The following is a 115,343-nucleotide window of genomic DNA, read 5'->3' as shown; positions in this document are numbered from 1 at the left end:
CGGAAGGCTGCGAGGCTTGGCTTGGCCAGATGCGATTTGGCTGGGGATGGCATGCGGCGCCGCGAATACACGGTCGTTAGGAGCGGGCATGATCGTGCCCGACGATGTGCAGAGGTTGAGGAGTCAACCGATGCATGTGGAGCGAGTCGAGTAGAATGACTGGTTCAGAAGGGAGGAGTAGCATGCGCCATGTAATTGGCCTCGATGTCGGCGGTACGACAATGAAAGGGGCGGTCATGGACGAGAATGGGCGAATTCTCCTCCGGGCTGCCAAGGAGACAAAAGTTCATAACAACTTGCCCATCTTGATCGAGCGAATGGCTGCCTTGATTAACGAACTGCGGGATCAATCACCCGTTCAAATAGAGGCAGTAGGGATCGGATTTCCTGGTCCTTTTGATGCGGAAAATGGGATATCGGTTCACTCGCCTAACTTTCAATTGCACCAGGCAGACTTGCGGACACCACTCGCGAAGTTGGTGAAACTGCCGCTTTTTTTTGAAAACGATTTACGGACAGCTGCACTCGGAGAAGCCATTTTCGGTGCGGGTCGTGAGGTAAGTCACCTCGTTTTCGTGCCGCTTGGTACAGGGGTGGGAGCAGGGATTGTAAACGAAGGAAAGCTCGTTCGGGGCAGTCACGGATTCGCGGGAGAGATTGGTCATGTGCGCTATCCAGGGCTTACTGCTCCATGCAATTGCGGCAAGCTCGGCTGTGTAGAGACGGTCGCATCTGCCACAGGTATTGCGAGACTGGCCCGTGAACGCTTAGAAAAGGAGCTCGATGCTAATCCGCGGCAAGCAAAAGCCTCTCCTCTGTTTACTCTGTGCGATGGACAGATTGAGCGGATTACGGCTGAGCAGGTGGCTACGGCAGTGGAACAAGGTGATGCGGTGGCGATCTGCGCATGGAACGAAGTGTGTGAAGTAACGGGCTGGGCTTTGTCTGTGTTGGTGAACGTATGCAACCCGCAGCTCGTAGTGATCGGCGGTGGGGTTTGTCGGGCTGGGGAGCTATTGCTGGCCCCGGTACAAGCGAGTGTACAACGGTACGCCATGGAAGTCGTTCATCAACAGACAAAGATCGTTTTGGCCGAGCTCGGTGCAGATGCAGGAATGCTCGGTGCTGGCGCCTTGGCCCTGCAAGCAATGAACAGGGAACAAGGAACCGTGAAATTGTAAAAAGAGGAGTGTACATCGATGAAACAACGGTATGACTGGGCAAATCATCAGCTGCTTGAGCGAAATCGCTTGGCGGCGCGGGCTTACTTTTTGTCTTACCCGGAAGAATCGGGAGCACTGACATATGAAAGAGGCGCGACACCGTGGTTTCAATTGTTGAATGGGCATTGGCAGTTTGCATACGCAGAATCACCGCTGCGTGTACCGGAAAACTTTTTTGCCGCCGATTATGACGCAACGGAGTGGGCCCGGATTCAGGTGCCGGGGCATTGGCAGCTGCAAGGGTACGGAAAACCACATTACACGGACTTGTATTATCCGTTTCCGGTCGATCCGCCGCATGTCCCGTCAGATAACCCGACAGGCTGCTATTTACGAGAGTTTACCGTAGCGTCTGCGTGGCAAAATCAGCAGGTGATCCTGCGGTTTGAAGGGGTCGACAGCGCTTTTCATGTGTGGCTGAACGGGAAGGAAGTCGGCTATAGCCAAGGAAGCCGCTTGCCATCTGAGTTTGATGTGACGGAGCTGTTGCAGGAAGGCAGTAATCGCTTGGCTGTTCAAGTGTACCAGTGGTCGGACGGTACGTATGTTGAGGATCAGGATATGTGGTACTTGAGCGGGATTTTCCGGGATGTTTCCCTGATTGGCAGACCGAAGCTGCATGTGAGAGATCTGGCAGTCGTGACTGATCTGGATGATGAATGCCGCCATGGTGTGCTGCGGGTACGTGTCCATGTAGAAAACAGTTCGGCAGCTTCCTATGATGGGGTGAACGTGACCGCAAAGCTGTTGGATTCATCCTACATGCCTATCGCTTCGCTGACGGACACTGGGGCAGGCGAGCTGGCAGCCGGCCAAGAAAAGGTCGTGACTTTGGAGCTTCCGGTGCAGGAGCCGAAAAAATGGTCGGCGGAGGAGCCAAACCTGTATCATCTGCTGCTTGCGATTGAGCAGGAGTCGGGCGAAAAGACAGAAGTCATCCCGATTCGCGTGGGCTTCCGACGGATCGAAGTAAAAGGAAACAACTTCTTCGTAAACGGTAAAGCGATTCGCCTCAACGGCGTGAACCGCCATGATCATCATCCCGATCTCGGGCGTGCAGTCCCGTATGAAACGATGCGTGAAGATGTGCTCATGATGAAGCGATACAACATCAACGCCGTTCGTACCGCGCATTACCCGAACGATCCGCGTTTTTACGATTTGTGCGACCAGTACGGATTGTATGTCATGGACGAAACCGATTTGGAGACGCATGGCTTTCAGTTAACGGGCAACATTAGTCAGCTGAGCGATGATCCAGAGTGGGAGCAGACATACGTGGAGCGCATGGAGCGCATGGTGGAGCGGGACAAAAACCATCCGTCGATCATCATGTGGTCGCTTGGTAACGAATCCGGCTTCGGCTGCAATTTCCGGGCAATGGCCGCTTGGTGCCGACAAGCGGACCCGACTCGCCTCATTCACTACGAGGAGGATCGCGAAGCAGAAGTGTGCGATGTATTTTCCACCATGTACTCCTCGGTAGAAAAAATGATCCAGCACGGTGAAAATGAACATTTGCAAAAGCCGCATATCATGTGCGAGTATGCTCATGCCATGGGAAATGGACCCGGTGGCTTGCGCGACTACGCCAATGTGTTTGACAAATATCAACGCTTGCAGGGCGGTTTTGTGTGGGAATGGATTGATCACGGCTTGCGTCAATATACGCCGGATGGGCGAGCGTATTATGCCTACGGAGGAGACTTCGGGGACTACCCGACGAATGGCAACTTCGTCATCGACGGACTGATTCGTCCGGATCGCACCCCATCCCCTGGATTACTCGAATACAAAAAAGTGATTGAGCCGATCGTCGTCGAAGCGAATGATTTGGAAAGCGGGCTCGTCACCATTACGAATCGCTATGATTTCCGCACGCTTGCGCACGTGAGAATGGTTTGGAGTGTGACAGCAGACGGACAAGTGGTGCAGAGCGGAACGCTGTCGCTGTCACATACAGAAGCAGGAACTCGCACCATTGTAGCTGTTCCCTATACCTTGCCCGCGCAGGTACAGGATCGGACCGACTACTGGCTGACTCTCTCCTTTGTGCTGGTCCAAGATGAGAGCTGGGTACAGGCAGGACATGAGCTGGCGTGGGCACAATTTGCCTTGCCAGTGACCGCTGCCCAACAGGTTACGGTCGCTCCCTATCAGGCTGTGTTAGGCAGAGTAGATACGAAAGAAACAAAAACGGACATCACCCTTACAGGAGCAGATTTTCAGTTCGTTTTTGACAAAGTGAGCGGTGTGCCGGCGAGCTGGGTGTTTGCAGGCAAGGAGCTGTTGGTGGCAGGACCTCGACTCACGTTTTGGCGTGCTCCGATTGACAATGACATGTACGTAGTGGAAGAGTGGCGCAAGGTGTACCTCGATCGTTTGCAAAATCGAGTGGAGGATGTAAGCATCCAGCAGGATCGAGCAGATCGTGTGGTCATTACCTGCGATGTACGGATTGCTCCGCCTGTATTCGACTGGGGATTTGCATGCCGCTATACGTATACCGTGTTCGGAAATGGCGAGGTGCAAGTAGATGTTCAAGGCACACCCAAAGGCACCCCGCCAGCAATGCTGCCACGAATCGGCTTGAAGCTATTGGTCGCCAAAGATATGGAGCGTGTTTCGTGGTATGGTCGTGGTCCGGGAGAGGCGTACATCGACAGCAAGGAAGCCAATCGCATCGGGGTGTATCACGCGAGCGTGGATGAGCTGTACACGCCGTACGTGTTCCCGCAGGAAAATGGCAATCGCACGGACGTCAAATGGATGTCGATCACGGATCAGCGAGGCATTGGGCTTTTCGCGATGGGTCAACCGACCTTGGAATTTAGCGCACTTCGCTATGATACGGACGATCTGGAGCAAGCGAAACACACGACAGATCTCGTAAAAAGAGAGTATGTCACACTGCATCTCGATTATCGACAAAACGGGCTGGGTAGCAATAGCTGCGGACCTAAGCAATCGGAGCAGCATGCCTTGCGTCCAGAGGAGTTTTTCTTCCAGATGAGGCTAACGCCTTTTTCGAAGGATACGATTTCTCCGGTTCAGTTGTCTAAGCGGAATTTGTGTGACTAACCGCTGATTGTTCTCGAAGGCATCGCCGAAACGTTGTACAATCTAATTAAAGATTGAATAGTGCAACTAATCAAAATCCGGTGGTGGTTCTGTCACATGAAGTCATGGTCGCTCTTTCCGCGCAGAAGCATTCATGCCAAGCTGCTCGCTTTTATGCTGATTGCAGCCATTATTCCGCTGATTACGCTAGGGAGTATGGCGTATTGGAAATCGTCGATGGTCGTTCGCGAGCAATTTAGCAAGTCAGGCGAGTATATCGCTACGCAGCTGCAAATCCAGATCGACAACTACCTGAGTCAAATGAGATACATGGCTTATGACATCAATACGTACGTGTCAGACCCGACGTTGGTCGTCATGCGGGAGGAACAGCCGAAGACGTACACAGGCTTCCTGGAACAAAAAAACTTCGAGCGATACCTGGGGGCGCACTGCAACCTTGATACAAAAGGCATTTTTATCGTGACGCCCTCCGGTTACTTTTTCGGGGAAAATGTGATCAATGGAAAGGATCTGATGCGGGAATGGTGGTGGAAGGGGCTGCCCGCCAAGCTGGATGAGGAGCGATGGATCGGTTTTTACACACCACGGCATTATGTCGGATTTCAGGATGAGGCGGAGCTGCGAAATCAGGAAAAGGTACTCGGTCTGGTCGTTCCCGTTCTCAGCGGTTATGGCGTATTGAAGGATAGCCGGATTTTGATCGAGATGAAAGCAGGCAAGCTGTTTCAGTTGTTTGAACAGCTGGAAGAGGACATGAGTGCGTATGTGACGATTACAGCCAACAATGGCGAGCTGATTTACCAGACTGCGGGTACGTTCGTCCAGCAAGAGAGCGATATCGTCTGGAACAAGCCACTGGAGTCCAACAACTGGATGATTCAGGTGCGCTTGCCTTACGAGCAAATGAACCGCTCTGCGGAAGTGATTCAATCCTTTTTTATCGCGGCGCTGATTCTTTCGGCCGTGCTGGCACTTCTTTTGGCGTATTTATTTTCCAAACGGATTACAGGCAAAATCAAACGACTTCAAGAAACGATGCGGCTGGTAGGAACAGGCGAGCTGCAAACACGAGCTGAGGTCGATACAGAAGACGAGCTGGGGCGGTTAGGGGTGAGCTTCAACCAGATGGTGAGGCGGATTCAGACGCTAATCGCCGAGGTGAGTCGCACCGAGCAGTTGAAAAAGGAAGCAGAGCTGCGAGCCGTTCACTACCAGATCAATCCGCATCTGTTGTTCAATACACTCAATTCCATCCAGTGGAAGGCAAGATTATCTGGCGCCAATGAAATCGGCAATATGCTTTATCATCTCATCAAAGTGCTAGAGGGCAACCTCGACATCACGCAGGAGCTCGTCCCGTTGGAAAAGGAACTGCAAACCGTCGAGCATTTTCTGCAAATCCAAGAGCTGCGGTATGGGCCCGTTTTTCAATTTGAACAGACGGGAGTAGAGGCTTGCCGTCGCTATTTGATCCCGCGAATGACTCTCCAGCCGCTTTTGGAAAATATCTTTTTCCACGCATTCGAAGACGGGCACGGAACGATCCGGATCCGTGTCAGTGAAAAAGAAGGGCTTGTGACGCTGCTGTTGCAAGATGACGGTGCAGGAATTGTGCCGGAGCGATTGGCCAAACTTCTCGATCCTGATCTAGAGCGTTCTAGCAAACGAGGGCTCGGTGTGTACAACGTCGATCAGAAGTTCAAGCTTCATTTCCGTATGGAGCACGGCATGAAAATTTCATCTGTCAGAGGAGAAGGAACCACAATTCAAATCACATGGCCGAAAAGGGAGGAAATTCCTGATGAACATCAAGGTAATGATTGTGGATGACGAAGTGCTGGTGCGAAGAGGACTGAAGGCAATGGTGCCGTGGAGTCGCTACGGGATGGAAGTGGTAGCGGATGCACCGAATGGTCGGAAAGGCTGGGAGGCTTTCCTGCAAATACAGCCCGAGTTGGTGATTACGGACATCGTCATGCCGGAAATGGATGGGTTGGAGCTGTGCAGGCGAGTGAAGGAGCACGCTCCCCAAACAAAGATGCTTTTGCTCAGCTGTCACCGCGATTTTGCTTTTGCCCAGCAAGGAATTTCTCTCGGGGTGTCCGGATATTTGTTGAAGACCGAGTTTCAGGATGAGGAATGGGGGACGTTGTTGGAAAAGCTGCGGTCTGAGCTGGCAGGCGAGAGCGCGCGACCCGAAAAAAGTAGGGAACGCCCTGATGAATGGAAGCGGGAATTCGGTGCGTGGTTGACTGGTTTGAGCCGGGATTTCGAGCAAAGCTTGTCCTCCCTCCTGCAATCACACTGGTCGTGGATGAACGATTCCGTGCGTGTATGGCTCTTGGAAGGGATGGGCAGCAGTGCAAATGGCGAGGAACAGGAGCGGGCATGGATTTCACGGGAGCTGGACAGCCAATGGGAGTGGATCGCATGTGGCGATATCCGTTTTTTACTGACTCCCGCAAGTATTAGCAGACAGGTAGAATCCTTGCTCGTGGAATGGAAGCTGGCTGGAAAGGTGACGAGCTGGGAGACAACCGGCCCGTTTGCTGGACTCGAACCGTGGATTCAGACGGTACGAATGCTCTATCAGCGCACGGAGCGGGCGCGCAAGTACGGCGTCATTCAAGACCCGTGGCAGGAGCCAATCAAGCAGGCTGTTTATTACGCGCTCGATCGTCTGGATACGCCATTGACGGTCAGTGAGGTAGCTTCACAGGTGGGACTGAGCCGTAGTCATTTTAGTGTGATGTTTAAAAAGGGAGTGGGCGAGAGCTTCAGCGAGTTTCTCGATAAGCGCAGGGTAAAAATGGCCCGAGCGATGCTGGATGAAACAGCTCTGTCCATTCAAGAGGTAGCGGAGCGAGTCGGTCTTCCTGACGCGAAATACTTCAGTAAATGGTTTAAAAAATGTACAGGGATGACCCCGAGCCACTACCGTTTCAAACAAAAGGAGGGTTCCAGTCGAACAATCGTCCACTCCACCGCGCAAACCTGAACAAAGCGAAAAAAAGGAAACAAATTGACGCACTATTGCGAACAGTTGGCGGTTTCACCGTTTTTTTCTCTTCATTAAAATAAAGAAAATGAGGGGTAAATCTAGGGGGGATCACAGATGAAAAAGGTTGCGTCAAAATGGATGGCAGCTGGTATGGCACTTCTTTTGGCCGTCGTAGCTGGTTGTTCACAAGCCCAGCCAACAGGAACAGACGGCACGTCTAGTAACACAGGTACGACAACGCCAGCATCGTCTGATAAAAAGGAAACGGTTACATTGCGTTTCGCGACTTGGGACACGGACCAAATGCTGAAGATCCAACAAGATATCGCGAAACAATTCGAACAGAAAAATCCGGGTGTGAAGGTACAAGTCGAGGCATATGCAGATGGTTTTGATCAGAAGCTGGTAGCGGCATTCGGAGCGAAAAACCCGCCGGATGTCATGTACATGTGGGATTTCCCAACGTACAACGCCTCACTCGAGCCATTGGATGAGTACGTAAAGAAGGACCCATCAGTGGCAATCGACGACTTTTACCAAGGCCTCTTAAACTATAATCGATTCGATGGAAAATTGTTCGGTCTCCCAGCGGGCTTCTCGACCCGGGTCGTATTCTACAACAAAAAGCTGTTTAACGAAGCAAATGTACCACTTCCGACAGACGACTGGACGTGGGATGATTTCAAATCGGCTGCCAAACAGCTGACCGTTCGCGACAAGAAGCAGTACGGCTTCGCTGTTCGTTCGGAGCCGGATACGTACGATTTGCAGCAGTTCGTGTGGAGCAACGGCAGCAGCTTTATTAGCCCTGATGGAAAAGCCATCGAAGGCTACATGAACAGCAAGGAAACGGCAGAAGCCCTGCAAATTTTCAGTGATTTGACGAAAGACAAGAGCGCTTTGCTTGTCGGTGGAAAAAACCAGCAGAGCGGGAACGACTTGTTCAAAGCGGGTAAGCTCGCGATGTATGACAACGGCGTATGGTCGCTCGAGTCGTACAAGAAGGCGAATGTCGATTTTGGTACGGTCGTGATGCCGCAATTCCCTGGCAAGCCTAGTAAGGGTGTCATTGGAACCTCCTCTGTATCGATCGCCAAGGATTCCAAAAACAAAGAACTGGCTTGGGAGTTTTTGAAGTTCTTCGTTTCCAGTGATGCGATCAAAATGCGTACATCTGACTTGCCTGTGCGTATTAGTGTCGTACAAGAAAAGAAGCTCGATCAGGACCCACTCTACGCGCCGTTCTATAAGACATTGGAACAATCGACTGACACGCCTGCCTTCCTGTTGAATCCGCACTGGAACGAAATCAACCGGAACCTTTCCGCAGCGGTCAATGCGATCATGATGGGACAAAATGCCGAGGAATTACTGAACAAGGCAGTCAAAGACTCCCAGAAGTTTTTAGAAAAATAACGGGAAGGGGTCAGGGAATTGAATACAGAGAGTGTTGTGACACATAAACAGCCTGCCATGACCGTTCAACCGAAAAAACTCAAGGGAAGGGCGTTTCTTACGCCCTATCTTTTTATCTTGCCTTGGATTCTCGGCTTTCTCGCTTTTACGCTGGGACCGATGCTGTTTTCGCTCGTCATGAGCTTTTTTGATTGGCCTGTCGTTGGTGAGGTTACGTTTGTCGGCTTGGACAACTACGTCAATATGTTTACGGACGATCCATTGTTTTGGCAATCGCTCTGGATCACGATTAAATTTGCGTTGTTGTTTGTACCGTTGAATTTGTTCATCGCGTTGTTTTTGGCCATGATGCTGAATCAGAAGGTAAAAGGCAGCGGCTTTTTCCGCACCGTATTTTACTTGCCGAGCGTGATTTCCGGTGTGGCGCTGGCGATGATTTGGGCGTGGGTGTACGACGGGGAATACGGTATTTTCAACTATTTGCTCAGTCTGGTTGGGATTACAGGTCCAGATTGGCTAAACGATACGACGTGGGCGCTCATTGCCATGGTAATCGCCAGTTTGTGGGGGCAAGGCTCCATGGTATTGATTTTCCTGGCGGGGCTCAAAAGCATTCCGGAGAGCTTGTATGAAGCGGCCTCGATTGATGGGGCAGGGGCAGTGCAAAAGTTTTTCCGCATTACACTGCCGATGGTGAGCCCAACGATTTTGTTTAACCTGATTATGACGATCATTAGTGCGTTCCAGCAGTTGAGTCTAGCACTCCTGCTCACAGGAGGCGGACCGTTGCAGTCTACGTATTTCTATGCCATGTACGCGTACGACAACGCCTTCAAATACTTCAAGATGGGATATGCTTCGGCGAACTCCTGGTTTATGTTTGCGATCATACTGGTATTGACCTTCATCGTGTTTAAAACGTCCGGCAAATGGGTGTACTACGAGGGCGACAACCGCAGGGGAGGGGAAGAAGCGTGATACGCAAAACGATCGCTTATGCGAGCTTGATCTTTTTCTCTTTCCTGTTTCTCGCACCGTTTTACTGGATGATCTCTACTGCGCTCAAGTCGGACGATGAGATTTTGCAGTATCCACCAAAATGGATTCCGGATGTGCTGCATTGGGAGAACTTCGGGAATGCGTGGATGTCGCAGCCGTTTAACCTCTATTTGGAAAACTCGTTGACGGTGACGATCCTGACCACGATTGGTCAGTTGATTTCGTCTTCGCTGGTCGCATACGGCTTTGCTCGGTTTACGTTTAAAGGGAGAGACTTTCTGTTCATGGTCGTTCTGGCCACGATGATGATTCCGTGGGAAGTAACGATGATCCCGCTGTACATGGAATTCAATTACCTTGGCTGGATCAATACGCTCAAGCCGTTGATTGTTCCTTCGTTTTTTGGGTCAGCGTTTTATATTTTCCTCATGCGACAGTTTATTTTGACCATTCCTCGTGAGCTGGATGAGGCAGCGCGTATTGATGGTGCGGGTTCGTTTCAGATTTACGCACGGATTATTATGCCGTTGATGATGCCTGCTCTGATTTTGGTGAGTGTATTCAACATCTTGGGCACATGGAACGATTATTTGGGTCCACTCATTTTCTTGAATGACCAAAGTCAGTACACGCTGACGCTGGGACTGGCGCAATTTAAAGGGATGTATGAAGTAGAGGCTACCGGGCTGATGGCGGTAACGTTCCTGATTTCGCTTCCGCCGTTACTCCTCTTTTTCCTCGCACAACGATATATCGTAGACAATTCAGCTGGCGTTGCTATTAAGTAAGAGGCTATCAAGTAAGGAGGGAGCAGAAGTGGGGAATCGGGCGAAGTGGGAAGGCTGGGCATGGTCATTTCATCAATTTGGTGAGCGACTGTTGCGGATGGCGGCAGCGCATCTCATGTGGGTGGTGTGCACGCTCATGGGAGGCATCGTCTTTGGAATCTATCCAGCGACAGCTGCTCTGCACGACGTACTTAGCGGCAAGTGGAGTGACCGTGGGCTTCCGTCCGCCTTCTGGCATGCTTTTCGCCACTACTTCTGGAGGAGCCAATGGCTTGGCGCAGGGACGGTGCTAACAGGGGCAATTCTGTGGGTCGATGTGGTGTTCTTCCTGCGCTTGGGCTCCCTGTGGGGGCTCTCGATTGCGGCCGTTTTTGCGGGGATCGGATTCTTGCATGCGGCTACCTCTTGCCACGCCTTTTCCCTGCTTGTTCGGGAGGATGCAGACGTAAAGAGGACGCTCAAGCAATCGTTTTGGCTGGTCGCGGCCTTTCCGTTGCATTCGCTCGTCACGATGGGAGGCTTGCTCCTTCTCATGATTCTCTTGCTGGCGATTCCTGTTTTGCCGATCTTGTTGGGAGCGAGTCTGCCCGTCTGGTGGATGAACGCCAGAATCAGTCGTCTGATGGAAAAGCGTGATCGTAAACGATCGACTAAGCAACCTCGAGGTGAGACATATGCAGTTTGATTTAGGAATCGTTCCTTTTAGCCGATACGGGTCGTATCTCGTACTCTCGCGACTGGGTAACGCCAAGCGAGCAGAAGGGCTGTATTTACGCAATATTCGTGGAGGTGACAACCACGATGGCGCGATTTTTCGAATCGAAATGGTAGCGGATGGTGTGGCGATTCCATTTGAGATGGAGGCTACGCCAACCTTGCTGCGTCTTTACGGAGATAAAGGCGAAGTGAAGCTATGCATGAGCGAGCCGCAGCTGGTGCAGGTACGTGGTCAAGGTGTTGGATTGCGACTGGTGCTGGAATCGACGGCAGCTGATTATGCGATTCAAGCAGGAGCCGGATGCTGGGAAATCAATCACTTTTCCACGGAAATTCGCTTGCGAGTGACTCCGCTTGCTGGAGCGCTGGTGGTCAACCCTACGAAGGCATCGCGTGAACAGCAAGTAAGCGTAACCTTTCATCCCGATGAGGAAACAGGTGTGCTGGAAGGCGTACTGGAAGAGTTCCACACCGTCTGGAAGGAGCGCAGCTACCCTGCCTTTGCCGATGGTTGGGAGCAGGTGAAAAAAGAGTACGACGATTGGCTGGAAAAGACACTCTCCGTGTCTGAGGAGCATCGCGAAAACTTGAACGAAGCACGAGAACTCGCGGCGTACATCACCTGGTCTTGTGTGGTGAGACCAGAAGGCTATCTGCCACGGTCTGCGATGTACATGTCCAAAAATTGGATGACGAATATCTGGAGCTGGGATCATTGCTTCAATGCGATGGCACTGACGCGAGCAAACCTGCCGCTGGCGTGGGATCAGCTCATGATCTTTATCGACAGGCAGGACGAAAGTGGTGTCTTCCCCGATTTTATCAATGATCGGTATGCGTTGTGGAATTGCTGCAAGCCTCCGATTCACGGCTGGACGCTGCGCTGGATGCTGGATCGGAACGACGCGATTACAAACGAGATGCTAGAAGAGGTGTACGAGCCGCTTTGTCGCTGGACCAATTGGTGGTTCCGTTACCGCGATGATGATCAAGACGGGATTCCGCAGTATAATCACGGCTATGACTGCGGCTGGGACAACAGCACAATTTTCCTCGATGGGGCGCCAATCGAAAGCCCGGACCTGCCTGCGTATTTGATTCTGCAAATGGATGTGCTGGCGGATTTGGCGAAGAGACTGGGACGTCATGAAGAGGCAGCGAGGTGGCTGGAAAAGGCCGAAATGACGCTGCAACGGCTCATGGAGAAGCATTGGAACGGAGAAAACTTTTTCGCGACCCACTCTGGAAGCGATCAGCCTACCCAAGGAGACAGCTTGATTCGCTATATGCCTCTGGTGCTTGGCGAAAAGCTGCCGCAGGACATCCGGGCCAAGCTGATTGCGGGCTTGCAGGAGCGGTTTTTGACCGAGAATGGACTGGCTACAGAGAGTCCAACCAGCTCGTTCTACCGCGCCGATGGCTATTGGCTAGGCCCGATCTGGGCACCGGTGACGATGTTGTTGGTAGATGGATTACGGAGAGCAGGCGAAGTTGCATTTTCTCAGGAGATTGCCAGACGTTTTTGCCGAATGGCAGCCCGCAGTGGCATGGCGGAAAATTTCGATGCACTGACAGGTGATGGACTGAGGGACCGGGCCTTTACGTGGACGTCCAGCGTGTTTTTGATGCTGGGGCATGAGTATGTGTAAGGTAGTTTCATAGAAAAAACAAGCGGGCATGATGGATGAAAAATCGCATCATGCCCGTTACTTGTCTACAGCACTTTACTGAGAAACGCCTTGGTTCTCTCATGCTGAGGATTGTCAAAAATCTCGGCAGGCTTGCCTTCCTCTACAATATATCCGCCATCCATGAAAATCACGCGATCGGCTACTTCACGAGCAAATCCCATCTCATGCGTGACCACGACCATCGTCATTCCTTCTTTGGCCAAATCTTTCATCACCTGAAGAACTTCCCCTACCATTTCCGGGTCGAGTGCAGAGGTAGGCTCGTCAAACAGCATGATATGAGGGTCCATGGCGAGCGCACGGGTAATGGCTACGCGCTGTTGCTGACCGCCTGACAGCCGATCTGGATACACGTCTCGCTTGTCCGCCAAATCTACTTTTTTCAGCAATTCCAGCGCCTTTTGTTCATTTTGCTGACGCTCTGAATTTTTGATGTGCTTGGGTGCGAGCATAATGTTTTCCAATACAGTGAGATGCGGGAATAGATTGAACCGTTGAAACACCATGCCGACACGCTCTCGCAGCTTGTTAATGTCCACTTTGGGGGAAGTAACCTCCACACCCTCAATGGTGATTTTGCCCGATGTCACCTCTTCCAACTGGTTCAGGCAACGCAGAAACGTACTTTTTCCCGAGCCGGAGGGACCGATGACACAGACAACTTCGCGCTCTTCAATGGTAGTCGAGATGTCTTTTAAGACTTCCAACGAGCCAAAGCTCTTTTTCAAATTCTCTACATGAATCATTTCGCGAACCTCCTCTCAAGGGAACGAGATAGCAGACTGAGGATGTAAATCATCAGGAAATAGAAGACCGCTACTACTGCCCAAATTTCAAACGAGCGGAAGTTGCCAGAGATGATAATTTCACCACTGTTCATCAGTTCACGGATACCAATGACCGTTAAGAGCGAGGTGTCTTTTAACGTCACGATAAATTGGTTGACGAAAGCAGGAATCATGCGGCGAACAGCCTGGGGCAAGATAACTAGGCGCATAGCTTTTCCGTGCGTGAGTCCCAGGGAACGGGCTGCTTCCATCTGTCCTTTATCGATCGAGAGTATTCCACCACGAAAAATTTCCGCCAAGTAGGCTCCGGCATTGAGGCTGAGCGCAAGAATACCCGCAGTTGTCTCTGGAATTTTGATATCAAGGACAGGCGGCAATCCAAAATAAATAAAGAAGATTTGAACCAACAGCGGTGTGCCGCGGAGAAAGTCAACGTAAGCGGTTGCAATGCCGCGAAGCACTTTGGACCGGCTTGTACTCATCAAGCCAAAAAGCAATCCGATTAAGAGAGCAAAAAACAGGGAAATGACCGTTATTTTTAGCGTGACTACAGAGCCTTGGGCCAAGACAGGAAGCGCATCGACAATGACATCCCAACTACTGCTCATTTGGACAACTCCATTCTTTCTAAGGTGAAAAAAAGGCGCGTCTCGCGCCTTTATTTTTTGGTGCTCAAGTAGGTGTTGATGATTTCATCGTATTTCCCGTTCTCTTTCAGCTTCTTCAGACCGGAGTTGAGTTTGTCTTGCAGCTCTTTGTTGCCTTTTAATACCGCGATGCCGTAGTGGTCACCATTGAGACGGTCGCCTACAATTTTTAGCTTGGAAGCAGGGTCTACCGTAATTTTATACGAGATAACCGGATAGTCTTCGATGGTCACATCAGCGTTGCCGTTCTGAACTTCTTGGAACATGGAAGGGCTATCGTCGAAGTATTTGACAGTCGCTCCGTATTTTTTCCCGAGCTCATCAGCAAAGGTCGCACCAGTCGTGCCTTTTTTGATGGCGATTGTTTTGCCAGCCAAATCTGCCTCTCCATTGATCGTTGTGTTGTCCTCACGTACGACCAGAGAAAGACCTGCTTGATAGTAAGGTTCAGAGAAATCTAAAATTTCTTTGCGCTTATCTGTGATGCTGATTCCTGCAATGGCTCCGTCCAATTGCTTCGCTTGAACAGCCGGAATGATTCCTTTGAAGTCCATTGGCTTAATTTCTACCTCAAAGCCCTCTTCTTTGGCGATGGCATTGATCAGGTCGATGTCAATTCCCACGTATTTTCCGTCTTTTACAAACTCAAAGGGTGGGTATGTTGCATCTGTACCAATAACGTACTTCTTGGCACCCGACTGCCCAGATGTTGTGGCAGCCTGATCAGTCCCACTGCCACATGCACTTACCGTGAGTGCCAACAAACCAGAAACAACAGCAAACATTAGTTTTTTCATAAATTACCCCCAAGTATATTTATGACAGATATGATATGGACATGAATATAGTAATATAGAAAAGTCGGTAAAGTCAAAACAAACTGAAAGTAATTATTATCCATAATTGTATGAACGATATCATGGTGAGATAACAGAAATGTTTTTTCATACCTGCTATAATGGTAGCAAATGTATAAAAGGGATGGGAAAAACGATGAAGCAGGTCACCATATTGATCGCCGACGATGAAGCGGAGATTGCTGAGCTCGTTGCCTTGCATGTGAAAAAAGAAGGTTACCACACAATTATCGCAGCGGATGGAAGGGAAGCACTCCAAGCTGTGCAGACGCATTCGATTGATTTGGCGATCCTCGATATTATGATGCCTGGGCTGGACGGCTATGAGGTAACCCGTCTCATACGTGAACAGCACAATATGCCGATTATCTTTTTGAGTGCCAAGACGTCCGATCTGGATAAAATTTCAGGATTGGTGATGGGCGCAGATGATTATATGACCAAGCCATTCAATCCAATGGAATTGGTCGCCCGTGTGAATGCCCAGCTGCGACGCTTTAAGCAGCTGAATCAACCAACAGTAGCAGTAGCGAGTAACAAGGTCTTAGAGGCAGGTGGACTTGTCATTTACCCTGAGCAGCGAACCGTGAACCTGTACGGAGAAACGATTGAGTTAACGCCGAAAGAGTTTGATATTCTCTACCTGCTGGCCAGCTATCCAAAGAAGGTGTTTAGTGCGGATAATATTTTCCAGCAGGTGTGGGGCGAGGCGTACTATGAAGGCTGCAATACAGTCATGGTGCACATTCGCACCTTGCGAAAGAAACTGGGAGAAGAAAAAACCAAGAACAAGTGGATCAAGACAGTCTGGGGAGTAGGGTATTCCTTTAATGGCTAAGATGATACGGAGCTTTCGGTTTCAAATAGTCAAGCTTCTGGGCCTAAGTCTGCTTCTAGCCGGTGCGGTTACCTATGTGATCTTTAAAACGCTACAGCTTTACTATCGAACACAGGTAAGGTTTGAAAGCTTGTTAACGCCGATTCGCTATTTTATGCGAGAAATAGGGGACATTTACTTCTTTCTGATTATTTTTGTTCCACTAGCCATACTGTTTTTCTTCTTGCTAACTAAACGGTATGCCACCTATTTTCAAGAGATTTCTAGAGGGATTCATCATCTTGCGAATGGTGACTTTACCAATCATGTTCAAATACCGTCGAACGATGAGTTTGGAGATATTGCCAAGGACATCAATCTGGCGGGTGAAAAATTGCAGGAAGCTGTACAAAGAGGAGACTTTGCCGAAAGCAGCAAGGATCAGTTGGTTTTGAACCTGGCGCATGACCTGCGGACGCCGCTGACTTCTGTTTTAGGGTATTTGGACATCATTTTGCGGGACGAGCAGTTGACGGTGGAACAGGCCCGACATTACACGAATATTGCTTTTACCAAATCGCAGCGTTTGGAAAAGCTGATCGATGAGCTCTTCGAAATTACGAGGATGAACTATGGCATGCTCACCATCCAACAGAATCTGATTGACCTGAGTGAATTACTCATGCAGTTAAACGAGGAGCTATATCCTTCCTTGGAGAAAAATCAGTTGGAAACCAGAATGAATGTGGCCTCACGTTTGACGATTCTCGGAGACGGAGAACTTCTGGCACGCGTTTTCGAGAATATCATGACCAATGCCATCCGGTATGGACAAGATGGCCAGTTTGTTGATATCAACGGTTTTTTGGATCGCGACGAGGTCGTTGTGCAGGTGATTAATTATGGCAACGAGATTCCCCCGGAAGATCTGCCGCATCTTTTTGAGATGTTTTACACGGGTGACAAGGCACGCACTCATCAAAACGGAGGCACAGGTCTTGGGTTATTTATCGCCAAAAATATTGTCGAGCGCCATGAAGGGACGATTTCTGCTCAGAGCAATTTGATCCGCACCGTTTTTGAAATACGCTTACCTCACGAATAAACGACCTCACTTTAAAAAAATTTAAGTTTTACCCCACTTTTTCTTTTAACAGTTTTCCTTATCCTGATCGGGTGACGAGCCAGGGTGGAACCTGCAACGGAGAAAGTGGGTTTTTTTTATTGGCCAAGGGTGATCGGAGCGTAAAAGTATTGGGGGAGGTAAGGGAATGAAAAAGCGTTTGTGGATCTGGCTGGGGGTAGGCGTGCTTGTGGCTGGGTTCGGCGGCTATGCGGCTTCTTCGGGAGAGAAGAAGAATGGCGTTCCTGTCACGTTATCAACGGTGATAACAGCCGATTTGGAAAGCACCATTTTGACGTCGGGCATGGTCATGGTACGAAATGAACATACCTTGTTCGCCAACTATGCAGGCGATCTGCGGAATTTCTCGATCAAAGAGGGAGACAAAGTGACGAAAGGGCAGGTGATCGGCAATATCGACATGTCCGATGTCAGCAATGAAATCATGGATATCGAGGCGCAAATCACCATTCAGGAAGCGAATATCGCAAGGCTCTCCAAAGGTGTGGAGCCTGAGGAAGTCACGAAAATGCAGGAGCAGCTTGCCCAGAATGAACGCGAGTACCAAACGGCATTAAAAGATTACCAACGAACACAATCGCTGTTCACTGCTGGCGTGTCTACTCAACAGGCTGTAGAGCAGGCGAAGCAAAAGCTGCAAACAGCGGAATCAAGCGTAAAGGTCGCAAAGCAAGATTTACTCTTGAAGCAAAAAGGGCCAGACAAGTCAGAGATTCGCTCCTACGAGGCGCAAATTCAAAAGCTGAATCTGGAAAAAGCGAAATATGAAAAGCAACGTGTGCAAAGCAGCATTGTTTCACCGATTGACGGGACGGTGCTCTCGATGAAGGTGAAAAAAGGGAAGTACCTGAGTAAGGGCGAGGAAATTCTCACGGTTGGAGATACCAATGATGTTATGGTCGAAGCAGGAGTCGGAGAATCTGATTTGCGTAAAATTAAAATCGGACAGGATGCGGTGGTCTCAGGCATTTCCTTAGGCGGAGAACAGTTGCAAGGTAAGGTGTCGCGCATATCTCCTATGGCTGTAACCAGCAAAGAGCGGGATGGAGAGAGTACGAGAGTGCCAGTCGCTGTCAATCTGAATGAGACGAGGGAGTATTTGAAGCCAGGTTTTCACGTGGATGTGAACATCGTCCTGCAAAAAGCAGCAAACGCCATGCAAGTCCCCGTTGAGGCAGTCGTGACGGACCAAGATGGATCTTCCTTTGTCTGGGTAGCGGAAAATGGCAAGGCCAGGAAGAAAAAAGTGACGACTGGGATTGAAAGTGAATTGTTTATCCAAATTGAAAGCGGATTGGATGGCAGTGAAGAATTGATAGCGAATCCGCCGGAAACCTTGCGAGAAAATGAAGTGGTCTTCCAAGCATCTCCCGAAGAGTTTGCGGGGTAAAGGAGGATACATATGCTGACCATTGAGGGGTTAACCAAACAGTACAAGACGGATGAGCTGGAATTGTTCGCTTTGCAAAATGTCAATATCCACGTAGCTCAAGGTGAATTCGTGGCGATCGTGGGACCTTCTGGTTCTGGAAAATCGACGTTTATGAACATGCTGGGTTGTCTGGATCGGCCAACCTCCGGCTCTTATGTCTTGGATGGAATTGATGTTACGCAGTTGAAGGATAGTGGGCTGGCGCAGGTACGCAATCAAAAAATCGGCTTTGTCTTTCAATCGTTTCATCTGTTGCCACGTGCTACTTCGCTGCGAAATGTAGAGCTGCCGATGATGTATGCGGGCGTCGGCATGACAGAACGCAAAAAAAGAGCGAAAGCGGCGTTGCAGCGTGTCGGACTCGGCCAGCGGATGGAACATAAACCGACGCAGCTGTCCGGCGGTCAAAGACAGCGTGTCGCCATTGCCAGAGCGCTGGTCAACCAGCCTGCGATTTTACTTGCTGACGAGCCGACGGGGAATCTGGACAGTCGTTCCAGCATCGAGATCATGGCAATTTTTCAGGAGCTGCATGCGCAAGGGGTAACGATTCTACTCGTCACGCACGAGGCTGATATCGCCCAGCATGCCGAACGCGTCATTACGTTTCGAGATGGTCATATCATCCGAGATGAGCGAGTGGAGAAGCGCTTGTTTGCTACTTCGTCCGAGGAGGTGATCCTCACGTGAATTTACTCGAAAGCTTTCGTACGGCTCTGGAAGGGATTGGGACAAATAAGCTACGTGCTACCTTGACGATGTCTGGGATCATCATCGGAATCATGTCTGTTATTGCTGTAATTACACTAGGAAACGGCAGTCAACAGGCCTATACCGATCAGTTGGAGAAGCTGGGTGCTACTAATTTCAGCGTTTATTTTGGGTGGGACCCTGGGCAAGGAAGCAAGCTTACTGATTTGACAGTGGAGGATGCTTATGCACTTCCCCAACAATCGCCCTACATTGAAGAGGCTGTGCCATTCGCCTCTTATTTTGGAACGATTCGTGGCCCGAAAAAGGGGAAGGACGTAAGTATACAAGGAACAAATGAGGATTTGTTAAAGGTTCAACCAAACTTGAAAATAGTTGCAGGCCGATATTTTACGACGAAGGAAGTAAGAGAGGGGAAGCCCGTTATCGTTTTGACCGAAAAGTTAGCGGCAGGGCTTTTCGGAGGTGAAGACCCGATTGGCAAGCGTTTGACTTACAATACAGCATCGGCCGTCGTTATTGGCGTGGTAAGGGAAGCCAAGCTGATGATTGACAATGGTCGATCCGAGGGTGCCTATTTGCCGATTACCTATCTACACAATTTGGACGGCTTGAAGATGGTTCATACGATAACCGTAAAAGCCAAGTCGAAGGAAACGCTGGAAGCAGCCAAGAGGCATACAGAGAAGTACTTAAACCGCAGGCACGATCGCGAAAACTACTACCAAATCGATAGTATCGAGAACGCACTAGGTGAGATGGATTCCTTTTCCGGCACGCTCACCACGATTTTTGGTGTCGCAGCTGGGATTGCGCTGTTTGTCGGTGGGATTGGCGTCATGAACATCATGCTCGTATCTGTCACGGAGCGGACGCGGGAAATTGGCATTCGCAAAGCGTTAGGGGCGCGTTACGGAGATATTATGCTGCAGTTTTTGATCGAATCGATGATCGTCTGCTTGATTGGTGGAACGATTGGTGTTCTGCTCGGCATCGGGACAGCCATGTTTGCCTCGCAATATGTCGATGTGCCGCCGCTATTATCGTGGGAAAGTATCGTAATCGCCTTCGGGTTTTCCAGTGCCATCGGTATTTTCTTTGGGCTCTACCCGGCTCACAAGGCAGCCAGACTCAATCCGATTGATGCGTTGCGATATGAGTGAGGAATGAAAAAGAAATGACTAGCAGATATCGCTGCTAGTCATTTTTCTAACGTATAGGAATTTATAAAATAAATTCCGGAGCGCATGGAAACTTTCCGCTAAAACGCGGTCGCTCCTCCTTGAAAAGGCCTCGATAGAGGTTTTCTTATTAGTCTCGAACCGATTGTAATGCCGTTGACCAACTAATCACTTGATTTAACATGTCGTTTACATGTGGGATATGCAATTCGGATGGTGTAAAGACTGTGTAATTTTCAAAATCAGTAAATAGATTGAAGGCAGGTTGTGTACGAACGTCGGCCACCTGCAATTCCCCCAGGATTCCACGTAAGTGCTCTGCTGCACGAGTTCCGCCTGACGAACCATAGCTGACGATACCAGCCGCTTTGTTGTACCATTCCTTGCGGGCGAGGTCGAGTGCGTTTTTTAATACCCCTGTGATGCTGTGGTTGTATTCGGCGGTAACGAATACGAATCCATCCAGGCTGGATAGCTTTGCCGCCCATGCGGCTACTTGTTGCTCACCACTCGGATCGCCAAAGAACGGTAAGTGAAAGTCCGCAATATCAACGATTTCATAGGCTGCATCTCCTCGTTGATCGGCAACTCCTTTGAGCCACGCACCTACTTGGGGACTGACTCGACCTGGGCGAGAGCTGCCCAGAATAATCCCGATTTTTAAGCTTGAAGTACTCATGGTTCGTTCCTCCTTATGCGGCTTAGTTTAATGGTAGTTCCTTGGATCAAACATTATGCTTAAAAAAATGCCGTAACTGTAAAGCTCAGTTGCGGCATCGGAGTCTTAGGAGTAATGAATCGAAAGAAAGTTCCAGTAAAATAAATAGCCAGTATACAGGATGGAGAGTACCGCTGCTGCGCCATTCGCTACCTTCCAGTGATCGTGCTCCTTGGCTGTTCCGATTCGCAGGAGCAAATAAGCGGCAATGGCCAACGAAACAATCGGCAGGGATGCGACAACCACTTGGTAGAAGGCCGGGTAGCCATAGACAAGCTCTGCGTTTGCATAAGTGAATTGAATGATAAAAAATAAGCTATGAAGCAGAGCCATAATCGGAACGATCTTCGAAATAGCGTGCGATTGATTGCGCCATTTGCGTAGCCCGAAACGAGCGATCCAGATGAGCGAAAGAAGGATGAACACGATTCCGGGAATCACATACAGAGCCAGTAGAACAGAGGGACTTTCGATGAAGGAGATACGAGGGAGCGAAAAGTTCATCGGTCCTGTCATATAAAATTTTCCTTGTTCCTCGTGAAAATATAGCTGTTCCTCACCGCCGATCTCTTGAAAGAAATAATCGTCTACCTGCACAAACTTTTTCTCAAGGGATTGCTGTCCTTCATTTTGGAACAAACCAGTCACGGATATCGTCTGCGCGTCCAATGCCTTCACTGTGTAGGTGTAGCTACTGAGTAGCCGAAGCCCTTTGCCCCAGCCATTCTCGGGCGTCAGGGTAAGCAGATATTGACCTTCCAGCTTTTTTAATTCGTCTATGGTTCCATCAACAGGAGTTAGGGTCTTGCGGACTTGCTCTGTCAGTAGCTTGTCGGTAAACGCATTCACGACCTTGCCGTGCAGCTCCAAGCCAGCATGCGTGGCGTTCACCGTAACAAAGATGCCGAGTGATTCTGAGGGAATCAGCACCATTTTCGAGGTAAAGCCATCAATCCCACCGTTTGCCCATAGGGTAGGAATGCCGTTTTTCGTCTCTCCTTTAAAAAAGCCGTAGCCGATCCCGTACATGCGTTTATGGGCCGCGAATTGTTGGGCATGCATAAGCTGGGCAGTTTCTGGTTTGAGCAGAGATGTGCCGTTATAGCTGCCGCCAGAAAGATGGGCGATCATATAGGGGGCGAAGTCGACGGGTGTCATATTAGCAGCACCACTCCCTGGGAAAATAATCCCCGAGTAAGGAATCGTTTGATAGCCGTTTCCGTCGTAATAATAGCTTTTAGCTAGATTGCTCCTGTCCTGCGGGAGATACAATTCGGCGGAATCCATACCTAGCGGGCGGAAGATATTCTCCCGCATATAGTCATGCAAAGATTGACCGGAAGCTTGTTCGATTACACTTCCTAACAATCCGGTGCCCGCATTACTGTATTGAAATTTGCTGCCTGGCGTGAAAATCGTCTCCTGCATCTGAAGTGTTTCATTTACGGTCTCGGTCGAGAATTCCGGTATCACACTCTGACGGTTGTCTCTTTTATAAATTTTTTCATCTATACCGGCTGTATGTGTGAGCAGGTGGTGGAGTGTGATTGGGCCGTAACGATTATTGGTAATTTTGTAGTCTTTTAGGACGGTATTCAAATCTTCGCGTAAGGAAAGTTTGCCTTTTTCCACGAGCTGCATCGCTGCAGTAGCGGTAAACGACTTGGTCACGGAACCGATTCGAAACACCGTACGCTCAGGATCAACGGGGATTTGCTGTTCGACGTCGGCAAAACCATAGCCCTTTCTATAAATGATGCGATCTCCCTGGGTAATGACAATGGCTGCGCCTGGGATATGCAAGTTGTTCATTTCATTTTTCATGAGGGGATCAACTACTTGTTCGATGGAAGGAGTAGTAAGCGGCGAGCGAGCATTGGCCACCGATAGAGGCTGTATCAGCATGAGGCAGGATACGAGCAGAACGGCAAACCATTTTCGTAGAGCAAATAATGTCATGTTCATCACCTTTCGCGTTTAGCGTCAGTCAATTGTTGTAAGGCCAGCGACAGGGATGAGTATAGGACGATGAATGTCACGGTGAGAAGTAACAGAATGTCATTGTTTATCGTGATAGTAGCTGGGCGTCATCTGATAATATAATGGGGGGAAAGTTTGGGTGTAGATGAGGTGTGCCAATTGCTTGCATTTGTTAAACGATGGTTATGGGTTGACTGGATGATCTTCACCATCCACTTTATGTGGGGGCTGACGATTTTTCTCGGCCTTGTCCGCAATCAAGATCAATTGCCTTATCCGCTAGTGATTACATTGATTGTTTCGCTCTTGGTGCTTTTCGTCCCCAGTTGTTTGCGTCGATACTCTCGTAACCTATATTTGCTCGCTGAGATTATTTTGAGTGGAGGCTTGTGCATTGCCTTGAATTTCTTTTTTGAAGGAGTAAGGTGGCAGTTTATCCCTATCGCTTTTCTCATCGGATATCACAGTGTGGATCGATCTTATCGCTGGACGGGACCATTGGCGATTTTGGCGATCCCGTTTCTTGTGAGGGAAGCAATTGGGTTTGATTTCGAGCCTATAGTCGTAAGCGATCTAATTGTGTATCATTTTGCGGCATATGCGCTTGGTTTTGCCTTTCAATTGCTTAGTCGTATGCACAAACAGAGCCTAGTTATTCAACACCAGAACCAGATATTGGAGCAATACACTTCCCGGGTGGAGGAAATCACGCTGCTGGAAGAACGAAACAAAATGTCCAAAGAGTTGCATGACACGATCGGACATACGATGACATCGCTCATTATGGGGATGGAGATGCTTCGGTCTAAAATACCAGATGCGGAGGCTAGTCGGCTGGACATGCTTTTGCAAATGGCTCGACAAGGTTTGGATGAGTCCAGAGGGATTTTCCACAAATGGGCTCATAATGGCTATGAATCTGCTACGACGATGGAGTCCGCCTTCGTTGAATTGATCGGGCAATTTCAGGTGGCTACAGGGGTGTCCGTCAAGCTACGTATGTACGGCGATGAGTATGCGTTGAGCCGTTCCTTGAAGCTGACTTTGTACCGCTGCTTGCAAGAAACACTGACCAATGCTGTGCGCCACGGAAAAGCAACACAAATTCAAGTGGGACTTTACTTTGAAGAAGTTCAGATTCGGTTGCAGGTCGAAGATAATGGGGAAGGAAATGGGACGATCGAATTCGGATTTGGTTTGCAATCGATGAAGGAAAGGCTGGAAGCACTTCAGGGACGATTATCGATCCATTGTATGGACGAAGGAGGTGTGACGGTCATTTGTAGTCTGCCAGCTATGCAGGCTGTACCAAGTGCAGGCATACGTATCCTAATCGTCGATGATCAGCCCATTGTGAGGGAAAGCTTGCAACTCGTTTTACAGAATCAGCAAGATTTGCAGGTGGTCGGGGTCGCAGAGAACGGCTTGATAGCACTGGACATGATTCCAAAAGAAATGCCCGACGTCGTTCTTTTGGACGTTCAAATGCCTGTCATGGACGGGGCGAAGACACTACAAGCGATACGTGAGCGGTGGCCGGATATGCGTGTCATTATGTTGACGACCTTCGAAGAAACAGCCCTTGCGACAGAAACGCTAGGGAGAGGCGCGAATGGCTACTTGTTAAAATCGGTTAGTCCGGTTGAGCTCGTAGAGGCGATACGAGTTGTTCATCAGGGTGAAGCGTTGATTAACCATAAGATTGCGGATGTCCTCTTTAAAGAAATGCGCTTGCAGCAAGAAGAGCTGAATGGACTTCGCCAAAAGCAAGGACGCGAGTGTCCCTATGGGTTGACGGAACGAGAAAGAGGCATATTGGCCTCGTTGGTAGAGGGACTTCGCATGAAAACAATCGCGGAGAAAATCTTTCTTTCTGAAGGAACGGTACGCAATTGCACCACAGTGATTTATGCAAAACTGGGTGTAAAGAATCGCGAAGAGGCCGTTAAAAAAGCACGGGACGAAGGTCTTGCTGGTTAGGTGGCCAGGTTTTCAGGTTAGATATGGTAGAATGGACAGTATCGAATGGAGGTTATATCAAAGATGAGTCAATTGCCAAATTGCCCAAAATGTCATTCAGAATACACGTACGAAGATGGAAGCTCCCTGGTATGCCCGGAATGCAGCCATGAGTGGACGTTGCAAGCAGACAGCGACAACGGTGAAGATAACAAGGTCATCAAGGATGCAAATGGAAACGTCTTGAATGATGGCGACACCGTAACCGTCATTAAAGACCTCAAAGTAAAAGGTACTTCATTGGTTGTGAAAATCGGGACAAAAGTAAAAAATATCCGTTTGATTGACGGAGACCATGATATCGACTGCAAAATCGATGGTTTTGGTCCAATGAAATTGAAATCAGAATTTGTGAAAAAGGTGTAAGCTGGGAATGTAACGGACAAGAAACAGCTGACTGCATGTTAGATGCAGTCAGCTGTTTTCGTAAAGGCAAAGTCTTGTTAGGTGAGACGGTGAATGGACCAGACGATGCCCTCGCCTCCTCCACCTAAGTTGAGGTTGATGGTCAATCCATTGGCAACATAGAACAAACCGAGTGTATCACCTGCATTGAGTTGAACGTCACCCGCGAGTGTGACGGTTCCTGCCCCCAGAATGGCTCTTAATGTGAGTACGAGCGCAACGTTTACGTTGAGAACAGGGAAATCGGCAATAATCAAATCCGTTGCGGTCGGAGTTATTCTTTGCACGACAAATGCGGGAGTAATTCCAGCGTCTAAGTTAACGGTAATGGCTGCGGTCGTTTCATAGTTAATGGTTGCCTTTATGGAGTAAGTTCCATTCGCTGGTACTGTGTAAGTGCCAGTTAGAGGGTTGAAACTTGGGCTGCCATAGTAGGGGCTGGCCGTTGACCAGTTAATTAATTGGGAAGATGCGCAAAGGGTCACAGTTGATAAGAAGCCAGAGAAGTTTTCAGCGGTGAAAGCAGGTCCAGTCGCGCCTGTTGCCCCGGTAGTCCCGGTGGCCCCAGTAGGTCCGGTAGCGCCAGTGTCTCCGGTAGGTCCGGTAGCACCAACGCCCGTCGCCCCCGTTATACCACCTGTGCTGTAGGATGGAACAGACAGGATGTTGTCCAGTTTCGATTGCAATAGCATTTCTTTTTTCGCAACGTCTTGCAAGGTTTGGCGTACGCTTGCATTCACCAAAAGGAGATCGCTTAACGAAGCAGGAACAGTCAGACCTGGTAATGTACCAATGGCATATTGCAATTTTTCTGCTTCTGCATTAATAATATGCCCGAGGCTGAGCTCTTCGATGGCGATGGAAGTAAGGAGAAGATTGATAGCATCGTCTCTCGTTATAGTAATGGTGGGAGTAATATTGGGAATATTGGCTTGCGACATGGCATTCATCCTTCCTGTTACATTCAAAAACTTCTCACTATGCTATGAGGCGTTATCTGTGCAGGTGCCTGACTGTATAGAAACAGAAAAAAGCCAATCTGATTTCCAGATTGGCTTTTGTGTTAACCGGTAAGCGCCGTGCTCATCAAAAAATAGACCACCATTGCTTATGGCATTTATACATTCACCCACAGGGTGGGTAACTTTTTCATGATCACGAGGGGAGTCAGGTCAGAGACTCAAAATACCTTTTGTTGTAGAGAATGCTAGGGTGGGTCGGGTTGTATAAGTAGGCAATATCATTGTGGTGGCGTGATTTCTCGTTATCCCCCATTTGAGAATAGCATAAGCAAAGTTGAAGATGAGGTAGCCACGTCCAGGATACGTGGTCGATGTGTGCGAGCTTTTCAGCAGGTCGCTCCACTTGTGTTGCGAGATCATACCAAAAAATGGCGAGCAGCCAATTTTTATCTTCGACATGAAAGGCTCCAATCTGGCAGCACGCTTCCGCCCGTGGGCGATCGTAGTTGAACGTACGATATAGCGACGATAGGACATTTTGTCTCTCGTATAGATGGGAATAGCAATTCGCCAGCTTCAAGCAAGCGTTAATGTTGTCTTCTACCCAGCCTTGCTGGGTGTTCAAGAACTTCGTGTAAAAAATAATGGCCTCTTCATGATACTGATTGTCACGCAATTCATTCGCATAATAGTACAAGTCCCGTGGAGAGAATTCTTCCCCGTTAGCATCCCTGCGTCGGTAGATTTGCAGATTGCGGTCCGTGTATTCCTTCTGCTTGTTATGCGTGATGGATATGTCACTGTTGATGACGTTTCCGCTGACTTCCAAATATTCATGGACGGGTCCGATCCAGCGAAAACCACGGTCGCGTTTTACCAGGCGATTGCGGCGAATGCTGTATGCCACATTCCCATTGCTGTCCACTGAAAGGTTGTAGTTCATCGTGACACTGTCGATGCTGTAATTTAACGTAAGCTTTAACTCGCGGAAGAGCTGACGGTCTTTCTCCAGAAGGATATCGTCTGCATCCAGCCACAAAATATAGGGGCATGTTGCCTTGCTGAACGCATAGTTTCGTGCAGCTGAAAAATCATCAATCCACTCAAAATCATAAATGGTGCAGCCATAGTTGGACGCAAGTTCTTTTGTGCGGTCTGTTGAACCCGTGTCGACGATAATGATTTCATCGACGAGGTCCGCAACGGTGGAGAGGCATCGCTCCAGAGCGTCTTCTTCATTTTTGACGATCATGCATAAACTGATTGAAATCTGATTCGCTTTCCCTGCTGTCATGCCATTTTTTTTGCGATACTCGCTCACTCCAGCCAGATCCGACTGACGGTAGATGTGGTACCCAGGAAGGTGCGTATCCACATGCAAAGAAAATCCCATAGCTACAGCCCGAACGCAAAAATGCCGATCTTCTCCCCAGAACGACAAGTTAGCTATTCGTTTAAAGCTGACGCCTGCCTCCAATACCTTTCGATGGATGAACGTGCATGCACCGAGGCCGCCTACCTCATACACACCCGGTTTACGCAGCATCTCTAAAAAGTTTTGGTTCTCCGCAGATTCGGACGCGCCTTCGCGTGTCAATGTGTATTGATCCATCAGCCAAACTTGAGGAAGCTCAATCGAATCAGGCTGCCAACGTGTCCAGTAAATGTTGGAAATAATATCTTTATTGGCTCGAAGCAATTGTTGCAGGGTGTGAGGGTGTAAAACGAGATCGGAATCGATCAAAAACAAGTAATCGAAACCTTCTTTAAGCGCATAGGAGATAATCGTATCTTTCATTTGCGCTACTTTCCAAATATTTCGTTCCGTCCAATAATGAGTCATTTCATTTCGGACATACGTGTCATCGTCTGTGTTTTTGAGGATGACGGTTCGTTTGTTCTCCTGCTCGAAATCAGCCAAGAGTGTACTGGATAGTGGGTCTTTGTTATCGTCAATGAACATGTAATGAATCAGTTCGTTTTTGGTAGTCAGCTCCGTGAGGGATTGAAGGAATTCCTCCAAAATAATCGGGAATTGTTGAACGGGACTACCGATTAAAATACGTTTTTTCCCCATGGTACACCCCCATATATAGCCTTTGTTCAAGTAGTTGCCGCAGGTTTACTGAATATCAGTAAACCATTGTCCACTTTTGCGACAATTCGGTTTTCTTGCTGTAGCTCTTTTACATAAGAGCGGATAATCGAAGTAGTCAAACCGTAGCGGTGCAAGTCATCTTCAAACTCATATTTTTTCATGACTTTTTGGACTACTTGTTCGAGAGTGCTTGGCTGCTCATGAATCCATGCTTCAAGAAAAGCAGAGGTGTCTTTCATAAGGCTGAGATGCTTGTTAATTAAACCCGTTACTGTTTTAAAGGGTCCACCATGGTACAGCACATAAGCGTTCAATTTCATCATCGAGAGCTTCTTGAAGCTTCTTTTGGCAGCCTTCAGATCGTTAAAAAAAAGGAGATCCTGCTTGTTCAACGTTTTGGGGCCAAACAAGGCATCGCCGCAGTAAAGAACATGATCAGGGGTAATAATGCCGACCATTCCCGGCGAATGTCCAGGTAAGGAGACGATTTTGAATGGAATGGTATCGACGTGAAAGATACCATCGGTGGATGGAAGATAATCCGTTACGAGCGCACGTGCATTCTCTTTGTTTTGATCAGGCTTCGCATCAGACCCTCCACCTGCGTCGAAAACCAAAGGCTCGAGATGTGGATTTTCGATGATATAGGATGCCAAATGTGTCGCATAGATGCGAAGGTTGGGGAACCTCTTTTTCAAATAAAGATTGCCACCGTGGTTAACAGCGTGACCATGTGTATGAACAACGGCAAGGATTTGATACCCTCGATCGCTGATTCTACTGCATACTTTCTCGATGACAGCGGCATTTGGGCCGCTATCAATGCAAACAGCGGTTTTGCTGGACCTATCCAAATAGACCCCGATCCCGTATTTACCGGAGACCACATAACTGTTGCCGGCCACTTCGATCAATTCCAAACGATCCATATACCTTACTCCTTCATTAGATTCAGGTTCATATGTGGATGATCTTGGTGACATTGCCGATACGTACCTTTACGGAGTTCGGTACATAGGGAGGCCGTGCAGGTGCAGACACTCGCTTCGCGAGCATTTTTTTCTTGCCACGCACTTTTTCCACGTTCGCTACAGGCTTGGAACGCACGGATTTGTTTCTGTTTTTATCGGGAGTAGGGATGGACGCAGTTTGTGCTAATAATGGGGGTTTTGGACGTAGTGATTTCCGGTTGTTGGCTGTATCGATGCGTGCGTCATTTGCGAGCAATGGAGGGGTTGGGGGAGGCATAGGTGGAACGTCAGTGGCTTTCGTTTGCTCACCCAGATCCAACTGTATCGGTTCGTCATCTGGAAAAACTCCTTCCAGCTCTAATTGCATCGGTTCGTCATCTGGAAAAACTCCTTCCAGCTCTAATTGCATCGGCTCTTCGTAGGGGGAATCCTCTTCCGGTTCCATAGACTTTGCTTGATGATGGGGATGGTCTTCTATCAAGTAAAAAGCTTGTAATTGCCGCAAATGATCTTCAATGAATGTCGCGATTTGTTTATGTGGAAAGCTCCACGACTTTACCAACTCCGATAACTGGGCAATTGAAGCAAGGACATGTGTGTATGTTTCGCTTGTGGGATGGAGAGGGATACGCGATTCAAAAAGGAAGCTGTGAGTAATCTGCTTATTATGTGTGTGGGTATGCAGTCTGACGAGCAGATTGATCATCGTTGATAGTTGGTAGCCAAGCAGCATAAGCTCGTAATCTTTGGCATGATGAAAGCGTGATTCCAATCCTTTGACCAACTGGACGATGGAATAGGTCAGTTTTAGAACGGTGTCATCGATACCTCTGTTCTTCATGGCAATTGACCTCGAATTCCTGAAATGAACAATCCTTAATAGTCGATGGTGATGTCATCCAATTCATCCCCGAAATCGGATTCTTCCATCTCAAAATTTGATTTATGCGCCACAGGGTACATGTGAATGGCTGCATCCAGCTTTTTTAACAAAAGCCACTCAGCCATCAGCACCGAATCCAGAATCGAAATGACTGTACGATTAAAGGTGATGATCTCATCATTGGACGGGTTGTTGGGGAAGTCCAGATTTTTGCCAACGAAAGCAAGGGCTTTGTCAGCTTCAGCAGTTAGCAATCTAGACAAGGCTTCTTCCTCTAGGGCAATCGATTGCAGCAAATGACTCAAAGCTTCTTCGCGCGTCGGCAAATCATTTGATTGAACTTTATCTTGTAAGGTCATCATCATCCCTCTTCAATAAAATTATGATCCCATGAGAAGCAGTGTGAGTAGTGAGGGTTATTCTTTGAAGCAAGTCAGGTCGGGCAAGTCAGGTAAGTCATCGTGGTTATGATGATCATGCATCTGCTCCAGCTTAATAATGTCCTCCAGCTTGAATTGCAAGAGCATCTCTGTCTTGATGACATTGCGCAGCATTCGTTCCACGCTATTGTTTAGGGCAAGTGCATCATTGAGCGAGAGGGATTGCTCCTTCACGATTTTTTGGATCTTTTGCCCCTCTGCATTAATAATGTGAGAAAGTCCGATTTCCTCCAGCGCAATGGAGGTGAGAAGCAGATTTAATACTTCGTTGCGTTTCAATATGATTTCCGGTGTTATATTGGGGACCGTGGGCATTGACATCGTTATCTACATCCTTTGTTTGTATGATTTTGTATACAAAATAAGACTTGCCCGAAATAGAAGGAGATCTGCTTCCCTTTATTTGCACAGAACTCCTTCGGGCAAGTTTCTTACAACGTACTTAAAAACGATAGGATCGTCATAGGATCGCGTAATTGATAGTGAATAAATGGAAACTTCCTCGCAGTACATGTTATGTAACCGCGATCTTAATATGACAACTTAATCGTATTCATTCGATAAGGAAGTAGAGGCGCCCGGGATAATGCTAACCACATTTTCCAGCTTGAATTGCAAGAGCATTTCTTTTTTGATGACATCTTGTAGCGTTTTGCGAACACTGTTGTTAACGGCGAGAATGTCAGAGATGGTGGGGACGACCTCAGGCGTAACCCCCAATGTACCTACCACAAACTGGAGTTTTTCTGCCTCTGCATTCATAATATGCACCAAAGACAATTCTTCCAGAGCAATGGATGCCAGCAGTAAAGATACGGATTGCTCAATCGTAACGGAAATCGTTGGGGTAATGTTAGGGATGGTAGATTGAGACATGAGATCACCTCTTTGAAGTAATGGGTAACTATTTTACTCATGTAAGCCTATCGCTTACTTCTAAACGCGTGATCGATAGCAAACTCCCCCTTCGTTTTAACTACGGTAAGTGTATGCATAGGTGTGTGTCCCACTGAACTGTTAATTTGTACACCATGCGCAAGGAAGCAAGGAAAAGGAAAAGCCCGGATCGATTGACCCGGACCAGTGGTATTGTGGTAGTTTCCATACGAATGAGGCCTATTAACTCGAAGGAATCTGTGGAAGAAGATTATCCACGATATTTTCCAATTTGAATTGGAGAAGTATTTCTTTTTTGATGACATCTTGTATCGTTTGACGAACGCTTGAATGGACGAGCAGGATGTCGGAGAGTGTAGCGGGTGGTTCAAGCCCTGGAACAAGGGTGCCTAAAATAAATTGGAGCTTTTCAGCCTCTGCGTTCAGAATGTGAGCCAAAGCCAGTTCTTCTAACGCGATGGATGCAAGCAAGAGCGAAGTGGTTTGGCCAAGAGTAATCGAGATAACAGGCGTAATAGTAGGGATCGATGCTTGGGACATGATCATCACCTCATAGATTTATGCGTATGTAAGCCCCGGAGCCTTACCAATACCCAGCGACGATTTCCGGCTATCTCTCGAAAAAGTTCTTCGTAGTGATAGATTTTTCCGAGATGAGCCAGAAAGGGATAGTGATCAAAATCATCTACGAGAATAAGTGCATCTGGTTTGAGTGTGTCAATAAATAGTGGATAGGCAAGAGAGCGGCCGTTACCATGCGGACCGTCCACAACCATGACATCTACTGAATGACGGGAAAGCGAAAGTTGGCCCAAATCCGCGTAAAAGGCATTTTGAATGCAATAATGATCAAATTGATTCTCGGGAACATGCTGTCCGATGGCAGACCACAAGCTCCTGCTCTCTGCTGGATTGTCGAAGACCTTGTTCCATTCCTCTTCGGATAGTTGCTTCAAAGAACTGGTCACGAAAGCGACATGTGGTACATCCCCTAGGCTCTCCTTGATTTCCTTTGCACGAATCGGATGATGCTCCACAATAGTTGCTTGAACCGGGAGCAGCTCAAGATCGCCCAGTGATTTCCAAAACAGAGCGGAGTCACCTCCACCCAACTGAAGCACCTGGCACGTCTCCTTTTCTGTGTTGATATGACGACATGCATGTACAAGGGCCTGTTTGCTCAACGAGAGTGAGTTGTATCGCCAGTGATTACAATTGGACTGCTGCAAAGCCTTTTCGATATCGCGAATGATCATCTTCATTCCACCCATTCCAACAGATTGGGATGTTGATCCAAGATGGATTCATACTGTTCCTTCCAGCCATATCTGGCTTCGGGGTCGAGGAGCTGATAGCGGTTGTATTTGCTTTGTCTATCTTCGAGTCGTGCCCAGCCAAAATGTTTCACGCGTGATGGATGGCACAGGTAAGGGAACTGGTTGATCGAGAGAGGGAATCTGCCGCAATGCTGAGGGGTTTCTCTCCATATATATGGGAAGTCAGGGCGATATTTGATCATAAAAGGACGGTAGTAATGATGGGCTTTCCAATACACATCTTCGCGATAATGCGTCTCGCTCCACATATCGTACAAACGAAAGTAGATCGCCTCGTATGTCTGCTGTTCCAAAATATCGGAAACGTTTGAGGGGAAGGTGCTATCCATGATTTCATCGGCGTCCAGATTCAAAATCCATCCCGGCTCAGTCTGGATTGTTTCTTGCCATTGTTGTTTGCGCAAGGCGACCTCGTTGGAAAACTGAGAGGTAGCGTTTTGGACCAGATGAAGAGGAATGCCCTTGAGAACCTCTCTACAGAGATCCACGGTATGATCGATACTGCCATCGTCGATGATGACGGCTGCGTCAATAAAGTCTTTATGTGCTTCCAACGCTTGTCTCAAATACCGATTGCCTTCATTTTTTACAATCATGGAAAGAGTCAGCTTGGCTCTGGTCATCTATGTGCTGCACCTCCTGCGCTTGTCGTGTTGCAATGCAGAAGATTTCATGGCCTTGGAAGGTCGACTGGAGGTTCACGGCTAGCTTCATGATGTCTTGGATCGGGAAAGGTGTTTGCGTGGTCTTGCGCAGATGGTTTTCCAAGCGGTTCGTTTCTTCTCGAGAAAAGATAGAGAGGACCTCCCAGCCACCTTGATGAAGCAGTGAGATCAGATTGTCACGGGAGTAATGAAAGAGGTGGTCATTCTCGGTATACAACGGGGAATACACCCCAAACAGTGTATTGGTGAACGAGTTTTTGTTCGGCACGCTAAAAATGACTTTTCCTCCTGGTTTAAGAAACCCCTTCAATTCTTCAAGGTATTGCTTCGGATGCGAAATATGCTCAAAGACGTGACAAAAAACGATGGCATCAAAAGTACCAATGTGTTCGGGGGCGAGAACGGAGGAGTTCCATAACGAATGAACCAGTTGTAGCCCATACCGGTCTTGGGCGTATGCGCATGATTGATGCGACGGCTCTACCCCAACAACTTCCCACCCAGCCTCACGAGCAAGGAATAACAACTCTCCTGTTCCTGGACCAATTTCGAGCAGCTTTCCTTTTTCCGAAAACCACATATCGAGCAGCAATGTATGGAAGATCGCATGCTCCGTAAATGTATTTTTGGCATATTGATCCCGCATGGAAACCCAACTCGCATCATAAATGTCTGCAACCAGCTGTGGCACGTTGACTTGATCGAGGTGAGGTTGAAAAACGAGATCACAATCTTTGCACGTTAGGAGCGAAAAGGTAGCGTACTGGTGGAAAAGCGCAACCTGAGCGCTGTTGCACAAGGGACATGAGTCATGCATGGATACGATCCCTGCTTTCTTTGTGATATCTGCCTACCACTACCTATGCGCTGCTTCAGGAAAAGGTTCGAAAACCAAGGAAATGGCGCCGTTCTGAAAGGAGCAGTCCGTTCATAGAGTAAAGGGGGGATAGACTACGATCTCAGTGATGTGTGTAAAAGGAGAGGAGCAGCATGTCGGAGGCGCCCAAAATTTCCTTATGTATGATTGTAAAAAACGAAGAAGAGTGCCTTCACAAGTGCTTGGAAAGCGTGAAAGACCTTGTGGATGAAATGATTATCGTAGACACGGGGAGTACCGACAAAACGGTAGAGATAGGCAAGTCATTCGGAGCGGTCGTACACTCTTATGAGTGGCAGGATAACTTCGCAGAAGCGCGAAACTTTGGACTGGAAAAAGCAACGGGCGACTGGATTTTGTGGATGGATGCCGATGAGGAAATGAATCAGGAAGACAGCAAGAAATTGAAAGAGTTGCTTCGCGGTCAAGAGGATTCTCTTTTTTATATCCATCTAATAAATTACATTGGAGATGAAATAAATGAAGACGATGCTTTTCATATCGCTCACTCACGTTTGTTTCGCAATGGCATCGGTTTTCGCTTCCATTTTCCCATTCATGAAACGCTCAACGTAGAAGAGGTGCTTCCCAATCTGACCGAAGATCTCCATATTCAAATCTTGCCTGTACGGATATACCATTACGGCTACATGAATGAATTTACTGGCAGAAAGAACAAATTCGAGCGTAATATTGGGCTACTCATGAGGGAATTAGAAAAAGAGGACCACTCTCCGTGGATTGAGTATCATCTTGCCAGTGAATTCTCACGTATCCAGGAGCATGAGAAAACGTTCAAGTTCGTGAATCTGTCTATTATCGGGTTTCTCGAAAACCATATGATGCCTCCTTCGCTTCTTTATAAGCTCAAATACTCTACGTTGATCTCGATCGGCAGTGCTGAGGGAGCGTGGCCAGGAATTGAAAAGGCAATCGAGATGTATCCTGACTACGTTGATTTGCATTTGTACAAAGGGATCATTCAGTATTTGAAAAAGGACTATAAACGAGCCTTGATGACGTTCGATCACTGCTTGGAGCTAGGGGAGAGCAACATTCGTCATCTGACCTTGAAGGGATCGGGAAGTTTTCACGCCTGGTATTACAAAGGGCTATGCTACGAAGGATTGGGTCAAGTGGAGGAGGCTGTGGCAGCTTATCAGACGGCGTTGGCGATGGCGGAGAATCATGCGCCTGCCAAGGAAGCATTAGAGAAGCTGAGCTCGATGACTGGAGTAAGTCATTCGCCATACAACAAATAGCATCGTAGCGAAAAGCCGTTTACGTCGATGGTTCAGACGTAACGGCTTTTTTTCGTAATGGCAGAGCGTGAACAAAATGACGTTAATCACCTTTATTACGGTAAAAGGTTTAATAAACACAATGTTTCATTTGCGGCAGCAGATTGTTACAATAAAAAACGCATTTCAACGGTAATAATAATCATTATCAATTACATCAAGTGAGGGACAAAAGATGAGGCGAACAAACGGAATGAAACGTCTCGGTCATATGCTTTGGACGCTTGCACTGGCAGGTACGGTATTACTGACCGGGTGCGGCAGCGCAGAGCAAAAACAGCCAGCAGCAGGTACAGATAGTGCGCAAACCGCACAAAAGCGCATCGTGAAACATGAGTTGGGCGAAACGGAAATTACCGGAGACCCGAAAAGAGTCGTCGCGTTGGAGTACTCCTTTGTAGACGGACTATGGGAGCTGGGAGTGACGCCTGTAGGAATCGCGCAAGAGAAGGATAAGGACGTAGAAGGACTGATCGGCAAAAAAATCGAGTATACTCCTGTGGGGACTCGCCAGCAGCCGAGTCTGGAAGTCATTAGCTCGTTGCAGCCAGATCTGATTATCGGTGATTTGAATCGCCACAAGGACATTTACAAGGATTTGCAAAAAATCGCACCGACGATCATTTTGAAAAGCCGCAACTCGACGTATCAGGAAAACTTGAGCTCGTTTGCCACGATTGGGGAAGCGCTGAACAAGCAACAAGAAGCAGAACAACGCCTGATCAAGCACAAAGAGATCATCGCAGAGTTTAAGAAGAAGATACCGGCTGGGGATTCTCGCAATGTCATGCTGGGTGTATTCCGCGCAGATTCGCTGTCTGCACATGGTTCGAAATCGTTTGATGGTGAATTGCTCGAAATGATTGGAATCAAAAATGCGATTCAGGATGCGCCAGAACCAACGGTAAAAATCAGTTTGGAGCAAATGGTGCAGTGGGACCCAGATGTGATTTTCCTCGCGGAAGCAGACGACGCGTTGTTGAACGAGTGGAAGCAAAATCCGCTCTGGAACAATATCACCGCCGTCAAAAATCAGGAAGTACACAAAGTAAATCGTGACCTCTGGACGCGCTATCGCGGACTGAAATCTGCGGAACGCATTGTCGAAGAGGCAGTGAACCTTTTGTACAGTAAGGATAAATAAGAACACATACGATGCAAAATCTGGAAAGACCGATCGCTGATCTGGTCTTTTCGGTGTTCTTGCACGTGGTAATTGATCGAGGTGGCTTGTATTGCAGAAAACAACGACACGACAACGAAAAGGTACCTTTGTCCTCATTGCGATCGGCTTGGCAATCCTCTTGCTCATTGGTTTGTTGCTGAGCTTGTTTACCGGAGTAGCTTCGCTGCAAATTCGATCGTTAGTGACGCATTGGATATCGGGTGAATACTCCAAGGAGCTCTTGATTTTCCAAACCATCCGGGTTCCGAGAGCCATACTGGGAGCCATCATTGGGGCGAATTTGGCTGTGGCAGGAGCAGTGATGCAGGCCGTTACCCGCAATCCGCTCGCATCTCCGCAAGTATTTGGCGTGAATGCGGGGGCTTGTTTGGTGGTCGTACTCGCGATTGTGTTTTTACCGGATATCGGGAAAGCCAATCTCATCTATTTTGCATTTGCTGGAGCGATTGTCGGGGGACTTGTTGTCTTTGGATTCGCAGCTTCCCGTGGGATGACCAATCTCAAGATCGCTTTGGTAGGAATGGCCATCCACCTGCTGCTCACCTCCATTACGAAGGGAATCATCATCTTTAACGAACACATATCGAATGTATTGTACTGGTTGTCTGGCTCCATTAGCGGAGCGGCTTGGACGGATGTGCAATTGATTTTGCCGTGGTCGATGGCGGGACTCCTGCTGGCGATCTGGCTGTCCGGCTCTTTGTCTGTGTTTCGACTGGGGGAGGAAGTCGCGATGGGGTTGGGACAAAAAATCGCCCGCGTCCGACTGCTATCTTATGTTGTGGTCGTTATTTTGGCAGGCGCCTCTGTTGCTGTCGCCGGAGCTGTCGGATTCGTCGGACTGATGGTTCCGCATATCGCAAGGAGGCTCGTGGGTACTGACTATCGGGTCGTTATCCCTGTGTCTGCGCTTGGTGGTGCTGTCCTGGTGACAATCTCCGATGTACTGGCTCGCTTGATTTCCTATCCGTTTGAGTCTCCTGTAGGAATTGTAACGGCTCTCCTGGGAACCCCGTTCTTTCTTTACTTGGCGAGAAAAAAGGGGAGGGAAATGGTATGACGTCGCGGAAAAACACCCTGCTCCTGAGTGGCCTCGTTGTCTTAATCTTAGTGGCAGCATTGCTTAGCATGGGGATCGGTCCGATCTTTATCGGCCCTGATCAAATCATTCGGGTGATCATGGGCGAATCTTCGTCGCTTACGTTTATGATTGAAAACTATCGATTGCCACGGGCGTTGCTCGCGATTCTTGCTGGAGCGGGCTTCGCGATCTCTGGTGTGATTTTGCAAGGAATGATCCGTAACCCTCTGGCATCACCGGATGTCGTAGGTGTAACCAAAGGCGCGGGCTTGTTCGCGGTAGTTGTCATCATTCTGTTTCCGACCGCTTCACCACTTCTTCTCCCGATTGTCGCGTTTTTGGGAGCACTGGCGGTAGCGATTGCCCTCATTTATTTCACTCGGAAAAGCGGTGCACAGCCAACTACATTTGCCTTGGTCGGTATGGGAGTAGGGGCGAGCTGTCAAGCGTTGACGGAATTCATCATGGTGAAGTATCCGATGCAAGCCAATGATTCACTTGTCTGGCTGGCAGGGAGCTTGTGGGGGAAAGGCTGGGATGAAATTTACGCTTTGCTGCCGTGGTTGCTCGTATTCATTCCCATTAGCCTTGCCCTGCACCGAAAGCTGGACATTATCAGTCTAGATGAAGGTAGCTCTACCGGGCTCGGACTGAATGTCGTGCGAACGCGCTATATGCTTTTGCTGCTCGCGGTTGCATTGGCAGGCGCATGTGTAGCGGCGATTGGCTCGATCGGCTTTGTGGGATTGATTGCTCCACATATGGCGAGAAAGCTATTCGGTCATCAGCATCGTTATCTGTTGCCAGGTGCGGCGGTTTTGGGCGCGTTGATTCTCGTCATTGCAGATGCATTAGGGAGAGGACTGAATCCTCCGATCGAGATTCCCGCGGGTATTGTGACGGCGGTCATCGGTGTTCCGTACTTCTTGTATTTGGTGCGTCAAGAGAAGAAAAAGTAAAAAGTAAAAAGTAAAGCCATCTTTTCCTCTAGCTTTGGAGAGAAAGATGGCTTTTTTCTATTCGGGCTCTTCTTCGAAAAAATCACCTTGTTCCAAGGTATACACAAAATTTTGTAACCATTCGTAATACTTTTTTGCATGTCTGAGCTTGTGCAAATCTTGGAGGGCGAGCTTTCGTTCCTCATCAGAGGTACTTTCCTGAAGGATCAGCTCGGTTAATTCAGGCATTGCCTGGTCGATGGCACCGGTCATCACATCGATTTCACGCTGCAGCTTGTATGTGAAAAAGTTTTGGAACGCTGTGAAGAAGTTGGTCTCCGCCGCATACAGCTCTTTTCGTTCCTGCTTTTCCTCGAGTTTTTTGACCATGCGGGATTCCATTAAGGATCTCACTGCATAGCTCATGTTGCTTTTGCTCATGTTCATCTGTGTTTTCATCTCGTCGAGCGTCATCGGGCGATTCTCGAAGAACATGACACCGTAAAGCTGACCCGAGGAATGAGTAGCGCCATACAAGTCCATCGTTTCTGCTATGGCTTCGATCATTTGTTTACGAATATGGAGGCGTTTTTCTTCTGGTACATTTTCCTCGTTCAAAGACATACGAATATTCACTTCCCTCTCGTGCCACCGTCATCATTATTTCGTTCAATTCTTTTTGTATGATACTTCCATTATAGCAAAAAGTTTTTCTACACAGTGATAAAGCTATTGTTATGAGCATTTACGTAATCTTAATGCTCCATTAACAGTGGTTTCATGGGCGAAACACAAAGCGAATGTACAATAATTTTTGAACACAGATGGTTGTTATCCGATACTTTCTTTCAGAAAAGGAGAATCACAGTGAAAATCAAGTGGAATGTGATGGTAGCAACGTTGGTCGTTACGAGTTTGTTGGCAGGCTGCGGAGCACCGAAGACAGAGGGAACAGCATCGAGCAGTGGGCAAACCGGTTCGACGGCTGCTGTGTCTAACGCATCTGGAGAAATCAATGTGTACACGGCCATTGAAGATGAACAGATCAAGACGTATCTGACTTCTTTCAAAGAGCAGTATCCGGATATCAAAGTAAACATCGTTCGTGACTCCACTGGTATCATGACAGCCAAGCTGATTGCCGAGAAGGACAATCCGCAAGCCGACGTAATCTGGGGTCTGGCTGCCACCAGTCTTTTGGTGATGGACGATATGGAAATGTTGGAGTCATATGCTCCCAAGGGCGTAGATCGTGTACTGCCTGAATTCAAGGACAAGGCCAACCCGCCGAAATGGGTAGGCATGGATATTTGGGAGACAGCCATTATTGTTAACAAAGCAGAGATGGAAAAGCGCAATCTACCCATCCCACAGTCGTACGAAGATTTGGTCAAACCAGAATACAAAGGCTTAATCGCGATGCCTCACCCTGCTTCTTCTGGAACAGGCTACTTGACCGTCAACGCCCTGCATCAGTTGTACGGCAAAGACAAGGCTTGGGCATACATGGACAAGCTGCATGAAAACATGATGGTCTACACGCACTCTGGCTCCAAGCCGGCGAAGATGGCGTCCGCTGGTGAAGCGCCAATCGGTATCTCTTATGGATACAGCGGCATTCAGGAACAGAAAAAAGGAGCTCCAGTCGAAGTCGTGTTCCCGAAAGAAGGCTCGGGCTGGGATATGGAAGCGAGCGCGCTCGTAAAGAAAAAGGACATCAAGCCAGAAGCAAAATTGTTCCTCGACTGGGCGATCAGTGATGAGCCGATGAAGGAATACAACAAAAACTACGCGATTTTGAGCATCAAGCAAGAAGGAAGTCAAATTCCAAAAGGCTACAAACAAGATCCGGTATCGCAGCTGACCAAGCTGGACTTGTATCAAGCAGCAAGAGACCGCGAAGGCATTCTGAAAGAGTGGGAGCAGAAGTACGGCTCCAAGGCTGAACCGAAAAAGTAAAGAATAAAGGGGCATTTGTGATGGAGCAAGGCTATTTGTCATTATGCAATCTCGCCAAGCGATTTGGGAAGCACACAGCGCTTCAGGACATTCAACTGGACATTGCCAAGAATGAATTCATCTGTCTGCTCGGACCGAGCGGCTGCGGTAAAACAACGTTGTTGCGCATCCTCGCAGGACTGGAAAAAGCGGATCAAGGGAGCGTCGTCATTGCCGGGAAAGACATTACCTCGTTGCCAGCAGGGAAACGGAATTTTGGCATGATGTTTCAATCGTACGCTTTGTTTCCGAATTTGACGGTCAGTGAAAACATTGCTTACGGATTGCGTAATCGCTTCTCCAAGGCACAAATTGCTGATCGGGTAGAGGAAATGCTTCATCTGGTTGAGCTGGGAGAACACCGCAACAAAGTCCCGGCCCAATTATCAGGAGGGCAGCAGCAGCGGGTAGCACTGGCGAGGGCCTTGGCGTTTTCGCCGGACTGCTTGCTCTTGGACGAGCCATTATCTGCGCTGGACGCCAAGGTTCGTGCCAAACTCCGAAACGAAATTCGTCGGCTCCATCATCAATTCGGGATGACGACGATTATGGTAACGCACGATCAGGAGGAAGCGTTGACGATGGCGGACCGCATCGTGGTTATGAACCAGTCGCGCATCATTCAGGTCGGTACGCCAAAAGAAGTGTACGAGCGTCCTAAAACGCCATTTGTCGCTGATTTTATCGGAGCCATCAGCTTTATCCAGTCGGATAAGCACTCGGAACAGGCTATGCTCGCCATCCGTCCGGAGCATGTTCAGTTGCTGCGTGACGGGCATGAAAAAGGCAGACAAGGAATCGTGCGCGAGCTGGAATATCGCGGTACGCATTATCGGATTGTCGCAGAGTTAATCGGTCGACAAGGTACTTTGTTGCAACAGTTTGTCACGATTGATGTCCCGGCACATGCTATGGTGTCTCATCATGTTTGGCCGGATCAAAAAATTGCCTTCACTCTGCCGCCAGAGCATGTCATCCGTTTTGATGATACGGCAGACCTGGCTGTTGGCTAAGGAGCGCATACGATATGGACACCTGGTTAAAACGAATACGCCCAGATGCTAACCAATGGAGCCAAAACGCGATCATCGTCTGCATGACCATCGCGCTGTTGTTTGCCATCCTGCTGCCGCTTGGTGAGCTGGTGATCAAGGCCGTTACGGATCAGGACGGGAACTTTATTGGGCTTATGCACTTTGCCAATTACTTCTCGACGCCAGCTCTCGTGATGTCATTGTGGAACTCCATTAAGGTGTCGACGGTCACGACGATCATTGCCGTTACGCTGGGCTTCGGATTTGCTTACGCACTGGAGAGAAGCGCGATTCGTAGCAAATGGTTTTATCGGTCTGTTGCACTCTTGCCGCTATTCGCACCCTCTATGCTGCACGGCTTGGCGCTGACCTACCTGTTTGGCAATCAAGGGCTGATTTCTACCGGATTTTTTGGGCTGTTGCCGGAATTCCGTATGGAGCTCTACGGGCCTATCGGGATTGTGATGGCGGAGGTACTCTATACGTTTCCGCAGGCGTTTCTGATGCTGTCGGTGGCACTCGCAAGTGCAGATTACCGTATGTATGAAGCGGCAGAGACGCTCGGGGCGTCCAAGTGGCGCATATTTTGGACGGTCACGGTACCAGGTACGAGATTTGCGCTGATCAGTGCCATTTTTGTCTGCTTCGTTTTGACCTTTACCGACTTCGGGGCTCCCAAAGTGGTCGGCGGGCAGTACAACGTGCTGGCGACAGATTTGTACAAGCAGGTTATTGGGCAACAGAACATGCAAATGGGTGCGGCCGTTGGGGTGCTGCTGTTGATACCAGCCGTCATCTCATTTGTGATCGATCGCATCTCCCAGCGTAAACAGAGCGGTTGGTTGAGTGCGAAGTCCACCCCTTACCGAATTGAACGCAACAAACTGCGGGATGGGTTGTTCTACGTGCTTTGCTCCGCCGTGTCCGCTGTGATTATTAGCATCATCCTGGTTGCTATTTACGGCTCTCTTGTAAAAGTGTGGCCGTACAATCTGTCCATTTCCTTTACGCACTACGAAGACTTTTTGGATGAGGAAGGACCGTTTGTAACGAGCTTGCTTATCGCGTTTGCGACGGCATTGATTGGCACAGTCGCTACTTTTTTGTTCGCGTATCTCATCGAGAAGTCACGCGGGCATCGTCTGCTACGTCAGTCAGCGTATTTTCTGTCCATGCTGCCGCTTGCATTGCCAGGACTCGTGCTCGGTTTGATCTACGTATTCTTTTTCAACAATCCGAATCAACCGCTGCACGGCATTTACGGCACGATTTGGATCGTCATTTTGTGTAACATCGTTCACTTCTACTCGGTTTCTTTCCTGACGATGACGTCCGGTCTGAAGAAGCTGGATAGCGAGTTCGAGGCTGCATCGGAATCGATGAACGTGCCCTGGTATCGGACATTGCTGCGGGTGACAGTTCCGCTGTCATTGCCGACGATTCTGGAAGTGTTCCTCTACTATTTCATCAACAGCATGGTGACGGTCTCGGCCATTATTTTCTTGTATGCACCAGACCTGAAACCGGCTGCGGTTGCGATTGTGAATAAGGAGGACTCAGGTGATATCGCGCAAGCTGCTGCGATGTCTACGTTAATCATTGTAGCGAATCTGTTGGTACGTACCGCGATCATGTGGATGGCAGGCAAGATTCAGAAAAGAACGGATGCGCTTCTCGTCAGGACGAAAGAGTAAAGTCAAATCCGATTCAAAATGGAATGCAGGTGGGAAAAAGATGCCCGACTTACTTGTTAACAACAAGAGATATACGGTCAAAGCGATTTTGTTCGATAAGGATGGTACTTTGCTGGAGTTTGTGCGGCTCTGGGGGTACTGGAGCGAATCCGTACATCGTCATTTTGCCAAACAGCTTCCACAGCCGGCCCAGATCGCTCCTCTCGCAGAGCTGTGGGGGACTGTTCACGACGAAGACGGGCACGTATGCGACTACAGCATCAATGGTCCGTTAGCGATGGGCTCGACTGGTGATTTGCTTGCGATCCTGGCATGGCAAGGTTATCGTCAGGGACTATCGTGGGGAGAATCAATGCGACTCGCTAGAGAGTGCAAGGAGCGAGCTTATCAGGATATGGATCAGACTCGTCCTGCTTATCCCATCCCGGGGCTGATTCCGTTCCTCGAACAATGTCGCGACCACGGAATGTTTATGGGGATTGTAACCGCAGACGAAACAGAGGAAGCGATCAAGCACATGGAATGGATGGGCATTCGCTCTTATTTTCCAGTCATTATCGGGAATGATCAGGTAGAGCGTGGCAAGCCTTATCCCGACATGGTGGTAAAAGCTTGTACCCAATTGGGCTTGAAGCCGAGAGAAGTCGCTGTCATCGGCGATACGAGCGGCGACATACGCATGGGGAAAAGTGCAGGTGTCTCGGTGACCATTGGCATTGTGAGCAAGGAAGACTCTTCTGACCGGATTCAAATCCTGGAGGAAGCAGAAGCGGTGATTTCCTCCTATGCGCAGCTGAAGGTGGAGGCATCACGGCATGAATGAGGGGATCGGGTGGGGGTGGGTTCTCCTCGCATTCGCTATTCTGTTGGAGCTAGCAGGTACGACTTCGATGAAACTATCTGCGGGCTTTACCAAGCTGTGGCCATCCATTCTGATGTTTCTGTTGTACGGTGCCAGCTTTACTCTGCTTAATTTCGCACTCAGCTATATACAGGTTGGTGTCGCTTATGCGATCTGGTCTGGTGTCGGGATTGTTCTCATTACATTCGTCGGTATTTTCTTATTCAAAGAAATGATCAATCTACAGCAAATGCTCTGGATGTCACTCATTGTGATTGGTGTCATTGGTCTGAAAGTCAGCAGCAAGGTCGTGTAAAAATCATCAGTCGGACTCTATCAATCTGATCGAAATGAGGTGCGCGTTTATTATGAAAGTGATAAACAAAACGATGTCGATGGTACTGGGTGTTACGGTTGCCTTCATGGGAATGACTCAACCTTTTATGATCCAAGGCGTTCAGGCAGCAGGAGAGCAGACCGTCACGATGGACAAGCAAACCTATTTGTATGGTCAACCGATGTCCTTGTCGTATACAGGAGCTTCCCTGAAGGATTGGATCGGACTGTATAAAGCAGGTGCCATTCCACAGGGCAGCAATCCTTCTCTCGCTTGGCAATATACGAGTGCAAACGGTCAGCCGAATGGTGCGATGAGCTTTACGAAGTCATTGCCAGCAGGTGAGTACGAGGCACTGTACATGCAAAATGACGGCTACAACATTTTTCAGCGGGCTCCTTTTTCGATCATTACCTTGAATCCTCCTGCGGGTATTACTTTTGTCGATACGGATGACGATGCAGACCAGATCGCAGGCGATGTGAAAATCAAAATCCCTGCCGATACTGCGAATGTGGCTCATTACAATCTGTACTGGGGAAATGATGTCGGAAAACTGCCTGGAGAGCCGATCATCGCACAAGTGCAGCCTCCAACTACGCCAGGTGAAACGTATGCGACCTATACAATCCCAGCTAACACGGTCATTCCAAAAGGTGCGACGAAACTCCTCGCTTACTCGGATTCAGCTGCGGGTGAAACGATTGCGAGCGCAGAGTTTACGATCCCAGGAATGGTGAAAGAGAAGCCATTGGTCAGCTTTGAAGTCATCACCGACATGCATGTGCAAACCAGCAAGGATCACGTTCATAATAAAAACCTCGAAGATGCTTTCAAAGATATGGTTGCGCTGAATCCGGACAGTGACGGACTCATGACCATCGGGGACAATACCGAGAACGGAACCGAAGCGCAATACATGGAGCTGGCCCGGATTTTTAACATGTACAAGGACCAACTCCCGGAAACGTATTTTGTGCAAGGGAACCACGACGTTCGCTGGGGGGACTGGACGCAGTTTTCCGAGCTGTTCCACAAGTACACCAACATGAAGTCCAGCTACTACAATGAGTGGATCAACGGCTACCAGTTCATTTTCCTTGGCACGGAAAAAGGGCTGAAAGACTATTCCTACCTGTCTGAAACGCAGTTGAAATGGCTGGATGAGAAGCTGGCTGAGTCTGGGGGCAAGCCGACGTTCATTTTCCATCACCAACCGTTGAAGAACACGGTAGCCGGTGCCAATGATGGCTATCTCAAAAGCAATTACTGGTACGGTGTCAGACAAGATACAGAATTGAAAACGATCCTGGCGAAGCATCCTGGAGCTTTCCTGTTCAGTGGACATACACACTGGGAGTTGGGTGCGAAGGATACGATGTACAACGCCAAATACGCCACGATGTTTAATGCGGGTGCTACCTCTTATCTGTGGACAGACGCCAATACAGGCAAGGACGGAAGCCAAGGCTTTTTCGTGGAAGTTTACAAGGATAAAGTCCTGGTAAAAGGCAGAGATTTTAAAAACGACATGTGGATCGCCAATGCACAATATGAAATTGATCTATCCAAGAAAATTCCAGTGGTAGACCCTTCTACCGATCCAGATTTGACCTTGAGCAATCCTACGGTTCAGATGGTGAAGGAGAAGTACCTGTCGTCAGAAGCGATTGAAGTGGCCTACACGAGTTCGGTAAGAGAAGACTGGATCGGTATTTTCCCTACAGGCACGAAGTTGGGCAAAAATGTAAAAGCAATCGCTCAGCAAAAAACGAGCGGCGTGAAGCAACCAAATGGAACGGTCTCATTCAAGGATTTGAAGCTCGCTCCGGGCAAATACGATGCGATTTATGTCGGGGAAGCGGAGTATCGCACAGATAACGATAATTTGGAGCTTGGCCGCGTGACCTTTACGATTGTCGATGAAACGCAGGCACAGGCACCACAGGCAGTATCCTTTACCGATGCCGACACAAATAAGGGTGTGATTGGCGGGGACGTCACGATCACTCCTGCGGCAAATGAAGCGAACATTGACGAGTATGTACTCTACTGGGGGAACGGCGAGGGCAAGCTGTCCGATCAGTCAGCGATCGCATCTGTAGCCAAGACAGGCGATAAGGTCATCTACGTGATGCCGAATGGTACGGCGATCCCGAATGGCACGACGAAAATTCTCGCTTTCTCCAAGCAAGAGGACACAGAGTCAGTGGACTTTGCGCAAACAGCACTGAAGGACGCGTTTACCGAAGTACCGCCAGTCACACCACCGGTAGATCCACCTGTACTCACGCCAGATGAGCAGTTGCGCCAAGCCAATCGTGCTGCTGCTAATGCCATTAAGAACGCTACAGATGAGGATGTAGTAGAGAAGCAAGCCGAGAATGCGATCAAGCAATTGTCCAAGCTGATCAAGGACGACAAGCTCAGTGACTCTACGCATCTTGCTTTGGTCTCCGATGCAACGGATACCGTGTTGGCCGCGATGGTTTCCAAGTGGAAAGAGGATATCGTCGATGAGGATCAAGTGTTAGAACAGACCTATTCCCTGTTGAAGGATGCTTTCTTGCCTGTTGTAGGTGAGATCGAGAAAAACGATCAAGAACAATGGGAGCAAGCAGTAAAAGTCATGGCTCATGTAGCAGAGACGACGATTGCCAAGCTGGATAAAGACGATCTCTCTGAAAAATGGGTGAAAAAGCTGAAAGAACCAATCGCTGAACTTTTGACACAGGTCAGCACGATCGAAGCAGACGATAGCGAAAATACGGAGAAGGTAGTCGCTCAGATCGAACGTTTTGCCCAAGCAGTAGAGTCCATCGAGACAGCAATGGACAAGCAAGCATCGCTGTTTGGATTGGAGAAGACAATCGAGATTCGCATGGACGGCGCTCGTCATGAAGTGCGTGCAGCGAAAAAATCGAAGGAAGAAGAAAATTCTTCGATGACACTAAGTGGTGATATCGTCGATGCATTGGCACAAAAACAAATCAATGTAGCCCTGGTGAACAAGGAAGAAGCAGGTGTGTGGCTGTCCAGCGAGCTTCTCAAAGAGCATGACGGTGCGGATATCCACGTCGAGCTCTCGAAGCCGGACGATATCAAAAAGCCTTCGAAATCGGGCAATGCCAGCGATATGTACGAAGTTCGCCTAGAAGCAGATAACAAGGAAATGAAGCGCTTTGACAGCGAGACTGTCCGCATGATTCTGCCGTACGAGCAGAAGGAAAAATATTTAACGGCTCAGTACTATGATGAATCGAAGCGAGTATGGAACGTCCTCAAGACCTCCAAAGGCAAAACAGTAGATGTGATCAAAACAGGTGATCGCGCAAGCTTTGAAATCGAGAAGCTGGGAATCTACATGGTAGCAAATACAGGTCTGCAAAGAGTGGACGTGACACCAGGCCGGGCATCCTTGTTGCCGGGTGAGAGTCTCCAGCTCCAGGTAACCGGATGGTTCTCGAACCGTACCGAGCAGGATTTGACTGATGTAGAGAGCGGAACCGTCTATGAATCTGACAACAGCAGCGTCACCGTGGATGAAAACGGCTTGATCGTGATTTCCGAGGATGCGCGACCTGGCAAAAAAGTTACCATCAAGGTGAGCAACGGAGAAAAATCGACCAAAGTGACGTTCACGATTGCAGAGGTTAAGAGTATCAATCTGTCCGCCAAAAAGAGTACAGTAAAGCCTGGTAGTACGGTTCAAATGAGCGTATCGGCTATCATGACGGACCGCAGCCGACGCGATATGACCAAAGAAAGCACAGGAACCACTTACAGTGTCGTGGAAACGGAAGATGCCGAGGTTAGCGAGGATGGCCTGGTAACCATCCATGAGGATACACGGGACAAAACCACAGTGACGATTGTTGCCGAAAACGATGGTCATACAAGCGAGTACACGTTGAAAGTGAGAAAATAGAGTTACTGATTGACTAGGAAGAGCCTGACCAGTGATGGTTGGGCTTTTTTTCTGTCCTGAAAAATATTTATCCAGTCCTTGTAAGAAAAAAACCGATCTTTTCATAGTAAAGGTAGAATGATTGCTGGACAGTAGAAGTGAACGGAATGTCTGGTGATAGAAATAGAAGGGAGAGACAGTTTATGGAGGAGGATCAAGAGTGGGTGAAACAAGTCTTGGGAGGCGACCCGCATGCCTTTTCCCACCTTGTGAACAAGTACAAAAACAGGGTTTGCTCTTTACTCGTGCGGATGGGCAATTCCCCAGAGGATGCAGAAGATTTCGCACAGTCAGCTTTCGTCAATGCGTATAAAAGTTTGCAGCAATACGATGTTAGCCGTCCGTTTTCAGCTTGGTTAAACAAAATCGCAATCAATTGTTGTCTGCAAGCTTGGCGGAGGACCGAGAAGCATCCGAGCGTACCTTTACAAGAGTCCAAAATGGCACATACCTGCGAAGAAAATCCGGAGTCGTTTTACTTGGCGATTGAAAAACAAACCGAGCTATTCGCTGTCATGGAAGAGCTCGCTTCCCATTACCGGATTGTACTTACGCTGCGTTATTTTGAAGAGCTGAGTTATCAAGAAATTGCTGAGACGATGCAAGTACCGGTGACAACCGTGCAGGTTCACTTGTACCGTGCAAAGAAAAAGCTGCGTGAGCTCATGGGAAAAAGGGGGGAGCTTCATGAAATGTGCTGATTGTGTCAGGCTGATCAATCAGGTCGACCGAGAGCTTTCAGTTGTAGAGGGAAGACAGCTTCAGGACCATATCGCTGTTTGTGAGCATTGTCAGTCCATGCTGCTTCAGGAAGTCGACGAAGTAGATGCCGACTTGAGTAAACCTTGGCCGATCGTGTCCGCCTCTGATCAATTCACCGAAAAAGTCATGGCGGAAATTTTACAGGTAGAAGAGCAACAACAAGGACCGAAACGCCTAAAAAAATGGTCAAGTAGTCGTCTATGGCAAAAGGTAGGTCTCACTGCAGCCATACTGCTGCTTGCCCTGACAGTGGGTGTCGTCTCATCTCCGACGCTCGCTCACTATGTCCAGTCGATTTTTTCTGAGTCGTTTATCGTGGAAATGCAGCGTGGAGGCGATCTGGGCTTTTCCCAGAAAGTGAATCAAAAGGTAACCGATCAAGGCATTACTATGATGGTAGATGAGATTTTGGTCGATCCATTAAAAATGTACGTGTCGATTCGGTTTTTCACAGAGAAAAATCAAGAGCTAGAAGCTTCAATTGAATTTGAAAACAAGGATAACCGGATTTTCCTGTCAGACCAAAATGGGAAGTACATCGGAACCGAGGTACAGCATTCCTACGGCTTCGAGACCTTGTATCTCCCTGAAAATATACCGAACGATTTGATTCTCAATCTGAAAGTAAACAGAGTGGATCTGCACGATGAAGCCTCAAAAGAGAAAGAAGAGAAGGTTAATCGGACTTACGGAAGGTGGCACTTGAAGATTCCTGTCTCGCTGGAAAAAAGCAAGTCGGCAACCCAAACGATTCCGATCAAGAAAACGTATACCTCGCCGCAAGGATTTCTCCTAGAGGCTGACCGACTGATTCTGACGCCAATGGAATCGAAGTTGATTCTCTCCTCCAAAATGAATGAGCAAGAGCTTGCCCGTATGGAATCAAGAGTGCAAGCAGGAGTGAAGGTCTATAATTCGCTTTACCCGGACAAGGTCACAGCCAAGGAGATATGGGATTTCTTTGGGATGAATGCGGCAGTCATGTGGGAAATCGTCGATGAGAAAGGCAAGGTTGTGATGGATACGAACGGGGCAGATGGGGAGTTTTATGGACCGATTGGACCAAACAAAAAGCTGACGTATCGTACTGTCTACATCGAGAAGGCAGAACCATCCGATCTGCTACTGACATTTACGCCTGCTGAACTCAACAAACAACCTCTAACCTTTACCAACGAGGGGAATACGTTTGTCTTAAAGTCGTTTCACATTGCTCCCGAGATTAATCCAGCTCCCGGCACATCCGGATACGTCGGTATCGTAGAGGCAGAGTTCACCTACCACCAGGACACCTATGAATACCGTGGAATCGATGCGATTGGATTGGGCATCGTCAAAATGGAGATGGAAGATCCTTCTACGAAAAAAGATCGTCCCCAAGCAAGAACGATCACGATCCGCGATTTCCCGAAAGGAAGGGAAAATCAACCGGTAACGATCACGGCCAGTCAGCTAGTAAAAAGGTATGAAAATGTGAATTGGAGCTTTGACATGGTGAGTCCAGCGCGTTGAAGATTGTCCTTTATAAATTGACGTGCAGCAGCTCATGATACTACTGACAGCTCATTCCCGATCATTTCCTTCCATGGTAAACTGTCATGTGAGTGTAACGATTCATCCATTCTTTCTTACTAGGTGGTACATACATGCGGTCTATATGGAAGATTTACAAAACGGACTGGATTAACATTTTCAAGGTTCCGACTGGGATTTTTCTGATCATCGCCATCATTTTCCTTCCTTGTTTATACGATTGGATCAACATCAAATCGGTCTGGGACCCTTACGCCAATACGCAAGGTGTCAAGGTGGCGGTGACGAGCGAGGATCAGGGAGCCACGGTTGGTGACCAAAAGGTCAACATCGGAGACGAGCTCATAAAGAGCTTGCACAACAACCAGAAACTAGGGTGGACCTTTGTGGACAAAGAAGAGGCCAGGCGGGGCGTGGAGCGGGGCGATTACTATGCCAGCATTCTGATCCCAGCTGACTTTTCCACAAAAATTACGGGAATTGTCCATGGCAATCTGAACAAGCCTGAAGTGATCTATACGGTCAATGAAAAGGTGAACGCGGTCGCACCCAAAATCACCTCGTCAGGTGTTTCAGCGATTGCCAAGCAGATCAACGAGAGCTTTACGGAAAGCGTCAGTGAAGCCTTGCTGACGAAGCTTACAGAGATCGGCATTAAAATTGAAGAGCAATTGCCGACCATCCGCAAAATCGAGAGTGGCGTTTTCCAACTAGAAAAAAGCCTGCCCGAGATTCGTGCCGCTGGGCAAAAAGTGTTGGAGATTGAGAAGAAACTTCCCGAGATTCACGAGAAAGCGCAGATCATTTTGGAAGTGGAAAAAAGAATCCCCGAAATCAATCAAGCAGGGCAGGCCGTGCTCAAGATTCAGCAAAACTGGCCGAAAATCAATGAGGCGGCGTCTGTCATTATCGCGATGGAAGACAAGCTGCCGGTGATTGAGCAAGCCGTCGGACGAATTGAAGAGCTGGATCAAAATTTTGATAAAGTCGCAAACGCAGTGACTACGGCCACAGAAAAAGCGAGTCAGGCCATTGAGATCGTTTCGGCTGCTCAAGATGCGTTGCCGCGTATCGCTGATCTGACTGATAAGGGCGCGGCTGTTGCCGATCAGCTCAATGACTTTTTTGCGAGGCATGATGGTGCCTTCGAAACGATTGCACCGCTGATCAAGCAAAATCTCATCTTAGCCCAGCAAGCCTCGGATGCACTCACACAACTCACAGACAGACTGTTGCAAATCAATCCGGATCGCCTGCCTACTGCGAGTGAGGTAAATGCCGTGAAAGACAGATTAGCCAGAGCCGTGAATGTTTTGGGGCATACGGCATCGCTTGTAGAGAAAGTAAACAGTTATATTCCTGGACAGCCATTGAGTCATTTCGCAGAGAGGCTGCGCACGATTGAGAACAGAATGAACCGGCAAATCGAGATTCTCGGCATGATTGCAAGCGCGCTGGAAAGAGGCAAGCAGCCTGCGAAAGACTTAGTCGAAAGTCTGAATCAGCTTTCGAAAAACACCAGCGCGGAATTGGGAGACATCCTGTCCCGTTACGATAGCGAAATCGTCCCGAAAATATCCGAGGGTATTGAAAGGCTGAAGGTGATCACAGGAGAATCTGCCGATCTACTGCATAAGGCCCAAGAAAAACTTCCGGATATCGAAGCGATTCTCCAAGAGACAAAGACGGGCTTGGAGCTGGGATTGGCAGAACTGAAACGAATCCAGCAGGAGATGCCGCAAATACAGGCGCAGGTCCACGAGCTCGCACAAACGCTCAGAAGCAAGTCGGATGCTTTTGCAAATGCCATTCGCGTAGCAGCTCCATTCTTGAAGGGGAATCTTCCTACTATCGGGAAGAAGCTCGACGAGGCAGCGGCATTCGTCCAGAACGATCTGCCTAAAGCGGAGGCGAATTTGACCAAGCTGGCTGATTTTGTGCGCTACAAGCTCCCGGAGGTGGAGGCAGGAGTCCACAGAGTTGCCGCATTGGTTCGCGATGATCTGCCAAAGCTGGAGAGTGCCATTGGGCAGGCAGCTGACAAGCTGAGAGAAGTCGAGGCGAACAACAACTTCGCCGATCTTGCCAAGCTATTGCGCGGCGACATTAAAAAAGAGAGCGAATTCCTCGCAAGTCCCGTGCAGATCAAGGAAAACCGCCTATATCCGATTCCGAATTACGGTTCGGCCATGTCACCTTTTTACGGTGTGCTGTCTCTTTGGGTAGGTGCGACCTTGTTGATTTCTCTGCTGAAGCCGAATGCGGAAAATCCGGGAGGAGTGTACAAGCCGTATCAACTGTATCTGGGCCGCTTGGGAACGTTCGCGACCATCGGACTACTTCAGGCGTTGTTCGTCACGCTCGGTGATATTTACATCCTCGGGGCCTATGTGGCGGATAAAGCGCCGTTTGTGTTATTCGGTATGCTGATCAGCCTAGTGTTCGTTACGATTACGTACACGCTGGTGTCCGTTTTCGGCAACGTGGGCAAAGGCATAGCGATCATCTTCATGGTATTTCAATTTTCCAGCTCGGGCGGTACGTTCCCGATCAGCATGACTTCACCGTTTTTCCAAGCGCTGAACCCATACATGCCCTTCACGTATGCGATCAGCCTGTTGCGTGAAGGTGTGGGCGGCATCCTCTGGGAAACGGCGATTCGGGATATTCTCGTATTATTCGGCTTTATCGGGATCAGCCTGTTTGTGGCGCTCGCGCTGAAGCGTCCGTTGAGCGGACTTATTGAAAAGTCGATGGAGAATGCGAAAAAGACCAAGATTATTGGGTAAAGGACACCTTTCAAGGTGTCCTTTTTTCTTGAACAGATACGGAACTTGTCGCCAGTCGGGCAGCAGATGCCAGCCCCAGTAGGACGATGAACGTCTGAAGGAGCAGGGAAACGGTAATCCCAACAGAAAGTGAAAACTCAAAGGCAGTCATCACAGACACGATGGCACCCCCCATCCCAATGACAATCGCAGGTGTGAACGTATCCGCGATAGAAATTTCAGCAGATACTTTTCCTTCTTCACCAGGTTTTGCAAGAGAAAACGCAATCGCACCGCTTGTCGGGTGAGCCAAACCGATTCCGAATCCCATAATGATCTGGCTAAAAATTGCGACCACGATACCGAAAAGGTCTTGTTGAATCAACGTCAGCGGTACGGTGCAAGCGACCCCGATGAGCATAATGACGAGACCGATGATAATTCGTTTTTTTCGACCGGCCCCTTGGTCTTTCTTGTCCAGCTTTGCTTGTACATTGGCTGCCAGCGACCAACTGATTGCTGCGGAGGCAACAGCTAAACCAGCTTTGTCGGCGGTTAATCCTAAAATCGAGGTGAGTCCAAGGACAAGATACGTTTGTGTGCCGTAATAGGCAGCGACAAAAAGACCCCGAGACGCAATGACAGCAGGTAAGCCTGAGCGTGCGACGAGCGTTCCTTTCGGCATCAGCTTATATAATGGGACACTGAGGGTGAGCAAACCCGCGATGGATAGCAGGAAACCGTAGATGGAGGGAATTTTGCCGAGTCCAAAAAGCAAGGCACCAGTCCCTAGAGCCAAGAAAAAAGGCAGAAGAAGACTACGATTGTTTGCCGCACCTGCATTTGGCGGCTGTAAGCCTCGGAAAGAGGGAGTAGTTAAGAGTGCAGACAGAAAGATAAAGGGAAGGATCAACCAGAAGACATATCTCCACGACAACTGTTCAGCAATAATGCCGGCGACATAGGGTCCGAACAGGCCAGGAAGAATATAAGCGCTGGAGAAGACAGCGAGAATCTGAGGGCGAAGGGAATCAGGGTAACGCAAAGTAATCATGGTATACACGCAATTGACCAAGGCACCGGCTCCGAATCCTTGCATGACTCGCCCGAGCAGTAAAGTAAGCATATCTGGCGCAATTGCAGCAACTATAATTCCAACAGCAAAGAGCAAGATCGTGACAATAAAAGGCTGGGCAGGCCCTTTTCTATCGACGAATTGACCTGTGACTACGGTTCCAATCAGCTGAGCCAACAAATAAGCACTGAATACCCACCCATAAAGATCCTCTCCCTGCAGCTCTCGGGAAAGACCGGGGGCGATTGTCGTGACAGCCAAGCCTTCAAATGCTGTAGCAGTCACTACAAGAATAATACCAATCGTCAACGCTCGGTAATGTGTGCTCCAAATCCCTTCTGTGCTCATCATGTTCACTCCTTTTTTGTATATATTCCGTCCTTAAAGTTGTTATAAAAACTGTTGTTATAACAACTAATTATATACAAAAAATGGCATCCTGCAATATGTTTTGTTTTTACAAGTTTTTCACGTTCTCATAAATGATATTGAGTGTTCTTCGAAATTGGTTCACTTCTTCTTCGGTCAATCCTGCAATGGTTTTCTCGTACGCTTCAATGGAGGGAGGAAGGACCTCGTCTTTTAAAAGTCGCCCTTTTTCCGTCAGATAGACACGAAGGGAGCGGCGATCCTTCTTATCTGTTTCGCGATGAATGAACCCTCTTTCTTCCATGAGAAAGAGCATCCGCGCGATATTCGTTTTATCCTTGTAGGTGCGCTCTGCCAACTCGTTCTGGGTCAAACCTTCTTCTTCCCATAACACGACAAAAATCATCCACTGATCGATGGTGATGTTATACGGATTGCATACTTTTTGATAATAGTTGTTCAGTTTTAAATCCGTTCGTTTCACGATGACGCCGATATACTCATCTAATTTCATTGCGAAACCTCCTAGGTTAGGTAGTCCGTGCAATTGTTGCTAATGACAACTATAAGGATGCCTCGGACAAGTGTCAATTTGCAGGACTCATGTGTTAGACGCATGAAAAAGCCAATTTTGTTCAAAATAACAGCGGGCTTCACTACTTATCAAAAAAGGAGAAGGAATAAATGACTCCAGTGTTCAGGAAAGTAACATTGCTGATGATTTGCGTGGCATTACTTGGTGTGCCGAGTATGGCAGCAGCCAAGGAATCGAAAGGAAATGTACAGCAGGCAGAATGTATAAAGCCGAAAGAAGTAAAGCTGCAGGGCGATATGCGTAGGCTCTGGATTGACCATTTGCTGTGGGACCACACCTATATGGTAAGCGCCTTGGCAGGGCTGGAAGACAAAGACGCCGTACAGGCACGTCTCTTGAAAAACCAGGTCGATATCGGGAACGCAATGAAGCCGTATTACGGAGAGGAAGCAGGTAAAAAGCTTACCGAATTGCTGACCGAGCATATTACGATAGGCGGCAAAATCATTGACGCAGCCAAAAAAGGCGATCAGGCTACTGTAGCAAAGCTTGATAAGGAGTGGCACCGTAATGCGGATGAGATCGCCAAGTTCTTAAGCAGCGCCAACCCTAATTGGACTGAGAAGGAACTAAAAGAGATGATGTACGTGCATCTGAAGCTGCTCACGGATAATCTCCAGGCGAGATTGAAAAAAGACTGGGAAGCGGATATTGCTGCATTTGATCAAGGTGAGGATCACATCATCTCATTGGCGGATGTCCTGACAGCAGGCATCATTAAGCAGTTCCCGAATCAGTTCTAAAAGAAACCTCCCCAACGAAAAGAACGCCAGCACTTGTCGTATCTGTGCTGGCGTTTCTTTCTTTTTATCCTTGTGCCGTCTTTTTCAAATAAGCTCTCCATGTGATGCACCATTGATCAGGATCATCGAGTACGGACTCTAGGACACGGTGACCTGTACTATTGTGCGGCGCGGTTTTGACGATCTCCGGATTCTCATAGGCTTCCTGTGAAATATGGGTCAGTGCCGCGACGTATTCGTCGAGCTCTGCCATGGAATAGGACTCCGTCGGTTCCAGTGTAAACGGCTCTGGTACGACGTACGGGTGGTGACTGGTCCAGTAATGGTGGGCAAAGTCGATCATGCGGCGTTGAACATCATACGTCGTGACGCCCGTGTCTTCTTTTAGCTGCTGCCAGCTATAACGAACCTGCTCCAGGCGTCGACCTTGTATATAGGGCGCGCTTGCACCGCGGATTTGCAGGATTTTGTGATAGAGATAGTTGTTGTTAAGGCAAGCGATTTCGGCAACTTCCCTCAAGCCGTCAGCACCAAGTGCACGGACCCAAGCGTAGGAGCGCAGGACAGCAGGTGGTACACCGTAAAAGCTGCGGACTTTCCCGATGCTGTTTTTCAAATCACGCTTATAGAAGTAACGCTCTCCGTCGAAGTCTACGATCGGTCCTGGCAGGAATGGCGCAAGCTCGGCAGTGACCCCAATGGCACCTGTTGCAGGTCCGCCGCAAGCGTGAGGAACGGAGAAGGTTTTGTGCAGGTTGAAGAAGCACATGTCAAAGCCTGCTTCCAGCGCGCGGGTAATGCCGAGCAAACCGTTGGCGTTTGCTTGGTCGTAGCAGCACAGCCCCCCTGCGGCGTGAACGACATCTGTGAACTCCTTGATGCGGGAGTTGTAAATGCCTGTATCCTCTGGATTCGCTACGGCAAAGGCAGCGGTTCGCTCGGATACGAGACCTTTTAGCGCTTCCAGATCAGGGTAGCCGTTTTCGTCGGCTGGTACATATATGATTTTGAAGCCTTTGACTGCGGCCGTCGCTGCTTGGGATGGGTGGGAAAAATGGGTGGTAATAAACTCGTTGCGCTGTTCTCCTTCGCCGCGAGCTTCGTGGTATTTGCGCACGATAGAGGCTTGGGTAAACAACGCCTGTGTGCCGCTGCCCGGTTGGAACGAGAATTTGTCCATTCCTGAAATCTCGCGCAAGTATAGATCGAGCTGATACGTCATCTCCAGCATCCCCTGGACAGTGGACTCGTCTTGCAGCGGATGCAGCTCCGCCATTTTCGGCGAGCGTACGAAGCGTTCATTGATTTTCGGGGAGTATTTCATCGTGCAGGTGCCTTGCCCGATCTCTACGTTGAAATCTGACCCCAGAACCTCCTGCGAAATGCGGGAGTAATGACGGATCACGCGGTACTGACTAATCTCGGGAAGATTCGGCCGTTTTTTCCGGAGTAGGCTATCTGGCAGCGAAGAGATGCCATCGCCTACGGTCTCCACGATTTGTGGCTCGACGGGTGGTACTTCGACGCCACGCTCACCGGGCTGGCTCAGCTCGAAAATGACAGGCTCATCCCATTTTGCTTGGTGGAAGCGGCGTACCTTATGATCTCTCGGAATCGGTTTCATTTTGTCGATTGTTCCTTCGGATGTTTTCATGGTCGGTTTCCTCCTTTTTCGTTTTTACAAAATGCTTGTGATGGCAGCGACGAGTGTATCGATATCCTCCTGGGTATGAACCTCCGTGACGCAGTAGAGCGCACATTGACCCAATTCCGGGTAGTGTTCAGTCAAATCAACTCCGCCGAAAATTCCTTTGGCGAGAAGAGCAGCGTTGATGTCTTTGACGGTTTTGCCTGTTTGCGAAAAGTCGATCACGAACTCTTTGAAGAAGGGAGCGGCGAATTTGGCCTCGACTCCGGGAATGGAAGAGAGCTGTTTGGCGGCGTATTGGGAGCGCTGCATGATGCCTTGCCCGACTTCTTCCATGCCTACAGGTCCCATCGTCGCCAAGTACACGCCTGCGGTAATGCCCCATAGCGCGGTTTGTGTTCCAACGGACTCTTTGCCTTTTTCACGCTTGGCAAAAGAGGTGCGGTCGTACGCGACGTCCCCGAAGCCGTATTCGCCTTCGACCTCTGTCGGAGCGATTCCGAACAAGCGGGACGGATATTCCATGACGTAGGTCGGATCGTCATGCGTCGCGATAAAGCCGGATTGCCCACCGCCGTAATGCATGTGTACGCCAAGCGGCTGCAAATCTCCGCACACAATGTCCGCGCCGTAATTCGCCGGAGATTCCATCACGCCGAGAGAGATGGGATCGACACCGACTACGCAAATGGCACCAGCAGCATGAGCCAAGTCCGCAATCATCTGTCCGTTTACTTCCACGGAGCCGAGGAAGGTCGGGTTTTCGAAGTAAACCGCTGCTGTATCCACACTGAGCTTTGCTTTTAAATCATTTAGGTCAAGACTGCCTGTTTCGTTCTCAAAATCGATCGAGGTGACAGTAAGATCAGGAGACGTATAGTTTTTGATGATCAAGAGCTTGTCGGGATGGATATTTTTCGAGACCAGTAGCTCTGTGCGTTTGGTGATACGTGCTGCCATGCGCAGAGCAGTGGAAGCAGCCTGTGCCCAGTCAAAGGTCGGAACGTTTACGACATCCATATCGACCAGTTCAGCTACGAGGCTTTGGTATTCGAACAACGCCTGAAAGCGCCCCTTGTCTTCGTAAGGCTCTCCAGCATACGCCGTCAGAAACTCCGCGCGGGAGTTGATTTCATCACAGACAGCCGGAACAAAATGCGGCCAGCAGCCTGCGCCGAGGAAGCTGATATTTTCTTTTGTGGTTTGGTTTTTGTTCATCAGCTGGTTGACGTGGCGCTCCAGCTCGTACTCGGTCAAAGCTTTTGGGATGTTCATTTTTTCTTGTAGGCGCAGCTCCCCGGGAATGTCCGCATAGATATCTTCGATGCTGGAAAAGCCGATTTCGGTAAGCATTTTCTCTTTGACTTCAGGTGCAGAATTCGGAATATACGGGTGGGCATAACGCTGTACGCTCATCTCATGGTTCCTCCATCTCTTCGTTGGAATATTCAGTCGAAATAACGATCAATTAAGCCAAACCGCCGCCGTCGACGACCAGTACGGAACCCGTCACCCAGGATGACAGGTCGCTGGCAAAGAACAGGACAGCATTGGCAATATCTTGCGGAGAACCGAGACGCTCCAGCGGACGTCCTTGGGCGGAGGAGACGAGGAATGCTCCTTCTTCCTTTTCCAGCTGGCGCGCTTCTTCACGCAACAGAGGTGTGTCGGTATCGCCGGGTGACACGCAATTTACACGGATATTTTCCGGACCGTGGTCAATCGCCATTGCCCGCGTCAGGTTGACGACGCCTGCTTTTGCCGCGCAGTAGGCCGCAGCCTTGTCACCGCCCTTGATGCCCCAGCCAGAGCCAGTGTTAATGATGCTGCCTCCGCCTGTTTTTGCCATGACCGGTATGACGAATTTCGAGAGGTTGTAAGCCCCCTTCAAGGAGACATCGACGACCAGATCCCAATCATCTTCTTCCAGCTCGACGACCGTCTTTCTTCTAATCACGCCTGCGTTGTTGAACAAAATATCGATGCGACCGTACGCTTCCTCGATCGCTTGCGTTACTTCGCGACAATCCTGTTGGGAAACGACATTGCATGTAAAATAACGGGCTGACCCGCCCTCCGCTACGATTTCCTGTGCCGCCTTTTCCCCGAGCTCCTCGTTGATATCAAGCAGCATGACGTTTACTCCGAATTGAGCCAGTCGTTTCGCTGTTGCAAGTCCGATACCGGAAGCAGCGCCAGTTACCAAGGCCACCTTTCCATGCAAATGGAATACCTCGTTCGTGTTTACCATGGTTGATCACTCCCCTTAGATGAAAAGTTAATAATGCAATCACTGTGCCAAGTATGGAATGGACTCTGCCGAGTAACATGCTCCTTGCTTGATCGCCAAAACAGCTGATTTTACGAGGCTCCGACTGTGTTTCGTACCGTCCTGGCGGTGACAAAAGTGGCAATGAGTTGTCATTATTGGCAAACATCAGTGGTAAAATGTTTGTGAACTATCTAAATATTTCATAAAATAGAGAGCAAGGACAATCAACAGGGAGGATATCCATGGTTTCGTTGGATCTGTGCAAACCAGCCATCGAAAAGGTCATTACTAGTATTTCAGATATATTGAACGTGGATGCTGCGGTGATTAACGAGCGCGGCCTCTTGGTCGTGAGTACGGAGCGCTACTTGAAACAAAAAGGTGAAAATGTGCATGTGCCCTCGATTGAATTCGTGTTGGCAAAAGGTCAGTATGTGGTAGACAAACCCGGCTCTATGGAAATGTGCAAAGGATGCCGTTTTCTCGACAGCTGTCCCGCCAAAGTAGAGCTGCTCTCTTCTATTAAGGTAGCCAATCATGCAATCGGGGTCGTTTCCCTCACATCCTTTACGAAGGAAGGTCAAAATCGCCTATCCAAGCATACAGAGAGATACCAGCAAATCCTGACACAAGTCAGCGAGATGATTACGGCGATTGTACAGTCTCATGCGACGAGACAGATCGAATCGTCTGATGACTCCATGCGACTGTTGGAAGGAGCGCTGGATACCGTTGCCGATGCGTATTTCACCTTTGACCGAAGTGGCAATGTCATTCATACGAATGCCAGCGCGCGTAGACTGCTGTCTCAGCATGAACTGCTGCCAGCGGAGGTTTCACGGATGCTGCTGCCGTCATTATCCGGGATGGCCGCACATTCCTTGCCGATCGCCAATTGTCTCGTTGACAAGCTGGATGCTCCCACCGAGGCCACGCCGATCATCGTCAACAATCAGCTCATTGGCGGCGTGCTTCGCGTGCAGAGGGGACCGCTTACCGTTCCGCGTTTGCTGGATCATCAAGGGAGCCGATCGTCTGGCAAAGTGGATAGCTTGGCTCAAATCGTAGGAAACAGCGCAGCCATCAAACAGGTCAAAGAAATGGCGATGAAAATCGGTAACAGCAGCTCTACGGTACTAATTACCGGCGAAACAGGGACAGGCAAAGGACATCTGGCAAAAGCGATTCACGAGGCAAGCACACGCGCTTACTACCCGTTTGTCGCGATCAATTGTGCCAGCATTCCGGAAAATTTGTTCGAAAGCGAATTGTTTGGTTACGAGGATGGTGCTTTTACCGGAGCCAAAAAGGGAGGAAAGCCAGGGCGGTTCGAAATGGCAGAGGGAGGTACGCTTTTTCTGGATGAAATCGGCGATATGCCGCTCTCGTTGCAAGCAAAGCTGCTGCGCGTCTTGCAGGAAAAGGTCGTGGAACGCATCGGCAGCACGCGATCGTTTCCTATCAATGTACGAATCATCGCGGCAACGAACCAGAATCTGGAGGAGCTCGTGGAGAAAAAAGCGTTTCGTGCCGACTTGTACTATCGGTTGAACGTCATTCCCATTCACGTCCCGTCACTCGCAGAGCGTAAGGAAGACATCGAGCTCTTGGCCGTTTCATTTATGGAGAAGTACGGAGAGCAAGCAGGACGCACCTTCTTCGGAATAGCACGAGAGGCGATCAACCTGCTCACGCACTATCACTGGCCGGGCAATGTGCGGGAACTGGAAAACGCCATCGAGTACGCCATGAACATGGAGCAAGACACGGTACTGACTGTCGACAGCTTGCCTCCGCGCCTTCGTGCTCGTCCTCTAATGGCTCCTTCACCTTCAGGTCCAGCTATCAAAGCAAGAGTCGCCGATGCACAAGCGGAGGCAATTCGCGCTTCGTTGCAAAAGCACGGCAGTGATTTGAAAGGAAAGCAGCGGGTGGCTGAAGAACTCGGGATTGGGCTACGCACCTTGTATCGGAAGCTAAAGCTGCTCGGCATATAAGGAAATCGAGCTGGAACCTGGCGTATACTTGAGGGAGAGCCTATTTAGGGGGAAGAAGCATGAGTGAGCTAAATGCCTTATTTCGGAAAAGAATCGGCATGCCAGAAAATGAAACGATTACCTTCGATACATTGGATCGCCTCCTTGATCTGACAGCATTGGCGATTCCTTTTGAAAACCTGTGCATTGTGGATGAGCGAACAAGGGTAATCTCTAGACAGTCCATCATGGAGAAGATATTGGTCAGAAACGAAGGCGGTCTTTGCTACGAACTCAATCCGATGCTGTATTTCTTCTTGCTGGAAAATGGATTTGATGCCCATCTGATTCGTGGAGTTGTATACAGACAGAACGTTGGCGAGTATTACACGATTGGTCGGACGCATGCCACGATTTTGCTTACCTATGAGGGGCAAACGTATTTGCTCGACACGGGTTTTGGTTCGAACCTGCCGTTGAAGCCTGTTCCGTTTACCGGGGAGACCGTCTCTTCGCGCAATGGTGAGTTTCGGATCAAGAAAGAGCAGACGGAGTATGGCGATTATGTACTCGAAATGAAGCTGCGGCACAAGGATACGGACTGGAGGATCGGCTATACGTTTGATTCGCAGAAGCTGGTGGCGGATGAAACGGAATTAAACGAGATTCAGACGATTATCGCCGATCATGAACAGTCTCCCTTCAATAAAAGCCCTTTGCTTACGCAACTGACGGAGAGCGGCAATGTTACGTTGACGAACAGTTCTTTTACGCAATGGGTGGATGGCGTTATGACGAAAGAAGAGATTGACAGCGAGCGGTTCAAAGAGCTGGCGAAACAGCATTTTCGGTTATAAGAAGAAAGCGGAAACGATTGCGAGAAAGGCTATGAAAACAAGGATAAAGACCACTCTAGTAGAAACGTGAAAATATTCAACATGGTTTGAATTCGAATTCTATATTTCGTTGAAAACCCATCAGACGCTCTTGTCCTGATGGGTTTTTGCATGAGGTTACTCTTGTGTTTTCCCATTCTCCAACAGCTTCGTCGGATCAACGGGTGTACCATTTTCGAGAATCTGGAAAGCAAGATGCGGTCCCGTGCTACGTCCCGTACTTCCTAACAGACCAATGAGCTGGCCTTGGGTTACAGTAGCTCCAGCGGTGACCTCCAGCTTTTCCAAATGAGAGTAAACCGTTTGATACCCGTCTTCATGCTCCAGAATGACCTGGTTGCCTTTCCCTGTTTTTGTATCGTATTCAGCTTTGAGCACCTTACCTGCCGCGGCTGCTTTTACTGGAGTGTTCAGGTTGTTGATGATGGAGAGGCTGGTTTGATCGGGTGCGCTTCTCGTTTCCCCTTCTGCTGGTACAGAGAAGGGGACCTCGTTCCCGAGCACTTTTTTTGCATCGGTCAAAGTGAAGACGCCTAAAGCCAAGACGACCACGATACCAGATAGAGTCCACGTATACGCTCGTTTTTGAAAGTGACGAATCATTTCTATTCTCCTTTTCACCTGTTTTTTGGAGCTGGAGAACCCGGCTGTGAAGCGAATCTGTTTGGGACAGGCATACAGCTCGAGCATTTTGATCATGGTGTATCCGTAGCGAGGTACCTCTGTCTCCTGCAAATAAGTCAAAGCCAAGGCATCACAAGCCATTTCCTGATCCTGACGCATGCGGGAAGCAGCATACCATAACAGCGGGTTGAACCAGTTGAGGATCAGAAGCACGCTCATGATGCTGTTCACAGGAATATCTCGTCTTTTCCAATGCGCCAGCTCATGCAAAAAGATGTGGCGCAGCTCATGCTCGTTGAGCTTGTCCAAAAGATTTTCCGGCAGCCAGATTTGCGGTCGCCAGATTCCCATCAAGGCAGGGCTTGTCATCTGAGGACTCATGCGCAGGGGAATGGATTTGGTGATGCCCATCTGTTTTTGGCATTGGGAAAAGACGCGCAAAATAGCTTCATCCTGTACGAACACATCGTTTTTTAGCTGAGAGAGCAATCGGTATGCACTGCGAGTCATGGTGATAGCGAAAATGGCGACACCGCCGATCCAGATGAGGGAAAGCAGGCTGATCCAGGAAAAGCTCGCTTCGTTTGCTAGAGAGGCATCTGGCTGGAGGGCAAATTCATGCGGATGCAAAGCCTCTGTAGTGAGAACAATCGGTTCCGTAGGCGGGTGCGTTTCCTGTATGGATGTCCACGGGGAAGTAGGCAGCCAGTTATACAAACTGATCGTGCTGTCTATGGACCAAGGAATCGCGAGCTTCCAGAGAAGCAGGAACCATACGGCATGGTGCCAGCGGATGGGGAAATGCTTTTTGCCGAGCTGCTGGCAGAGCAAGATCAAGAGCACGAGTAGACTGGCTTCGATGGAGTTAGACAGTGTCCACGTAAATGCTTGATTGAGGGTGAGTGTGAGCCATTGCCAATCCACCAGCTTATTTCTCCTTTTCGGAAAGGATTTTTTTTAGCTCGTCGATCTCTTGGGAGGAGAGCTTTTCTTCTTTTAAAAAGTGAACCAGCATGGGCTTTAAGGCTCCGCCGTACACGCGCTGCAAAAAGGATTGGCGCTCTTGGCGCTTGCATTCTTCCTCAGTGAGCACAGGAGAGTAATAGTAGAGGCGATTGACCTGCTCATAGGTGAGAATACCCTTTTGCAACAAGCGGCTGAGCAAGGTTTTGATTGTGTTGTCTTTCCACGTCTTGTTGTCTCGCAGGGTGTGGATGACATCGGCTGCTGTAGCGGGGGACTTTGCCCAGATGACCTTCATAATCTCCCACTCGGCATCCGAGATTCGCGGTTGCTCGTCCAAGTAAGACACCTCCGTTGATTACATTTGTAGTCTATTGCTTTTTATAGATTACAATTGTAATCATTAATTGTCAACATATAGAAAAAAACCCCTCACCTTTACAAAGAAAGAAGAGAGGCGTGTCAGTTACTGGTTAGTAAATTGGTACGCTTTATATGGCTCAGAGCAAGGCTGACCAGCAGCCAATTCAAATGTTCCCTGCGACAGGTTCATGATGATAGAGAACACGGTGCTTGAGATCATCGGACGTCCCAGATCAGGTGGAAAGAGCTCGCCATGCCTGCAAATGCCATCTGGGCTGCCACAGTGATCCTGCATAATCTGCTTGAGGGCATCGACATCGATGTTTTTCCCATAGTGAGCTAGTTGTTTGCTGGCCCGTCCCAATCTGAGGTGTGTGTCAGGGGACATGATCCGTGCTGTATCCTCAATCATGAGCATTCGTGGACTGATGAAATGATTGGCATGAGCCATCCATCCAGCTGTCGGATAGAGAACATCGTAGTTGGTCGGGGTCGTCTCGACGTTGAGTGCTTCCCCTTCCTTATGGGCGATCAAGTAATTGGCAGAGGTGCCGCGTGGGAATCGAGCTACCTGACCTACTGCCTGTGGAAGTGTGCGGCTGTTGAGGATTCCGCGCAGGACGACATGAATAGGTACGCCCATACCGCGCTCCGATGTTCCGAGGAAGTTCAGGCAGACGCCTACCCCTGCGCTGTTCATACCGATTTTCCCCACTATTCCGGCCTCTGTCACCATCAGAATGGTTGGTCGGGGAGCTTGATTGATTTCCAGAATGATCAGTCCTGGCTTGACCTTATTGTTCCAGTCCCAGTTTTGACCGAGTAGCATCTCCTGATTTTTCGTGATCTCAGGGACAGCTGTCATCGTGGTGCAACCGTCTGAGGGTGCGTGGCTGCCTGCGAGATTGGTGATGATTTCACTGCGGGCATTCAGGACGATCAAGTCGAGCAGATCTTGTCCTGAGCCTTCACTCATGCCTTTGATTTCTTCTAAAATCTCGGCATCATAGCGCTCGATCCAGGAAATGTACTGGACAGCATGTGCCCGGGCCGATGCCCATTTCACTTGGGACATTTCCCAAAATAAGGATTTGTAAGTATCGATGTTGTGCATGATCTGCTGTTGAGCCAATTCGCCCAGTTGTTTACCGCGCTCAAATGCAGAACCACGTACATGAAAATATGGAAACGACATGATTACAACCTCCAAATTGCTCAAAATGGTTTAAGCCTGCTGACAAGGAAAGCGACCAACACATTTACGAAGAGGGCGATAAACCCGGGGTTAAAGTCCTTAATGACTTGCGGTAAATCGGGAAACAACGTACCTATTGTCGTCTTGGAGAGTGTCAAATAGGCAACAGTAATGACTCCGACGAGAATTCCCCAGAATGCTCCGTATTTGTTGATCTGGTTATTCGGTAGGAGGCTCAGCAAGAGTGACGGGAACAGTTGGGTAATCAGACTAAAGGACATCAATAATAAAGCGTACAGTGCATTTCCGCCGTTCATGACAAAGTAGAGTGAAATGAACGCGGTGACGGGAACAGTTACTTTGGCTACTTTCGCTATATGCCCTTCCTCTTTGGTTTTGGTCAAAGGCTTGTAGATGTTCGTCGCGAACAATGTCCCGATGGTAAGCAAAATGACGGAGGTCGGTACCAGGGCAGTCAATACCCCTACCCCGCCAATAATTCCAATGAACCAAGGGTCAAAGGTCTGGAGGGAAAGGCGCAACAGGGCCAAGTCTCCGTCGGCTCCCTTCAAGCCGGGAACCTGTAAAATAGCGGTATAGCCGACAAAGAAGACGAATAGCAGCAACAAGGTATAAAGCGGCATGATAATCGTATTGCGACGGAATACTTTCTCGCTTTTTGCTGACAAAGCCGCTGCAAACAAACCTGGTTGCATGTAAAAACCAAACGCTGTCAACAACACAGTAGAGATGACCCAGCTGACGCTTTGTCCCTGTTCAGGGAGAGTCAGATGATCCGGCTTGGCTGCTTGCACTGCCTCAAACATCGGCTGTAAGCCGCCTAAGTAATGATACGGCAAGTACAAGCCAAGGAACACCACGACCAGCACGATGGAAATATCCTTGATGGCCGCAGTCCACGCAGCTCCGTGAATCCCGGAAATCATGACATACACCGTCACGGCGATGGTCCCGATCCATACAGCGAGCGTGGGCGAAATCATCCCGTAGGAGGTTTCCGATACGATGATCCCAAGCCCTTTCAATTGCAGGACGACGACAGGCACAGAAGCAATAATCCCGACGATGGAAACCAGCACGCCTAGAAAAGGGCTCTGATATTTACTGCGAAAAAAATCAGAGATGGAGACGATCCCATGCTCTTTGGCATAACGCCATACAGGAGGTAAGAGATAATAAGAAAAAACATAGGCCAGTGTCATGTATGCCAGCACGTAGTAGGCTGGTGAACCGACCTGATAAATCATTCCGCTACCGCCTAAAAAGGTGAAGCTCGTAAAGAATTCACCCGCGAGCAACAGGAAAACGAAAACGGTTCCAAAACCGCGTCCGCCAACTGACCATTGCTCCAGACTCATCTTTTTCCCCCGACTGGAGCGAATGGCAAGCAGAATAGCTGCCAGTAAAAAGGCGAAGGTAATCAGTATGGAGATGTTCATGCATGATCCCCCTCTCGATTGGCAGGATCGATGCTATTAATAATTGCCATCACGACGGAAGTCAGAACGACCCACAGCACGATCCAAAAAAGTAGAAAAGGCATTCCCAGCACATAGGGAGTCGCCTTGTTCGCAAAAGGAAGCCCCCCCAACATCCCGATAAAGGGAATCAGCCCCCATACATGAATCCATTTCATGATCAGCACTCCTTTCTCTGTTATTTGGTTAAAAGCAAAAAGAATGCCAACGTCAAAAATGGCACTATACTGGCACCATCCACGTTGGCATCGATCGAAAACGATTCATTAATAAATCACTCTGGGTCATTGGTGATTCACTTTTGGATCGCACTTGTATTTTTCTTCATACTGTTTCATTTTTCGTACAAAAGTGGGCTGGCTCATTTGCAGGGCTTTGGCTGCTTTGCGTGTTGATTTGTGCAAGGTCAGCGCGCGTTTCATACCTTGAAATTCAAATAGCTCAACTTCTTCTTGAAAGGTCTTGGGAATGATTTTTCCCAGATTTCCAAACATCTCTCTTGGCAAATGTTCGGGCCGGATTTCACCGTTGGCACAGGAGATCGCCATGCGTTCCATTACGTTGATCAACTCTCTGATGTTGCCAGGCCAATCATATTGATACAGCAATTGGGTGGCTTCTCGGGTGAGTTGAATTTGGATCGCATTTTTTTCCTGGTACTGCTGCAAAAAGTGTTCGATAAAGAACGGAATCTCCTCTTTTCGCTCTCGCAGAGGAGGTATGTGGATGGGATATACTTGCAGGCGATAATACAAATCTTTGCGAAATTCTTTCTGCGCTACCATCTCTTCCAGATCTTGATTCGTAGCGGCGATAATCCGTACATCCGAACGAATGGTCTTGACTCCACCCACGCGACGGAATTCCTGTTCTTCGAGAGCCCGTAACAATTTTACCTGTAGATCAAGAGGCATGTCGCCGATCTCGTCCAAAAAGAGGGTTCCTTTGTCGGCCATTTCAAAATAGCCGGGCTTTCCTTCTTTGCTCGCTCCCGTGAAAGCACCTGATTCATATCCAAAGAACTCACTTTCCATCAAGGAAGCAGGGATGGCGCCACAATTTACTTTGATAAACGCCCCTTTTGACCGTTTGCTCTGGTGGTGGATGTATTTAGCGATCACTTCCTTGCCTACGCCGGATTCCCCGCGAAGCATGACCGGAGAATCAACAGAAGCTACTTTGTCGGCCGCATCCCTGACATCCAGCATTACTTTGCTATGTGCAACGAAATCGTACTTGTGAACCTGCTGTCTGAGAGTTTCAATCTCTTCCAGATAATTCTGATTCATTTGTCTGGCACGGCTCAAGTGCTGCTTTAGTTCATTCAACTCCGTCATATCACGCACACAGTTCACCACGTACTCGATCTCATTTTGATCGTTGAACATGGGCATTCCGGTTGTCATGTATTCCTTGTACCCATTGCCCATGGGTGCCCGCTGGATAATCGTCACTGGGCGTTTTTCCTCCAGTACCCGGATTGTACTGGATTCATTTGAATGGAGCTTGATTCCGACAGTCGTGCGTATGTCTTTTCCGACTAGCTCCTCGGCGGTTTTTCCGGTCATACGCTGATACGCAGAGTTTACTTTGATGATCAACCCGTCTCGATCCGTGATAATGACGCCATCGAAGAACAGGTCCAGGAAGCTGTCCAGGCTTTTTGGCGCAAACATGCGGATTTCCCTCCCCGTTGCAGCTTGGTGCCATTAGTATAGCACAGCTTTTTCATTGTGCAGGGGGAAAGAGGCAGCTCACTCACAGACGGCTGGACACGGGAATCTTCCCGATTGAGATGGTAGAATGAGCGTAAGAAAAAACGGTCATAACGGACGGAGGGCTGAGAAAAACGATGAATCTTTACGAGCAATTTGGCGATATCGATATCTACTTGTTTGACCAGCTGTTAAAGGGACGGGTTACGAAGGAAATGCAGATACTCGATGCTGGCTGCGGCTCGGGGCGGAATTTGGTCTACTTTTTGCAAAATGGCTATACGGTGTATGCGGTTGACCAATCGGCAAAAGCTATCGAGGCTGTACAGCAAATGGCATCGCAACTGGCGCCGAACTGGTCAGCGGAGCGTGCTCGTGTGGAACCGATTGAGAGCATGAGCTTTGAAAACGAAAGCTTCGATTTCATCATCAGTAATGCCGTTCTCCATTTTGCTGAAAACGAAGAGCATTTTCATCAGATGCTAGAGGAGCTGTGGCGGGTACTGAAGCCAGGAGGCATTCTATTTATGCGTCTTGCTTCCTCGATCGGGATTGAGGATGCGGTACAGCCACTAGGGAACGAGCGTTATTTGTTGCCGGACGGAAGCACCCGTTTTCTCGTAAATGAACGGACGATGGTGGGCATGACGGAAAAACGGCAAGGTGTGTTCCTGGAGCCAATCAAAACGGTGAACGTAGCTGGACAGCGTTGCATGAGTACGTGGGTCATCAAAAAGAATGCCTAAGCACGAAAAGCCGCCTTCCTATAGGAGAGGCGGCGTCTTTTTTCTCACTCAAAAATCACGTGTCTGATCAAAAATAGCAAAAAGCTCGTCCACATCTACTTCCACACCCGTAGTAGATAAATTCTGTTTTGCCGACTGAAGCAGCTCATCGAGCACAACGAAAATTTCTTCTCGCTCAACTGTTTCGATAAAGCCAGTCCGGCGATCCATTTTGTTGAAAGTCTCTGTGTACTCTTTGACCCATGCACGCAAAGCAGTTTGTATTTCTTCCGCAGTCGTCGCGTCTTCGTTGCTCTGTTTTTCAAGCGCACTGATCGCGGTGTTCATTTTTTTATAGAGACTGGCGGCCTTGTTGGCGTGGGTTGTTGAGATGTGCTCCCTGCCATCCCAATCGCGAAACGGATTGGTCAAATTATTGGCCAGCCATTCGGGCTTGCGCGGCTTGGTGATGGACAAATCCAGCCCATTTTTTACTTCTTTTTTGTAGGCGGCTTTAATGGTCTTGGCCGCTTCTGCTGGGAGGCTTGTCATCCAGAGACTGGAGAGCTTGGGACATTGATCTGGCGAAGGGAACTCGTCCCCTGTGAAGCCAAACAGATCGTAGGTCGTAAACGTCAGTAGCTCCTTCAAGTGCTTGATACTGCCCAGATTACTGAGGGTACCAGGCTTGCCCCACAGACGGAGGTTCTGAAGCGAGGGATAGCGTTGGACGAGTGGCTGTAAGTCCAGCTCCGTCACATCGCGCAGATTGAGTCCTCCTAGCTGGTCGAGTCCGCGGTGAAGCGGTAGCGAATCTGAGAATGAGGCGGTCAGCCAATATCCATCTTGTTCGGCTTCTATGAACAGGTTTGATGAAATGGCCTTGTCCAGTATGAGCTCTCGTAGACAATCGTTCAGATGCAGTGACTCCAGCCCGTCCGCGTTTTGGAGAGAGAGTTTACTGAGATGGCTTCCTATCAGATCTAGAGAGGAGCCGTTGGCTTTTTCCAGGTGAAGCTCCAGAATAAACGGATTGCTTTTGACAAAGGCAAGCAAGGAATCGGTGGGCTCCTCTGCGTAGATTCTTGTCAGGCAAGGGAGCTTTTCCAATTCAGAGATGTCCGTCAGGCTTCGCAGGATGTCAGCATGAATGACGTTGTTAGATCTACGCAGGCTCTTCCCGCCCAGCCAAATCATTTTGTCATCATTTGCGGCCTGTTTAAACTGCTTGCGACGTTCCTCGGGAATTTGATTCCACTTGTGTTGACGGTACAGGCTCCCTCCGACATCCCAACTGCCGTAACTCCTTGTCTCTTCTGTCACGAGAGGTGGTACATTCCCTACTTTTATGTAGCCTTTGGGCACCGCTGGATCAACATAGATGTGATCGAGCTTGTTGTTCCAGAAGAAGTAGTCGCAATATAAGGGCTTCATCTGGTGCAGCTCTGATTCATCAGGCAGTGTATCGCTGCTCCAGTCCAGCTCGAGGATACTGATGAGGTTGGATTTACTCGTGTCAGGCTCTTTTATCGATGTGACCTGGCAAGCTGTGTACTTTTGCAGCTTCTCGACAAAAACACAGTAGATGTCTCCGACTGTGGGTGTCATTCCTACCATCCTTTCCATCTCGCAGGGCTTGTTATTATCGCTATTTTTACATATTTTTCATAGGTTGTCGTTGTTCTTGCTGTTTTCTATAATGAAAAAATAAACATAGATCGGACACAACGGCGTGTGAGAGGCGGCGAAGAGATGATGAGAGAAGAGAGCACACAGAAGTGGATGAGCCGTGTATTGGAGGCCATTGTTGAAACGTCTCGCGATCATTTGTTAATCACGGATCATGAGGGCTACATCCGGCTGGTTGGCGATTCGTCGTATGAAATATATGGCATCGGGAAAGAAGAGCTCTTGGGCAAAAACGTCATCGAGCTGGAAAAAAGGAAGGTTTTTTCTCCATCTGTCACGCGAAAAGTCATGGATGCCAAGACGCCGCAGACGATCATGCAGGAAATACCCGGGGGTCGAAAGCTGATGGTGACGGCGTTTCCCGTCTGGAACGAGGATGGCAGCATGCATTCGATCATCAGCTATTCCCATGACCTGACTGAAATTATGGAATTGAAACGGCGCTACGAGGGTCTGACAGAGCAGCTCAAGCAGTTTGAAACCGAGATTGAGGAGCTGCGCGAAAAGCACCAGGAGGGCTTCGTGGCAGTGAGTCAGCCGATGCAAGCCATTGAGCGTCTCATCAAGAAAGTCGCGGCTGTTGATTCAACTGTCCTGATACTCGGGGAATCGGGTGTTGGGAAAAACGTGATCGCGAAAGAAATTCATCGCAATAGTCGTCGTGCGGGTGGGCAGTTCGTGGAGATCAACTGTGGCTCGATCCCGGAGGGCTTGCTGGAATCGGAGCTGTTTGGTTATGAGGCTGGTTCGTTTACAGGGGCCGCCAAGCAGGGCAAGCAAGGGATTATCGAGATGGCGAATCAAGGGACCCTCCTCTTGGACGAGCTGGGGGAACTGCCGCTGACTTTGCAGGCCAAGCTGTTGAAGGTGATTCAGGAAAAACGGTTGCAACGCGTTGGGAGCACACAGTACCGCGACGTGGATTTTCGTTTGATTGCCGCTACCAATCGCGATTTAGAAAAGATGGTGAAGGAAGGGAAGTTCCGGCAAGACCTGTATTTTCGCCTGAATGTTGTCCCGATCCAAGTCCCGCCGTTACGAAATCGGCCAGAGGATATCGCGGCTCTCCTGAAGCGCGTCGTGCGCTCGCTCAATGAACGATACGGAATGGACAAGCGTCTGGAACCTGCGGTGACACATGCCTTGATGCAGTACGAGTGGCCGGGCAATGTGCGAGAGCTGGAGAACGTCTTGGAGAGAATGGTGGTCACTGCGGACGAAGATGTGATCACTTCCCAGCATCTGCCCGCGGAAATCAGGTTGGCAGGGGAAGAGCAGGCAGCCATGGAGCCGAGTCTGGCCACTTCCAAGATGTCGCTTCGGGAAGCACTAGAGCAGGTAGAGGAAAAATGGCTGCGCTATGCATCCGAGCACTGCCGGACCACGGGGGAAATCGCGGAGTTTCTCGGAATTAGCCAGCCCTCTGTCGTGCGGAAGCTGCAAAAATATCGGATTCGTTCCAGTTGATTCAAAAATGAATAGTTTATTCAAAAATGAATCGAACATTCTGGTGTTTTCGATTCATTTTTGAATAATTTGATGTGACCATAGTGCCGGAAACACGATTTCATCAAGCTCTGGCGTTTGGCATAGGTATTGCTACATATCGTGGTTGAGTTTACAAGCAAGCCATCCAACTAATACCATCTCGAACGAGGAGAGGAAACGATATGTCCAAACAACGTCAATTTGTAAACGTAGCTGCTGGTGTGCCAGGTCCAAAGGGAGCGGCCTTGATTGAAAAAAGAAAGCAGTTCGTTCCAAAAGGTGTCGGCAACAATACCCCTGTTTTTGTAGAGTCAGCTTCAGGTGCATTGGTTACGGATGTAGATGGCAATACGTACATCGATTTTGCCGGAGCGATCGGTACTTTGAATGCCGGACACTGCCCACCGGAAGTAGTTGAGGCACTAAAAGCGCAGCTGGACAAATACATTCATCCTTGCTTCCATGTAGGGATGTATGAGCCATATGTGGCCTTGGCTGAGAAGCTGACGGAAATCACGCCAGGCAGCTTTGAAAAGAAGACGATGCTCGCAAACAGCGGGGCAGAGGCAGTAGAGAACGCGGTGAAAATCGCCCGCAAATACACAGGACGCCCAGGCATCATTTCCTTTAGCCGCGGCTTCCATGGTCGTACGCTTCTGGGCATGTCACTGACATCCAAGGTGAAGCCGTACAAATTCCAGATGGGTCCATTCGCTCCAGCTACGTATAAAGCGCAATTCCCGTATCCATTGAACAAGCCGGAATCCATGACAGATGATGAATACGCGCAATTCTGCGTGCGTCAGTTCGAGGACTTCCTCTTGACTGAGGTTGCACCGGAAGAAGTAGCTGCCGTGATTATGGAACCGATTCAGGGAGAAGGCGGCTTTATCGTCCCGCCTGTGTCCTTCGTTCAAGGTGTCTATCACATTTGTAAAAAGCATCAAATCCTATTTATTTCTGATGAGATTCAAACAGGCTTCGGTCGCACTGGCGCCATGTTTGCCTCTACCCATTTCGGTATCGAGCCAGATATCATCACCATGTCCAAATCAATCGCGGCAGGCTTGCCTATTTCTGCGGTTACGGGACGCGCCGAAATCATGGACGCGCCAAACCCAGGTGAGATCGGCGGTACCTATGGGGGAAGTCCGCTTGGCTGCGTAGCGGCATTGGCAGTCATTGAGAAAATGGAGCGCGAAGACCTGTCTGGTCGTGCGCAGGTGATCGGGGACAAAATCAAGGCGCATTTCCACGCGTTGCAAAAAGAGTTCCCTGTGATCGCAGAGGTGCGCGGATTGGGTGCGATGTGCGCTGTAGAATTTATCGATCCAACAACCAAACAACCAGCGAAAGAGCTCGTTGCTGGCTTGACCAAAGGCTGCTACGAGTCTGGCGTCATCATGCTTTCTGCTGGCGTCCACAGCAACGTACTGCGCTTCCTGTCTCCACTGGTTATTACAGATGAGCAACTGGAAGAGGCACTGGACATTATGACGGATGTTCTGAAAAGCCAATACGTGACGAACTAAAACGCCCGAGGGGGTTCTCCATACTCATGAAAAAGCATCTCTACATCAACGGACAATGGAAAGAAGCAAAAGAATACGCACCACTCTACTCCCCGTATTCTGGGGAACTGGTGGCTGAAATCGCTCAGGCAGACGATCATGACGTCGACGAGGCAATTAAGGCGGCCAAAGCAACAACCAAAGTCATGGCAAAAATGCCAGCCAATCAGCGTGCTTTGATACTGGAGGGTGCCGCTGCGATTATGGAAGCACGCAAGGAGGAACTGGCGGTCATCCTCGCACAAGAAGCCGCCAAGCCACTTCGCACAGGTCGTGTAGAAATTGCTCGGACGATTCAGACCTACAAGTTCGCAGCAGAAGAAGCGAAGCGTATCCACGGAGAGACGGTGCCGCTCGATGCAGCACCGGGTGGTGAAGGACGTCTTGCTTTTACGGTACGCAAGCCGATCGGCGTAGTCGGCGCGATCACGCCTTTTAACTTTCCATTCAATCTCGTAGCACACAAGGTCGGGCCTGCCATTGCCGCAGGAAATACCGTCGTACTGAAGCCAGCAAGTCAGACGCCGCTTAGCTCGCTGATCCTGGCCGATATTTTCGCGGAGGCGGGCTTGCCTGCAGGAGCGCTCAATATTTTGCCTGGAAAAGGCGCGGTCGTAGGCGAAAAGCTGGTCAGTGACAGTCGAATTGCCGCGATTACATTTACCGGAAGTCCTGCGGTTGGAATCGCGATGAAAAACAAAGCGGGACTCAAGCGCGTAACCTTGGAGCTTGGCTCCAACTCCGCAGTAATCATCGACCACAACGTGGAAATCACGCAAGCGTTGATTGATCGTTGCGTGACGGGTGCCTTCTCCTTTAGTGGTCAAGTGTGTATCTCGCTGCAACGCGTTTATATTCACCAGAGCAAGTACGAAGAGTTCCTGGAGAAGTTTAAGGCTGGCACAGAAAAGCTCGTGCTGGGTGATCCGCTGAACGAAGAGACAGACATGTCCTCTGTGATCTCCACCAAGGATCATGAACGCATGGGAGCATGGGTAGAGGAAGCAGTAGAAGCAGGCGCACATGTAGTTACTGGTGGAAAGCCTGTCAGTGACAACCTCTTTGCCCCTACGATTCTGACCAATGTAGGCGCACATGTTGCCGTCTCCTGCCAAGAGGTATTCGGTCCAATCGTAGTCGTTACACCGTTTGAGACGATGGACGAAGCGATTGAGGCGGTAAATGACTCCCGATTCGGCTTGCAGGCAGGCATCTATACGAGTGACATTCACGCGGCTATGCGCGCAGCGGAAGAGCTGGAGGTCGGGGGCGTGATGATCAACGACATTCCGACGTTCCGCGTGGACAACATGCCGTATGGCGGGGTAAAAGACAGTGGCTTTGGCCGCGAGGGGATCAAGTATGCGGTCGAGGAATTAACGGAACTAAAATTAATCGCGATCAAACTGTAACAGCGAATGGCGGGCCTGATGAGGCTCGTCTTTTTTCGTTAATGGCGTCCTGTAGGAAATTCAAAATATTTCCATAAACTGTCATAATTGAAACCGTTTCATATAGTTGTTTGGCATAAGTAGTTATGTTAGTCTAGCGTATAGAGGCAGACTATGTTCATTTCTGTGCAAAAAGTGTTTGATTACACTTACTTGTTACGCAGATGAAATAGTCGTTTTTTTATGCGTAAAGGGCATTTCTTACACGAAAAGGGGACAATCATGATTAGTTATAAGAAAGGGGTCAGTGAGTTCCGATTCTTTCACTGGATCTCCCTTGTCGCGATATTGGCATTGTTGGCAGGCTGTTCACCGTTTCAGGGGAGTGACAGCAGCACAGATAACAACTTACAGCCAGTCAAACCTGAAAAAATCGAGCGTTACCAAGGGGAGAAGAGCAAGGGCGTGTCCATGGTCTACACGACGCAAAGACAGCTTGCTCTTACTTTTAATGGGATGGCAGATAAAGACACGATGAAAAAACTGCTGGATGAACTGGACAAGTATCACATCAAAGCAGCTTTTTTCTTGCCAGGCATGAGGGTAGCGGAAGAGCCGGACATTGCGCGACAAATTGTCGCCAGAGGTCACGATATTGAAAACAACACGTTGAACCAGTCAGATTTGCAGGGTCAATCTTACGAGAAAATGTACGAAGATATCAAATTGGCTAATGAGGTCATCAAAAGAGAGACCGACAAGACACCGCGATATATCAGAACGAAGTCGGGCGATTACTCCGACGATCTTCGATTGGTAGCTGCTCACAATGGACAAGAAGCGGTCGTGTCCTCCAGTTTATTTCTGCACAATTGGCAAAAAGAGACGGAGGAGCAAAAAAATCATTACTTAAGAAAATACATGAATCGCGGCGGCATCATCGCGATGGACACGGAGGAGAACAAGTCTGTCGTAGAAAACATCCGGCTACTGGCAGAGGCTGCTACTGATGTCGGTTACAGATTCGTCCCATTGCACGAGTTGATTGCACAAGGCGGGGAGCGAAAGCCGCTGCAAGAAATACCGGGTTTTGATGCAGCAAAAATGAATGCGGCCTATCACGAGTCCAAGCCAAATCTCATCTATCGAAAAGAAACGGACAAGAAGATGGTCGCCCTGTCCTTCGATGATTGGGGTACGGATCAAACAGTTACGAAGATTCTCGATATCCTGGACAAAAAAGGAGTAAAGGCTTCATTTTTCCTTCGCGCAGATGGTGTAGAGCGAAATCCAAACTTGGCGAGAGCGATTGCGGAAGCGGGACATGATGTAGCCAACCACACCTATTCTCATCCGGTGAATACCAAAATTGCGCCGGAAGAATTGCAAAAAGAGATTGTCAAAGCCCATCAGATTATTACCGAAGCGATTCAGCAGAAGCCGACGATGTATTTCAGACCACCAACTGGGGCGTTTGACGAACAGACACTCAAGGCGATTGCAGCGACGGGCTACGAGGACATTACGATTTATGATGTGACGCCGTCCGATTACGACAAGAAACGGAGTGCGGACGATATCGTCAAAGCAATTATGGAGCAGACGCGGAGCGGAAGCGTGATTCTGCTGCACATGCTCGATGACATTCACACAATCGAGGCGCTACCAACCGTAATTGATCAGCTTAGAACCAAAGGATACACGCTTGTACCCATGACAGAGATGTTTGGCCAATAAAGCCAAAATAGAACAGGGAGAGGGAGCCGGCTTATGAATTTGTACGAAGGGATTGTGGAGAGGGAAGAAAAAATTGCTGTCGTCGGTCTTGGGTACGTAGGCTTGCCGATTGCGATGGCACTGTCCAAACGTACTTCTGTGATTGGATTCGATGTAAACCAAGAGAAAGTAGTAGCCTATCAAAAGGGAAACTTTCATGATGCTGACGTGGATCAGGAGCTGACGAGTGACGCTACTATTGAATTCACTTTAGATGAAAATAGATTGCAGGAAGCACGATTTTTTATCGTGGCAGTGCCTACCCCGGTCAAAAGTGGGAATGTCCCCGACCTGAAATATGTAGAAAGCGCATCCCGCATGGTGGGCAGACAGTTGCGAAAAGGGGCAATCGTCGTATTTGAATCGACTGTTTATCCTGGGGCAACCGAAGAGGTTTGCGTGCCAATCCTGGAGGCGGAATCCGGCTTGCTTTGTGGCATAGACTTCAAGATCGGCTATTCACCTGAACGCATCAACCCGGGAGACAAGGTAAATCGCTTGGAAAACATCGTCAAGATCGTATCGGGGATGGATGAAGAAACACTGGGAATCGTAGCAAGCGTCTACGAGCTCGTGATCAAGGCAGGCGTTTATCGAGCAGAAAGCATCAAGGTAGCGGAAGCGGCAAAAGTCATTGAAAATGCGCAGCGGGATGTCAATATTGCGTTTATGAATGAGCTGGCGATGCTGTTCAATCAGATGGATATTCCGACAAAAGCAGTATTGCAAGCGGCAGGAACCAAGTGGAACTTCCTCCCTTTTTCACCGGGCTTGGTCGGCGGGCATTGCATCGGTATCGATCCTTACTATTTAACGTACAAAGCAGAAGACAGCGGCTACCGCTCCCGCATTATTTTGGCGGCCAGACACATTAACGATGGCATGGGGAAATATGTCGCCCAACAAATCATTAAAATGGCTGTTCGCTCGAAGCTTGACCTCAAGGATGTACGGATTGGTATACTCGGACTGTCCTACAAAGAGGATTGTGCGGATATCAGAAATACCAAGGTGACGGATATCATTGAGGAACTGAGGGAGTACGGGATCAACCCACTGGTTGTAGACCCGATGGTGAATCCTCGGGAGGCATACGCGGAATACGGCATCGAGCTGTCAGAGATGAAGGCTCTCCACGACTTGGACATTGTGGTTGTAGCGGTACCGCATGCTCCCTTTGCCCAGATGGAAGTCGCTGATTATGCCGCGATGTACGGCAAGAATGAAGCAAAAATCATGATTGATATAAAAGAGACTTATTCCAAAGCTGACTTTGAAAACAGTGGATTTCATTACTGGAGCTTGTAGGCAGTGGAGGGGAGAGAGCGACAGTGATGAAACAGTTGATAGAGAAAGTAAAGCCTAAAAAGAAAGAGAAAATCGAAGAAGTACTGACGGTTTCCAAAACGGAGAGGCGCGTGCTATCGAATGTGCCAGACCCGGAGAAAATTCGTGTCCAAGTGGATCGCCGCGGTACGAAAGATACGAATGAGCCAGGAAAGCTGGAGGACCCGGAATACCTGAATCGAATTCGGATGCTGAGTCTGCGCTATATGGCAGATTTCCCGGTGACGCTATTAACCAAGAAACAGCGGGTCAAGGATGGAATGAAGGCAAGAGCCGTCGACATTTCTTCGACTGGCCTATTAGTTGAACTAGATTCGGAGAGGGAAGACATCCAGGTGGGACAAGTGTTTATGATCCATTGCACAATCCCGCCAGGCACAATGCCAGAAGGCTATGAGTCAACGGTGAAGCTGGATGCAACTGTCGTTCGCCGGTTTACGGAGGAAGAGGACGGGTGTCAGAAGTTCATGCTCGCCTTCGAGTTTTCCAAACCGCTGACCGAGTATTTTCGCAAAAAGCGCTGGGGATACGCCATTTATATCGCAAGTGCTTCCCTGTTTTTCGCTGCGGCGTTTATCGTGCTCATGCGCGCGGAGAGCGTGATTTATTTCAAATACAACATTTACTTGTATTTGTACAGCTTGATTGCCGCTGCCTTTTTGCTGACACGGTATTTATTCGGTGCTCTTTATCGGGAGGTTCCCGTCAATCCGGACTATACACCGGGCGTGAGCATCATTATTCCGTGCTTCAACGAAGAGCAGTGGATACACCGAACGATTTTGAGTTGTGTGAATCAGAACTACCCGATTGATAAGCTGGAGGTCATCGTGGTAGACGACCGCTCGACGGACCGATCAGCAGAAGAGATTCAAAAGGTCATCGATATGATTCATAACGAGGCCGAGCGCTATATGACCCGCGAACGCGTGAAGATGTACATTCTTCCTGAAAACGGCGGGAAACGGGTCGCTTTGGTAAAAGGTGTGGAAATGGCCAAGCACGATTTGGTTGTCTTCGTTGATTCAGACAGCTTTTTGGAACCGACTGCGATTCGCAACCTCGTACAGCCCTTCCAAGATCCGAAAATGGGGGGTGTCGCAGGGCGTACGGATGTGGAAAACAAGTTCACCAACGCGATCACCAAGCTGCAAACGGTTCGTTACTACATTGCTTTTCGCATCATGAAGGCGGCTGAATCGTGGTTTGACAGTGTCACTTGCTTGTCTGGACCGTTGTCTTGCTATCGCAAGGAATTGATTTTGCAGCATTCGGAAGCATGGCTGAATCAGAAGTTTCTCGGGCAGCCCGCCACTTTTGGCGATGACCGAAGCATGACCAACTTTATTTTGCGAACACATCGGACTGGCTATCAGGATTCTGCGATTTGCTCGACGATTGTGCCGTCAGATATGAACATATTTTTGAAGCAGCAGATGCGCTGGAAGCGTTCGTGGTTGAGGGAATCTTTGCGTGCCAGCGGCTTTATTTGGCGCAAGGAGCCATTTATGGCGATCTTCTTTTACATTGGTCTGATTGTTCCTATTGCTGCTCCCGTCATTGTACTGTACAACCTCGTATACGTTCCGCTCGTTCATCATATTTTCCCAGGTACGTTTTTAATGGGCTTGCTGCTGATGGCGCTCTTAATGAGCTTGGCCCATCTGTTTTTCCGTAGAAGCAAGCTGTGGGTTTTCGGGATTGTCTTTTGTGTGTTTTATGAGCTGGTGCTATTATGGCAGATGCCTGTGGCATGGGTGACATTCTGGAAATCTACTTGGGGTACGCGAGAAACGCCGCAGGACGTCGAAGCGAGATTGAAAAAAGAAGCCCGAAAGAAGAACAAAAAAGGCTTTGGGCTGCCATTTTAAGTGGGAAAGACAAAGGGAGTGAGGGTGTCAGGAGTTATGGGGAAAACGATGAGCGATGTCTTGGACTATCGGAAAAAAGATCGCAATAAATTCATCAAGACGCTGATCCAGATCGCTATCTTAGTCGTCTTGGGCGTCATGTTATTCAATGCTGTATTTGATTGGAAGAAGTACGAGGAACCGAATAGAGCGAGCTGGACGAATGAAAAAGGCTTTATCGCCATCTCCTATTTTGGCGTGGGTCGTTCGGGTACACCGAAGCTGGTAGCCAAGAAGCAATTGGATGAACAGCTTCAAGCGTTGTATGACCAGGGCTATCAAACGATCTCGCAACAAGATATCTTGGACTTTTACAAGAAAAAGAAGCCACTTCCTGACAAGGCACTGTTTTTAGCCTTTGAAGATGGCCGCAACGATTCGAGCTTGTTTGCCCAGCCGCTTTTGGAGAAGTACAACTTCAAAGCAACAGCATTGTCATACGGCAACAAGATGGGGAACAGCGAGAATAAATTCCTGCAACCGGAAGACATGAAAAAAATGATGGAAACTGGCTTCTGGGAGCTTGGTTCCAACGGCTATCGGTTGACGTATATCAATGTGTTTGATGATCAGGGCAATTTCATCGGTGTGAAGGATGAGGGTGAATTAACGAATAAAACAAAGGTGGGTTACTATAACCACTACTTGATGGACTTTATCCGTGACAGCAATATGATCCCGATTGAAGACAGAAGCAAGATGGAAGCGAGAATAAACGAAGACTACAAGCTGATGAATGATACGTATATGGATCAATTGGGCTTTGTCCCAGGTGCCTATATGATCATGCATGCAAACACCCTGTATGGTGGCATGAATCGCTTGGTAGCGGATGCGAACGACGCGAATATCAAAAAGTATTTTACGATGCACGTTAACCGGGGAGGAACCGCCTACAACGACAGCGAGGGGGATCTGTACAACCTGACCCGTGTGCAGCCAGAGCCTTACTGGTACACGAATCATTTGTTGATGCGTATCCAAAAAGACACCGACGAGAAGATTCGCTTTGTTCGCGGCGATGAAGAGCAGGCCAAAGAGTGGGATCGTCTCGGTGGTGCCGCGCAATTTATGGAGGATCAGATCGTCCTGACCTCTCCAGCTGCTGGCTTTGGCATGTTATATTTAAAAAACAGCGACAGCCAGAAGGATATCAAGCTTTCTGCCAAGCTGGAAGGGAATGTAATCGGCAAGCAGTCCATTTATTTGCGTTATGATCGGGAAAAAGACAGCTTTGTACGGGTTGTCCTGCATGATAATGAGCTGCGCGTCGAGCAGAAGAAGGAAAAAGGCGAAGTTCAGGAGCTTTTCAAGACGGAATTGAGCCAAGTGATTTGGAATCCTGAGGATTTGACCTTCGACCGTGCTTCGGTCTATACGAGGGAGCAAGGCGAGTCTGGTGCTCCGGAGCTGGAGAAATACCCGATTAACATTAAAAATACGCGTCCACTCGAAGTCACTGTTCAAGGCGACCGTCTCAGTGTTTCCGTGGACAAGATACCGCTTTTGGATCAGCAACAGATCGACCCGAGTATGAGCAGCGGTGGCGTTGCATTGGAAGCGGCCTATAGTGAAGAGAACAAAAAGGACGACATTTATGACGGGGTGTTTGCGGACGTAAAAATAGAGTCCTTGGCGCAACCGAGTGGTGAGCAGCAGATGCTGTTCAGTAATGTGCAGACAGGGTTAGCAGGAGTCGTCAGCTCGATCAAGAAAGCTTTTTCTGCCACAATGGACTGGGTCATCGACACCTTTTAAATCCGAAACAAGGGGGATCAGTGTAAGGTGTCAAACATCAAGAAACGATCGATCATTTTGACTGTTCTTCTGATAGGAGTGTGTATCACCCTCGTGTGGTACATGACGAAATGGAATGATACGGAAAGCTTGGAGAGTGTAGATGCAGCCAACAACACGACGGAATTGTCTGCTTGGGTGGTAGACTGGCAGTGGGAATCCGGTTTGGAGGATTTCCGCAGGATGACGGATGGCCTGTCCAGTGTGCAAGTCTTCGCGGCGTATTTTGATGAAAACGACAAGCTGCACTTTACTGACCGAATGACCAAGGCGATGCCTGAGATCAAGGAAGCCTCGAAGCAGGGCAGCTATGTCGATCTCGATTTGACCATTGTGAATGATCGTCTTAACAGTGATGGTACGCAGGTTCAAAAGGACCCGTCGATTGTCAGCCGGCTCATGGCGACAGATGCAAGCCGTACCAAGCACATTATGGAGATCAAGAATGCTGTGATCCAGAATGGCTTTCATGGTTTAGAAATCGATTATGAGAGAATTGGCGAGAAAGACTGGGACAACTTCCTTACTTTTATCCATACCTTGTATCAGCATATGGAGCAGGAGGGGAAGTCACTTCGCATCGTATTGGAGCCGCGCGCGCCGATTGAAGACTTGGCATTACCAAAGGGTCCTACTTACGTCATGATGGCTTATAATTTGTACGGAACGAATACAGAGCCAGGTCCCAAAGCCGATCATGCATTTATTGAACAACTCGCCACTCGAATGAAAAAAGTACCGGGTGACAAAGTCATGGCCCTCTCTGTAGGCGGATTTGATTGGGCTTCTGATGGAAAAGTGACGGCTGTGACGGAAAAACAGGCAGCAGACCTTGCTATCTCCAGTATCGAGCCGCCAAAGCGGGATAAAGCGAGTGGCAGTTTGTACTTCGACTACATGGGTGAAGACGGACAAAAGCACACGGTTTGGTATGCGGATGAAGAGACACTGTCTCAATGGGTCGCAGTTGCGAAGAAAGCGGGCATCGAGAAAATGGCGCTCTGGCGACTAGGTGACATGGGGGAAGGGACATTGCAATATGTGAATCGGTAGGGGCTAGTGGTGGGGGAAGAAGCGAATTTCCAGTCTGCGCTTCGGCCTACGCGGCTTTTCGATTCACATCTTGCAGAGTAAAAATGAATCAAGAAAAACATGAGGGCTTTTACTATGGGAAACCATCAATAAATTGCTAGAATGTTTTTCTATCACAATGTAACTTTGTACCGGAGATGAACGTTATAATGCTAGAAGCGGTAGTCTGCTCTTTTACAGGGCGGCTACTACCTATTGATTTTGGACATCATTCATAGGAGCGTGGAATTTTTGGGTCTCTGGGAAGCTTTTGTCGCGATTGTGCTGGGGCTAGTAGAAGGGTTGACTGAGTTTGCCCCGGTTTCCTCTACGGGTCACATGATTATCGTGGATGACTTTTTGTTCCAAACGAAGGAGATGTTTTCACCAGAAGTGGCGAACACCTTCAAGATTGTCATTCAGCTCGGTTCGATTTTGGCTGTTGTCGTTTTGATGTGGGATCGGTTCATGAGCTTGCTCGGCTTGAAAAAGCTGGCGGGTAAGAGTGAGATTCCGGCAGGACCTCGACTGAATTTGGCAACGGTCATTGTCGGTTTGATTCCAGCGGGGATTCTGGGTGTTCTGTTTGACGACTACATCGATGAGTATTTGTTCTCGACAAAGACCGTTGTAATTGGTCTGGTGCTGGGCGCTTTGCTCATGCTGGCTGCGGATTGGCTCCGACCAAGACGTCCCAAGATCGAATCGGTTGACCAAATTACGTACAAGCAAGCGTTGCTGGTCGGACTCATTCAATGCTTCTCCCTGTGGCCTGGCTTTTCCCGTTCGGGTTCCACGATCTCGGGGGGCGTACTGTTGGGCATGAGCCATCGGGCGGCGGCAGACTTCACGTTTATTATGGCTGTGCCGATCATGGCGGGCGCAAGCTTTTTGTCGCTGTTGAAGCGCTGGGATGCGATTACGATGGACAGCATTCCATTTTTCGTCGTCGGTTTTATTAGCGCGTTTGTGTTTGCGCTTCTGTCGATCCGTTTCTTCTTGAAGCTGATCAATCGCATCAAGCTGACACCTTTTGCGATTTATCGTTTGGTGCTGGCAGCGGTCATTTACTTTGTGTTTATGTAAAACTCAAAAAGACGATAAGGCTCCCAGTTGCAGTTGGGAGCCTTATTTTAATCATTCGCCTTTATCTCGCCCGGTTTTTCAATAACAATCCCGTTTAATTTCAGCGTAACAGGATTGGCAATCGTATCTCCAACCGGGCATGTCTGTTCCAAAAATTCCACAAAAGACTCTACCTGCTCTCTAGGAGCATCGGTTTTGATATGAAAGGTGTATCGGATTTCAGAATACCCACGTCGAACATCAGATTTGTTCATGAAGCCATCCGTATCGAGATCGCCTTCGACTTCCACCCAAAAATCGTCGAGTTGAATATGAAACTTTCTGGCATATACTCTGGCAACGATAGATTGGCATGCGCCTAGTGCGGAGAGAACCAGTTCAACAGGGTTCATCCCAGTATCCGTTCCTCCCAGGCTTTTCGGTTCATCGATGGTTATCTCGAAATTTCTGGAACTGGCTTTCACAACCATTCCCTTCTGTAGATGTGCAGTTGCTTTGAATGTCTCAACAGGCATGATGCACACTCCCTTCTGGATAATCAATACAAGTAAACTTTACCATAGTTTTCCAATGATCATTATGAAAATTTTTACTTTTATATAAGCTGGCACCTTGTCCACTAAACACGCATCCCACGGCGAAATTATGGAAAATTCATACTTATATTCGTATCATATTGGAGATAAAATGGTACAGATACATTTTGCATCCGAAAGGTTGGAATAGTGTCGAGGACTAAATTTTGGTGACAGAAGTGGGGCTGTTTAAAAAGCACCAACAAGCTGGGGGAAACCGTTTCGTTTTCCTTTTTGTTCCTATTGATTTGAGAAAAGTGGCTAGGCGGATACACGCCACGTTCAACAACAAATTTGATTCCAAAAATCTTTTCAGAAGGGTGAGCAAACCCTTCTTTTTTTTACCTAGATAGTGAAGGCGAAATGATGACCGGTCAAAATTACGCCGAATCTAAAATAGGAGTGTTGTAAATATGTCTAAAGGAATGCGTGGGATTCATCTTTATACAGGCGAAGGTTATGGCACAGTAACAACTAAAATGTTAAATAAATTTGCCGGTACCAACATTCATGATTTCGTAGTCCACCTGGGAAACATGGATAGAGTGTTTTTTGACTATCGAAAGGGCAAGTCAGACCGTAATGCTGTAATTGATCAAATGATTGATGATCTTGCTAATTTTTTACCTGAATACAAAGCATCGGATGTAGACCATAAAGACTTGTATATTTCGTTGCCAGCACTTAGTAATGATATTACTACAATTAAAAATATCGATGATTTTTATTCCGACTATCGATCCTTTATGCGAAAAGTAGAAGACACATGTATCGAAATTTTAGGTGAAAAGGAATGGAAGCACCGTATCGAAGGATTTTACTTCCGAACAGAAACGATTTTCCCAATTGATCAGAAAATCAGCAGTTCAAATCCGACCTCGAACAAAATGGTTAAATTGTTGAATGATCTTGCTTACAGAGTACGTAATACACATAAAAAAGAGTTTATGTGGGCGCCATACTATGGCTTCGGAACGTACGCAGAGAATATCACTCATAATCTAGGGGTAATCGCAAACAGAACAGACATTTTTGATATCATTTGCATCCAACCACAATACTATTTTCAAGGCGATCCTTACCAAGATAACGTGGATAAAGTGTTTGATAGTGCCAATCGTCAAAAGGTCTATGATTTAGATGGAGACGTTGTTGGAGGTGGAAGAAAGACTTCGGCCACAGCATTAATTGGGGTAACCATGGAAGGTGATGATAATTATCGCAAGAGCCGATCTGACAGGTTCGATTACTATGTTGATACATTCTCTGGAATTGTCAAAGAAGCGCCAATGGTTTTCTACGCTGGATCGACGCATAACCTTCTAAATAATAACTCACTTTTTGATGCAATCAACAATTTCTACGAAGTGTAATCGCATAGTTGAAAATGCAAAAAACGAAGTGATAATCACTTCGTTTTTTGCAGATCGATCTCTAAATTTTTCTCCTTAACCTTAAAGATCTCACCATTCGGATCGGTTACTTGATCATAAAAGTAGACATAAGTAGCCAATAAATCGTTCTTGTTATCAAATTTATCCTCTTTTATGGGTAACCCCGTAGATGAACTCACATACACGATGTGATAAATACCACTTTTCGGCTCAATAATGGTTTTCATCTTTTTAACTTGCTGCCCATTTAAAGTCTCAACACCTAAATACGTCCAAATATCCTTGTCTTGATACCGGTCAATTGTTTCTTTAAACAGTGATTTTTGGTTAGGGTATTGATGTACTTTGGATTTTAAAGTGATTTTTTCTTGTTCTTTTACAAAATTGTCCTCTCGTAGAAAACCATTTTGTGGGTTAAACCATTCTTCAGTAATTGCAGTTGAGAAAATACCTTTATGTTCTGTTTTTATGGATTTTACATGTTCAATCAAAGGCTGGGACTGAACGTTTTGAATTGGTATAGGAGTATTCGCAGAAACTGACGGAGCAATAATTCCTGAAATTCCAATTGAAATGGCCAAGGCCAATGAAGTGAGAAGCGAAGTTTTTACCACGGCTAATACCTTCCCTAAGTTAATTTCCCGCTTTACTTGTTAGACGCCCCAACTGGGAAAAAGTTCCGTTTATCAAAGTGTTATAAAGAATTCTGCTTGAAAATGATCCTAAATACTCATGGAACTATGATGCAATAACGTATCAAAATATTGAAATTCATGGCGAAAATTGCCAGTTTTTGTGGTATAACAGAACGTATGATCTCCTTTTTTCTCAAAAATCTGTGAGCAAATACCCATTTATTTTACCTAGTAGGTAGGGGGGATTATATGACAGAACAATCACTTGAGGAGAAGATAAGGCAGCAGTTGAAACGATCAGCTTGGAAGTTGCAATACGAGGCAAAGAAAAAATATCGTATGGAAATTCAGTTTACCAACGAAAAGTGGGACATCGGTCATACGCAAGAAGTTGATTCCCAGATGTTTGTTGAGGAATTGCTTAACAGTCTACCTGAACGAGAACGTTTCATCATTCAACAGGTGGTCATTGAAGGTAGATCTGAAAGAGAAGTCGCAAAGAGGTTAGAACTTTCTCCCTCTCGACTACACGCATGTAAAGTACAGGCTCTACAACGGTTGCGAAATAAACTCGTATATGCTTAAAAGGGGGAGTAGTGTGGTAATAGCTGAGACATTATCCGAAATAGACTTTTATAAATTAGTTGATGATGCTCAAAAAGGAAATCCGCTTGCAATTGAGGCTTTAATCCAGCACTACGAACCCGATATGAAAAAAATGACTTGGTTTATTCGTATGCCACATGAGGATAGCATGCAATCTCTAAAGCTAATGTTGGTGGAGCTGATAAAATCAACGGCCACTCCTACATAAAAGGAGGCTATTGAATGAATGATACAGTAACAGTCAAAATTGCAATACTTATCGCAATTTTGACTTTGTCGGTGATCCATAAGCATGTTGAGTTGCAAGTACAAATTCGTGATTTGATTAATGTAACATTACGTGCCACTAAGAATGACGAAAAAGAAGAATCACCGTAAGGTGGTTATTCCTTCTCTCTATAAATTGTAGAAGTGAAAGGGGCTTTTCCCTCTACTTCTATCTTACTGTGAATAGGAGGATGCCTCTTGGCTACGATGTTATTACTTGTATCGAGTGCTGCTTTGGTCCAGGTATTCATAAGTCAACAAAAATTGTCTAATGAGCTAAAATCAATTAAGAAGTAGGTGGAGGAACTGAATTGGAGTCAATTCCGATTTACCTTCAGTCTGTCAGGTGGGTAACTTTTTGGTGAGCAAAGTGGTCAACATTTTGGCCAGCGATCATAGTAAAAACAAAAATCCCCTTCCATTTGGTTGTGAAGGGGATTACTCATTACTTTAAGAGATAAACTGCACGCGTAGTCATAAATCCTTTGACCTCTTCGCCTTTATCCAGCTTTTGCTCGACGAAAGGAATACCAGCTTCTTGCAAACGTACTTTCACCGCGTTGAAATGGTGGAAGTCTACGACCAGCGTTTTGTTGCTTGCCTTAATCTCTTCCAACTGCTTTTTCACTAATGCATTGGCACCAGACTGTCCAATGATATGAGAAGCATTTACCATCACCATGTTGGCGAGTAAAACGACAATCAGGACCTTGCCTGCATGGCGGATAAAGCCCTTCTGTACATCCCAGATGGCCAGAGCAATCAAGAGCGGAATCAGCCAAAGCTGCGGGACATAGCGCGCCCACCAGCTTTCTGGATTAATGAGCATCGTTACGAAGAGTGCGAAACTGATCCACAAGAAAGGGGCCACTTTTTTACGATTGGTCCCCAACAATAATGCGGCGAGAATCAGACATGTGACAATGACAGCCCCGCCGAAAAGCGGTCCGAATCCGGCTACCCGCACGTCAGGAGAGTAGAACACAGCGAGCTCCTTCAGGGTGACCGTAAACGGTACTTTCAGTGTAGGACTATTGGGTGTTGCAATATTCTCCGATTTGGAGAAAAGAGACAAGGCCAGGTTCTCAATGCTCGTATTCTCCTTGAAGCCATGCGGGCTGTTCGAGGTCATGATATCAACGGCACCTTTGCCCGCTAACGGATAAAACGGATGTCCCTTCGTTAGCGTGTTGGTGACATACGGATTGTACCCAACAACCCCTACAGTGATAACCAGACTGACCGAGAGCCACACGAGCATGCTCTTGATGTGCTGTCGGCGATCGTAGAAAAAGAAGAGCACGAGAATAGCCAAGCCGAGCAATCCGGCATACCCCAATGCCGTGAATTTGATCTGCGCCAGCAGCATGAGCGTTGCGCATAGCGCTAGTAGCGTCCAAACATGGTAGCGCTTATACAGCAGATAGCCGAGAGCGCAAATGATGAGCACGAGTGAGCCGAGCTGTCCGTCAATATAGAAGGAAGTCGATTGCGTAATCACCGCGGGATTGAACGCTGCGAGCAGCGCGAAGGCAATCGCCGCCCCTTTTTTCTCTGGAAAAGCGGTTCGGATCGCAGCGAGTGTCAGGAAAAAGGACGATGCAATCAACAACAGGTTAAATATTTTGCTAACCTCGATCTGACCAGTCAGTTTATACATGACTGCATCGAGCATCCAAGGCCCTTTGGCGTAATGATTGATCCACAGGTGAAAGGCCGAGAGAACCTCTCTATTATCCATCTCTCCCACTTCTTTTGAACCAGAAGGCTTGACGATGGGCTGGTCATGAACCGGGTTCCAGCCGTTGGTTAATTTCACGATTGCTTCTTGATGATACGTTTGCCCGTCAAAAGAAAGATCAAACGTATTGGCACTGATGGAGTAGCTGATGCCTGAAACAATCAGCAATCCAGCCAACAGGGAGAAAAACCAGGCCCGTCGACGTGAACTTACGAAGACCGACACCATCCCGCCCATCGCAGCCAAAGCCGCAACGAGGCCAATCCAAAAGCTGGCGGCCGTCACGGATACGCCGAACAAAAATAAAACGGATGTGCTAAGCATAATCGTAGCCATAAACAATAGCAAAGCCGTCCCAAGCAGGAACGAGTACGTAGCTGTACGGTTATTCATGAACATAATCTCCTGTCTACGAATCTACTAGCCAATGAGGGTAGGGAGGTTCGCTGCCAGCAGATGCAATACGGTCGCAAGCAGTACCCCGAGCACCAGACCCCCGGCAATTTCCCATCTGGTATGTCCCATGCTTTCGCGCAAAGGTTTGGCGGGAAACACGTCCGGATGTTCCTTTGCGAGCTTGTTGAGTGCCTCTGCATGTTTTCCTACCGCTCTGCGCAATCCAGTCGCATCGATGATCACAATAAACGTCACAGCCACACCCAGCCCGAATGCAGGATGAGTAAAGCCCTCCTGCAAGCCAATCAAAAACACAGTCGTGACCATAACGGTTGTGTGCGTGCTGGGAAACCCGCCGTTCCCGACCATTTCTTTGGCCCGGGACCCAAAACGGAGGTAATTAATCAAAAATTTGGTTATTCCGGACACAAGCCAGCCGATAAACGGCGCTACCGCATAAAACATGATAAAACTCCTCTACGTGAAGATTATGACTGAGAAATGACGACGACGCCCACGACGATAATCGCCAGACCGACAATACGTGTAAGGGACAACGGTTCGTTGAAGATCAAGAAGGACATTACAGCTACCAACACGTATCCGAGTGCTGCCATGGGATAAGCATAGGAGAGCTGCACCTTTTCCAGCGCAGCAATCCAGATAAACGCAGAAAGTCCGTAAAGCGTAAGTCCCACCATAATCGGCAGGTTCGTGAAATAGTGGAGGAACTTCAGTAGCAGCATGTCATTGTTGCTGGTGAGCGAGGATGCGCCCATCTTCATTGCAACTTGTCCACACGCACTGAGGACCACGGAAATGATGATTAGAACAATGGATGGCATAGCTTAATCCACAACCTATCTGAGCAAGTAACTTCCTATTAAAAACACGTTCAAAAAGTTGGCTTTTCAGCACCGAGAAGATGGCGAGAACCGAACGAAGGAGGAGCGCAGTGTAGGTAAACTACATGAGTACCGGACTTCGGAGGTGAACGCCATATTCGATGTCGAAATAGCTTTCTAGACTACTTCGTGATCAAAAGACAACTTTTTGAACTTCCTTATAACCTTATTTAAATTCAAATACGTAAATAATCCCGGCTACCATGACGACATACAGGAACACCGTAATGAGAATCGGCTTGTCCTGCAACAAAACTTTTTCCGGACTGCCGCCCTGGCCCGCGACGGTGATCAAATACAGGTAACGGAAAATACCAAAGATCACGAGTGGAATGGTCCACATCAAGTGAATCGTGCGTCCTGATGTAAAAGTGAACAAGGAATAGCTGATGATTGTCATGGTTGTAACAATCGTGTTCAACTGATTCAACAATTCGGAGGAATAACTGTCGAGCACTTTGCGATGCGTCCCTTTATCCTGCTGCAACAAAATCAACTCGTGGCGACGTTTGCTGATGGCCAAAAACAGAGCGAGCAGCATCGTACAGAGCAAAAACCACGGGGTGAAAGGAGTTTGGATCATGAGACTTCCACCGATGGCACGCAAAACAAAACCGGCTGAGATAATCATGACGTCCAGAATGACTACATGCTTCAGCTTCAGTGAGTAAGCGACGTTGAGCACAAAGTAAACAAACAGTACGAGCGCGAATAGTCGGTCAAAGTAATAAGCACTAAAAAGGGAACCCAGAAGCAAAAACGCACCGAATGCTAATGCGAGCGCTGGCGGCAATGCACCAGAAGCCATGGGCCGGAACTGTTTTTCCGGGTGATTTCGGTCATTTTTGATATCGACAAAATCATTGAGGATGTAGACACAGCCGGATACAAAACAAAACAGCAGGAAAGCCAGCACGGATTTTCCAATGACATCCGGACTTACTTTGTGCAAAGAAAATAGCAAGGCAGCAAAGACAAGCAGGTTTTTTGTCCATTGATGTGGACGAAGCTGCTTCACTAACAGGTAGACCATATTTTGTCGAACGCGTGGCGTTGTTTTGACGTCAACTTTAACAGAATTTGATGTTGCCCCCATATCTAACTCCTATCCTAATATCGAATCGTACCTTCTAATGACGAAAAATGTAAAAAGAAGGTTACACCTGTAATATGGTAACATAACTTGTCCCATAAAAATTTAACGATAACAGAAAAAGTGTGAACTTGCGATAAAAGAATGATTGCCAAAAATAATATCAGGGTTTACAAGAAAACGCAGCTCTCATGAAGGAGCTGCGTTTTTCAGGTTTTCTCTCTTTTAGTTCACCCGTGGAATAGGAGTGGCTGCTTTTTTCCGCGAATACAGGAATAAGTTGAAAAGGACGATCACGAGTATGATCAATTGCGGGATCGTCGTTTCCCAGCTCGCGTAAATGCCGAGAGTCGGCGCGTACAACAAGTAATCGCTGCTGTGTGCAGATAAGCTTCCCGTCACCTGCAAAGCGTGGATGCTGACGCCGACGAATTTAAACGCCATGTAGTAGAGTAATAGGCTGGCTACAAAAAAGAACGGACGAACCGGAATGCGTGCACTGAGCTTGATGATGGCAAAGCCAATCACGGCCAAGACGACAAGCGCGCTCAAAATACCGATCGCCAGGTCTGTCATGGAGATCGTAGCGGCCATCCCCATATAAAAGATAATCGTTTCAGCTCCTTCGCGGGCAACAGCGAGAAAGGCCGTGAATGAGAGTGACCACAGAGCTCCTTTTGCCAAAGAAGAGCCGATAGATTTCTCGACAAATTGATTCCATGCCTGCAAATTGGACTTCTTATGCAACCAGGCACCGATCGTCACCATAAAGAAGACGGCAATCAGTCCGGTTACTCCCTCAATCGTTTCTCGCGAGTTGCCTGTGGAGAGGGTGGAGAAAACGAAACTGAGGATGACGGCAAGAATGGCGGAAACTACGATCCCGGCAATGGACCCAGACCAGATCCATTTGTGCTTGTCAGCATTGCCTGACTTGTTCAGGACCGTAAGCAGAGAGACGATGATTAAGATAGCCTCCAGTCCTTCGCGGAACAAGATGAGTCCCGCATCCCAAGCCGTGTACGAGGATGCTGTCGCAAATGGCGCAAGCTCTGTCTTCATTTCTGCAAGATGAGCCGTCGCCTTTTCCCATTGCGGGGGATTGGACAGGATGAGTGTCGGGATGGCGACCATCTTGGCTTCGATGCTGCTGTAGGTAGCAGGCGATTTGGTCATGACTACGCCTTCAACAGAGGGCCAAGAGGTGATAAAGGTCTCCATTTTGTCCGAAGCAGCGGTTGCATCCTGATTGGCGATATCTGTTTCTACCGATGCAAGGAGTTCCAGTAGAGACGAGATGGACGGCTGCTCAGAAGAAGGATTCGCAGCCGCCTGTTGGACTGCCTTTCCTGACAAATAATTGTCCACCGTAGTAATGAGTGCCTGTACTTTCTCTGCGCTCTTTTTCGGATCGGGTGGTTCTGTGTTCAGGGCAATGCGCGCACCGCTGATTTTGATTTCCATATCCCCGTAGACTGCGGCATTTTCCGCTCGAACAAGACCCTCTGCCTTGTACCATCCGGTGACGAAGCTGTTGTACGATTGCTTGGCTTTCGTCAGATCGCCTTCCGTGATGGCTGTCATGCTGTTTTGCAAGAGCGGTAGCAATGCTGCAATTTGCTTATGTGCGCGTTCTTTTGGCTGACCGCCTTCTTCTCGGGACGAGACGTATCGATCTGTTGCTTTTGCCAGATTGGAGATGGCTGCTTTTGCAGTGTCAGGATTCGCCTTCGCTTGGGCAAGGGCTTGCTCTGCTTCCGCGATTGCTTGCGTCAATGCTTGTGCATCTGACGAGGTTTCTTCCGAATTGCCCTCCCAGATGCTCTTCATACTGCTGATCGCTTTGGTTACTTCTTCCCAATTATTATCGCCACTGCTAATCAAGGCATCGCTGGAAAGGGCGATCATTTGCTTGAGCTGCTCTGGCACCAGGGGCGCGGCTACAGCGGCTGACAGAGCAGATGTCCATAGCAGCATGCAGGTACAAATGATAAACAGATAGCGTTTCAAGGTGTTCACTCCATCCCAGATAGTTGGTTAAAAAAGCGTGTCCCCGATGTATCCGCCCTCACTTGCACCAGGTAGACAGGCGTACAAACCACTGCCGACATGGGTGATATATTCATTGAGCAGATCGACGGATGCGAGCTTTTTTTGCATCGGTATGAATTGCTTGCGCGGATCACGATTGAAGCAAATGAACAAAAGCCCAGCATCGAGCTGACCTGTCTTGAGATCCATTCCACTCGAATAAGAGTAACCGCGCCGGAGAATTTTCACCTTGCCCTCCATATGGGCCAACGCGACGTGGGAATCCACAGGAACAACGGGTTTGCCCTTGGCATCCTTGCGATCGAGATCCAGCTCGTCGAACTCATTTGCTTTGCCAAGAGGAGCTCCGGTTAAACGGTGGCGACCAAATGTATTCTCCTGATCGGTGAGGGAAGAGCGATCCCACACTTCGATCCGCATGCGGATTCGACGCATGACCATGTAGCTTCCGCCTGCCATCCACGCGGGACTTTCAGCAGTGTGAGCCCAGACGATTTCATTTGCGTTAGCGGGATCGTTCACCTGCGGATTGTTCGTGCCATCCCTGAAGCCCATCAGATTTCGTGGTGTAGAGCCAGTCGGGTCGGATGCGCTGGTACGCTGGAAGCCTTCTTGTAGCCAATGGAGGACAGCTTTGCCTCGAGCGATCCGGGCCAAGTTCCGCAGGGCATGGAAGGCGACCTGTGGATCGTTGGCACAGACCTGCACGACAATATCGCCACCCGACCATTCTTTTCGCATTTCATCGCTGTTGAAGCGAGGCAAATCGACCAAGGGAGCTGGGCGTTTGGCTGCAAGACCAAAGCGCTCGTCAAAGAAAGAAGCGCCAAGCCCAAATGTGATCGTCAATTTCATTGGGCGCAGGCCCATGGCTTCTCCCGTGTCGACAGGAGGAAGAAGGGCGTTATCGCTCTCCTCATCGACGTTTTTGCCGGCAGTCATGTGTGCTGCTGCCTGCGTCCAGCTTTGAAACAGCTTGCGGACATCCCCTAGCGAGGTCGTCGTCAAATCAAAAGCACCCATGCAGATAAAATCCTGCATAGGTGTAATGATCCCGGACTGATGCTTGCCATAAAAGGGAATGACCTCATCTGCACCGGTCGGAGTGGCACTTGTCTGCTCATTTTTAGGAGTAGAGGGCAAAAGGCTATTGACCCCAGTCGCCCCCAACAGCAGTCCAATCCCTCCGACACCAGCCAACTTCAAAGCTTCTCGACGTGTGAATTTGTTCGCTGTGGTGTTTGCGAGATGCTTGTCATTCATCTTGTTAGCCTCCTACGATCGTACCCATTTTGGACAATGGTTCAGCCAATGCATCGAGGGACTGACTCAGCTTTTTCACCTGGTCTGGCTTCAACTCGGTGTACAGCACATAGCCGTCGCCTTTGCGGTATGGTGCGAGTGCTTTATCCAAATCAGCGAAGCGGGCTTCAATTTCATTTGCAAGAGCAGAGTCTTTAGCCGTAACAGCAGGCTTCAATACTTTGTAAATTTCGTGAGCGCCTTCCACGTTCGCAGCGAAATCGTACAAGTCCGTATGGGAATAGCGTTCTTCCTCACCAGTCACCTTGCTCGTCGATACCTCGTTCAAGAGCTCAACCGCACCCGTTACCAGCATAGGCACATCGATTTCGACGCTCTCTACCTTCACGCGGAGCTGCTTCACATCTTGTAGCAGTTGATCCGCCACTTTTCCTTGGTCAGCGACCGATTTGGTTTCCCAGAGTGCTTTCTCCAATTTGTGATAGCCGCGCCATTCGTTATCAGGCACATCGCCTTCGCGGGCATCGATCCACGGGTCAAAATCGCCGAGAGATTCAGCAATCGGTTCGATTTTCTCAAAGTAAGCACGGGCTGGAGCGTATTCCTTTTTCGCTTTTTCCATATCGCCTGCTTTAACGGCGGTGGTGAAGCTCTCTGTTGCTTTTACGAATTGGTCGGTTTGGTCAACGACCCATTTACGGTATTGATCAATAGAGGCTTGCAGCTCAGGAGAAGGAGCAGAAGCAGTACTCGCTGTCGCGGACTGATCAGCAGCGGCAGGCTTATCAGGCTGAGTGGTTTCTGGTTTTTTCTCTTCGGTTTGTGTTTGTGCGTTTCCACAAGCAGCGAGCAAGGCGGAGCCGAGAACAACTGCAGCGAGTGGATAACTCCATTTTTGAATCATGAAAAGACATCCCTTCATCTAATATGAGTGCATAATTATATGATTATATGTCGATAATGAATATCATTATCATCCACAAAGAATTTTACTCTTTCTTAGACAGTTTGCAATCTTTTTTTGGCTAACGATCACTGGTTAGTTTTGGCGTTGTTCACATAAAACCAAAAGTAGCTCAACAATCCCTTAACAAAGACTTGTTATGATCGAGCTATCAACCAAATAAATAACGTCTGTAAGTGGGTCGAGACGTGGAGAAAGCCCTCATACAGCAATAGATTCGAAAAAGACCGTTCGTTCGGTTTGTTTCTTTGTGCTATTGCCGTGTATGAGGGCTTTTTGTGTTTTCGAATGAAAGGAGCGAGCAGAGGATTTGCTAGATACAGATAGGTACGATGCGTATTTTTTTGATTTGGATGGAACGATTTTTCTCGGGAATGAATTGCTTCCTGGGGTGGAAAAGACACTTGCCGCGCTGCGGGAGAAGCAGAAAAAAATCATGTTTTTGACCAATACGACGGTACAGACAAGAACAGCTTGTCAGACTCGCCTCCAGAAGCTCGGATTGGTTGCCCGGCGGGAAGAAATCATGACGGCTGCCTATGCGGCGGGATTGTATCTTCAAGAAAATGCGGAGCAAGCGCGTGTCCTGATCGTTGGGGAGCCTGCCTTGGAGGAAGAGATTGCGAGCTTTCATATAAAGCAGGTGCAAGATGCGGAGGAAGCTACGCATGTATTGGTCGGAATGGACCGTGCATTTACGTATGAAAAGCTGCAACAAGCTGCTGACGCTGTGCGAAATGGAGCCCACCTGATCGTAGCGAACCCCGATCCGTTATGTCCGGTTCCAGGGGGTGCCATTCCTGATACATGGCCGTTGGCGAGAGCGATTGAAACGGCAGGTGGAGCCTCTGTCTGGGCGATGACTGGAAAGCCGTCCCGGTACTACGCCGAGCAGGTTTTTCAACAGCTTCAAGTGCAGCCAGAAAGATGCGTCATGGTGGGCGACCGTTTGGAAACAGACATTTTACTCGGGAAAAACAGCGGTATGAAAACAGCGCTCGTTATGACAGGTGTGACGACCAGTCGCGAACTAGAAGCCACAGAGATTCAGCCAGATTACATCCTTCCGACGATGGAAGCCATGGGGCAAGTCGAGTAGGAAAACGAGGAGGCAAGGGAGATGGAGTTGGGAAAGAGCAGCAAAAAGTGGTTGTGGTCACTAATGGCAGCAAGTCTGGTGACAGGCAGTATGCCCGCGATGGCGCAAAGTGCGGTGAGCAAAACCTTGCTCATCACAGAGGTTGTTAATGATCCCCTTTTTGATGAAAGCACAGGCGAGTTTATCGAAATCACCAATATCTCCAACGATCCGATTGATTTGAGTGGATACATGATAGGCGACGAGGAAAAGCGTGGAGGAAACGAAGGCATGCATGCGTTTCCGGAAGGCACCATGATTGAGCCTTACCAGACGATTGTCATTTCCCGCTATGCAGACGGAATCGTGGAACGCCATGGCGTCACGCCTGATTTTGAATTGTTCGACTCCATGGAGGACGTCCCTGAGCTATTGCCGACGGATTGGGCGACAGGCAGCATTTATTTGGCGAATGGCGGCGACCATGTCATTCTGATGGACCCTGAGTACAATACGGTGGATTCGATGGCTTATATGGATGCGAAGGTTCCGGGAGTCACCTCTCATCCGGGAGTCGCTGGTGGGCACTCGATGGAACGCCTGACGGAAAAGGATACGAATGATGCGTCCAGAGATTTTGTCGATCAACCCAAGCCGACCCCTGGTGAGTTGTTGTTCGGACCGAATGCCCAAAAAGACAAGATTCCGGTCTCTGATCTGAAAGACGACGTGCTGATTGTCCCTGAGCCTAAGACGGGAATTGTCCTTCCGCCAACTGTGATTGCCATGTACGACAAGAAGTCCGAGATCGATACGATTCTGGATGCCGAAGCGTCTTCCATTTTTATTCCGGTGAAAAAATCCGGGAAGAACGGAGTCGTCACCCAGGACGGCACATCGCTGGACGAGGTACTGGACCAGATCGAGGGCAAGGCGATCCCGGTGATTCATATCGAGGACAAGAAATTAGTAGGGGAGGTCGATCGCCTGCTCCAGAAAGAGGACCTCTCTGATGTGCACATTGTGTCTTCCCGACCGGAAATCGTCCAAGAGATGCGGGAGAAAAACAATGAATACCGTGGTGCCCTCGTGTATATCGACGGCAAGCTGAACGAAAAGAAGCAAAAGGAGCTCGTACGCTCAGCCAGAAGCAGTCGTTCCAATGTGATCGTTCTCTCGCAAACGGCGATGACGGAGGATGTCATTCGCTACTTCCGCAATCGCGGGTTGTCTGTGTGGGGAATCGATCGGGCCAACAATAGCCAAGCGAGTGAAATGATCGAGATGGGTGTGGCGGGGGTTGTCTCACACGATCCAAATGAGGTGCATGAGCTGCTTGCTGCATACCCAGAGAAAAGCATCACGCAACCTCCAATGGTCATGGCACATCGAGGTATCCCTTCCTTAAAGCCGGAAAACACGATGTACGCCTTTGAAGAAGCGATGGAGCTGGGTGTGGAGATTATCGAGACAGACGTCCACAAAACAAAGGATGGCCACCTTGTCCTGATCCACGATTTTGATCTGGAGCGTACCACCAACGGGACAGGGAAGGTAAAGGATTTCACGCTGAAGGAACTGCGTGAATTGAACGCTAACAAGCTCGATCCAGCCAATCCTTCCTGGTACCAGCCTGAGATTACCGATGCTGTCATTCCTACCATGGATGAATTGCTGGAAGCGGCCAAGGGCAAAGCGGTGGTCATTCTGGAAGCAAAGGGGATTGGGTACGAAAAAGAAATGGCAAAGGCCATCAAGGAGCACGACATGGTTGAAGATGTGATTGTCAGCAGCTTCAGCTCAGAAGTATTGGAGCGTTTCGCCAAGCTCAATCCGGAATTGGGACTAGGCTTTACCTTGAGCGGGACCAAGCCAAAGGAACAGCTGGAACAGTATGCCGAAAAGCAGATAACAGATGCGGTTCAATTGAATGCCCAATACTATATCAACTATCAGATTGTCACGCCAGAGCTGATCCGATTCGCCAAGCATCGGGGAATCATTTTGACCGTGTATACCGTTAACGAGGAAGCAGATATGAAGCGGGCAACCGAGGCGGGAGTCGGGGGAATTATTACGGATTATGCGCAAAAACTTTACAATACCCAAATATTACCTTAGTAAGCAATTGTTATAGTCGAGTGATACGTAAAAAACAGCGAGAGGTTCAGGGGGGAAAGTCGTGGCTGAAGTGGAATTGCGGCGCATTTCCAAGATGTATGGGAGTCAGAAGGTAGTCAATGAAGTGAGCACTCGTATTCTGCCAGGAGAATTTTTCGTACTGGTAGGGCCTTCTGGTTGTGGGAAATCAACCACATTGCGCATGATTGCCGGGCTGGAGGAGATCAGCACGGGAGAGTTGTTGATTGGCGGCAAGCCGATGAATCAAGTCCCTCCGAGCGGGCGAAACATCTCCATGGTCTTTCAAAATTACGCACTTTATCCGCATTTGACGGTAAAAGATAATATTTTGTTTGGTTTACAGGTTCGAAAAGTAGACAAAGCGGAGCAGGGCAAGCGGTTAGAGCGTGTAGCGGAGATGTTGGGCATCGCGCATCTTTTGCAGCGCAAGCCAAAGGAATTATCCGGGGGACAAAGACAACGCGTAGCACTCGGACGGGCCATCGTCAGTCAGCACCCTATCTGCCTGATGGACGAGCCGTTGTCCAATCTGGATGCCAAACTGCGCGGACACATGCGCACGGAAATCCGTCGCTTGCAGCAAGAGCTGGGCATCACGATGATTTACGTTACGCACGATCAGGTGGAAGCGATGACGATGGCAGACCGCATGATGGTCCTGCGTGACGGCGAGGTTCAGCAAGTCGGAAAACCGCTCGACGTCTACAACCATCCAGCGAATTTGTTCGTGGCGGAGTTTACGGGGGCACCCCCGATGAATACGGTACCTGCCATTTGGCTGGCAGATCAAGCAGGAATTGAGCTAGCAGGCCAGCGCTTTTTGCCGCTTCCTATGTTTCACGGTATCAAGGACCAGACCCCGGTCGTTCTTGGTCTGCGTCCAGAGTCACTGCAGCCCGCCCTTGAAGGGCAATCTATGGATGCTTCCTGCCAGCTTCCTGTCACCGTGCAGGGAGTAGAGATTCTCGGTTCTGAGACCATTGTGGAATTCACCGTGGGAGACAAGCTGTGGAAGGCCAAATGGAACGGGCAATGGCACTGTAAAAGAGGCGAAACCATGCATGTTCGTTTTGATCCAGCTCAGCTGAACGTGTTTGATGGAGAAACCGGAAAAAATCTAGCGGTTACGACCAATTAAGAAAAGAAAAGGGAGAGGTATTGCGATGCGTAAAGTCGTCAAAAGCTTGTTTGCGGTCGTCATGAGTATGAGTCTGATCACGGGTTGCTCCAGTGGCAATTCTTCGTCCACAACCAATGCGGCGCAAGGAGCCAATTCGTCAGGCAAAACAGAGCTGTCCTTCTATTATCCGGTTGCGGTTGGCGGTCCTTTGACCAAGATCGTGGACGGTATGGCAGAGGAGTTTAACAAAGAAAATCCAGATATCACAGTCAAGCCAGTCTATACGGGCAGCTATCAAGATACGACGACAAAGGTACAGGCAGCTGTACAGGGCAAGACTCCTCCAGACGTAGCGGTGATGCTCTCAACGGAGCTGCATACGATGATGGACATGGATGCAATCCTGCCGTTGGACGACTTCATTGCCAAGGATGGCGGCAGCGAATACGTAAATGATTTCTTCCCGGGCTTCTTGGCGAATTCCCAAGTAGACGGCAAGACATACAGCATTCCATTCCAACGCAGCACCATCGTGCTCTATTACAACAAGGACGCGTTCAAGGAAGTCGGACTTGATCCAGAAAAACCGCCGACATCCTGGGACGAGCTGGTTCAGTACGCTGCCAAATTGAAAAAGGACGGACGCTACGGCGTCGAGATTCCTTCCTCGAGCTTTACGTATTGGATGTTCCAAGCGCTGGCCCTGCAAAACGGCAAGAACTTGATGTCCGAAGATGGGAAAAAAGTGTTTTTTGATACGCCAGAAAATGTAGAAGCCCTGCAATTTTGGGTAGATTTATCCAAAAAGCATCAAGTGATGCCTGAAGGTGTCAACGAGTGGGCGACTGTACCTTCTGATTTCTTGGAAGGCAAAACGGCGATGATGTTCCATACGACAGGGAACCTGACGAACGTGAAGAAAAGCGCGAAGTTTGATTTTGGCGTAGCATTTTTGCCAGCGAAAAAGAACTACGGCAGCCCGACAGGGGGCGGCAACTTCTACATGTTCAAGGGAACGGATGCAAAGAAACAGGAAGCGGCATGGAAGTTCATTCGCTTTATGACCGAGCCTAAGCGTGCTGCTCAGTGGAGCGTCGATACGGGTTATGTTGCTACACGCAAATCTGCTTACGCAGAAGAGAGTATGAAGCAGTACGTCAAGGACTTCCCGGCGGCAGCAGTGGCTCGCGACCAGCTGGAATACGGACATGCTGAGCTGTCTACGCACAATAACGGCAAAGTGACAAAGCTCTTGAACGACACGCTGCAATCTGTGATCACTGGTCAATCCGAGCCTGCGGAAGCATTGAAAAAAGCGCAGGAAGAAGCGGACAAGATGCTGGCGCCGTTCAACAAATAAATCAAGCAAGGCAATGGGGGAGCGACAATGGGGGAACTACGCGCAAAATGGAAAGTGAACATGTACGCCTGGCTCTTGCTCCTTCCCTCCCTCATCTTCCTGCTACTGTTTACCTTCTATCCAGTTATACAAACGTTCATACTCAGTTTTCATCAAGCGGATCTGGGTTCTCCAGAGCCGTTTTTTAACGGGATAGATAATTATAAACAAATGGTGGAAGATGAAGTGTTTTGGAAGGTGCTGACCAATAATATCTGGTTTGCCATCGGAACGGTGCCGACGAGTGTGGCTCTCGCGCTAGCTATGGCTCTGTTCGCCAACAAGGCAATACGAGGGAAGAGCTTTATCCGCACGGCTTATTTTTACCCGACAGTTGTTCCGATGATTGCAGTGGCGAACATCTGGCTGTTTATTTACACACCGGAGTACGGAGCGCTTAGTCATGTGATGGAGTGGTTCGGAAAAGGCGACATGAACTGGCTCGGCGATCAGAAAAATGTGATGTGGGCGATGATCTTCATGGTCATTTGGAAGGAAGCGGGCTATTTCATGATCTTTTATTTGGCGGGGCTGCAAAACATTTCACAGGAGCTATACGAATCCGCCTCCATGGAAGGGGCATCGTCGTGGACGGTTTTTCGCCGCATCACCTTTCCACTGCTTATGCCAACGACAATGTTTGTCAGTATTATCGCCTTCACTAACTCTTTCAAGCTGGTAGACCATTTGGTGATCATGACCAAAGGCGGGCCGGATAATGCCAGCAATCTCTTGCTGTACTACATATACGAGACGGCGTTTTCTTTCTGGGATCAAGGAATGGCTTCGGCATTGACGATTGTCATGGTCGTGCTGCTGCTGTTAGTCGCTGCTTTTCAGTTTTTTGGTATGGATAAAAAGATTCATTACAACTAAGGGGGGATGGCAGATGCTTCGCAAAATCACAACAGTTGGAATGTACGGCTTGGCCGTTCTCTGGTTGTTTCCTTTGCTCTGGGCGGTCTGGACTTCCTTTCGCCCGAGGGAGCTGGCGACTTCGTGGTCGCTCCGTGCAGATTTTACACTCGATAACTTTGCGAAGGTGTGGGATGCAGCGCCCTTTGACCAGTACTACATCAATACCTTTTTGATCGTGACGGGTATTTTGGTGGCACAAATGATCACAGCTACACTGGCGGCCTATGCCTTTGCGAAGCTGCAATTTTGGGGAAAGGATGTGCTGTTTGTCCTGTTCCTGGTCCAGCTCATGGTCCCGGCAGATATCTTGATTTTCCCCAACTATAATGTCCTGCGTGACTTGTCTTTGCTGGATACCAAAATCGGCATTATGCTGCCGTACTTCGCTTCTGCCTTCGGGGTTTTTCTGTTGAGACAAACCTTCAAGACAATCCCGCACGAGCTGGAGGAGGCGGCACGGATGGAGGGCTGCTCCTGGTTCCAGATTTTGTGGCGGGTGTACGTTCCGTTAGCAAAGCCGACCTACATTGCGTTTGGCTTGGTCTCGGTCAGCTACCATTGGAACAACTTCATGTGGCCGCTGATTATTACGAATTCCGTGGAAAATCGCCCGTTGACGGTCGGTCTGGCGATTTTTGCCCAATCGTTTGAGACAGGGGCGCAGTGGGCCGAGGTAAGTGCAGCGACTGTCATGGTAATTTTTCCGTTGTTGCTGGCATTTTTGCTGTTCCAGCGGCAGTTTATCAACAGCTTCATCCACTCCGGCGTGAAATAAGAGGGAGGGTCATGAATGATGAGAGACAAAAGCTCGTTTGCCGTATCCACCTATGCGTTATTTGATCTGTCCTTACGTGAAGCTATTGTTCAGCTTTTGCACCATGATTGGAAGGGCATCGAGATTATGTGTGAAGAGAATCATGCCGACCTATTGGACTGGTCCTGGGAACAGCTGAAAGAGTTGAAGCAGCAGGGAAACGAGAGAGGGATTGCCTGGTCCATTCATGCGCCAATCAGCGGCTGCAATCTGGCGGCTGACTCAGGACCAACTCGGGAGCAAACAATGGACACGATGAAGCGCTGCCTGGAGATTGCTAGCTTTCTCGACTGCACCCATGTTGTGATGCATGCGGGGGAAGTAGAAGACCGACTCGCGGACACAGAGCGTGCCAGAGGTGTGGAAAATGTGAGTCAGGCACTCCACGTGTTGACCACCGAGCTGTCCGCAGAGAGTAGAACCATACTGACGGTCGAGAATGTTCCCCCTTATCCAAAAGTGCTGGGGTGGAACGTCGAGGATCTCGTGCGTATATGCCGTTACGTAAAGTCCTCTCGCGTAGGGATCGTGTACGACGTAGGTCATGCCCATTTGATTCGTCCGGGATATGCAATCGATGCATTGCAGGAGGTGCTCCCTCATTTGTCCGCTCTTCACCTGAGTGATAACTTTGGCAAGCTCGACGATCATCTGGCGATAGGCGATGGAACGATCCCTTTCGAATCTATCCTGTCACTTTTGAAAGACAACGGATTCGCGGGTCATTGGGTTGTAGAGACAAAGCAGCTTGGCTGCGCTGAGGTTAGTGTGGAACGGCTACTGAGGGAAGGAGGCAAATAACATGGACATGAAAACGATTTTGAAAACGAATCCGGTTATTGCGGCAACCGAACAGGATCGCTTGGGAGAGGCGATGGCGTCCCGAGCTTGCGCGATCCTTTTGATGTACGGAAAGCTGACCAAGCTGATGGAGGAAGCCGAAACCATCCGTCAGTCGAGCAAGCCGATTTTTTTGCACACAGACCTCATGAATGGCTTGTCCAATGACAAAGAGGCTTTTCGTTTCTTGTCCACCTATATCCAACCAACGGGCATTGTCACTACCAAAGGACCGATGATTCGCGCGGCCAAAAAGGAAGGGATGCTGACGATCCAGCGAGTCTTTTTGATCGATTCGACCTCTCTTTCGACGACCATCAAAAACGTCTTGGAAAACCAGCCGGATGCGATTGAAATCATGCCGGGGATAGCGCCGTCTATTATTTCGTATATAAAGGAGCATTTGCCGCAGCCGATTATTTTGGGCGGGTTGATTTGGAATATGGAGCAGGTCAACGAAGCGTTGAAGGGTGGAGCAGATGCTGTTTCGTTGAGTAAGTCGGAGATGTGGAACCATATGACTGTTTAGGAGAAAGGGCGGGTGGGTGTAAGCACCTGTCCTTTTTTGTGTGTTATCCAGTCCAACCATAGTTTTTCGTTTTATGACGGAGGTTGCTTAAAGTTAGCTTTTTTGCCTTCATACGTGTCTTTTTCCTTGACTAAAGTATGACAGTTACACGCCAAGATTGTTATAACACAAAAATTTTGACAGACCCGAATGTATTGCTCAATCCAATACTAACAACACTTCATCACCTGATTTTACCTTACTAAAATTATCTGAATCATAAGTGCTAATTCCAATACTTAGATTTCCTGTGATGTTGTGGTTTTAACCATAATATATTTATCAACAATATTTGGTACTTTTGTATTGTTTGAGGAGAACATAGGATCAACTCCTCCTACAATAATACACCCTCTTTTTTTATCATTAATGGTCATTCCCACCCGCATGATATGTTCATACATCATTTATATTTCTCCTTATCTTTCAATAATATCTAGCAAATGCCTGACATCTTTAATCTTCAAATTTGCGTTTCTTAGTCTTTTGATTCCATCTTTTATGTTGATCGATTCGCTGGATATCCAATCTATATGAAAAGGAAATTATACCCATTTAATGAAATGTTGGGTGTAGAGCGGTCACTAACAATAGATATAAAGTTGTGAATACACTTAAATATACATAGGTATTTGGAAATGTTTCATCCAGAAACACCGGTTTCTTTACTCAAGCTGCTTATTCATCGTGTGTAGTAAACACGTCAGCCCATGTTTCTTACAGATATGTGTCCATATGCCTACATGATTGGTAATCAAGCACGAGTAAATTTATAATGTAGGTAACAAAATTCTACGATGAAGAAAGTAACAGCGAAGAGACACCCTTCAGCGTGAAAAGAGGGTAATATGGAACCAATTCAACTAATGGAAGCGGCAGAGCAATTTATTCGGACATGCTATCGCGAACTGGACAAGACAACGGACGAAACCGAGCGACGAGTACAGGAAGTCCGACAGATGATCGAACAGCAGGGATACTATGAGCATACGACCGAGGAGCTGCGTCACGGAGCAAAAATGGCCTGGCGCAATAGCAATCGATGTATTGGGCGATTCTTTTGGGAATCGTTACTTGTGATAGATGAGCGGCACGTCGAAACAGAAGAAGAGATGGCGCAGGCCATGCTCCGACACATCGACTTTGCCACCAATGGCGGGAAAATTCGCCCGACCATCACCGTTTTTGCACCTGCTGTAGCAGGCAGAGCTCCTATGCGAATCTGGAACGACCAATTGATTCGTTACGCCGGATATGAAACGGAGTACGGCGTGTTGGGTGATCCGGTCTCGCTTTCGTTGACAAAGCTATGCGAGAGCTTGGGCTGGCAAGGGAAAGGCACAAACTACGACGTTTTGCCGCTTGTCGTGCAGATTGGAGATCGGACGCCGCAGTTTTTTGAGATTCCACAGGAGCTGGTCTTGGAGGTGCCGATCGTGCATCCCGATTTGCCGGGCTTTGCTGATTTGGCATTGCAATGGTATGGGGTTCCTATTGTTTCGAATATGCGCATGGAGATTGGCGGTATCCACTATTTGGCCGCGCCTTTTAACGGGTGGTACATGGGAACGGAGATCGGTGCGCGCAATTTCGCTGACCAAGAGCGATATAACATGCTGCCAAAGGTGGCAGAGGTCATGGGGCTCGATACGAGCAGGGAAGCGACACTGTGGAGAGACAAAGCGCTCATCGAGCTGAACGTAGCTGTCCTGCATTCCTTCAAGGAAAAAGGAGTATCGATTGTCGATCACCATACGGCGAGCCAGCAATTCAAGCGATTTGAGGAAAGAGAAGAGAAATGTAGTCGAGCCGTTACGGGTGACTGGACATGGCTGGTTCCGCCGATCTCCGGAACAGCCACACACATTTTCCACAGTCTATACGACAACACCATCCATACGCCGAATTTCTTTTACCAGGACAAGCCGGAGCTCGGCAAAAATTAAGGCTTTCCAATGTCGCGAATATACTTCGCGGCATTTTTTTTGCATGCGATGTCACATACAGGGTGGTATGGTGCGTTATACCAGTTGGAAGGAGGGAGAGAGTGGACACGAAACAGATAGAAGAACTCGTGAATGAGATCATTCAGGGCGGGGATGACCGCTACGCTGCTATCATGAAAAGCTACCAAACCCCCATATTTCACTACTGCTATCACATCCTGGGGAATCGATGCGAAGCGGAAGATGCCACACAGGAGGTCTTCTTCAAGGCTTATCGCAACTTGAAAAAATACAGTCCAACCATTCCGTTCGCAGCTTGGCTTTATAAAATAGCCTATCACCATTGCATCGATCTCATCAGAAAAAGGAAATGGACAAAGCTGTTGCCATTTTTGATGCAGGACAAAGAGTCTCAATCAGACATCGAGTGGCATATTGAAAATGTTTATTTCAGTGAGGATGTATTTCTTGCCATGCAGACACTCTCAGTAGAGGAAAGAACGCTTCTCTTGCTGCGAGGCGTGGAAGAAAAGACGTACGAGGAAATTTCCTTGATCATGAACAAAAACGCTGCGAGTCTGCGCAAAAAATTCGAGCGTACGGCCTCGAAGTTCCGATCCGCTTATTCTCCTTTAGGGAAGGGAGGGTCAGCTCACGATGAGTCCAAACAAATCGCACGAGAGTATTAAGGACCTGTTCAATGACCCGCGTATCCCGCAGGAGATTGACATTAGCCATCAAGTGATGACAAAAATCAAACGAGAGAAGGAGAGATTTTTTGTGAAGTACAAGGTGAGTATTTTGGTCGCGATCGGATTAATCGCAAGCATTTCGTCGGGGTATGCTGCTGTCCAGTACTATCAGTTGAAGGATGAAAAAGGCGAAGTTATTTATCAGCAGAAAGACATCTCCCAAATTCAGGAAAAACCAAAAGTTGTCAAGGAGTTAGATCCTGAAACAAAGAAATATCAAGATAAACGTTCGGAAATTACTAGAAGCATGGAGCCTGGAACTGCCGCAGCCGTTTATATCGCCGTCCACAATCCAAAAAAAGCGGTTGCAACGCTCTATAAAGCATTTGAATTTGCCAATTTGGCCGATCTACACAAGAAAGTGGGAGATCAGATATTGGTGCCTGAGACATTGCCAGGGGGTTATTCCTTTGAAGATGCCAGCCTCACATTTGACATCAAGAGAGAGTATGACAAGGAAGCTTTATACAAAAAGGCAGAGCAAGAGAAAAAAGAATACGTCATTCAGCCGTTGGAATGGACAAATGAGCTGGACACGCTATATGCGACATATAAGTCTGGGGAAAGCTATATAAATTTGAACATTTCCAATTATGAAGATGTAGAAGGTAGTACAACTTATGTAATAAATCAGGATGAACAGCAAAAAGAGGTAATGAAAGTAGGGCAAATCGAAGTGCTGTATACAGAAGAAGCTAGTAAAGAAGGGGTTGACAAGAACATCGTCTGGGTGATGGAATACGCTGGTAAGAAGATGCAGTATGAAGTAGTTGCGACTGGGGATGTATTGACCAAAGGCAACATCAGCGAGTTTGTAAATGCTATGATGCCGAAAAAATAAAACTATCAATGTCGCGAACATGCTTCGCGGCATTTTTTTGTGACAGATTGAAAATAGTATCTCTGAGAACCAAGGATGCGCGATGAGTTAAGGAAAATTTTAGTTTTACCCCACAATTTTGTTTAACTTTTCATCTTACCCTAGATTTAGCAAGTAAGAGAGTAAGAGATTTACTTGCACACAAAAAAAGAAATGAAAAGGAGCGAGACAAATGAAAAAGAAATGGATGACAACTGCATCAGCTTTGTTACTAACTGGGGTGATTGGTACTGTTATACCGTATGCAACCACTACAGCAGATGCAAAAGCAAACGTTGCGGAAAAAAGTAACCTAGACCTGACGATTGCATTCGTTTTTTCTAAGGATGGCCAGGCAGTAACCATTAAAGACAGTCAACTAGGTGAGCACAAGGCTACGGTTAAAGATCTCTCCGAGAAGTTAGGTATAACGGCAGATGATCTTAATCTATCTTCACATATGATTGAAATGAAACCAAATGCGACAGGCAGCAAGATTATTGTCAAAGAAACTTCCTTTAAAGGTGAAGTGAAAGAGTATGAGACCAACGATAATGATGTCCTCATGCTGTTCGGTCTTCACAAAGTAACGAAATAAGCCAAAAAATAAAGCTACCAATGTCGCGAACATGCTTCGCGGCATTTTTTTGTGACGGATTAAAAATGGTATCTCGGATAACGAAAAAGATGGGCAGAGCAAGCTCCTTATGCTAAAATTCACGAGAATGATTATCAATTTCAAGTTTCGTTGAAGGAGAGGTTCTTTTTGAGAAGGAGAAAATCAGGCTTAGATAAGATCATAATGGTAGCCCTTATTATGGTCATGATCAGCATGTTATCAGCCTGCGGACAGACACCAGCCAATCCAACTGCTCAACCTGCGCAGGAAAGTTCAGTTAACGAGAGTAACAATGAATATATCAACTACCAAGCGTTTAATGGCACAGTAAAAATTCCGAAGGACCCAAAACGGGTTGTGGTTCTTGCGGACAGCTATGCTGGACATTTTCTGACACTGGGGATCAAGCCTATCGGTATCACGGACCATGCTATGGAAAACCCGTATTTTAAAGGGAAGCTGGATGGTATCGAAAGCGTGGGCAACGGAACATCGCTAGAAAAAGTACTGGCGATGAATCCTGATTTACTTATCGTGTTTGAAGGGGATAAGAATATCGAGGAGTTCACCAAAATAGCTCCAACGGTAGTGATTCCATACGGTAAGAAGCCAATCCGCGAAGAACTGCGGGAGTTTGGCAAAATGACAGGAAGAGAAGACAAGGCGAATGAGTGGATTGCCGAATGGGACAAGAAAATTGCTGAGGCAAAACCAAAGGTGCAAGCAGCGGTAGGAGATAAAACCGTTTCGATTTTGCAGCCATACGCCAAGGGGATCTATGCGTTTGGGCACAACTTCGGAAGGGGCGGAGACATCCTTTACGGAGAATTCCAGTTGAAGGCTCCGAATGCCGTACAAAAAGAAGCCATTGATAGCAATACCGGCTGGGCGGAGGTCTCGCTTGAAACAATGCCGGACTTTGCGGGAGACTACATTTTTACCAGTGCATGGTCCGGAGATGATACCAATCCGGAGAGTGTATACGGTACAAACGTTTGGAAGGGCCTGTCAGCAGTGAAAAATAATCAGGTTTTTCAGATTGATCAGAAAGGCTCCTATTTTAATGACCCGATCTCATTGGAAGCGCAACTCACGTTCATTGTAGAAAAATTAACGTAGAAGAAAAAAACCCCGAAACATAGGTAGCAAGTATGTTTTGCTACGAGTATTCGGGGGTTTTTGCTATTTATTTAGCGGTTGTAATAACTGCTAAGAGCTGGGAGCAGACCTAATGGATTTTTCCGCAAGTCCTTGGCACTAAAGAAAATGCTGCCCTGAACCTGAGGAACCATCGCGTTGTAATTCAATTGGTTGATAATCTCCTGGGCGCTCTGCCAGCCAGCTTCAGCCGTTCCCAGCTTGTAAGGGGAATGACCGATGTAGAGCTTGACGTTCGTCCCTTGTACTTCGTTTGCCCACCAAGTAACGAGCTTGTCGTATTGGGCAGGGGCGAAGGAAAAGCTCCAATAAATTTGCGGAGTCACATAATCGATCCAGCCTTGTTGAATCCATGTGCGCACATCGGCAAACATGTGGTCATAAGCAGTCACGCCAGCTTTTGTATCGGAGCCGGTCGGATCGACATTGCTGTTGCGCCATACACCGAATGGACTGATCCCGAATTGAACGTGAGGCTTGACGCTCTTGATGGACTGATTCAATTGTTGAACAAATTGATTGATATTATCACGGCGCCAGTCTGCTTTGGATACGATTTTCTTGTTGTTGTAAGCCTTGAATGCTGCATCGTCTGCAAAGGCGACATTGGAAGGATAGAAATAATCATCCAGATGGACACCATCGATTTCATAGCGCTGCACGACTTCCATTACTTCATTGATAATTTGCTGACGTGCTGCCGGAATACCCGGATTGATGTACAACTTTTTGTTGGCATTCACAATCCAGTCAGGGTGCTGCTTGATCACGTGATTCGCTGGCAATTGGTCTGTTTTTGCATCCGTAGTGGCACGGAACGGGTTGAACCAAGCATGGAATTGCATCCCGCGTCTATGCGTTTCTTCTACCATAAAGGCAAGCGGGTCGTAGCCAGGATCTTTCCCTGGGGTTCCCGTCAAAAATCTCGACCATGGAGTGAGTGTAGAAGGGTACAGAGCGTCTCCAGATGGACGCACTTGCACGAAAACAGCGTTCATTCCCATGGCTTGCAGCTCATCGAGCAGCTGTATGTATTCTTGTTGCTGTTTCGCTGGGTTTCCGTTAGAACCGGAAGATGGCCAGTCCAAGTTGTAGACTGTCGATATCCATACCCCGCGCAAATCTCCGTTTGTCACGACAGGTGTGCTTGGTTCCATCCCGCCAGTTTCACTCAGAACATCCTGTGGTGGCGGAGTCATGGTAGCGACGTTGCCGCTTTGTAGGCGAATCGTTTTGGTTTTGTCTTCCCAGTTTACCGTTAGGCCCAACTGCTCGGATACAAAACGCAGCGGAACCATGATTCTTCCTTGCTTGTTCTGAACAGAAGAATCAAGTGGGACGCTGTTGTTGTTCACGAGAGCGTTCTTCTGATTAACCGTCATGGACAACAAGGTATCTTGCTTGCTGATCGTTGCGGTCTGAGAATTTGGCTCCCAATTTACTTCGGCTCCCAGATTTTCACCGATCACTCGCATAGGGACCATCGTTACGTTTGCTTTTGGAATAATGTACGGAGCGACGTCACTTTTGATTTGTTGCCCGTCCAAATAGATGCTGATGCCAGAGGATGTCTGCGCGGCCTGCACGGATATCCCCATCGTTGGAATACATAGTACGAACATTAGCAAAAGCATAAACCACTTGCGTACCTTCATTTTTGCCAATCCTCCGACAAGATAGATTTGCTTAAAACATTAGCCAATACGTTTGACGCTTTATTATATCGCTTTGTTACGCTCCAGTGGGAAGTTTCGGCAAAAAATGACGACACTCATCGAAACAAGGGAACCACCCAAGCTGCTCTGGCATAGGCAGAAGCATATGTTGTTTTCCTTCTGGTCATGGGACAAAAGAGAGGGAAAGGAGTGCAAGCATGAGTTTTTTTCTTGCGCAAAAGGCACCGATTGTTTTTGTTCCGGGGCTGTTTGGGTCGATGAGTGATCAAATTATTCCGGGTACTGGTGACTGGGGCTTCGGGTTTGCCCGAACGGCTTACGAGCCATTTATCCGTTTGCTTGGAAAAATGGGATACGCCCTCAATGAACAATTGTTTGTAGCTTTTTATGATTGGCGAAGGCAGATCGATATTTCAGCAGAACGCTTTTTGCTGCCTGTCATCGAGCGAGCGAAGCAAACGACAGGTTCCCCTTATGTCAATCTCATTTGCCATAGCATGGGGGGCCTTGTTGCTAGAGCCTATGTCCAGAGCGAATTTTACCAAAACGATGTGGATCAGCTGCTCATTTTTGCGACTCCCAACGCCGGATCGCCTGTCGCCTACAGCTATTGGGCAGGAGGGAAGCTGCCGCGCTCCGTTTCTGCCAAAAGAAATGTCGTGGAGCTATATATGAATGTTTATCTAGCCTATTTGGAGCAAAGCATCCCTTTTCATCGTATACAAGCTATTCACAGACATTTTCCCAGTCTCCTTGATCTTACCCCGTCAGCAGCATATGGCGATTATTTGCTGGAGAAAACACAGGGGGTCGAAGCCTTCGTACCTTATGAACAGATTGTCGTGAAAAATCAATACATGGACTACTTGAACGCAACGATGGGGATTATCGCAGCCCGCAATATTCGCGTCACGCTGGTAGCTGGTATCGGACAAGAAACGATTCATTACCTGCGAACAGTCCCTTCGCTGTCTCCCGATAAATGGGTCGATGGAAGAGTAGTGGGCTCGATCAATAGTGACGCTGGGGATGGGAGTGTCATGGCAAACAGTGTATTCGCACTCGAAGGTGAGCGATATTACGTAGAGGCGACACATCTGGAGATTTTGTATAAAAGTGAACCGCTTCTCCGGCAATTGCTAGAGTAGGGGAAAAAAGAGGACCAAGCCGGGAAAATCCCTGGACTTGGTCCTTTAGATGATCTACGCTTTCTTGTTTCTACGATACATGATCGAAATACCGATCAAGATCGAAACGATACCTGCAACGAGAGGGAGTGGGTTAGCCTGTTCTCCCGTCTGAGGCAATACTTTGCCTGTAGCTGGAGATTCGTTGTTAGTCTCTAAGACGTTGGAGTTATTGGCAGCTCCCGAATCGTTCGGTTTGGTTGTATTTCCTGTTTGATTCAACTCTCCCGAAGTGTTGGGGTTCGTAGTGTTGTTGTTTGCATCAGGAGTACCAGGTTGGTCTGGATCGCCAGGTTGGTCTGGATTTCCAGGTTGATCCGGGTTACCAGGTTGGTCTGGGTTGCCAGGTTGGTCTGGGTTGCCAGGTTGATCCGGTTTGCCAGGTTGATCCGGTTTGCCAGGTT

At 48.4% G+C, this 115,343-nt stretch carries 102 protein-coding genes (1 of these 102 running past the window's edge); 61 read left to right on the top strand and 41 right to left on the bottom strand.

Features of this window, described 5'->3' with window-relative positions:
- From C7R92_RS20910 to C7R92_RS20865, 10 genes are all read left to right on the top strand, one after another.
- On the top strand, nucleotides 1-154 hold the 3' end of the coding sequence (locus tag C7R92_RS20910) for a 1-phosphofructokinase family hexose kinase (protein WP_106835525.1). The gene continues 791 nt to the left of window position 1, outside the view; the window shows 154 of its 945 coding nt (coding positions 792-945); the start codon falls outside the window, past its left edge; it ends in the stop codon at nucleotides 152-154.
- A gap of 28 nt (nucleotides 155-182) precedes the next feature.
- Nucleotides 183-1,181, top strand: a complete 999-nt coding sequence (locus tag C7R92_RS20905) for an ROK family protein (RefSeq protein ID WP_106835524.1) — start codon at nucleotides 183-185, stop codon at nucleotides 1,179-1,181.
- An 18-nt stretch (nucleotides 1,182-1,199) separates the two neighbouring features.
- On the top strand, nucleotides 1,200-4,304 hold the full coding sequence (gene ebgA / locus C7R92_RS20900) for a beta-galactosidase subunit alpha (protein WP_106835523.1): 3,105 nt from the start codon (nucleotides 1,200-1,202) through the stop codon (nucleotides 4,302-4,304).
- Between the two features lie 96 nt (nucleotides 4,305-4,400).
- Entirely contained in the window at nucleotides 4,401-6,137 is a 1,737-nt protein-coding gene (locus C7R92_RS20895) for a cache domain-containing sensor histidine kinase (protein WP_106835522.1), read from the top strand.
- Nucleotides 6,109-7,305 carry a response regulator transcription factor gene (locus C7R92_RS20890; RefSeq protein ID WP_106835521.1) on the top strand — a complete coding sequence of 399 codons (1,197 nt, stop codon included), beginning with the start codon at nucleotides 6,109-6,111 and terminating at the stop codon, nucleotides 7,303-7,305. Before C7R92_RS20895 ends, C7R92_RS20890 begins: the two co-directional genes overlap by 29 nt.
- A gap of 117 nt (nucleotides 7,306-7,422) precedes the next feature.
- Nucleotides 7,423-8,724 (top strand): ABC transporter substrate-binding protein, encoded by a 1,302-nt coding sequence (locus C7R92_RS20885; RefSeq protein WP_106835520.1) that lies wholly within the window; start codon nucleotides 7,423-7,425, stop codon nucleotides 8,722-8,724.
- Nucleotides 8,725-8,781: 57 nt separating this feature from the next.
- Nucleotides 8,782-9,702 (top strand): carbohydrate ABC transporter permease, encoded by a 921-nt coding sequence (locus tag C7R92_RS20880; RefSeq protein WP_170831617.1) that lies wholly within the window; start codon nucleotides 8,782-8,784, stop codon nucleotides 9,700-9,702.
- On the top strand, nucleotides 9,699-10,511 hold the full coding sequence (locus tag C7R92_RS20875) for a carbohydrate ABC transporter permease (protein ID WP_007720306.1): 813 nt from the start codon (nucleotides 9,699-9,701) through the stop codon (nucleotides 10,509-10,511). The genes C7R92_RS20880 and C7R92_RS20875 overlap by 4 nt, the downstream gene beginning before the upstream one ends.
- Before the next feature lie 28 nt (nucleotides 10,512-10,539).
- Entirely contained in the window at nucleotides 10,540-11,196 is a 657-nt protein-coding gene (locus C7R92_RS20870; RefSeq protein WP_106835519.1) for a YesL family protein, read from the top strand.
- On the top strand, nucleotides 11,186-12,877 hold the full coding sequence (locus C7R92_RS20865; RefSeq protein ID WP_106835518.1) for an amylo-alpha-1,6-glucosidase: 1,692 nt from the start codon (nucleotides 11,186-11,188) through the stop codon (nucleotides 12,875-12,877). The genes C7R92_RS20870 and C7R92_RS20865 overlap by 11 nt, the downstream gene beginning before the upstream one ends.
- A 65-nt stretch (nucleotides 12,878-12,942) precedes the next feature.
- Here the strand turns inward: C7R92_RS20865 and C7R92_RS20860 are convergent, their stop codons facing one another.
- From C7R92_RS20860 to C7R92_RS20850, 3 genes are read right to left on the bottom strand one after another with little or no spacing between them, the layout of a single operon-like run.
- A complete protein-coding gene (locus C7R92_RS20860) occupies nucleotides 12,943-13,665 on the bottom strand; it encodes an amino acid ABC transporter ATP-binding protein (RefSeq protein WP_017246732.1) in 723 nt (240 codons plus the stop codon).
- Nucleotides 13,662-14,315: an amino acid ABC transporter permease gene (locus C7R92_RS20855; protein WP_017246731.1), complete on the bottom strand. Its 654-nt coding sequence runs from the start codon at nucleotides 14,313-14,315 to the stop codon at nucleotides 13,662-13,664. Before C7R92_RS20855 ends, C7R92_RS20860 begins: the two co-directional genes overlap by 4 nt.
- A gap of 50 nt (nucleotides 14,316-14,365) precedes the next feature.
- On the bottom strand, nucleotides 14,366-15,151 hold the full coding sequence (locus tag C7R92_RS20850; RefSeq protein ID WP_106835517.1) for a transporter substrate-binding domain-containing protein: 786 nt from the start codon (nucleotides 15,149-15,151) through the stop codon (nucleotides 14,366-14,368).
- Between the two features lie 196 nt (nucleotides 15,152-15,347).
- Here C7R92_RS20850 and C7R92_RS20845 point away from each other — a divergent pair, with 196 nt between their 5' ends.
- From C7R92_RS20845 to C7R92_RS20825, 5 genes are all read left to right on the top strand, one after another.
- Nucleotides 15,348-16,049, top strand: a complete 702-nt coding sequence (locus C7R92_RS20845) for a response regulator transcription factor (RefSeq protein WP_106835599.1) — start codon at nucleotides 15,348-15,350, stop codon at nucleotides 16,047-16,049.
- On the top strand, nucleotides 16,042-17,133 hold the full coding sequence (locus tag C7R92_RS20840; protein ID WP_106835516.1) for a sensor histidine kinase: 1,092 nt from the start codon (nucleotides 16,042-16,044) through the stop codon (nucleotides 17,131-17,133). Before C7R92_RS20845 ends, C7R92_RS20840 begins: the two co-directional genes overlap by 8 nt.
- A 166-nt stretch (nucleotides 17,134-17,299) precedes the next feature.
- Nucleotides 17,300-18,562, top strand: coding sequence for an efflux RND transporter periplasmic adaptor subunit (locus C7R92_RS20835; RefSeq protein WP_106835515.1), 1,263 nt, complete (start codon nucleotides 17,300-17,302; stop codon nucleotides 18,560-18,562).
- Nucleotides 18,563-18,574: 12 nt separating this feature from the next.
- Nucleotides 18,575-19,294, top strand: coding sequence for an ABC transporter ATP-binding protein (locus C7R92_RS20830; protein ID WP_106835514.1), 720 nt, complete (start codon nucleotides 18,575-18,577; stop codon nucleotides 19,292-19,294).
- Nucleotides 19,291-20,478, top strand: coding sequence for an ABC transporter permease (locus C7R92_RS20825; protein WP_106835513.1), 1,188 nt, complete (start codon nucleotides 19,291-19,293; stop codon nucleotides 20,476-20,478). The genes C7R92_RS20830 and C7R92_RS20825 overlap by 4 nt, the downstream gene beginning before the upstream one ends.
- A 148-nt stretch (nucleotides 20,479-20,626) precedes the next feature.
- On the opposite strand, the gene C7R92_RS20820 is transcribed toward C7R92_RS20825, so the two are convergent.
- Together C7R92_RS20820 and C7R92_RS20815 are read right to left on the bottom strand one after the other, a co-directional pair.
- Nucleotides 20,627-21,175 (bottom strand): NADPH-dependent FMN reductase, encoded by a 549-nt coding sequence (locus C7R92_RS20820; protein WP_069850025.1) that lies wholly within the window; start codon nucleotides 21,173-21,175, stop codon nucleotides 20,627-20,629.
- Between the two features lie 105 nt (nucleotides 21,176-21,280).
- Nucleotides 21,281-23,173 carry a serine hydrolase domain-containing protein gene (locus C7R92_RS20815; RefSeq protein ID WP_106835512.1) on the bottom strand — a complete coding sequence of 631 codons (1,893 nt, stop codon included), beginning with the start codon at nucleotides 23,171-23,173 and terminating at the stop codon, nucleotides 21,281-21,283.
- A gap of 156 nt (nucleotides 23,174-23,329) precedes the next feature.
- Here C7R92_RS20815 and C7R92_RS20810 point away from each other — a divergent pair, with 156 nt between their 5' ends.
- Entirely contained in the window at nucleotides 23,330-25,174 is a 1,845-nt protein-coding gene (locus C7R92_RS20810) for a hybrid sensor histidine kinase/response regulator transcription factor (protein WP_106835511.1), read from the top strand.
- A 63-nt stretch (nucleotides 25,175-25,237) separates the two neighbouring features.
- Nucleotides 25,238-25,579: a zinc ribbon domain-containing protein YjdM gene (locus C7R92_RS20805; RefSeq protein ID WP_015893952.1), complete on the top strand. Its 342-nt coding sequence runs from the start codon at nucleotides 25,238-25,240 to the stop codon at nucleotides 25,577-25,579.
- A 77-nt stretch (nucleotides 25,580-25,656) separates the two neighbouring features.
- Here the strand turns inward: C7R92_RS20805 and C7R92_RS31895 are convergent, their stop codons facing one another.
- From C7R92_RS31895 to C7R92_RS20750, 11 genes are all read right to left on the bottom strand, one after another.
- Nucleotides 25,657-26,559 carry an alpha-helical endospore appendage domain-containing protein gene (locus C7R92_RS31895; protein ID WP_146147623.1) on the bottom strand — a complete coding sequence of 301 codons (903 nt, stop codon included), beginning with the start codon at nucleotides 26,557-26,559 and terminating at the stop codon, nucleotides 25,657-25,659.
- 226 nt (nucleotides 26,560-26,785) lie between these two features.
- Nucleotides 26,786-28,657 carry a glycosyltransferase gene (locus C7R92_RS20795; RefSeq protein ID WP_106835509.1) on the bottom strand — a complete coding sequence of 624 codons (1,872 nt, stop codon included), beginning with the start codon at nucleotides 28,655-28,657 and terminating at the stop codon, nucleotides 26,786-26,788.
- Nucleotides 28,658-28,683: 26 nt separating this feature from the next.
- Nucleotides 28,684-29,607 (bottom strand): MBL fold metallo-hydrolase, encoded by a 924-nt coding sequence (locus C7R92_RS20790; protein WP_106835508.1) that lies wholly within the window; start codon nucleotides 29,605-29,607, stop codon nucleotides 28,684-28,686.
- Between the two features lie 28 nt (nucleotides 29,608-29,635).
- Entirely contained in the window at nucleotides 29,636-30,490 is an 855-nt protein-coding gene (locus C7R92_RS20785; protein ID WP_106835507.1) for a hypothetical protein, read from the bottom strand.
- A gap of 35 nt (nucleotides 30,491-30,525) precedes the next feature.
- A complete protein-coding gene (locus tag C7R92_RS20780) occupies nucleotides 30,526-30,897 on the bottom strand; it encodes an alpha-helical endospore appendage domain-containing protein (RefSeq protein ID WP_244195785.1) in 372 nt (123 codons plus the stop codon).
- 51 nt (nucleotides 30,898-30,948) lie between these two features.
- The gene (locus C7R92_RS20775) at nucleotides 30,949-31,293 is read right to left on the bottom strand and encodes an alpha-helical endospore appendage domain-containing protein (protein WP_017246715.1); all 345 of its coding nucleotides are present in this window, start codon (nucleotides 31,291-31,293) and stop codon (nucleotides 30,949-30,951) included.
- 222 nt (nucleotides 31,294-31,515) lie between these two features.
- Nucleotides 31,516-31,848 (bottom strand): alpha-helical endospore appendage domain-containing protein, encoded by a 333-nt coding sequence (locus tag C7R92_RS20770; RefSeq protein WP_017246714.1) that lies wholly within the window; start codon nucleotides 31,846-31,848, stop codon nucleotides 31,516-31,518.
- 243 nt (nucleotides 31,849-32,091) lie between these two features.
- Entirely contained in the window at nucleotides 32,092-32,409 is a 318-nt protein-coding gene (locus C7R92_RS20765; protein WP_106835505.1) for an alpha-helical endospore appendage domain-containing protein, read from the bottom strand.
- Between the two features lie 5 nt (nucleotides 32,410-32,414).
- On the bottom strand, nucleotides 32,415-33,125 hold the full coding sequence (locus C7R92_RS20760; RefSeq protein WP_106835504.1) for a hypothetical protein: 711 nt from the start codon (nucleotides 33,123-33,125) through the stop codon (nucleotides 32,415-32,417).
- Between the two features lie 2 nt (nucleotides 33,126-33,127).
- Nucleotides 33,128-33,829 carry a glycosyltransferase family 2 protein gene (locus C7R92_RS20755; RefSeq protein ID WP_106835503.1) on the bottom strand — a complete coding sequence of 234 codons (702 nt, stop codon included), beginning with the start codon at nucleotides 33,827-33,829 and terminating at the stop codon, nucleotides 33,128-33,130.
- Nucleotides 33,786-34,688, bottom strand: a complete 903-nt coding sequence (locus tag C7R92_RS20750; protein WP_106835502.1) for a class I SAM-dependent methyltransferase — start codon at nucleotides 34,686-34,688, stop codon at nucleotides 33,786-33,788. Before C7R92_RS20750 ends, C7R92_RS20755 begins: the two co-directional genes overlap by 44 nt.
- 173 nt (nucleotides 34,689-34,861) lie before the next feature.
- Here C7R92_RS20750 and C7R92_RS20745 point away from each other — a divergent pair, with 173 nt between their 5' ends.
- From C7R92_RS20745 to C7R92_RS20730, 4 genes are all read left to right on the top strand, one after another.
- Nucleotides 34,862-36,010, top strand: a complete 1,149-nt coding sequence (locus tag C7R92_RS20745; RefSeq protein WP_106835501.1) for a glycosyltransferase — start codon at nucleotides 34,862-34,864, stop codon at nucleotides 36,008-36,010.
- Between the two features lie 214 nt (nucleotides 36,011-36,224).
- Complete coding sequence (locus C7R92_RS20740; RefSeq protein WP_106835500.1) at nucleotides 36,225-37,193, top strand: ABC transporter substrate-binding protein; 969 nt, start codon at nucleotides 36,225-36,227, stop codon at nucleotides 37,191-37,193.
- A 91-nt stretch (nucleotides 37,194-37,284) separates the two neighbouring features.
- Nucleotides 37,285-38,295 carry a FecCD family ABC transporter permease gene (locus tag C7R92_RS20735; RefSeq protein WP_106835499.1) on the top strand — a complete coding sequence of 337 codons (1,011 nt, stop codon included), beginning with the start codon at nucleotides 37,285-37,287 and terminating at the stop codon, nucleotides 38,293-38,295.
- Nucleotides 38,292-39,275 carry a FecCD family ABC transporter permease gene (locus C7R92_RS20730; protein WP_106835498.1) on the top strand — a complete coding sequence of 328 codons (984 nt, stop codon included), beginning with the start codon at nucleotides 38,292-38,294 and terminating at the stop codon, nucleotides 39,273-39,275. The genes C7R92_RS20735 and C7R92_RS20730 overlap by 4 nt, the downstream gene beginning before the upstream one ends.
- 57 nt (nucleotides 39,276-39,332) lie before the next feature.
- On the opposite strand, the gene C7R92_RS20725 is transcribed toward C7R92_RS20730, so the two are convergent.
- Nucleotides 39,333-39,878 carry a GbsR/MarR family transcriptional regulator gene (locus tag C7R92_RS20725; protein ID WP_106835497.1) on the bottom strand — a complete coding sequence of 182 codons (546 nt, stop codon included), beginning with the start codon at nucleotides 39,876-39,878 and terminating at the stop codon, nucleotides 39,333-39,335.
- 243 nt (nucleotides 39,879-40,121) lie between these two features.
- On the opposite strand from C7R92_RS20725, the gene C7R92_RS20720 reads away from it, so the two are divergent.
- The 9 genes from C7R92_RS20720 (at nucleotide 40,122) to C7R92_RS20680 (ending at nucleotide 54,209) form a co-directional block, all read left to right on the top strand.
- On the top strand, nucleotides 40,122-41,213 hold the full coding sequence (locus C7R92_RS20720; RefSeq protein WP_106835496.1) for a putative 2-aminoethylphosphonate ABC transporter substrate-binding protein: 1,092 nt from the start codon (nucleotides 40,122-40,124) through the stop codon (nucleotides 41,211-41,213).
- A gap of 20 nt (nucleotides 41,214-41,233) precedes the next feature.
- Complete coding sequence (locus C7R92_RS20715; RefSeq protein WP_106835495.1) at nucleotides 41,234-42,265, top strand: ABC transporter ATP-binding protein; 1,032 nt, start codon at nucleotides 41,234-41,236, stop codon at nucleotides 42,263-42,265.
- Nucleotides 42,266-42,279: 14 nt separating this feature from the next.
- The gene (locus C7R92_RS20710; protein WP_106835494.1) at nucleotides 42,280-43,980 is read left to right on the top strand and encodes a putative 2-aminoethylphosphonate ABC transporter permease subunit; all 1,701 of its coding nucleotides are present in this window, start codon (nucleotides 42,280-42,282) and stop codon (nucleotides 43,978-43,980) included.
- Nucleotides 43,981-44,020: 40 nt separating this feature from the next.
- Nucleotides 44,021-44,803, top strand: a complete 783-nt coding sequence (locus C7R92_RS20705) for an HAD family hydrolase (protein WP_106835493.1) — start codon at nucleotides 44,021-44,023, stop codon at nucleotides 44,801-44,803.
- Entirely contained in the window at nucleotides 44,796-45,137 is a 342-nt protein-coding gene (locus C7R92_RS20700) for a DMT family transporter (RefSeq protein ID WP_017246700.1), read from the top strand. The genes C7R92_RS20705 and C7R92_RS20700 overlap by 8 nt, the downstream gene beginning before the upstream one ends.
- A gap of 52 nt (nucleotides 45,138-45,189) precedes the next feature.
- Nucleotides 45,190-49,086 carry a metallophosphoesterase gene (locus C7R92_RS20695; RefSeq protein ID WP_106835492.1) on the top strand — a complete coding sequence of 1,299 codons (3,897 nt, stop codon included), beginning with the start codon at nucleotides 45,190-45,192 and terminating at the stop codon, nucleotides 49,084-49,086.
- Between the two features lie 182 nt (nucleotides 49,087-49,268).
- On the top strand, nucleotides 49,269-49,826 hold the full coding sequence (locus tag C7R92_RS20690) for an RNA polymerase sigma factor (protein WP_106835491.1): 558 nt from the start codon (nucleotides 49,269-49,271) through the stop codon (nucleotides 49,824-49,826).
- A complete protein-coding gene (locus C7R92_RS20685) occupies nucleotides 49,813-51,399 on the top strand; it encodes a DUF4179 domain-containing protein (RefSeq protein ID WP_106835490.1) in 1,587 nt (528 codons plus the stop codon). Before C7R92_RS20690 ends, C7R92_RS20685 begins: the two co-directional genes overlap by 14 nt.
- Before the next feature lie 134 nt (nucleotides 51,400-51,533).
- Nucleotides 51,534-54,209 (top strand): YhgE/Pip domain-containing protein, encoded by a 2,676-nt coding sequence (locus C7R92_RS20680; RefSeq protein WP_106835489.1) that lies wholly within the window; start codon nucleotides 51,534-51,536, stop codon nucleotides 54,207-54,209.
- Between the two features lie 10 nt (nucleotides 54,210-54,219).
- On the opposite strand, the gene C7R92_RS20675 is transcribed toward C7R92_RS20680, so the two are convergent.
- Together C7R92_RS20675 and C7R92_RS20670 are read right to left on the bottom strand one after the other, a co-directional pair.
- On the bottom strand, nucleotides 54,220-55,611 hold the full coding sequence (locus C7R92_RS20675; RefSeq protein WP_106835488.1) for an MFS transporter: 1,392 nt from the start codon (nucleotides 55,609-55,611) through the stop codon (nucleotides 54,220-54,222).
- 109 nt (nucleotides 55,612-55,720) lie between these two features.
- Nucleotides 55,721-56,146, bottom strand: a complete 426-nt coding sequence (locus C7R92_RS20670; protein WP_056489008.1) for a MarR family winged helix-turn-helix transcriptional regulator — start codon at nucleotides 56,144-56,146, stop codon at nucleotides 55,721-55,723.
- Between the two features lie 170 nt (nucleotides 56,147-56,316).
- On the opposite strand from C7R92_RS20670, the gene C7R92_RS20665 reads away from it, so the two are divergent.
- Complete coding sequence (locus tag C7R92_RS20665; protein WP_106835487.1) at nucleotides 56,317-56,970, top strand: glycosyltransferase; 654 nt, start codon at nucleotides 56,317-56,319, stop codon at nucleotides 56,968-56,970.
- A gap of 64 nt (nucleotides 56,971-57,034) precedes the next feature.
- Here the strand turns inward: C7R92_RS20665 and gcvPB are convergent, their stop codons facing one another.
- From gcvPB to C7R92_RS20650, 3 genes are read right to left on the bottom strand one after another with little or no spacing between them, the layout of a single operon-like run.
- Nucleotides 57,035-58,624: an aminomethyl-transferring glycine dehydrogenase subunit GcvPB gene (gene gcvPB / locus C7R92_RS20660; RefSeq protein WP_106835486.1), complete on the bottom strand. Its 1,590-nt coding sequence runs from the start codon at nucleotides 58,622-58,624 to the stop codon at nucleotides 57,035-57,037.
- Nucleotides 58,625-58,648: 24 nt separating this feature from the next.
- Entirely contained in the window at nucleotides 58,649-60,034 is a 1,386-nt protein-coding gene (gene gcvPA, locus C7R92_RS20655; RefSeq protein ID WP_106835485.1) for an aminomethyl-transferring glycine dehydrogenase subunit GcvPA, read from the bottom strand.
- Between the two features lie 52 nt (nucleotides 60,035-60,086).
- A complete protein-coding gene (locus tag C7R92_RS20650; RefSeq protein WP_106835484.1) occupies nucleotides 60,087-60,869 on the bottom strand; it encodes an SDR family NAD(P)-dependent oxidoreductase in 783 nt (260 codons plus the stop codon).
- A 263-nt stretch (nucleotides 60,870-61,132) separates the two neighbouring features.
- On the opposite strand from C7R92_RS20650, the gene C7R92_RS20645 reads away from it, so the two are divergent.
- Complete coding sequence (locus tag C7R92_RS20645; protein ID WP_106835483.1) at nucleotides 61,133-62,887, top strand: sigma-54 interaction domain-containing protein; 1,755 nt, start codon at nucleotides 61,133-61,135, stop codon at nucleotides 62,885-62,887.
- 59 nt (nucleotides 62,888-62,946) lie between these two features.
- Nucleotides 62,947-63,723 carry an arylamine N-acetyltransferase family protein gene (locus C7R92_RS20640; RefSeq protein ID WP_106835482.1) on the top strand — a complete coding sequence of 259 codons (777 nt, stop codon included), beginning with the start codon at nucleotides 62,947-62,949 and terminating at the stop codon, nucleotides 63,721-63,723.
- Nucleotides 63,724-63,879: 156 nt separating this feature from the next.
- On the opposite strand, the gene C7R92_RS20635 is transcribed toward C7R92_RS20640, so the two are convergent.
- The 6 genes from C7R92_RS20635 to C7R92_RS20610 form a co-directional block, all read right to left on the bottom strand.
- Nucleotides 63,880-65,310, bottom strand: a complete 1,431-nt coding sequence (locus C7R92_RS20635) for a M23/M56 family metallopeptidase (RefSeq protein ID WP_106835481.1) — start codon at nucleotides 65,308-65,310, stop codon at nucleotides 63,880-63,882.
- A gap of 4 nt (nucleotides 65,311-65,314) precedes the next feature.
- On the bottom strand, nucleotides 65,315-65,689 hold the full coding sequence (locus C7R92_RS20630) for a BlaI/MecI/CopY family transcriptional regulator (protein ID WP_106835480.1): 375 nt from the start codon (nucleotides 65,687-65,689) through the stop codon (nucleotides 65,315-65,317).
- Between the two features lie 126 nt (nucleotides 65,690-65,815).
- A complete protein-coding gene (locus C7R92_RS20625; protein ID WP_106835479.1) occupies nucleotides 65,816-66,907 on the bottom strand; it encodes a C45 family autoproteolytic acyltransferase/hydrolase in 1,092 nt (363 codons plus the stop codon).
- A 20-nt stretch (nucleotides 66,908-66,927) separates the two neighbouring features.
- Nucleotides 66,928-68,367, bottom strand: coding sequence for a sodium:solute symporter family protein (locus tag C7R92_RS20620; RefSeq protein ID WP_106835478.1), 1,440 nt, complete (start codon nucleotides 68,365-68,367; stop codon nucleotides 66,928-66,930).
- The gene (locus tag C7R92_RS20615; RefSeq protein ID WP_106835477.1) at nucleotides 68,364-68,564 is read right to left on the bottom strand and encodes a DUF3311 domain-containing protein; all 201 of its coding nucleotides are present in this window, start codon (nucleotides 68,562-68,564) and stop codon (nucleotides 68,364-68,366) included. The genes C7R92_RS20620 and C7R92_RS20615 overlap by 4 nt, the downstream gene beginning before the upstream one ends.
- Nucleotides 68,565-68,690: 126 nt before the next feature.
- Complete coding sequence (locus C7R92_RS20610; RefSeq protein ID WP_106835476.1) at nucleotides 68,691-70,082, bottom strand: sigma-54 interaction domain-containing protein; 1,392 nt, start codon at nucleotides 70,080-70,082, stop codon at nucleotides 68,691-68,693.
- A gap of 176 nt (nucleotides 70,083-70,258) precedes the next feature.
- Between C7R92_RS20610 and C7R92_RS20605 the strand changes: the two genes are divergently transcribed.
- Nucleotides 70,259-70,867, top strand: a complete 609-nt coding sequence (locus tag C7R92_RS20605; protein ID WP_106835475.1) for a class I SAM-dependent methyltransferase — start codon at nucleotides 70,259-70,261, stop codon at nucleotides 70,865-70,867.
- A 48-nt stretch (nucleotides 70,868-70,915) separates the two neighbouring features.
- Here the strand turns inward: C7R92_RS20605 and C7R92_RS20600 are convergent, their stop codons facing one another.
- Complete coding sequence (locus C7R92_RS20600) at nucleotides 70,916-72,454, bottom strand: hypothetical protein (RefSeq protein WP_106835474.1); 1,539 nt, start codon at nucleotides 72,452-72,454, stop codon at nucleotides 70,916-70,918.
- Nucleotides 72,455-72,598: 144 nt separating this feature from the next.
- Here C7R92_RS20600 and C7R92_RS20595 point away from each other — a divergent pair, with 144 nt between their 5' ends.
- The 9 genes from C7R92_RS20595 (at nucleotide 72,599) to C7R92_RS20555 (ending at nucleotide 85,972) form a co-directional block, all read left to right on the top strand.
- The gene (locus C7R92_RS20595; protein WP_106835473.1) at nucleotides 72,599-74,002 is read left to right on the top strand and encodes a sigma-54 interaction domain-containing protein; all 1,404 of its coding nucleotides are present in this window, start codon (nucleotides 72,599-72,601) and stop codon (nucleotides 74,000-74,002) included.
- A 203-nt stretch (nucleotides 74,003-74,205) separates the two neighbouring features.
- Nucleotides 74,206-75,555, top strand: a complete 1,350-nt coding sequence (gene gabT / locus C7R92_RS20590) for a 4-aminobutyrate--2-oxoglutarate transaminase (protein WP_106835472.1) — start codon at nucleotides 74,206-74,208, stop codon at nucleotides 75,553-75,555.
- A gap of 26 nt (nucleotides 75,556-75,581) precedes the next feature.
- Nucleotides 75,582-77,006 carry an aldehyde dehydrogenase family protein gene (locus C7R92_RS20585; protein ID WP_106835471.1) on the top strand — a complete coding sequence of 475 codons (1,425 nt, stop codon included), beginning with the start codon at nucleotides 75,582-75,584 and terminating at the stop codon, nucleotides 77,004-77,006.
- A gap of 261 nt (nucleotides 77,007-77,267) precedes the next feature.
- Nucleotides 77,268-78,722 carry a polysaccharide deacetylase family protein gene (locus C7R92_RS20580; RefSeq protein WP_106835470.1) on the top strand — a complete coding sequence of 485 codons (1,455 nt, stop codon included), beginning with the start codon at nucleotides 77,268-77,270 and terminating at the stop codon, nucleotides 78,720-78,722.
- Nucleotides 78,723-78,755: 33 nt separating this feature from the next.
- On the top strand, nucleotides 78,756-80,069 hold the full coding sequence (locus tag C7R92_RS20575) for a nucleotide sugar dehydrogenase (protein WP_106835469.1): 1,314 nt from the start codon (nucleotides 78,756-78,758) through the stop codon (nucleotides 80,067-80,069).
- Nucleotides 80,070-80,095: 26 nt separating this feature from the next.
- Nucleotides 80,096-81,979 (top strand): glycosyltransferase, encoded by a 1,884-nt coding sequence (locus C7R92_RS20570; RefSeq protein ID WP_106835468.1) that lies wholly within the window; start codon nucleotides 80,096-80,098, stop codon nucleotides 81,977-81,979.
- 36 nt (nucleotides 81,980-82,015) lie between these two features.
- On the top strand, nucleotides 82,016-83,776 hold the full coding sequence (locus C7R92_RS20565) for a polysaccharide deacetylase family protein (protein WP_106835467.1): 1,761 nt from the start codon (nucleotides 82,016-82,018) through the stop codon (nucleotides 83,774-83,776).
- 27 nt (nucleotides 83,777-83,803) lie between these two features.
- Complete coding sequence (locus C7R92_RS20560) at nucleotides 83,804-84,868, top strand: glycosyl hydrolase family 18 protein (protein ID WP_106835466.1); 1,065 nt, start codon at nucleotides 83,804-83,806, stop codon at nucleotides 84,866-84,868.
- A 270-nt stretch (nucleotides 84,869-85,138) separates the two neighbouring features.
- The gene (locus tag C7R92_RS20555; RefSeq protein WP_106835465.1) at nucleotides 85,139-85,972 is read left to right on the top strand and encodes an undecaprenyl-diphosphate phosphatase; all 834 of its coding nucleotides are present in this window, start codon (nucleotides 85,139-85,141) and stop codon (nucleotides 85,970-85,972) included.
- Nucleotides 85,973-86,019: 47 nt separating this feature from the next.
- Here the strand turns inward: C7R92_RS20555 and C7R92_RS20550 are convergent, their stop codons facing one another.
- Nucleotides 86,020-86,487 (bottom strand): OsmC family protein, encoded by a 468-nt coding sequence (locus C7R92_RS20550; RefSeq protein ID WP_106835464.1) that lies wholly within the window; start codon nucleotides 86,485-86,487, stop codon nucleotides 86,020-86,022.
- Between the two features lie 473 nt (nucleotides 86,488-86,960).
- Between C7R92_RS20550 and C7R92_RS20545 the strand changes: the two genes are divergently transcribed.
- Nucleotides 86,961-87,920, top strand: coding sequence for a DUF4855 domain-containing protein (locus C7R92_RS20545; RefSeq protein ID WP_106835463.1), 960 nt, complete (start codon nucleotides 86,961-86,963; stop codon nucleotides 87,918-87,920).
- A gap of 35 nt (nucleotides 87,921-87,955) precedes the next feature.
- On the opposite strand, the gene C7R92_RS20540 is transcribed toward C7R92_RS20545, so the two are convergent.
- Nucleotides 87,956-88,555: a hypothetical protein gene (locus C7R92_RS20540; protein WP_106835462.1), complete on the bottom strand. Its 600-nt coding sequence runs from the start codon at nucleotides 88,553-88,555 to the stop codon at nucleotides 87,956-87,958.
- 270 nt (nucleotides 88,556-88,825) lie between these two features.
- Here C7R92_RS20540 and C7R92_RS20535 point away from each other — a divergent pair, with 270 nt between their 5' ends.
- From C7R92_RS20535 to C7R92_RS32070, 3 genes are read left to right on the top strand one after another with little or no spacing between them, the layout of a single operon-like run.
- The gene (locus C7R92_RS20535) at nucleotides 88,826-89,161 is read left to right on the top strand and encodes a sigma factor-like helix-turn-helix DNA-binding protein (RefSeq protein ID WP_106835461.1); all 336 of its coding nucleotides are present in this window, start codon (nucleotides 88,826-88,828) and stop codon (nucleotides 89,159-89,161) included.
- Between the two features lie 13 nt (nucleotides 89,162-89,174).
- Nucleotides 89,175-89,390, top strand: coding sequence for a helix-turn-helix domain-containing protein (locus C7R92_RS20530; RefSeq protein WP_158265763.1), 216 nt, complete (start codon nucleotides 89,175-89,177; stop codon nucleotides 89,388-89,390).
- Between the two features lie 14 nt (nucleotides 89,391-89,404).
- Nucleotides 89,405-89,560, top strand: a complete 156-nt coding sequence (locus C7R92_RS32070; RefSeq protein WP_158265762.1) for a hypothetical protein — start codon at nucleotides 89,405-89,407, stop codon at nucleotides 89,558-89,560.
- 334 nt (nucleotides 89,561-89,894) lie between these two features.
- Here the strand turns inward: C7R92_RS32070 and C7R92_RS20525 are convergent, their stop codons facing one another.
- The 7 genes from C7R92_RS20525 to efeO form a co-directional block, all read right to left on the bottom strand.
- Entirely contained in the window at nucleotides 89,895-91,583 is a 1,689-nt protein-coding gene (locus C7R92_RS20525) for a hypothetical protein (RefSeq protein WP_106835459.1), read from the bottom strand.
- A gap of 27 nt (nucleotides 91,584-91,610) precedes the next feature.
- Nucleotides 91,611-92,051 (bottom strand): divergent PAP2 family protein, encoded by a 441-nt coding sequence (locus C7R92_RS20520; RefSeq protein WP_017246669.1) that lies wholly within the window; start codon nucleotides 92,049-92,051, stop codon nucleotides 91,611-91,613.
- A gap of 23 nt (nucleotides 92,052-92,074) precedes the next feature.
- Nucleotides 92,075-92,431 carry an SMR family transporter gene (locus C7R92_RS20515; RefSeq protein WP_017246668.1) on the bottom strand — a complete coding sequence of 119 codons (357 nt, stop codon included), beginning with the start codon at nucleotides 92,429-92,431 and terminating at the stop codon, nucleotides 92,075-92,077.
- Between the two features lie 226 nt (nucleotides 92,432-92,657).
- Nucleotides 92,658-93,587: a decaprenyl-phosphate phosphoribosyltransferase gene (locus C7R92_RS20510; protein ID WP_069849938.1), complete on the bottom strand. Its 930-nt coding sequence runs from the start codon at nucleotides 93,585-93,587 to the stop codon at nucleotides 92,658-92,660.
- Between the two features lie 222 nt (nucleotides 93,588-93,809).
- Nucleotides 93,810-95,594 carry an FTR1 family iron permease gene (locus tag C7R92_RS20505; RefSeq protein WP_106835458.1) on the bottom strand — a complete coding sequence of 595 codons (1,785 nt, stop codon included), beginning with the start codon at nucleotides 95,592-95,594 and terminating at the stop codon, nucleotides 93,810-93,812.
- Between the two features lie 27 nt (nucleotides 95,595-95,621).
- On the bottom strand, nucleotides 95,622-96,899 hold the full coding sequence (gene efeB / locus C7R92_RS20500) for an iron uptake transporter deferrochelatase/peroxidase subunit (RefSeq protein WP_106835457.1): 1,278 nt from the start codon (nucleotides 96,897-96,899) through the stop codon (nucleotides 95,622-95,624).
- A 4-nt stretch (nucleotides 96,900-96,903) separates the two neighbouring features.
- Nucleotides 96,904-97,803, bottom strand: a complete 900-nt coding sequence (gene efeO, locus C7R92_RS20495) for an iron uptake system protein EfeO (protein WP_106835456.1) — start codon at nucleotides 97,801-97,803, stop codon at nucleotides 96,904-96,906.
- Nucleotides 97,804-98,173: 370 nt separating this feature from the next.
- Between efeO and C7R92_RS20490 the strand changes: the two genes are divergently transcribed.
- From C7R92_RS20490 to C7R92_RS20455, 8 genes are all read left to right on the top strand, one after another.
- A complete protein-coding gene (locus tag C7R92_RS20490) occupies nucleotides 98,174-98,962 on the top strand; it encodes an HAD-IIA family hydrolase (RefSeq protein WP_106835455.1) in 789 nt (262 codons plus the stop codon).
- Nucleotides 98,963-98,983: 21 nt separating this feature from the next.
- Nucleotides 98,984-101,062 (top strand): glycerophosphodiester phosphodiesterase family protein, encoded by a 2,079-nt coding sequence (locus C7R92_RS20485; RefSeq protein WP_106835454.1) that lies wholly within the window; start codon nucleotides 98,984-98,986, stop codon nucleotides 101,060-101,062.
- Between the two features lie 61 nt (nucleotides 101,063-101,123).
- Entirely contained in the window at nucleotides 101,124-102,221 is a 1,098-nt protein-coding gene (locus tag C7R92_RS20480; RefSeq protein ID WP_106835453.1) for an ABC transporter ATP-binding protein, read from the top strand.
- Nucleotides 102,222-102,246: 25 nt separating this feature from the next.
- Nucleotides 102,247-103,563, top strand: a complete 1,317-nt coding sequence (locus C7R92_RS20475) for an ABC transporter substrate-binding protein (RefSeq protein WP_106835452.1) — start codon at nucleotides 102,247-102,249, stop codon at nucleotides 103,561-103,563.
- Between the two features lie 27 nt (nucleotides 103,564-103,590).
- Nucleotides 103,591-104,478 carry a carbohydrate ABC transporter permease gene (locus C7R92_RS20470; RefSeq protein ID WP_106835451.1) on the top strand — a complete coding sequence of 296 codons (888 nt, stop codon included), beginning with the start codon at nucleotides 103,591-103,593 and terminating at the stop codon, nucleotides 104,476-104,478.
- A gap of 13 nt (nucleotides 104,479-104,491) precedes the next feature.
- Nucleotides 104,492-105,295 (top strand): carbohydrate ABC transporter permease, encoded by an 804-nt coding sequence (locus tag C7R92_RS20465; RefSeq protein WP_017246658.1) that lies wholly within the window; start codon nucleotides 104,492-104,494, stop codon nucleotides 105,293-105,295.
- Between the two features lie 18 nt (nucleotides 105,296-105,313).
- On the top strand, nucleotides 105,314-106,135 hold the full coding sequence (locus C7R92_RS20460) for a sugar phosphate isomerase/epimerase family protein (protein WP_106835598.1): 822 nt from the start codon (nucleotides 105,314-105,316) through the stop codon (nucleotides 106,133-106,135).
- Nucleotide 106,136: 1 nt separating this feature from the next.
- Nucleotides 106,137-106,703 carry a glycerol-3-phosphate responsive antiterminator gene (locus C7R92_RS20455; protein ID WP_106835450.1) on the top strand — a complete coding sequence of 189 codons (567 nt, stop codon included), beginning with the start codon at nucleotides 106,137-106,139 and terminating at the stop codon, nucleotides 106,701-106,703.
- 278 nt (nucleotides 106,704-106,981) lie between these two features.
- Here the strand turns inward: C7R92_RS20455 and C7R92_RS32065 are convergent, their stop codons facing one another.
- Nucleotides 106,982-107,149, bottom strand: coding sequence for a hypothetical protein (locus tag C7R92_RS32065; protein WP_158265761.1), 168 nt, complete (start codon nucleotides 107,147-107,149; stop codon nucleotides 106,982-106,984).
- A gap of 441 nt (nucleotides 107,150-107,590) precedes the next feature.
- Here C7R92_RS32065 and C7R92_RS20450 point away from each other — a divergent pair, with 441 nt between their 5' ends.
- From C7R92_RS20450 to C7R92_RS20430, 5 genes are all read left to right on the top strand, one after another.
- Nucleotides 107,591-108,688, top strand: a complete 1,098-nt coding sequence (locus C7R92_RS20450; RefSeq protein ID WP_106835449.1) for a nitric oxide synthase oxygenase — start codon at nucleotides 107,591-107,593, stop codon at nucleotides 108,686-108,688.
- Between the two features lie 101 nt (nucleotides 108,689-108,789).
- Nucleotides 108,790-109,377: an RNA polymerase sigma factor gene (locus C7R92_RS20445; protein WP_106835448.1), complete on the top strand. Its 588-nt coding sequence runs from the start codon at nucleotides 108,790-108,792 to the stop codon at nucleotides 109,375-109,377.
- Nucleotides 109,346-110,281, top strand: a complete 936-nt coding sequence (locus C7R92_RS20440) for a hypothetical protein (RefSeq protein WP_106835447.1) — start codon at nucleotides 109,346-109,348, stop codon at nucleotides 110,279-110,281. Before C7R92_RS20445 ends, C7R92_RS20440 begins: the two co-directional genes overlap by 32 nt.
- Nucleotides 110,282-110,492: 211 nt before the next feature.
- A complete protein-coding gene (locus C7R92_RS20435; RefSeq protein ID WP_017246651.1) occupies nucleotides 110,493-110,897 on the top strand; it encodes a hypothetical protein in 405 nt (134 codons plus the stop codon).
- 204 nt (nucleotides 110,898-111,101) lie between these two features.
- Nucleotides 111,102-112,037: an iron-hydroxamate ABC transporter substrate-binding protein gene (locus C7R92_RS20430; protein ID WP_106835446.1), complete on the top strand. Its 936-nt coding sequence runs from the start codon at nucleotides 111,102-111,104 to the stop codon at nucleotides 112,035-112,037.
- A 71-nt stretch (nucleotides 112,038-112,108) separates the two neighbouring features.
- Here C7R92_RS20430 and C7R92_RS20425 read toward each other — a convergent pair whose 3' ends face one another.
- Nucleotides 112,109-113,731: a family 10 glycosylhydrolase gene (locus C7R92_RS20425; protein ID WP_106835445.1), complete on the bottom strand. Its 1,623-nt coding sequence runs from the start codon at nucleotides 113,729-113,731 to the stop codon at nucleotides 112,109-112,111.
- 218 nt (nucleotides 113,732-113,949) lie between these two features.
- On the opposite strand from C7R92_RS20425, the gene C7R92_RS20420 reads away from it, so the two are divergent.
- Nucleotides 113,950-114,900, top strand: coding sequence for a lipase/acyltransferase domain-containing protein (locus C7R92_RS20420; RefSeq protein ID WP_106835444.1), 951 nt, complete (start codon nucleotides 113,950-113,952; stop codon nucleotides 114,898-114,900).
- A 54-nt stretch (nucleotides 114,901-114,954) separates the two neighbouring features.
- Here C7R92_RS20420 and C7R92_RS20415 read toward each other — a convergent pair.
- A partial coding sequence (locus C7R92_RS20415; protein WP_146147622.1) for an LPXTG cell wall anchor domain-containing protein occupies nucleotides 114,955-115,343 on the bottom strand: 389 nt, incomplete at its 5' end.

The organism is Brevibacillus porteri, from assembly GCF_003013475.1.
GTDB classification, from domain to species: Bacteria; Bacillota; Bacilli; order Brevibacillales; family Brevibacillaceae; genus Brevibacillus; species Brevibacillus porteri.
The sequence above is the reverse complement of the archived record's forward strand: the minus strand, read 5'-3'. Positions and strand labels throughout refer to the sequence as shown.

Bases quoted from the DNA above. Each gene is read 5' to 3' on its own strand.
- C7R92_RS20680 (WP_106835489.1), top strand. From the start codon at position 51,534: ATGCGGTCTATATGGAAGATTTACAAAACGGACTGGATTAACATTTTC.
- ebgA (WP_106835523.1), top strand. From the start codon at position 1,200: ATGAAACAACGGTATGACTGGGCAAATCATCAGCTGCTTGAGCGAAAT.
- C7R92_RS20625 (WP_106835479.1), bottom strand. From the start codon at position 66,907: ATGTCGTTTCCATATTTTCATGTACGTGGTTCTGCATTTGAGCGCGGT.
- C7R92_RS20485 (WP_106835454.1), top strand. From the start codon at position 98,984: ATGGAGTTGGGAAAGAGCAGCAAAAAGTGGTTGTGGTCACTAATGGCA.
- C7R92_RS20460 (WP_106835598.1), top strand. From the start codon at position 105,314: ATGAGAGACAAAAGCTCGTTTGCCGTATCCACCTATGCGTTATTTGAT.
- C7R92_RS20850 (WP_106835517.1), bottom strand. From the start codon at position 15,151: ATGAAAAAACTAATGTTTGCTGTTGTTTCTGGTTTGTTGGCACTCACG.
- C7R92_RS32065 (WP_158265761.1), bottom strand. From the start codon at position 107,149: ATGATGTATGAACATATCATGCGGGTGGGAATGACCATTAATGATAAA.
- C7R92_RS20860 (WP_017246732.1), bottom strand. From the start codon at position 13,665: ATGATTCATGTAGAGAATTTGAAAAAGAGCTTTGGCTCGTTGGAAGTC.
- C7R92_RS20510 (WP_069849938.1), bottom strand. From the start codon at position 93,587: ATGGGGGCAACATCAAATTCTGTTAAAGTTGACGTCAAAACAACGCCA.
- C7R92_RS20615 (WP_106835477.1), bottom strand. From the start codon at position 68,564: ATGAAATGGATTCATGTATGGGGGCTGATTCCCTTTATCGGGATGTTG.
- C7R92_RS20685 (WP_106835490.1), top strand. From the start codon at position 49,813: ATGAAATGTGCTGATTGTGTCAGGCTGATCAATCAGGTCGACCGAGAG.
- C7R92_RS20750 (WP_106835502.1), bottom strand. From the start codon at position 34,688: ATGCATGACTCATGTCCCTTGTGCAACAGCGCTCAGGTTGCGCTTTTC.
- gabT (WP_106835472.1), top strand. From the start codon at position 74,206: ATGTCCAAACAACGTCAATTTGTAAACGTAGCTGCTGGTGTGCCAGGT.
- C7R92_RS20470 (WP_106835451.1), top strand. From the start codon at position 103,591: ATGGGGGAACTACGCGCAAAATGGAAAGTGAACATGTACGCCTGGCTC.
- C7R92_RS31895 (WP_146147623.1), bottom strand. From the start codon at position 26,559: ATGTCGCAAGCCAATATTCCCAATATTACTCCCACCATTACTATAACG.
- C7R92_RS20725 (WP_106835497.1), bottom strand. From the start codon at position 39,878: ATGTCTTTGAACGAGGAAAATGTACCAGAAGAAAAACGCCTCCATATT.
- efeB (WP_106835457.1), bottom strand. From the start codon at position 96,899: ATGAATGACAAGCATCTCGCAAACACCACAGCGAACAAATTCACACGT.
- C7R92_RS20595 (WP_106835473.1), top strand. From the start codon at position 72,599: ATGATGAGAGAAGAGAGCACACAGAAGTGGATGAGCCGTGTATTGGAG.
- C7R92_RS20420 (WP_106835444.1), top strand. From the start codon at position 113,950: ATGAGTTTTTTTCTTGCGCAAAAGGCACCGATTGTTTTTGTTCCGGGG.
- C7R92_RS20815 (WP_106835512.1), bottom strand. From the start codon at position 23,173: ATGACATTATTTGCTCTACGAAAATGGTTTGCCGTTCTGCTCGTATCC.
- C7R92_RS20760 (WP_106835504.1), bottom strand. From the start codon at position 33,125: ATGATCATTCGCGATATCGAAAAGGCTTTGCAGCAGTCCAATTGTAAT.
- C7R92_RS20740 (WP_106835500.1), top strand. From the start codon at position 36,225: ATGAGGCGAACAAACGGAATGAAACGTCTCGGTCATATGCTTTGGACG.
- C7R92_RS20670 (WP_056489008.1), bottom strand. From the start codon at position 56,146: ATGAAATTAGATGAGTATATCGGCGTCATCGTGAAACGAACGGATTTA.
- C7R92_RS20880 (WP_170831617.1), top strand. From the start codon at position 8,782: ATGACCGTTCAACCGAAAAAACTCAAGGGAAGGGCGTTTCTTACGCCC.
- C7R92_RS20690 (WP_106835491.1), top strand. From the start codon at position 49,269: ATGGAGGAGGATCAAGAGTGGGTGAAACAAGTCTTGGGAGGCGACCCG.
- C7R92_RS20885 (WP_106835520.1), top strand. From the start codon at position 7,423: ATGAAAAAGGTTGCGTCAAAATGGATGGCAGCTGGTATGGCACTTCTT.
- C7R92_RS20765 (WP_106835505.1), bottom strand. From the start codon at position 32,409: ATGTCCCAAGCATCGATCCCTACTATTACGCCTGTTATCTCGATTACT.
- C7R92_RS20425 (WP_106835445.1), bottom strand. From the start codon at position 113,731: ATGAAGGTACGCAAGTGGTTTATGCTTTTGCTAATGTTCGTACTATGT.
- C7R92_RS20515 (WP_017246668.1), bottom strand. From the start codon at position 92,431: ATGCCATCCATTGTTCTAATCATCATTTCCGTGGTCCTCAGTGCGTGT.
- C7R92_RS20645 (WP_106835483.1), top strand. From the start codon at position 61,133: ATGGTTTCGTTGGATCTGTGCAAACCAGCCATCGAAAAGGTCATTACT.
- C7R92_RS20440 (WP_106835447.1), top strand. From the start codon at position 109,346: ATGAGTCCAAACAAATCGCACGAGAGTATTAAGGACCTGTTCAATGAC.
- C7R92_RS20845 (WP_106835599.1), top strand. From the start codon at position 15,348: ATGAAGCAGGTCACCATATTGATCGCCGACGATGAAGCGGAGATTGCT.
- C7R92_RS20455 (WP_106835450.1), top strand. From the start codon at position 106,137: ATGGACATGAAAACGATTTTGAAAACGAATCCGGTTATTGCGGCAACC.
- C7R92_RS20675 (WP_106835488.1), bottom strand. From the start codon at position 55,611: ATGAGCACAGAAGGGATTTGGAGCACACATTACCGAGCGTTGACGATT.
- C7R92_RS20715 (WP_106835495.1), top strand. From the start codon at position 41,234: ATGGAGCAAGGCTATTTGTCATTATGCAATCTCGCCAAGCGATTTGGG.
- C7R92_RS20545 (WP_106835463.1), top strand. From the start codon at position 86,961: ATGTCTAAAGGAATGCGTGGGATTCATCTTTATACAGGCGAAGGTTAT.
- C7R92_RS20465 (WP_017246658.1), top strand. From the start codon at position 104,492: ATGCTTCGCAAAATCACAACAGTTGGAATGTACGGCTTGGCCGTTCTC.
- gcvPB (WP_106835486.1), bottom strand. From the start codon at position 58,624: ATGAAAACATCCGAAGGAACAATCGACAAAATGAAACCGATTCCGAGA.
- C7R92_RS20865 (WP_106835518.1), top strand. From the start codon at position 11,186: ATGCAGTTTGATTTAGGAATCGTTCCTTTTAGCCGATACGGGTCGTAT.
- gcvPA (WP_106835485.1), bottom strand. From the start codon at position 60,034: ATGAGCGTACAGCGTTATGCCCACCCGTATATTCCGAATTCTGCACCT.
- C7R92_RS20775 (WP_017246715.1), bottom strand. From the start codon at position 31,293: ATGTCAATGCCCACGGTCCCCAATATAACACCGGAAATCATATTGAAA.
- C7R92_RS20890 (WP_106835521.1), top strand. From the start codon at position 6,109: ATGAACATCAAGGTAATGATTGTGGATGACGAAGTGCTGGTGCGAAGA.
- C7R92_RS32070 (WP_158265762.1), top strand. From the start codon at position 89,405: ATGAATGATACAGTAACAGTCAAAATTGCAATACTTATCGCAATTTTG.
- C7R92_RS20805 (WP_015893952.1), top strand. From the start codon at position 25,238: ATGAGTCAATTGCCAAATTGCCCAAAATGTCATTCAGAATACACGTAC.
- C7R92_RS20795 (WP_106835509.1), bottom strand. From the start codon at position 28,657: ATGGGGAAAAAACGTATTTTAATCGGTAGTCCCGTTCAACAATTCCCG.
- C7R92_RS20450 (WP_106835449.1), top strand. From the start codon at position 107,591: ATGGAACCAATTCAACTAATGGAAGCGGCAGAGCAATTTATTCGGACA.
- C7R92_RS20620 (WP_106835478.1), bottom strand. From the start codon at position 68,367: ATGAACATCTCCATACTGATTACCTTCGCCTTTTTACTGGCAGCTATT.
- C7R92_RS20525 (WP_106835459.1), bottom strand. From the start codon at position 91,583: ATGAATAACCGTACAGCTACGTACTCGTTCCTGCTTGGGACGGCTTTG.
- C7R92_RS20570 (WP_106835468.1), top strand. From the start codon at position 80,096: ATGAAACAGTTGATAGAGAAAGTAAAGCCTAAAAAGAAAGAGAAAATC.
- C7R92_RS20475 (WP_106835452.1), top strand. From the start codon at position 102,247: ATGCGTAAAGTCGTCAAAAGCTTGTTTGCGGTCGTCATGAGTATGAGT.
- C7R92_RS20605 (WP_106835475.1), top strand. From the start codon at position 70,259: ATGAATCTTTACGAGCAATTTGGCGATATCGATATCTACTTGTTTGAC.
- C7R92_RS20665 (WP_106835487.1), top strand. From the start codon at position 56,317: ATGACTCCAGTGTTCAGGAAAGTAACATTGCTGATGATTTGCGTGGCA.
- C7R92_RS20650 (WP_106835484.1), bottom strand. From the start codon at position 60,869: ATGGTAAACACGAACGAGGTATTCCATTTGCATGGAAAGGTGGCCTTG.
- C7R92_RS20855 (WP_017246731.1), bottom strand. From the start codon at position 14,315: ATGAGCAGTAGTTGGGATGTCATTGTCGATGCGCTTCCTGTCTTGGCC.
- C7R92_RS20820 (WP_069850025.1), bottom strand. From the start codon at position 21,175: ATGAGTACTTCAAGCTTAAAAATCGGGATTATTCTGGGCAGCTCTCGC.
- C7R92_RS20575 (WP_106835469.1), top strand. From the start codon at position 78,756: ATGAATTTGTACGAAGGGATTGTGGAGAGGGAAGAAAAAATTGCTGTC.
- C7R92_RS20835 (WP_106835515.1), top strand. From the start codon at position 17,300: ATGAAAAAGCGTTTGTGGATCTGGCTGGGGGTAGGCGTGCTTGTGGCT.
- C7R92_RS20640 (WP_106835482.1), top strand. From the start codon at position 62,947: ATGAGTGAGCTAAATGCCTTATTTCGGAAAAGAATCGGCATGCCAGAA.
- C7R92_RS20600 (WP_106835474.1), bottom strand. From the start codon at position 72,454: ATGACACCCACAGTCGGAGACATCTACTGTGTTTTTGTCGAGAAGCTG.
- C7R92_RS20580 (WP_106835470.1), top strand. From the start codon at position 77,268: ATGATTAGTTATAAGAAAGGGGTCAGTGAGTTCCGATTCTTTCACTGG.
- C7R92_RS20780 (WP_244195785.1), bottom strand. From the start codon at position 30,897: ATGATGATGACCTTACAAGATAAAGTTCAATCAAATGATTTGCCGACG.
- efeO (WP_106835456.1), bottom strand. From the start codon at position 97,803: ATGATTCAAAAATGGAGTTATCCACTCGCTGCAGTTGTTCTCGGCTCC.
- C7R92_RS20755 (WP_106835503.1), bottom strand. From the start codon at position 33,829: ATGACCAGAGCCAAGCTGACTCTTTCCATGATTGTAAAAAATGAAGGC.
- C7R92_RS20585 (WP_106835471.1), top strand. From the start codon at position 75,582: ATGAAAAAGCATCTCTACATCAACGGACAATGGAAAGAAGCAAAAGAA.
- C7R92_RS20730 (WP_106835498.1), top strand. From the start codon at position 38,292: ATGACGTCGCGGAAAAACACCCTGCTCCTGAGTGGCCTCGTTGTCTTA.
- C7R92_RS20785 (WP_106835507.1), bottom strand. From the start codon at position 30,490: ATGAAGAACAGAGGTATCGATGACACCGTTCTAAAACTGACCTATTCC.
- C7R92_RS20710 (WP_106835494.1), top strand. From the start codon at position 42,280: ATGGACACCTGGTTAAAACGAATACGCCCAGATGCTAACCAATGGAGC.
- C7R92_RS20430 (WP_106835446.1), top strand. From the start codon at position 111,102: ATGGTAGCCCTTATTATGGTCATGATCAGCATGTTATCAGCCTGCGGA.
- C7R92_RS20565 (WP_106835467.1), top strand. From the start codon at position 82,016: ATGGGGAAAACGATGAGCGATGTCTTGGACTATCGGAAAAAAGATCGC.
- C7R92_RS20895 (WP_106835522.1), top strand. From the start codon at position 4,401: ATGAAGTCATGGTCGCTCTTTCCGCGCAGAAGCATTCATGCCAAGCTG.
- C7R92_RS20705 (WP_106835493.1), top strand. From the start codon at position 44,021: ATGCCCGACTTACTTGTTAACAACAAGAGATATACGGTCAAAGCGATT.
- C7R92_RS20435 (WP_017246651.1), top strand. From the start codon at position 110,493: ATGAAAAAGAAATGGATGACAACTGCATCAGCTTTGTTACTAACTGGG.
- C7R92_RS20610 (WP_106835476.1), bottom strand. From the start codon at position 70,082: ATGTTTGCGCCAAAAAGCCTGGACAGCTTCCTGGACCTGTTCTTCGAT.
- C7R92_RS20550 (WP_106835464.1), bottom strand. From the start codon at position 86,487: ATGCCTGTTGAGACATTCAAAGCAACTGCACATCTACAGAAGGGAATG.
- C7R92_RS20905 (WP_106835524.1), top strand. From the start codon at position 183: ATGCGCCATGTAATTGGCCTCGATGTCGGCGGTACGACAATGAAAGGG.
- C7R92_RS20830 (WP_106835514.1), top strand. From the start codon at position 18,575: ATGCTGACCATTGAGGGGTTAACCAAACAGTACAAGACGGATGAGCTG.
- C7R92_RS20745 (WP_106835501.1), top strand. From the start codon at position 34,862: ATGTCGGAGGCGCCCAAAATTTCCTTATGTATGATTGTAAAAAACGAA.
- C7R92_RS20700 (WP_017246700.1), top strand. From the start codon at position 44,796: ATGAATGAGGGGATCGGGTGGGGGTGGGTTCTCCTCGCATTCGCTATT.
- C7R92_RS20790 (WP_106835508.1), bottom strand. From the start codon at position 29,607: ATGGATCGTTTGGAATTGATCGAAGTGGCCGGCAACAGTTATGTGGTC.
- C7R92_RS20770 (WP_017246714.1), bottom strand. From the start codon at position 31,848: ATGTCTCAATCTACCATCCCTAACATTACCCCAACGATTTCCGTTACG.
- C7R92_RS20520 (WP_017246669.1), bottom strand. From the start codon at position 92,051: ATGTTTTATGCGGTAGCGCCGTTTATCGGCTGGCTTGTGTCCGGAATA.
- C7R92_RS20840 (WP_106835516.1), top strand. From the start codon at position 16,042: ATGGCTAAGATGATACGGAGCTTTCGGTTTCAAATAGTCAAGCTTCTG.
- C7R92_RS20535 (WP_106835461.1), top strand. From the start codon at position 88,826: ATGACAGAACAATCACTTGAGGAGAAGATAAGGCAGCAGTTGAAACGA.
- C7R92_RS20695 (WP_106835492.1), top strand. From the start codon at position 45,190: ATGAAAGTGATAAACAAAACGATGTCGATGGTACTGGGTGTTACGGTT.